This is a genomic window from Achromobacter sp. B7 (assembly GCF_003600685.1).
Taxonomy (GTDB): Bacteria; Pseudomonadota; Gammaproteobacteria; order Burkholderiales; family Burkholderiaceae_B; genus Achromobacter; species Achromobacter spanius_B.
The window spans coordinates 5,810,634-5,925,195 of the sequence record NZ_CP032084.1 but is presented as its reverse complement, the minus strand read 5'-3'; the positions used below and the strand labels follow the sequence as shown (position 1 = coordinate 5,925,195).

At 64.4% G+C, this 114,562-nt stretch carries 100 protein-coding genes (1 of these 100 running past the window's edge); 44 read left to right on the top strand and 56 right to left on the bottom strand.

All coding sequences use genetic code 11. The features are described 5' to 3' along the window. A protein-coding gene (gene nhaA / locus DVB37_RS26790; protein WP_120157226.1) for a Na+/H+ antiporter NhaA crosses the window boundary here: on the bottom strand, positions 1-779 show its 5' portion. It extends 454 nt beyond the left edge of the window; 779 of the gene's 1,233 nt are visible here — the first part of the coding sequence; the start codon lies at positions 777-779; its stop codon lies beyond the left edge, outside the window. 353 nt (positions 780-1,132) lie between these two features. Between nhaA and DVB37_RS26785 the strand changes: the two genes are divergently transcribed. Continuing rightward, positions 1,133-1,540 (top strand): hydrogenase, encoded by a 408-nt coding sequence (locus tag DVB37_RS26785; RefSeq protein ID WP_205571595.1) that lies wholly within the window; start codon positions 1,133-1,135, stop codon positions 1,538-1,540. Next, positions 1,537-2,691 (top strand): glycosyltransferase, encoded by a 1,155-nt coding sequence (locus tag DVB37_RS26780; protein ID WP_120157225.1) that lies wholly within the window; start codon positions 1,537-1,539, stop codon positions 2,689-2,691. Before DVB37_RS26785 ends, DVB37_RS26780 begins: the two co-directional genes overlap by 4 nt. Before the next feature lie 27 nt (positions 2,692-2,718). Here DVB37_RS26780 and DVB37_RS26775 read toward each other — a convergent pair whose 3' ends face one another. The 4 genes from DVB37_RS26775 to DVB37_RS26760 all read right to left on the bottom strand — a co-directional run bounded on the left by DVB37_RS26775 (position 2,719) and on the right by DVB37_RS26760 (position 6,072). Beyond that, positions 2,719-3,183 (bottom strand): HIT family protein, encoded by a 465-nt coding sequence (locus DVB37_RS26775; RefSeq protein WP_046803033.1) that lies wholly within the window; start codon positions 3,181-3,183, stop codon positions 2,719-2,721. After that, positions 3,180-3,629 (bottom strand): GNAT family N-acetyltransferase, encoded by a 450-nt coding sequence (locus tag DVB37_RS26770; protein ID WP_046803034.1) that lies wholly within the window; start codon positions 3,627-3,629, stop codon positions 3,180-3,182. The genes DVB37_RS26775 and DVB37_RS26770 overlap by 4 nt, the downstream gene beginning before the upstream one ends. Positions 3,630-3,657: 28 nt before the next feature. Further along, the gene (gene pap, locus DVB37_RS26765; protein WP_046803035.1) at positions 3,658-5,124 is read right to left on the bottom strand and encodes a polyphosphate:AMP phosphotransferase; all 1,467 of its coding nucleotides are present in this window, start codon (positions 5,122-5,124) and stop codon (positions 3,658-3,660) included. Positions 5,125-5,217: 93 nt separating this feature from the next. Then, entirely contained in the window at positions 5,218-6,072 is an 855-nt protein-coding gene (locus DVB37_RS26760; RefSeq protein ID WP_046803142.1) for an MBL fold metallo-hydrolase, read from the bottom strand. A gap of 121 nt (positions 6,073-6,193) precedes the next feature. Between DVB37_RS26760 and DVB37_RS26755 the strand changes: the two genes are divergently transcribed. Genes DVB37_RS26755 through DVB37_RS26745 form a run of 3 tightly spaced genes read left to right on the top strand, consistent with a single transcriptional unit; the run spans position 6,194 to position 7,378 of the window. Next, positions 6,194-6,529, top strand: a complete 336-nt coding sequence (locus tag DVB37_RS26755; protein WP_046803036.1) for a helix-turn-helix transcriptional regulator — start codon at positions 6,194-6,196, stop codon at positions 6,527-6,529. After that, positions 6,526-6,957, top strand: coding sequence for a YeeE/YedE family protein (locus tag DVB37_RS26750; protein WP_120157224.1), 432 nt, complete (start codon positions 6,526-6,528; stop codon positions 6,955-6,957). Before DVB37_RS26755 ends, DVB37_RS26750 begins: the two co-directional genes overlap by 4 nt. A 1-nt stretch (position 6,958) precedes the next feature. After that, positions 6,959-7,378, top strand: a complete 420-nt coding sequence (locus DVB37_RS26745) for a YeeE/YedE family protein (RefSeq protein WP_120157223.1) — start codon at positions 6,959-6,961, stop codon at positions 7,376-7,378. Between the two features lie 17 nt (positions 7,379-7,395). Here DVB37_RS26745 and DVB37_RS26740 read toward each other — a convergent pair whose 3' ends face one another. The 7 genes from DVB37_RS26740 to DVB37_RS26710 form a co-directional block, all read right to left on the bottom strand. Further along, entirely contained in the window at positions 7,396-8,664 is a 1,269-nt protein-coding gene (locus DVB37_RS26740) for a phenylacetate--CoA ligase family protein (protein WP_046803039.1), read from the bottom strand. Between the two features lie 17 nt (positions 8,665-8,681). Next, positions 8,682-9,560 carry an ABC transporter ATP-binding protein gene (locus tag DVB37_RS26735; RefSeq protein WP_046803040.1) on the bottom strand — a complete coding sequence of 293 codons (879 nt, stop codon included), beginning with the start codon at positions 9,558-9,560 and terminating at the stop codon, positions 8,682-8,684. Positions 9,561-9,620: 60 nt separating this feature from the next. Further along, positions 9,621-10,961, bottom strand: a complete 1,341-nt coding sequence (locus DVB37_RS26730) for an ABC transporter substrate-binding protein (RefSeq protein WP_082134340.1) — start codon at positions 10,959-10,961, stop codon at positions 9,621-9,623. Positions 10,962-11,099: 138 nt separating this feature from the next. Further along, on the bottom strand, positions 11,100-12,164 hold the full coding sequence (locus DVB37_RS26725; protein WP_046803041.1) for a branched-chain amino acid ABC transporter permease: 1,065 nt from the start codon (positions 12,162-12,164) through the stop codon (positions 11,100-11,102). 24 nt (positions 12,165-12,188) lie between these two features. Beyond that, complete coding sequence (locus DVB37_RS26720) at positions 12,189-13,118, bottom strand: branched-chain amino acid ABC transporter permease (protein WP_120157222.1); 930 nt, start codon at positions 13,116-13,118, stop codon at positions 12,189-12,191. 11 nt (positions 13,119-13,129) lie between these two features. Then, positions 13,130-13,927, bottom strand: a complete 798-nt coding sequence (locus DVB37_RS26715) for an ABC transporter ATP-binding protein (RefSeq protein ID WP_046803043.1) — start codon at positions 13,925-13,927, stop codon at positions 13,130-13,132. Between the two features lie 5 nt (positions 13,928-13,932). Continuing rightward, positions 13,933-15,909: a long-chain fatty acid--CoA ligase gene (locus DVB37_RS26710; protein WP_120157221.1), complete on the bottom strand. Its 1,977-nt coding sequence runs from the start codon at positions 15,907-15,909 to the stop codon at positions 13,933-13,935. 169 nt (positions 15,910-16,078) lie between these two features. Between DVB37_RS26710 and DVB37_RS26705 the strand changes: the two genes are divergently transcribed. The 3 genes from DVB37_RS26705 to DVB37_RS26695 all read left to right on the top strand — a co-directional run bounded on the left by DVB37_RS26705 (position 16,079) and on the right by DVB37_RS26695 (position 17,999). Continuing rightward, positions 16,079-16,786, top strand: coding sequence for a Crp/Fnr family transcriptional regulator (locus DVB37_RS26705; RefSeq protein WP_046803045.1), 708 nt, complete (start codon positions 16,079-16,081; stop codon positions 16,784-16,786). Between the two features lie 115 nt (positions 16,787-16,901). Further along, a complete protein-coding gene (locus tag DVB37_RS26700) occupies positions 16,902-17,375 on the top strand; it encodes a MarR family winged helix-turn-helix transcriptional regulator (RefSeq protein ID WP_046803046.1) in 474 nt (157 codons plus the stop codon). 198 nt (positions 17,376-17,573) lie between these two features. Next, on the top strand, positions 17,574-17,999 hold the full coding sequence (locus tag DVB37_RS26695) for an organic hydroperoxide resistance protein (protein WP_120157220.1): 426 nt from the start codon (positions 17,574-17,576) through the stop codon (positions 17,997-17,999). Positions 18,000-18,117: 118 nt separating this feature from the next. On the opposite strand, the gene DVB37_RS26690 is transcribed toward DVB37_RS26695, so the two are convergent. From DVB37_RS26690 to DVB37_RS26665, 6 genes are all read right to left on the bottom strand, one after another. Next, positions 18,118-18,840, bottom strand: a complete 723-nt coding sequence (locus DVB37_RS26690) for an ABC transporter ATP-binding protein (RefSeq protein ID WP_046803048.1) — start codon at positions 18,838-18,840, stop codon at positions 18,118-18,120. Positions 18,841-18,858: 18 nt separating this feature from the next. Further along, positions 18,859-20,784 carry an ATP-binding cassette domain-containing protein gene (locus DVB37_RS26685; RefSeq protein WP_120157219.1) on the bottom strand — a complete coding sequence of 642 codons (1,926 nt, stop codon included), beginning with the start codon at positions 20,782-20,784 and terminating at the stop codon, positions 18,859-18,861. Between the two features lie 3 nt (positions 20,785-20,787). Further along, positions 20,788-21,660 carry a branched-chain amino acid ABC transporter permease gene (locus DVB37_RS26680; RefSeq protein ID WP_006216335.1) on the bottom strand — a complete coding sequence of 291 codons (873 nt, stop codon included), beginning with the start codon at positions 21,658-21,660 and terminating at the stop codon, positions 20,788-20,790. Between the two features lie 142 nt (positions 21,661-21,802). Beyond that, positions 21,803-22,966 carry an ABC transporter substrate-binding protein gene (locus DVB37_RS26675; protein WP_046803050.1) on the bottom strand — a complete coding sequence of 388 codons (1,164 nt, stop codon included), beginning with the start codon at positions 22,964-22,966 and terminating at the stop codon, positions 21,803-21,805. Between the two features lie 321 nt (positions 22,967-23,287). Continuing rightward, entirely contained in the window at positions 23,288-24,229 is a 942-nt protein-coding gene (locus DVB37_RS26670) for a LysR substrate-binding domain-containing protein (protein WP_162941291.1), read from the bottom strand. Positions 24,230-24,400: 171 nt separating this feature from the next. Next, positions 24,401-25,033: a LysE/ArgO family amino acid transporter gene (locus DVB37_RS26665; RefSeq protein ID WP_120157217.1), complete on the bottom strand. Its 633-nt coding sequence runs from the start codon at positions 25,031-25,033 to the stop codon at positions 24,401-24,403. A gap of 162 nt (positions 25,034-25,195) precedes the next feature. On the opposite strand from DVB37_RS26665, the gene DVB37_RS26660 reads away from it, so the two are divergent. Beyond that, positions 25,196-26,095: a LysR family transcriptional regulator ArgP gene (locus DVB37_RS26660; protein ID WP_104142614.1), complete on the top strand. Its 900-nt coding sequence runs from the start codon at positions 25,196-25,198 to the stop codon at positions 26,093-26,095. A 20-nt stretch (positions 26,096-26,115) separates the two neighbouring features. Beyond that, a complete protein-coding gene (locus DVB37_RS26655) occupies positions 26,116-26,607 on the top strand; it encodes a copper chaperone PCu(A)C (protein ID WP_046803054.1) in 492 nt (163 codons plus the stop codon). Between the two features lie 25 nt (positions 26,608-26,632). Here the strand turns inward: DVB37_RS26655 and gdhA are convergent, their stop codons facing one another. Continuing rightward, positions 26,633-27,976, bottom strand: a complete 1,344-nt coding sequence (gene gdhA / locus DVB37_RS26650) for an NADP-specific glutamate dehydrogenase (protein ID WP_205571594.1) — start codon at positions 27,974-27,976, stop codon at positions 26,633-26,635. Positions 27,977-28,459: 483 nt separating this feature from the next. Beyond that, a complete protein-coding gene (locus DVB37_RS26645) occupies positions 28,460-29,248 on the bottom strand; it encodes an exodeoxyribonuclease III (protein WP_120157216.1) in 789 nt (262 codons plus the stop codon). Positions 29,249-29,381: 133 nt separating this feature from the next. Between DVB37_RS26645 and pyrE the strand changes: the two genes are divergently transcribed. Beyond that, a complete protein-coding gene (gene pyrE, locus DVB37_RS26640) occupies positions 29,382-30,080 on the top strand; it encodes an orotate phosphoribosyltransferase (protein ID WP_104142618.1) in 699 nt (232 codons plus the stop codon). A gap of 77 nt (positions 30,081-30,157) precedes the next feature. On the opposite strand, the gene gatB is transcribed toward pyrE, so the two are convergent. The 3 genes from gatB to gatC all read right to left on the bottom strand — a co-directional run bounded on the left by gatB (position 30,158) and on the right by gatC (position 33,567). Further along, entirely contained in the window at positions 30,158-31,615 is a 1,458-nt protein-coding gene (gatB, locus tag DVB37_RS26635) for an Asp-tRNA(Asn)/Glu-tRNA(Gln) amidotransferase subunit GatB (protein WP_046803058.1), read from the bottom strand. 113 nt (positions 31,616-31,728) lie between these two features. Then, on the bottom strand, positions 31,729-33,255 hold the full coding sequence (gatA, locus tag DVB37_RS26630; RefSeq protein ID WP_046803059.1) for an Asp-tRNA(Asn)/Glu-tRNA(Gln) amidotransferase subunit GatA: 1,527 nt from the start codon (positions 33,253-33,255) through the stop codon (positions 31,729-31,731). 3 nt (positions 33,256-33,258) lie between these two features. Beyond that, on the bottom strand, positions 33,259-33,567 hold the full coding sequence (gene gatC, locus DVB37_RS26625; RefSeq protein ID WP_046803060.1) for an Asp-tRNA(Asn)/Glu-tRNA(Gln) amidotransferase subunit GatC: 309 nt from the start codon (positions 33,565-33,567) through the stop codon (positions 33,259-33,261). Positions 33,568-33,794: 227 nt separating this feature from the next. Between gatC and DVB37_RS26620 the strand changes: the two genes are divergently transcribed. From DVB37_RS26620 to rodA, 5 genes are all read left to right on the top strand, one after another. Then, entirely contained in the window at positions 33,795-34,838 is a 1,044-nt protein-coding gene (locus DVB37_RS26620) for a rod shape-determining protein (protein WP_006216320.1), read from the top strand. An 84-nt stretch (positions 34,839-34,922) separates the two neighbouring features. Next, positions 34,923-35,807, top strand: coding sequence for a rod shape-determining protein MreC (mreC, locus tag DVB37_RS26615; RefSeq protein ID WP_039882480.1), 885 nt, complete (start codon positions 34,923-34,925; stop codon positions 35,805-35,807). Next, positions 35,794-36,354: a rod shape-determining protein MreD gene (gene mreD / locus DVB37_RS26610; RefSeq protein ID WP_006216318.1), complete on the top strand. Its 561-nt coding sequence runs from the start codon at positions 35,794-35,796 to the stop codon at positions 36,352-36,354. The genes mreC and mreD overlap by 14 nt, the downstream gene beginning before the upstream one ends. 15 nt (positions 36,355-36,369) lie before the next feature. Next, the gene (gene mrdA, locus DVB37_RS26605) at positions 36,370-38,298 is read left to right on the top strand and encodes a penicillin-binding protein 2 (protein ID WP_046803061.1); all 1,929 of its coding nucleotides are present in this window, start codon (positions 36,370-36,372) and stop codon (positions 38,296-38,298) included. Continuing rightward, positions 38,295-39,431, top strand: a complete 1,137-nt coding sequence (rodA, locus tag DVB37_RS26600) for a rod shape-determining protein RodA (RefSeq protein ID WP_046803062.1) — start codon at positions 38,295-38,297, stop codon at positions 39,429-39,431. Before mrdA ends, rodA begins: the two co-directional genes overlap by 4 nt. A gap of 59 nt (positions 39,432-39,490) precedes the next feature. Here rodA and DVB37_RS26595 read toward each other — a convergent pair whose 3' ends face one another. From DVB37_RS26595 to argB, 5 genes are all read right to left on the bottom strand, one after another. Further along, positions 39,491-40,543 (bottom strand): Ldh family oxidoreductase, encoded by a 1,053-nt coding sequence (locus tag DVB37_RS26595; RefSeq protein ID WP_104142623.1) that lies wholly within the window; start codon positions 40,541-40,543, stop codon positions 39,491-39,493. A gap of 12 nt (positions 40,544-40,555) precedes the next feature. After that, positions 40,556-42,049 carry a DASS family sodium-coupled anion symporter gene (locus tag DVB37_RS26590; protein ID WP_046803064.1) on the bottom strand — a complete coding sequence of 498 codons (1,494 nt, stop codon included), beginning with the start codon at positions 42,047-42,049 and terminating at the stop codon, positions 40,556-40,558. A gap of 223 nt (positions 42,050-42,272) precedes the next feature. After that, positions 42,273-42,848, bottom strand: a complete 576-nt coding sequence (slmA, locus tag DVB37_RS26585) for a nucleoid occlusion factor SlmA (RefSeq protein ID WP_046803065.1) — start codon at positions 42,846-42,848, stop codon at positions 42,273-42,275. A 56-nt stretch (positions 42,849-42,904) separates the two neighbouring features. Next, on the bottom strand, positions 42,905-43,651 hold the full coding sequence (locus tag DVB37_RS26580) for a pyrimidine 5'-nucleotidase (protein WP_104142624.1): 747 nt from the start codon (positions 43,649-43,651) through the stop codon (positions 42,905-42,907). Then, positions 43,651-44,553 carry an acetylglutamate kinase gene (gene argB, locus DVB37_RS26575; RefSeq protein WP_006216311.1) on the bottom strand — a complete coding sequence of 301 codons (903 nt, stop codon included), beginning with the start codon at positions 44,551-44,553 and terminating at the stop codon, positions 43,651-43,653. The genes DVB37_RS26580 and argB overlap by 1 nt, the downstream gene beginning before the upstream one ends. Before the next feature lie 263 nt (positions 44,554-44,816). Here argB and DVB37_RS26570 point away from each other — a divergent pair, with 263 nt between their 5' ends. Further along, the gene (locus tag DVB37_RS26570) at positions 44,817-45,605 is read left to right on the top strand and encodes a MetQ/NlpA family ABC transporter substrate-binding protein (RefSeq protein ID WP_046803067.1); all 789 of its coding nucleotides are present in this window, start codon (positions 44,817-44,819) and stop codon (positions 45,603-45,605) included. Between the two features lie 166 nt (positions 45,606-45,771). Here the strand turns inward: DVB37_RS26570 and DVB37_RS26565 are convergent, their stop codons facing one another. The 4 genes from DVB37_RS26565 to DVB37_RS26550 form a co-directional block, all read right to left on the bottom strand. Further along, a complete protein-coding gene (locus DVB37_RS26565) occupies positions 45,772-46,266 on the bottom strand; it encodes a peroxiredoxin (RefSeq protein WP_046803068.1) in 495 nt (164 codons plus the stop codon). Further along, a complete protein-coding gene (locus tag DVB37_RS26560) occupies positions 46,263-47,006 on the bottom strand; it encodes a BON domain-containing protein (RefSeq protein WP_046803069.1) in 744 nt (247 codons plus the stop codon). Before DVB37_RS26560 ends, DVB37_RS26565 begins: the two co-directional genes overlap by 4 nt. Further along, complete coding sequence (locus tag DVB37_RS26555) at positions 47,003-47,596, bottom strand: phosphoheptose isomerase (RefSeq protein ID WP_006216307.1); 594 nt, start codon at positions 47,594-47,596, stop codon at positions 47,003-47,005. The genes DVB37_RS26560 and DVB37_RS26555 overlap by 4 nt, the downstream gene beginning before the upstream one ends. A gap of 100 nt (positions 47,597-47,696) precedes the next feature. Beyond that, complete coding sequence (locus DVB37_RS26550; protein WP_120157215.1) at positions 47,697-48,263, bottom strand: YraN family protein; 567 nt, start codon at positions 48,261-48,263, stop codon at positions 47,697-47,699. A gap of 65 nt (positions 48,264-48,328) precedes the next feature. Between DVB37_RS26550 and rsmI the strand changes: the two genes are divergently transcribed. Both rsmI and DVB37_RS26540 read left to right on the top strand, forming a co-directional pair. After that, positions 48,329-49,264, top strand: coding sequence for a 16S rRNA (cytidine(1402)-2'-O)-methyltransferase (rsmI, locus tag DVB37_RS26545; RefSeq protein WP_046803071.1), 936 nt, complete (start codon positions 48,329-48,331; stop codon positions 49,262-49,264). Positions 49,265-49,268: 4 nt separating this feature from the next. Continuing rightward, positions 49,269-49,853 (top strand): methylated-DNA--[protein]-cysteine S-methyltransferase, encoded by a 585-nt coding sequence (locus tag DVB37_RS26540; RefSeq protein WP_120157214.1) that lies wholly within the window; start codon positions 49,269-49,271, stop codon positions 49,851-49,853. Positions 49,854-49,872: 19 nt separating this feature from the next. Here the strand turns inward: DVB37_RS26540 and DVB37_RS26535 are convergent, their stop codons facing one another. Next, positions 49,873-50,835 carry a septal ring lytic transglycosylase RlpA family protein gene (locus tag DVB37_RS26535; RefSeq protein WP_046803073.1) on the bottom strand — a complete coding sequence of 321 codons (963 nt, stop codon included), beginning with the start codon at positions 50,833-50,835 and terminating at the stop codon, positions 49,873-49,875. Beyond that, on the bottom strand, positions 50,832-51,704 hold the full coding sequence (gene rapZ / locus DVB37_RS26530) for an RNase adapter RapZ (RefSeq protein ID WP_046803145.1): 873 nt from the start codon (positions 51,702-51,704) through the stop codon (positions 50,832-50,834). The genes DVB37_RS26535 and rapZ overlap by 4 nt, the downstream gene beginning before the upstream one ends. A gap of 187 nt (positions 51,705-51,891) precedes the next feature. Here rapZ and DVB37_RS26525 point away from each other — a divergent pair, with 187 nt between their 5' ends. Then, entirely contained in the window at positions 51,892-52,665 is a 774-nt protein-coding gene (locus DVB37_RS26525; protein WP_120157213.1) for a c-type cytochrome, read from the top strand. Between the two features lie 13 nt (positions 52,666-52,678). Then, positions 52,679-53,962: a cytochrome c gene (locus tag DVB37_RS26520; protein ID WP_120157212.1), complete on the top strand. Its 1,284-nt coding sequence runs from the start codon at positions 52,679-52,681 to the stop codon at positions 53,960-53,962. Positions 53,963-53,979: 17 nt separating this feature from the next. On the opposite strand, the gene DVB37_RS26515 is transcribed toward DVB37_RS26520, so the two are convergent. From DVB37_RS26515 to DVB37_RS26475, 9 genes are all read right to left on the bottom strand, one after another. Next, positions 53,980-55,413 carry a PLP-dependent aminotransferase family protein gene (locus DVB37_RS26515; protein WP_120157211.1) on the bottom strand — a complete coding sequence of 478 codons (1,434 nt, stop codon included), beginning with the start codon at positions 55,411-55,413 and terminating at the stop codon, positions 53,980-53,982. 22 nt (positions 55,414-55,435) lie between these two features. Next, entirely contained in the window at positions 55,436-56,362 is a 927-nt protein-coding gene (hprK, locus tag DVB37_RS26510; protein WP_006216298.1) for an HPr(Ser) kinase/phosphatase, read from the bottom strand. Positions 56,363-56,381: 19 nt separating this feature from the next. Then, positions 56,382-56,837, bottom strand: coding sequence for a PTS sugar transporter subunit IIA (locus tag DVB37_RS26505; RefSeq protein ID WP_046803077.1), 456 nt, complete (start codon positions 56,835-56,837; stop codon positions 56,382-56,384). A gap of 321 nt (positions 56,838-57,158) precedes the next feature. Then, complete coding sequence (gene hpf / locus DVB37_RS26500) at positions 57,159-57,497, bottom strand: ribosome hibernation-promoting factor, HPF/YfiA family (RefSeq protein WP_006216296.1); 339 nt, start codon at positions 57,495-57,497, stop codon at positions 57,159-57,161. 222 nt (positions 57,498-57,719) lie between these two features. Next, positions 57,720-58,514 (bottom strand): LPS export ABC transporter ATP-binding protein, encoded by a 795-nt coding sequence (lptB, locus tag DVB37_RS26495; RefSeq protein WP_046803078.1) that lies wholly within the window; start codon positions 58,512-58,514, stop codon positions 57,720-57,722. A gap of 33 nt (positions 58,515-58,547) precedes the next feature. Then, positions 58,548-59,165: a lipopolysaccharide transport periplasmic protein LptA gene (lptA, locus tag DVB37_RS26490; RefSeq protein WP_046803079.1), complete on the bottom strand. Its 618-nt coding sequence runs from the start codon at positions 59,163-59,165 to the stop codon at positions 58,548-58,550. Then, positions 59,162-59,794 carry an LPS export ABC transporter periplasmic protein LptC gene (gene lptC, locus DVB37_RS26485; RefSeq protein WP_046803080.1) on the bottom strand — a complete coding sequence of 211 codons (633 nt, stop codon included), beginning with the start codon at positions 59,792-59,794 and terminating at the stop codon, positions 59,162-59,164. The genes lptA and lptC overlap by 4 nt, the downstream gene beginning before the upstream one ends. Before the next feature lie 37 nt (positions 59,795-59,831). After that, positions 59,832-60,440 (bottom strand): HAD hydrolase family protein, encoded by a 609-nt coding sequence (locus DVB37_RS26480; protein ID WP_082134343.1) that lies wholly within the window; start codon positions 60,438-60,440, stop codon positions 59,832-59,834. Beyond that, complete coding sequence (locus DVB37_RS26475) at positions 60,437-61,426, bottom strand: SIS domain-containing protein (protein WP_120157210.1); 990 nt, start codon at positions 61,424-61,426, stop codon at positions 60,437-60,439. The genes DVB37_RS26480 and DVB37_RS26475 overlap by 4 nt, the downstream gene beginning before the upstream one ends. Before the next feature lie 105 nt (positions 61,427-61,531). Between DVB37_RS26475 and purT the strand changes: the two genes are divergently transcribed. The 8 genes from purT to DVB37_RS26435 all read left to right on the top strand — a co-directional run bounded on the left by purT (position 61,532) and on the right by DVB37_RS26435 (position 70,934). Next, positions 61,532-62,749: a formate-dependent phosphoribosylglycinamide formyltransferase gene (purT, locus tag DVB37_RS26470; RefSeq protein WP_120157209.1), complete on the top strand. Its 1,218-nt coding sequence runs from the start codon at positions 61,532-61,534 to the stop codon at positions 62,747-62,749. 415 nt (positions 62,750-63,164) lie between these two features. After that, the gene (locus DVB37_RS26465) at positions 63,165-63,710 is read left to right on the top strand and encodes a GbsR/MarR family transcriptional regulator (RefSeq protein ID WP_104142636.1); all 546 of its coding nucleotides are present in this window, start codon (positions 63,165-63,167) and stop codon (positions 63,708-63,710) included. A gap of 128 nt (positions 63,711-63,838) precedes the next feature. Next, a complete protein-coding gene (locus DVB37_RS26460) occupies positions 63,839-65,413 on the top strand; it encodes a cytochrome ubiquinol oxidase subunit I (protein WP_046803085.1) in 1,575 nt (524 codons plus the stop codon). Between the two features lie 14 nt (positions 65,414-65,427). Beyond that, positions 65,428-66,582 carry a cytochrome d ubiquinol oxidase subunit II gene (gene cydB / locus DVB37_RS26455; RefSeq protein ID WP_104142637.1) on the top strand — a complete coding sequence of 385 codons (1,155 nt, stop codon included), beginning with the start codon at positions 65,428-65,430 and terminating at the stop codon, positions 66,580-66,582. A gap of 13 nt (positions 66,583-66,595) precedes the next feature. Continuing rightward, a complete protein-coding gene (gene cydX, locus DVB37_RS26450; RefSeq protein ID WP_046803087.1) occupies positions 66,596-66,721 on the top strand; it encodes a cytochrome bd-I oxidase subunit CydX in 126 nt (41 codons plus the stop codon). 77 nt (positions 66,722-66,798) lie between these two features. After that, a complete protein-coding gene (gene cydD, locus DVB37_RS26445; RefSeq protein ID WP_371683150.1) occupies positions 66,799-68,634 on the top strand; it encodes a thiol reductant ABC exporter subunit CydD in 1,836 nt (611 codons plus the stop codon). Next, positions 68,631-70,328, top strand: a complete 1,698-nt coding sequence (gene cydC, locus DVB37_RS26440) for a thiol reductant ABC exporter subunit CydC (protein ID WP_120157207.1) — start codon at positions 68,631-68,633, stop codon at positions 70,326-70,328. The genes cydD and cydC overlap by 4 nt, the downstream gene beginning before the upstream one ends. A gap of 54 nt (positions 70,329-70,382) precedes the next feature. After that, on the top strand, positions 70,383-70,934 hold the full coding sequence (locus tag DVB37_RS26435) for an adenine phosphoribosyltransferase (RefSeq protein WP_046803090.1): 552 nt from the start codon (positions 70,383-70,385) through the stop codon (positions 70,932-70,934). Between the two features lie 13 nt (positions 70,935-70,947). Here DVB37_RS26435 and DVB37_RS26430 read toward each other — a convergent pair whose 3' ends face one another. After that, on the bottom strand, positions 70,948-71,838 hold the full coding sequence (locus tag DVB37_RS26430) for a LysR family transcriptional regulator (protein WP_120157206.1): 891 nt from the start codon (positions 71,836-71,838) through the stop codon (positions 70,948-70,950). A 404-nt stretch (positions 71,839-72,242) separates the two neighbouring features. On the opposite strand from DVB37_RS26430, the gene DVB37_RS26425 reads away from it, so the two are divergent. Both DVB37_RS26425 and DVB37_RS26420 read left to right on the top strand, forming a co-directional pair. Next, a complete protein-coding gene (locus DVB37_RS26425) occupies positions 72,243-72,626 on the top strand; it encodes a DUF4148 domain-containing protein (protein WP_046803092.1) in 384 nt (127 codons plus the stop codon). Positions 72,627-73,095: 469 nt separating this feature from the next. Next, entirely contained in the window at positions 73,096-74,208 is a 1,113-nt protein-coding gene (locus tag DVB37_RS26420; protein ID WP_120157205.1) for a porin, read from the top strand. Positions 74,209-74,383: 175 nt separating this feature from the next. On the opposite strand, the gene ilvA is transcribed toward DVB37_RS26420, so the two are convergent. Next, the gene (ilvA, locus tag DVB37_RS26415; protein WP_046803094.1) at positions 74,384-75,892 is read right to left on the bottom strand and encodes a threonine ammonia-lyase, biosynthetic; all 1,509 of its coding nucleotides are present in this window, start codon (positions 75,890-75,892) and stop codon (positions 74,384-74,386) included. Positions 75,893-76,049: 157 nt separating this feature from the next. Here ilvA and DVB37_RS26410 point away from each other — a divergent pair, with 157 nt between their 5' ends. Continuing rightward, a complete protein-coding gene (locus DVB37_RS26410; protein ID WP_104142643.1) occupies positions 76,050-76,586 on the top strand; it encodes a YqaA family protein in 537 nt (178 codons plus the stop codon). Between the two features lie 132 nt (positions 76,587-76,718). After that, positions 76,719-80,678 carry an FAD/FMN-binding oxidoreductase gene (locus tag DVB37_RS26405; protein ID WP_046803096.1) on the top strand — a complete coding sequence of 1,320 codons (3,960 nt, stop codon included), beginning with the start codon at positions 76,719-76,721 and terminating at the stop codon, positions 80,676-80,678. A gap of 117 nt (positions 80,679-80,795) precedes the next feature. On the opposite strand, the gene DVB37_RS26400 is transcribed toward DVB37_RS26405, so the two are convergent. Further along, positions 80,796-81,764: a tripartite tricarboxylate transporter substrate binding protein gene (locus DVB37_RS26400; RefSeq protein ID WP_120157204.1), complete on the bottom strand. Its 969-nt coding sequence runs from the start codon at positions 81,762-81,764 to the stop codon at positions 80,796-80,798. Between the two features lie 160 nt (positions 81,765-81,924). Then, positions 81,925-82,644 (bottom strand): YggS family pyridoxal phosphate-dependent enzyme, encoded by a 720-nt coding sequence (locus tag DVB37_RS26395; RefSeq protein ID WP_120157203.1) that lies wholly within the window; start codon positions 82,642-82,644, stop codon positions 81,925-81,927. Between the two features lie 200 nt (positions 82,645-82,844). Here DVB37_RS26395 and DVB37_RS26390 point away from each other — a divergent pair, with 200 nt between their 5' ends. Together DVB37_RS26390 and DVB37_RS26385 are read left to right on the top strand one after the other, a co-directional pair. Continuing rightward, entirely contained in the window at positions 82,845-84,086 is a 1,242-nt protein-coding gene (locus DVB37_RS26390; protein WP_046803099.1) for a PLP-dependent aminotransferase family protein, read from the top strand. A 153-nt stretch (positions 84,087-84,239) separates the two neighbouring features. Beyond that, entirely contained in the window at positions 84,240-85,256 is a 1,017-nt protein-coding gene (locus tag DVB37_RS26385; RefSeq protein ID WP_104142648.1) for an amino acid ABC transporter substrate-binding protein, read from the top strand. A gap of 51 nt (positions 85,257-85,307) precedes the next feature. Here DVB37_RS26385 and DVB37_RS26380 read toward each other — a convergent pair whose 3' ends face one another. From DVB37_RS26380 to dprA, 3 genes are all read right to left on the bottom strand, one after another. Then, on the bottom strand, positions 85,308-85,781 hold the full coding sequence (locus DVB37_RS26380; RefSeq protein ID WP_120157202.1) for a hypothetical protein: 474 nt from the start codon (positions 85,779-85,781) through the stop codon (positions 85,308-85,310). Next, entirely contained in the window at positions 85,778-86,686 is a 909-nt protein-coding gene (locus tag DVB37_RS26375) for a hydroxymethylglutaryl-CoA lyase (RefSeq protein ID WP_046803102.1), read from the bottom strand. Before DVB37_RS26375 ends, DVB37_RS26380 begins: the two co-directional genes overlap by 4 nt. 120 nt (positions 86,687-86,806) lie before the next feature. After that, positions 86,807-87,919, bottom strand: coding sequence for a DNA-processing protein DprA (dprA, locus tag DVB37_RS26370; RefSeq protein ID WP_120157201.1), 1,113 nt, complete (start codon positions 87,917-87,919; stop codon positions 86,807-86,809). Between the two features lie 224 nt (positions 87,920-88,143). Between dprA and def the strand changes: the two genes are divergently transcribed. Together def and fmt are read left to right on the top strand one after the other, a co-directional pair. Next, the gene (def, locus tag DVB37_RS26365; RefSeq protein WP_046803104.1) at positions 88,144-88,656 is read left to right on the top strand and encodes a peptide deformylase; all 513 of its coding nucleotides are present in this window, start codon (positions 88,144-88,146) and stop codon (positions 88,654-88,656) included. A 32-nt stretch (positions 88,657-88,688) separates the two neighbouring features. Then, entirely contained in the window at positions 88,689-89,639 is a 951-nt protein-coding gene (gene fmt / locus DVB37_RS26360) for a methionyl-tRNA formyltransferase (protein WP_104142652.1), read from the top strand. A 65-nt stretch (positions 89,640-89,704) separates the two neighbouring features. Here fmt and DVB37_RS26355 read toward each other — a convergent pair whose 3' ends face one another. The 5 genes from DVB37_RS26355 to DVB37_RS26335 are packed head-to-tail and all read right to left on the bottom strand — an operon-like array spanning position 89,705 to position 92,787. After that, the gene (locus DVB37_RS26355; RefSeq protein ID WP_046803146.1) at positions 89,705-90,226 is read right to left on the bottom strand and encodes a class IV adenylate cyclase; all 522 of its coding nucleotides are present in this window, start codon (positions 90,224-90,226) and stop codon (positions 89,705-89,707) included. A 57-nt stretch (positions 90,227-90,283) separates the two neighbouring features. Further along, on the bottom strand, positions 90,284-90,910 hold the full coding sequence (locus DVB37_RS26350) for a pyridoxamine 5'-phosphate oxidase family protein (protein ID WP_120157200.1): 627 nt from the start codon (positions 90,908-90,910) through the stop codon (positions 90,284-90,286). A 21-nt stretch (positions 90,911-90,931) separates the two neighbouring features. Then, on the bottom strand, positions 90,932-91,558 hold the full coding sequence (locus DVB37_RS26345; protein WP_120157199.1) for an HAD hydrolase-like protein: 627 nt from the start codon (positions 91,556-91,558) through the stop codon (positions 90,932-90,934). Between the two features lie 32 nt (positions 91,559-91,590). After that, the gene (locus DVB37_RS26340; protein ID WP_046803147.1) at positions 91,591-92,157 is read right to left on the bottom strand and encodes a hypothetical protein; all 567 of its coding nucleotides are present in this window, start codon (positions 92,155-92,157) and stop codon (positions 91,591-91,593) included. Between the two features lie 42 nt (positions 92,158-92,199). Continuing rightward, positions 92,200-92,787, bottom strand: coding sequence for a TIGR00730 family Rossman fold protein (locus tag DVB37_RS26335; RefSeq protein WP_046803108.1), 588 nt, complete (start codon positions 92,785-92,787; stop codon positions 92,200-92,202). 230 nt (positions 92,788-93,017) lie between these two features. Between DVB37_RS26335 and DVB37_RS26330 the strand changes: the two genes are divergently transcribed. Continuing rightward, positions 93,018-93,569 (top strand): bacterioferritin, encoded by a 552-nt coding sequence (locus DVB37_RS26330; protein ID WP_046803109.1) that lies wholly within the window; start codon positions 93,018-93,020, stop codon positions 93,567-93,569. 79 nt (positions 93,570-93,648) lie between these two features. Here DVB37_RS26330 and rimO read toward each other — a convergent pair whose 3' ends face one another. After that, entirely contained in the window at positions 93,649-94,965 is a 1,317-nt protein-coding gene (gene rimO / locus DVB37_RS26325; RefSeq protein ID WP_046803110.1) for a 30S ribosomal protein S12 methylthiotransferase RimO, read from the bottom strand. Positions 94,966-95,341: 376 nt separating this feature from the next. Between rimO and DVB37_RS26320 the strand changes: the two genes are divergently transcribed. The 6 genes from DVB37_RS26320 (at position 95,342) to DVB37_RS28495 (ending at position 114,558) form a co-directional block, all read left to right on the top strand. Beyond that, positions 95,342-97,054, top strand: a complete 1,713-nt coding sequence (locus DVB37_RS26320; protein ID WP_120157198.1) for a ShlB/FhaC/HecB family hemolysin secretion/activation protein — start codon at positions 95,342-95,344, stop codon at positions 97,052-97,054. Between the two features lie 114 nt (positions 97,055-97,168). After that, the gene (locus DVB37_RS26315) at positions 97,169-111,106 is read left to right on the top strand and encodes a hemagglutinin repeat-containing protein (protein ID WP_120157197.1); all 13,938 of its coding nucleotides are present in this window, start codon (positions 97,169-97,171) and stop codon (positions 111,104-111,106) included. A 5-nt stretch (positions 111,107-111,111) separates the two neighbouring features. Continuing rightward, positions 111,112-111,321: a hypothetical protein gene (locus tag DVB37_RS26310; RefSeq protein WP_120157196.1), complete on the top strand. Its 210-nt coding sequence runs from the start codon at positions 111,112-111,114 to the stop codon at positions 111,319-111,321. A 768-nt stretch (positions 111,322-112,089) separates the two neighbouring features. Beyond that, on the top strand, positions 112,090-112,500 hold the full coding sequence (locus DVB37_RS28500; RefSeq protein ID WP_162941289.1) for a hypothetical protein: 411 nt from the start codon (positions 112,090-112,092) through the stop codon (positions 112,498-112,500). Between the two features lie 689 nt (positions 112,501-113,189). Then, on the top strand, positions 113,190-114,233 hold the full coding sequence (locus DVB37_RS26305) for a pre-toxin TG domain-containing protein (RefSeq protein WP_240434009.1): 1,044 nt from the start codon (positions 113,190-113,192) through the stop codon (positions 114,231-114,233). Continuing rightward, positions 114,211-114,558: a hypothetical protein gene (locus tag DVB37_RS28495; RefSeq protein ID WP_162941288.1), complete on the top strand. Its 348-nt coding sequence runs from the start codon at positions 114,211-114,213 to the stop codon at positions 114,556-114,558. The genes DVB37_RS26305 and DVB37_RS28495 overlap by 23 nt, the downstream gene beginning before the upstream one ends. Positions 114,559-114,562 lie beyond the last annotated feature (4 nt).

Below are 114,562 nucleotides of genomic sequence, written 5' to 3'. Positions count from 1 at the left end.
GAATGGGCTTCGGGCTTGCCCTGGTTGCGCGGACGCAGCGGGATGGTCAGCGCCAGGGCGACACCGGCCAGCGTGGCGTGCACGCCGGACTTCAGCACGAAGTACCACAGCAGGGCGCCCAGCAGCAGATAGGGCGTCAGGCGCAGCACGCCGGCGCGGTTCAGCAGGAACAGGCAGACCAGCAGCGCGCCCGCCATGGCCAGCGCAAACACCTGCAATTGGGACGTATAGAACAGCGCAATGATGACAATGGCGCCCAGGTCGTCAAGGATGGCCAGCGCAGTCAGGAAGATCTTCAGCGACGTCGGCACGCGGCTGCCCAGCAGCGCCAGGATGCCCAGCGCGAAGGCGATGTCGGTGGCGGCGGGAATGGCCCAGCCGCGCAAGGTGTCAGGCGTGCCCAGGTTGAGCGCCACGTAGATCAGGGCCGGCATCACCATGCCGCCCACCGCCGCCACGCCCGGCAGCACGATGCGGGATACCCCGCGCAACTGGCCGTCCAGGACCTCGCGCTTGATTTCCAGGCCGACCAGCAGGAAGAACACGGCCATCAGCCCGTCGTTGATCCAGTGCAGCACCGTTTCCTTTAGCACGACGGGCCCCGCCGTGAAGCCCAGCTTGGTGCCCAGCACGTCGAAGTAGACCGGGGCGGCGGGGCTGTTGGCGATGATCAAGGCGACCAGCGCGGCGGCCATCAGCACATAGCCACCCAGCGCTTCCGAGCGCAGGAATGCCTGAAGAAAAGAGGCGGGGCGATGGGGCGTGGCCGGCTGAGTCAAAGAGCGTCCTTGAGTGAGGGTGGGTCGAAATAATTGCTGAATTTTACCTGAACAGGCGAGGCGATGCCGTGCGGTGAAGTCGATGCGGCACCGGCAAAGTGAGGCAACTGTAGTTCAACGTCGGCCAAATTCCACGCATTCTCAGTAATTCTTGAAAAGTGCCTGCGCAGGCATTCGGTCGGATTCGTCCTATATATCGGCCCTGCAAGAGGGGCACCCGGAAAGTAAGAATTTTCTGGGGTATTTCGCGTGCGTTCCTGGCTAGCATCGCCGGGCTTAATCCTTGCCTGTGCCCTATGCGTCTTATGCCATTTCAGCCCCCCCAGCCCCCGCAGCCCCTCCATCAGCTTTCCGTGCTGACCTACCAGCCCGCCCGCCCCGGCGCGGCTCCCCGGTTGGTCGATATCGGCAGCGCCGTCAGCGCACCCCCGTCGTCAGATGCCCATGGTCGATATCAGGTAATGCACCTGGCCCCCAGCATGCGCCTGTTGGCGTGGCACGGTGAGGGCGCCCGCTTTGACATGTCTTGCCACGGCAGCATCCAGGTGTGGGCGGGCTCCCGCCTGGCTGCCTCTGAATGCCCGCATGAATGCCGCGAGCCCGGCGTCCTGGCGCTGGCTCCGGAAGACGTGGCGTACCTGGAAGCCTATCTGCTGGTTCTAGGTCAAGCGTGGCACCGCGCCGAGTCGAAGGCCGGGTCGAACGCCGGGTCGAATGGCGATACGAACGCCGATGCCCACGACGCCCGCCTGCCTCAATGACTTCCGCACCCGTTGCTACCCCGGCCGCGGATGCCGGTGGCCGACTGCGCATCTTGCATACCGAAGCCGCCACCTCATTTGGCGGGCAGGAATTCTGCGTCTACAAGGAAATGGTTGCGATGCGCGACCGGGGCCATCACCTGGAACTGCTGTGCCAGCCCGGTGCGGAACTGGGCGACCGGGCAAGCGAGGCCGGGTTCACGGTGCACCGCATCGTCATGGACGGCCCGGGCAATTTTCTGCGCGGCGTGTTCTTTGTGCGCCGGCTGCTGCGGGGCAGGCGCTTTGACGTGGTCAACACGCACAGCCGCCGCGACACCGTATTGGCCGCGTGGGGCGCCAGGCTGGCCGGCGCGCCGCTGATCGTGCGCACGCGGCATCTGGCCAAGCCCATCGGTTCGCTCTATGCCTACACCTGGCTGGCGCATCGCGTCATTGCCGTCAGCCGGTATGTGCAGCAGCAGTTGCTGGATGGCGGCGCGCGGCCCGGCTCGGTTGCCACCATCCATTCGCCCATCGTGCTGCCGCAAGCCGCGCAACATGCCTGCGTACGGCGCGAGCTTGGCCTGCCAGCCGACGCGTTGGTGGTTGGGTGCGTGGCGGTGATGCGCGTTGAAAAAGGCCATGCCGACCTGATCGACGCCTTCGGGCGTATTGCTTCCCGCTTTCCCGACGCGCATCTGGTGCTGGTTGGCGACGGCATGCCGCTGATGCCGCAGTTGCAAGACAAGGTGGCGGCGATGGGGTTGGACGCGCGCGTGCATTTCACGGGCAGGCGCCACGATATCGGCAACGTGTTGATGGCTTTGGACGTTTTCGCGTTGGCAACGCACCGCGAAGCGCTGGGCACCGTCTTCATCGAGGCCGCCGCCATGGGCGTGCCGGTGATCGGTACGAACGTGGGGGGCGTACCTGAAACCATGCAGGCAGGCGTGACCGGCCTGCTGGTGCCGCCTCGTGACCCGGCCGCGTTGGCCGCGGCGTTGGCCACGTTATTGGCCGACCCCGCCTTGCGCCGCCGCATGGGCCAGGCGGGCCAGACGCGGATCCGCGAGCAAGGTTTGTTCTGCGCCGATCGCGCCGCCCAGCAGGTGGAAACCGTGTATGGGTCCTGGCTGGCGGAACGGGGGCGCGGCGCCCGGGCGGGGTAGCCCGGTGCCGCGTGCATCAACGACGCATCAATGCATCAACAGCGCATTCATGGCTTCGACGACCCGGTTGCGATAGCGCGGCAGCAGCGCCTGCGTGCGCGCCTGGCGGTCCGCCCATTGCGCCGGTTCCGCGCCGGCGGCAATGCGCGGCGCGGCCCAGATCGGGTCCGGAAAATGGCGGTCGCCGCGCCACCGGGGGATCACGTGCCAATGCAGGTGGGGCACCATGTTGCCCAGCGACGCCAGGTTGATCTTGTCAGGCGCCAGCACGGCCTGCTGTGCTTCTTCCACGGCGTACACGGCGCGCATCAACAGGTCGCGCCCGTGCGTGGACAGGCTGGTCATCTCGGCCAGATGGCCGTTCCAGACCACCCGGGTGAAGCCGGGGTAGTCGGCATCGTCAACCTCGATCACGCGCAGATGCGGCCCGCGCCAAAGCACCGTGCCGCCATCTTCCTGGCACAAGGGGCAGTTCGGGTCGCGCGCGCTCATGTCAGCACCTTGCGGTACTGGATGAAGCCCGAGCGGTCCGCGATGCGGTCGTACAGCTGCATGGCGGGGGCGTTGGTTTCGTGCGTCAGCCAGTACACCCGGGCGGCGTTGGCGGCGGTGGCTTCGGCGTAGACATGTTCGATCAGCTTGCGGCCCGCGCCGGTGCCGCGCACGTCCGCGTCCACGTACAGGTCTTGCAGGTAGCAGTAGTCGCCCGCCGTCCAGGTGGAGCGATGGAAGATCCAGTGCACCATGCCGATGGCGCGGCCGCCGTCGAACGCCAGCGCGGCGTGCATCGGTTCGGCGGGGTCCAGCAGGCGCGCCCAGGTGTTGCGCGTCACGGCGTCGTCGATGCTGACGCGGTAAAACGCCTGATAGCCCTTCCACAGAGGCAGCCAGATGTCGAAGTCGGCGGCGCCGATGGGGCGGATTTCAGCGGTACTCATGGCGCGGGGCCTCCTACACAGATTGAATTCAGAGTTGCTCTTCCAGGGCCTGGACGATGTGTCGCAGCACCTGCACGCGAGCGTAACGCTTGTCGTTGGCCGACACCAGATGCCACGGCGCATGGGCCACGTCCGTGCGGGCCAGCATTTCGTTGGCGGCCGCCGCGTAGTCTTTCCATTTTTCCCGGTTGCGCCAGTCGTCCGGCGTAATCTTGAAATTCTTGAAGGGCGATTTCTCGCGTTCCTTGAAGCGTTCCAGCTGCACGTCTTCCGTCACCGCCAACCAGAACTTCAGCACCAGCGCGCCGCTGGCCACCAGCTGTTCTTCGAAGTCATTGATTTCGCCGTAGGCACGCCGCCATTGCGCGGGGGCGGTCAGTTTTTCCACGCGCTCGACCAGCACGCGGCCGTACCAGGAGCGGTCAAAGATGGCCACGCGGCCGTGCCGGGGCAGGTGCCGCCAGAAGCGCCACAGGTACGGGCGCGACATCTCGTAGCTGGACGGCGCGGCAACCGGTGTGATGTCGAACTGACGGGCGTCCAGTGCGTGCGTGACGCGTCGGATGGCGCCGCCCTTGCCGGCGGCATCCTGGCCTTCAAAGACCAGGATCAGGGAACGATCCAGGAATTTCCGCGAACGCGCCGCGCGTGCCAGCCGGCCCTGCAACAAGCCCAGTTCGGACTCGTAATCGTCTTTGTCGATCTTGGCGTCGTAGTCCAGTTCGCCCAGGCGGTCGACAACGCGGGTCGGGCGCGCATGCGCGTGAAACGATGCCGGTATGCGCGGCACGCCGCGTTGGCGCATCGCGGCCAGCACGGCCTCGGCTGTGCGCGCCGCGCGCATGTTTTCGTCGGCGCTGGGAATGACGATCCACGGCGCGTGCCCGCTGTCGGTATGGTTCAGCACGATCTGCGCGCCATGGCGAATGCGGTCGAACCGCTTGGCGACTTTCAAGTCCACCGGGCTGACCTGCCAGGAGGTCTCGGGGCTGGCCAGCAAGCGCTGGGCGCGGTCCGTCTGCGCCTTGGCCGACAGGTGGAACCACAGCTTGACGATTTGCACGCCCTCGGCGGCCAGCATGGCTTCAAAGCGCAGGATGGCGGCCGAGTGCGCCGCGATGTATTCCTGGTTGGGCTTCTTGCTGGCGGCCTCGATGATCAGGGGCGCGTACCAAGAGCCGAACACGATGCCCGTCTTGCCCTTGGGCGGCAGGTCTTTCCAATACCGCCAGAACGGCGGGCGATCCAGCTCTTCGCCTTCAGGGGGGCCATACGCCAGCGTCTTGATGTGGCGCGGGTCCATCCATTCGTTCAACTGGTTGATGGTGGCGCCCTTGCCCGCGCCGTCAATGCCGGCCACCACCACCAGCAAGGTTTTTTCGGCCTGTTCCAGGCGCCGGTACTGGGCGTTGAGCAGGGCGACGCGCAAGCGGGCTTCCAGCGGTTTGAACTCGTCCTTGGACAGGCTGGGGTCGGCTTCGGCTTCTGCGAACATGGGGTTCCGTCTGGTCGGCTATCGGTAAGTCCGCCGATCTTGCGGGATTCGCCCGTGCCGCGCAAGTACGGCAGGCGCGATTGACGGCGCCGCCTACAGCCCGTTGACCGGAATCTTCAGGTAGCGCACGCCGTTGTCTTCGGGCGGCGGGAAATGCCCCGCGCGGATGTTGACCTGGATGGCGGGCAGGATCAGCGTCGGCATGCCCAGCGTGGCGTCGCGCCGGGTGCGCATGGCGACGAATTCATCCTCGCTGATGCCGTCGCGCACGTGGATGTTGGACGCCCGCTGTTCGGCCACCGACGTTTGCCAGTGGGCGTCGCGGCCGGCGGGCGGGTAGTCATGGCACATGAACAGGCGCGTGCCCCCGGGCAATGCGAGCAGGCGCTGGATGGACCGGTACAGCTCGTGCGCGTCGCCACCCGGGAAATCGCAACGCGCCGTGCCCACGTCCGGCATGAACATCGTATCGCCCACGAACGCCGCGTCGCCGATCAAATAGGCCATGTCGGCCGGCGTGTGGCCCGGCACGTGGATGGCGGTGGCCGTCAGTTTGCCGATCGAAAAGGTCTCGCCATCGGCGAACAGGCGGCCGAATTGCGAGCCGTCCAGCTGGAATTCGGGTTCCAGGTTGAAGACCTGCTTGAAGACGCCTTGCACGGTACGGATGCTTTGCCCGATGGCGATCACGCCGCCCAGTTGCCGCTGCAAATAGGGGGCGGCGGACAGGTGGTCGGCGTGTGCGTGGGTTTCCAGCAGCCATTGCGTTTGCAAGCCTTGCTGGCGCACGTACTCCACGACGCGGTCCGCGCCGGCCGTGCTGGTGCGTCCCGATTTCGGGTCGTAGTCCAGCACCGAATCGATGATGGCGCAGGCGCTGCCATCGTGCACGACGTACGTGACGGTGGCGGTGACGGAGTCGAAGAACGCTTGGATGTGTGGATTCATGGCCGGCCGTGGAGACAACGCATAGACAACGTAGAACAATCTATACTTTCAAATAATATTGTTCAATAGTTTATACATAAATATAATGACTGCCTGCCTCCTTTGTCACTCCCCCTAGCTCATGAACTCCCCCCTGACCGACTGCGAACTCGCCGCCTTGCGCGCCTCTGCCGCCAAGGCCTGCACGCTGCTCAAGGCATTGGCCAACGAAGACCGGCTACTGTTGCTGTGCCAGCTGGTGCAAGGTGAACGCAACGTGGGCGAACTGGAATCGCTGACGGGCATCCGCCAGCCGACGCTGTCGCAGCAGCTGGGCGTGCTGCGCGACGAAGGCCTGGTGGCGACGCGCCGCGATGGCAAGTACGTCTACTACCAGATGGCCAGCCCCGAGGTCAGCCAAGTCATGAAAACGCTATCCAGTTTGTACTGCGGCCGCGCGATGGAGTCACTCACATGAACCCGGACTGGTCTGCCTTTACCCCCGTGCCGGCCACGCTGGGCGGCCTGCTGATCGGCGCCGCTGCCGTCCTGTTGATGGCGGGTGCCGGCCGAATCGCCGGCATCAGCGGCATCGTGGGCGGCTTGCTGGGGCGGCAGCGCGACGGGAACTGGCGGCTAGCGTTCCTGCTGGGCCTGTGCGCGGCGCCGTGGTTGTACCGGCTGGGCGGCGCCTTGCCGGAAATCGTGGTCCAAGCCGGGACAACGCGCTTGATCGTGGCGGGCCTGCTGGTGGGCATCGGCACGCGCTACGCGTCGGGATGCACCAGCGGCCACGGCGTGTGCGGCCTGTCGCGAGGGTCTGTGCGGTCGCTGGTGGCCACTGCGTTGTTCATGGCGGCCGGGTTTGCGGTCGTCTATGTCGTGCGGCATGGGGCGGGGGGCTGACATGGTCGCGCTGATCGCTTTCGCGTCGGGGCTGGTCTTTGGATTGGGCTTGATCGTGTCCGGCATGGCCAACCCGGCCAAGGTGCTGGGCTTTCTGGATATTGCCGGTGACTGGGATCCGTCGCTGGCGTTCGTGATGGGCGGCGCGGTGTTGGTGACGGCGGCGGGGTTCGCGCTGTTGCGCCGGAAAAGCGCCAGCTTGTCAGGCGACCCGCTGCGCTGGCCGACGGCCACGCGGGTGGACACGCGGCTGGCGCTAGGCAGCCTGGCTTTTGGCGCGGGCTGGGGCCTGGCGGGTTTTTGCCCCGGCCCCGCGTTGGTGGCAGCCGCCGCGGGCGTGCCGGACGCGCTGATCTTCGTGGCCGCGATGATCGCGGGCATGGCGATCTTCTCGGTGATCGAAAAGATCCGACAGCGCTAGGCCGGCACGGCCCCGTGTCACTCGTACGTACGCACGTCGTCGATGACCTTGCCGTCGTTGGGCAGGCTGTCGGCATCCGCCCATTCCACGTCGGCACGTAGCTTGGTCACATCGCGCACGGATTCCGCGATGCGCTTGGACAGGTCTTCGCCGCGCACGCGCGATTCCACTTTCAACACCATCCGGTCCGACCCCGTGCTGCCGCTGATGACCAGCCGCGCGCGCAGGATCTCGGGATGGCGACGCGCCACGTCCGCCACTTGTGAAGGGTGTACGAACATGCCGCGCACCTTGGTCGTCTGATCGGCCCGGCCCATCCAGCCCTTGATGCGCGTGTTGGTGCGCCCGCAAGGCGAAATGCCCGGCATGACTGCCGACAGGTCGCCGGTGCCGAAGCGCACCAGCGGATAGTCCGGGTTCAAGGTGGTGACGACGACTTCGCCCACTTCGCCGTCCGGCACCGGTTCGCCGGTGCCCGGGCGCACGATTTCCACGATGATGTCTTCGCCCAGCACCAGCCCCTGGCGCGCGGGCGTTTCAAACGCAATCATGCCCAGGTCGGCGCTGCCGTACGCCTGATAACCGTCAATGCCGCGCGCCGCCAGCCAATCCCGCAGCGACGGCGGAAACGCTTCGCCTGACACCAGCGCACGCCGCAGCGAGCCCAGCTTCACCCCCAGCTCGTCCGACTTTTCCAAGATGATTTTCAGAAAGCTGGGCGTGCCCGTGTAGCCACTGGGCGCCAGGTCCTGAATGGCGCGCACCTGTTGTTCGGTCTGGCCGGTGCCGCCCGGAAACACGGTGCAGCCCACGGCGTGCGCCGCCGTTTCCATCATGGAGCCGGCCGGCGTGAAGTGATAGGAAAAGCAGTTGTAGGCCAGTTCGCCCGCGCGAAAGCCCGCTGCGTACAGCGCCCGGGCAAAACGCCAGTAGTCGGCGCGCGCGCTTTCCGGTTCGTAGATAGGGCCGGGCGACGCAAACACGCGCATCGCCTCGCCCCAGCCAATGGCCGAGAAGCCGCCGAACGCCTTGCCGGGGCTGGCGGGCGTGGCGTCGTCGTCGCGGCTGTGCTGCTGGCGTTCCAGCAGTTCGTGCTTGCGCAGCACCGGCAGCCGGGCAAGCGCCGCGCGCGACGTGATGGTGGCCGGGTCAACGCCGCGCAGCTGCTCGGCGATTGCCGGCGCGCGCGCAATGGCTCGCGAAATCGCGTCGGGCAAGGCGGCCATCAGCTCGCGCTCGCGTTGCTCGGGCGCACGGGTTTCCAGTACATCGAAAAACTCGGACATGGGATCGCACCCTCTCTTCAGGCCAGCCAGCGTTTGCGGCGGCGATAGAACTTGTTGTCGCGAAAGCTCTTGCGTTCTCCGCTGGAGATGCCCAGGTAGAACTCCTTCACGTCCTCGTTCTGGGCCAGATCCAGCGCGGCCCCGTCCATCATTACGCGCCCGTTCTCCAGGATGTAGCCGTAGTCGGCGTAACGCAGCGCGATGTTGGTGTTCTGTTCCGCCAGCAGGAAGCTCACGCGTTCACGCTGGTTCAGATCGCGCACGATTTCAAAAATCTCTTCCACGATCTGCGGCGCCAGCCCCATCGAGGGCTCGTCCAGCAGGATCATGTTGGGGTTGGCCATCAGCGCGCGGCCAATGGCGGTCATCTGCTGTTCGCCGCCCGACGTGTAGCCCGACTGGCTGGCACGGCGTTGCTTCAAGCGCGGGAAATACTGGTAGACCCGTTCCAGCGCGGCGGCGGTATCGGCACGGCTCATGCTGCGGGTGTAGGCGCCCGTCAGCAGGTTTTCCTCGATGGTCAGGTGCGCGAAACAGTGGCGGCCTTCCATCACCTGCACGACGCCGCGCTTGACCAGCTCGGCCGGCGACAGGCGTTCGATACGCTGGCCCCGGTATTGGATATGGCCCTTGGTGACGTCGCCGCGTTCGCCCTTGAGCAGGTTCGAAATCGCGCGCAGCGTCGTGGTCTTGCCCGCGCCGTTGGCGCCCAGCAAGGCCACGATCTTGCCTTCCGGCACTTGCAGGGACACGCCCTTGAGCACCAGGATCACGTGGTTGTAGATCACCTCGATGCCGTTGACGTCCAGCAGCACGGAGGGCGCGGCAGCGGGGGCGGCAACCGGGGTTGCAGCGGAAGGTGCAGCAGTAGATGCAATGGAAGATGCAGCGGTCATGACGATTCCTGCGGCGTGGTGGCGGCCGGCATCCACAAGGACGCCGGCCGCCGGTTCACATCAGTTCTCGCAAGTGCGGGGCGTGATGTTCTTTTCCTTGGCGTACTTGGCCGCGGCGTCCTTGACCATCGGGTCCAGAATGGTCTTGTCGGCCTGGTACCAGTCGGACACCACCTTGAACTTGGCGCCGTCCCACTGCACGATGCGGGCCCAGTCGTCACCCTTGTGGTTGCTGCACGAGGTCTTGACGGGGCGCATGATCTGGCCGAAGCCCAGCTTGTCCAGCTTGTCCTGCGTCAGGTTCAGGTTTTCAAAACCCCAGCGCACCTGCTCGGGCGTCAACGCCTTGCCCTTGCCGTACTTTTCCTGCGCCGTGCGGATCGCTTCCACTTGCAGCATCGAAATCATCATGCCGCGCGTGTGGGCGATGGTGCCCAGCGTGGTCTTGCCGGTCTTGTCCGCGCCCTGGCCCTTGTCGTAGACGAACTTCTTCAGGTCGTCGTAGACCTTGTCGTGCTCGGCGCCGCTGTTGTGCACGGTGATGGCGTTGTAGCCCTTGGCCACATCGCCCAGGTCTTTGACGTCGCCTTCAGAGCCGGCCCACCAGATGGCGTACATCTTGTCGCGCGGATAGCCGCTGGCCTGCGCTTCGCGGATGGCGGTGGGCGTCATGATGCCCGCGCTCCACAGCAGCACGTAGTTCGGGCGGGCCTGGCGGATCTGCAACCAGGTGGATTTCTGCTCCACGCCGGGGGCAGTCACGGGGTACAGCACCAACTCGAAGCCTTCCTTGGCCGCGCGCTTTTGCAGCAGCGGGATCGGTTCCTTGCCGTAGGGCGAGTCGTGATAGACCAGGGCAATCTTCTTGCCCTTGAGCTTGTCCATGCCGCCTTCTTTCTTGGCGATGTCCTGGATCATCACGTCGGCGGCGGTCCAGTAGGTGCCCAGCAGCGGGAAGTTCCACTCGAACACGCTGCCATCCACCGACTGCGACAGGCCGTAGCCCATCGTTTCGACCGGCACCTTGTCGACCATGGCCTTGTCGCTGACGGCAAACGTGATGCCGGTGGACTGGGTGTCAAAGCCCGACGCGCCGGTGCCCTTGCCCTTCAGGCGTTCATAGCATTCCACGCCGCGATCGGTGGCATAGGCGGTTTCACATTCTTCGTACGTAATCTTGACGCCGTTGACGCCGCCATCACGTTCGTTGACCAGCTTCAGGTAGTCCAGCTTGCCATCGGCCCAGGGAATGCCAAGCGGCGCGAACGACCCGGTGCGATACACTAGCAACGGAACGAACTGCTCTTCGGCCGCCATTGCCGGCGTGGCCACGGCGCCGATGGCGCCGGCTGCGGCCACCAGGGCTGCCGCCAACTTCAGGTTAAGACGCTTCATCTCCATTTACCTCCTGCGTGGTGCTTGGGTCAGTAAACCCTGGGACACCGGGATTGGCCCGGTCTTGAGCCGGGTATTCAGGATGTGGATCACGGCACTTTTGCCGCCGCGGTCCGCAGAAATCAATGCGAAATCAAATTGTCGTCAATGCGGGAACGGCCAGATGCGCAGCTTTTCCTTGCCGATGCTCCACAAGCGCGCCAGCCCGTGCGGTTCGGCAATCAGGAAGAACACGATCAGCGCGCCGAACACCATGTGTTCGATGTGCGCGGCGGTGTCCACCGACAGCGGGATGCCCAGCGCATGCGGGATGTTCGACAGCGCCACCGGCACCAGCACGATGAACGCCGCGCCGAAGAAGCTGCCGATGATCGAGCCCAGCCCGCCGATGATGACCATGAACAGCAGCTGGAACGAACGCGTCAGATCAAAGGCCAGCGGTTCCCAGGAACCCAGGTGGATGTAGCCCCACAGCGCGCCCGCCACGCCCACGATGAACGAGCTGACCGCGAACGCCGTCAGCTTGGCGTACATGGGGCGGATGCCGATGACCGACGCCGCCACGTCCATGTCGCGTATCGCCATCCATTGGCGGCCGATCGCGCCGCGCACCAGGTTCTTGGCCAGCAGGCTGAAGACCACTACCAGGATCAGCACGAACAGGTACTTTTCCATGGCCGATTGCACCGGCAGGCCGAACGCGGTCAGCGGCGGCACCGACACGTTGCCCGACGATGAATAGTTGGTGAAGAACGGGATGCGCAGGAACGCCCAGTCCACGAAGAACTGCGCGGCCAGCGTCGCCACCGCCAGGTACAGCCCGCGAATCCGCAAGCTGGGGATGCCGAAGATCACGCCCACCAGCGTGGCGAAGCAGCCGCCCAGCAGAATCTGGATGATCAGCGGCATGCCCGGAAAGCGCACGCCGAAGTTCCAGGCGGCATAGGCGCCCACCGCCATGAACGCGCCCGTGCCCAGCGATATCTGCCCGCAATAGCCGACCAGAATATTCAGCCCGACCGCCGCCAGGGACAGGATCAGAAACGGAATCAGGATGGCGCGCAGCAGGTAGTCGGACGACAGCGCCGGCACGGCGATGAACGCCACCGCCAGCAGCAGCCAGATGAAGATGCGGTCCTGACGGATCGGGAAGATCTGCTGATCCGCCCGGTACGTGGTCTTGAACTGGCCGTTTTCGCGATAGAACATGTTTTTATCCCAGTGGCCTGTGGTTTACACGCGGTCGATGATCTTCTCGCCGAACAGCCCTTGCGGACGGAACAGCAGGAATACCAGCGCCAGCACATAGGCGAACCAGATTTCGATACCGCCGCCCACGAGCGACCCCAGGTAAACCTCGGACAGCTTTTCCCCCACGCCGATGATCAGGCCGCCCAGAATGGCGCCAGGCACCGACGTCAAGCCGCCCAGGATCACCACCGGCAATGCGCGCAGCGCCGCGGTGGACAGCGTGAACTGCACGCCGAACTTCGACCCCCAGATAATCCCCGCCACCAGCGCCACCAGGCCCGCCACGCACCACACGATCACCCAGATGCGATTCAACGGAATGCCGATGGACTGCGCGGCCTGGTGGTCGTCGGCCACCGCGCGCAGGGCACGGCCGGTGGACGTGTACTGGAAGAACAGCGCCAGCGCCGCCACCAGAAGCGCGGCGATGACAGCCGCTGTCAGATCTTCCAGGTTGATCAGCAAACCGCCTTCGAAGACCGTGTCCAGGATCAATAGCGGATCTTTCGGCATGCCCACATTGATGGAATACACCGAGCTGCCGAACGTGATCTGGCCCAGCCCATCCAGGAAGTAGCTGATGCCCAGCGTTGCCATCAACAGCGTGGTGGCTTCCTGGTTGACCAGGTGGCGCAGCACAAAACGTTCAATCGCAACGGCCAGCAGGAACATCACCATGGCGCTGACGATGAACGCCAGCACGTTGGCCAGGATCATGTTGTCAAAGCCCAGCCAGCGCGGTATCCATTCCGAGAAGCGCGCCATCGACAAGGCGGCCACCAGCACCATCGCGCCCTGCGCGAAGTTGAAGACGCCGGACGCCTTGAAGATCAGCACGAAGCCCAGGCCGATCAGCGCATACATCATGCCGCTCATCAAGCCGCCGAATAAGGTCTCTAGAAAAAATCCCATGTCTGTCCGCCTTAGTGCGACACGCCGAGATAGGCGCGGATGACGTCTTCGTTCGCACGGACTTCGTCCGGGCGGCCATCGCCGATCTTCTTGCCGTAGTCCAGCACCACTACGCGGTCGGAAATGTCCATGACCACGCCCATGTCGTGCTCGATCAGCACGATGGTGGTGCCGAATTCATCATTCACGTCCAGGATGAAGCGGCTCATGTCCTGCTTTTCCTCGATGTTCATGCCGGCCATGGGTTCGTCCAGCAACAACAGGCGCGGCTCCATCGCCAGCGCGCGACCCAGGTCCACGCGCTTTTGCAGGCCGTAGGGCAGGCGGCCCACCGGCGTCTTGCGATACGCCTGGATCTCCAGGAAGTCGACGATGTTCTCGACGAATTCACGGTGCTGGGTTTCTTCGCGTTCGGCCGGGCCCAGGCGGAAGGCTTGCGACAGCAGCCCGCATTTCATGCGCAGGTTGCGACCCGTCATGATGTTGTCCAGCACGCTCATGCCCTTGAACAGCGCCAGGTTCTGGAATGTGCGCGCGATGCCCATTTCAGCGGCGCGGCGCGGGTTCATCTTCGAGAAACTCTCGCCACGGAATGCAATGCCGCCTTTCTGCGGCGTGTAGACGCCGTTGATGACGTTCAGCATCGAACTCTTGCCCGCGCCGTTGGGGCCGATGATGGCGCGGATCTCGTGCTCGCGCACGTTGAAGGAAATGTCCGTCAGCGCTTTCACGCCGCCGAAGGACAAGGAGATGTTCTGCATGTCCAGCATGACGTCGCCGATACGCTGGTCGCGGTCGTTGTTGCTCATGATCTCTACGCGGCTCGGGCTGTGATGGCGGGAAACGTCTTGACGGGCCAGATCTTCAGGTCGGCTGAGATCTTGCCGGTGCGTCCGTCTTCGAACTTCACTTCGGTTTCAATGAACTGCGATGGCTTGCCGCCGAACAGCGCGTCGATCAGCACGCCGTATTTCTGCGCGATGAACGCGCGGCGCACCTTGCGCGTGCGGGTCAGCTCGTCGTCGTCCGGGTCCAGTTCCTTGTGCAGGATCAAGAAGCGGCTGACTTGCGATGCGCACAGCTTGGGGTCGGTGGCCAGGTCTGCATTGACCTGTTCGACGCATTCGGCGATCAGCTGGTAGACCTCTTCCTTGGCGGCCAGGTCGGTGTAGCCCGCATACGGCAGGCCCCGGCGCTCGGCCCAGTTGCCCACGGCTTCCAGATCGATGTTGATGAAGGCGCAAACGTCGTCGCGGTTGGCGCCAAAGGCCACGGCTTCCTTGATGTGCTGGAAGAACTTGAGCTTGTTCTCGATGTATTTGGGCGCGAACAGGCTGCCGTTGGCCAGCTTGCCCACGTCTTTGGCGCGGTCGATGATCTTCAACTGGCCGTCGGTGTCCAGGTAGCCCGCGTCGCCCGTGTGGAACCAGCCGTCGGCGCTGCGCGCTTCCGCCGTGGCGTCCGGGTTGCGGTAGTACTCCTTGAACAGGCCCGGGCTCTTGACCAGGATTTCGCCGTTGTCCGCCACGCGGATTTCAACGCCGGCCACCGGCGGGCCGACGGTGTCGTCGCGCACCTTGCCGTCGGGCTGCACGCAAACGAACACGGACGTTTCCGTCGAGCCGTACAGCTGCTTCAGGTTGATGCCGATGGACCGGTAGAAAACGAACAGGTCCGGGCCGATGGCCTCGCCCGCCGTGTAGGCCACGCGCACGCGGCTCATGCCCAGCGCGTTGCGCAAGGGGCCGTAGATCAGCGCATTGCCCAGCGCATAGCGCAGGCGATCCCAGGCGTTGACGGATTCGCCATCCAGGATCTTGGTGCCCACCCGGCGCGCCAGCTTCATGCAGGCGCCGAACAGCTTGCGCTTGATATAGCCCGCGTCTTCCATGCGGATCATGACGTGCGTCAGCAGACCCTCCAGCACGCGCGGCGGCGCGAAGTAATAGGTGGGGCCGATGTCGCGCATGTCGATCGACACGGTGTCCGGCGATTCGGGGTGGTTCACGGTAAAGCCCGTGACCAGCAACTGCGTATACGAAAACATGTTCTGCCCGATCCAGGCGGGCGGCAGATACGCCAGCACGTCTTCCTGATCGGTCAGGTTTTCCATGTCGGACACGGCGCGCGCGCGGTCGATCAGCGCATGGTGTGTCAGCACCACGCCCTTGGGCTTGCCGGTGGTGCCCGACGTATAGAACATGGCGGCCGGGTCGTGCGGTTGCACGGCGGCGATGGCGCGGTCAAGAAAGTCGGGATGCTGCGCCGCGTAGTCCTGGCCCAGCTTCTCCAGCTGTTCATACGACTGCAACATGGAATCGGAGTAATGGCGCAGGCCGCGCGGGTCATCAAACACCACGTGCTGCAAGGCCGGACATTGCTCGCGCACTTCCAGCATCTTGTCGACCTGTTCCTGGTCTTCCACCACGGCCACGCTGATCTCGGCGTCTTGCAGCACGTAGACCATTTCCTGCGCGACAGCGTCTTGATAAAGCGGCACCGGAATGGCGCCCAGCGATTGCGCGGCCATCATCGCCATGTACAGGCGCGGCCGGTTCTCGCCGATGACGGCCACGTGCATGCCGGGCCGGATGCCCAGCGCCGCCAGGCCGTTGGCCACATGGCGTACATGCTCGGCCACCTGGGACCACGTCAGGGTTTGCCAGATGCCCAGGTCTTTCTCTCGGATCGCGGGCCGCGACCCACGAACATTGGCATGCGCGAACAGCAGCGCTGGAAAGGTGTCCAGCGCCGCCGGCACCTGTGCGGATGCGGGCGATGAATGTGCCACGTTGTCTCCTCCGGTTTGGGCACACCGCGCCAGCGCGCCGCAGATGCGGCATTGGCGAGTAGGGGCTTGACCAGTTGGTTTTAGATTTACGGCAGGACTTAAGGTATAAGGTTGGGTTGCTACCAACTGTCACCATCGCGACATTCAAGGAACTTTTAGGGTATTCCCGATGCAGCTATCCGACTCCCTTCAACTTGCCGCGGCGTGGTTTCGCGTGCTCAACGCCGAGCAGCAATCGCGCGTCGAGCGGGACCTGTCCGTGCAGCAAGTCGTTGCCGGATCGATCATAGAGCGCAAAGGGGAACTCGCACAGGCTTGGATCGGTGTCTTGGCCGGCTTGGTGAAAGTGTCGGTGGGCAACGCGGAAGGCAAGGTCGCCTCGTTAACGGGCGTGCCCGCCGGCGGCTGGATCGGCGAAGGCTCGCTCTTGAAGCGCGAAGTCCGCAAATATGACATCGTCGCGCTGCGCGATTCCGTCGTGGCGCGGCTGCCGGCGGCAACGTTCGACTGGCTGCTGGACACCAGCATTCCGTTCAACCGTTATCTGCTGCATCAGCTGAACGAGCGCGTGGCGCAGTTCATCGGCAAGGCCGAATACGACCGGCTGCTGGACCCCGATGCGCGTGTGGCCCGCTGTCTGGCTGAACTGTTCAACCCTTTGCTGTATCCCGGCATGGGAATGCGGCTGACGATTACGCAAGAAGAAGTCGGCTATCTGGCCAGGGTGTCGCGCCAGCGTGCGAATCAGGCGCTGCGCAAGCTGGAAGAGGCGGGTCTGTTGAACGTGGAATACGGCGCGGTGCGTGTGCTGGATCTGGACGGCCTGAAACAATACGGGTCGGACCGCAGCACGGTGGAAGGCGAACACGCGACCTGAAGGCAAAGGGCGGTGCGATGCTCCGAAGCCCCGCAGCCCGGCAGCCCGGCAGCACTGCAAAAAAATATTCCAAAAAATCCTTGACGTTAAATAGTGCGCTATTTAATATTGCGCAATGAAATCCAAAGCGAAAGCGCCCACCAAACCCAAAAGCGCGTTCAACCCGCTGCTGCTGGACAGCCAACTGTGCTTCGCCTTGTACTCGACCTCGCTGGCGATGAACAAGGTGTACCGCAAGCTGCTGCGCGGGCTGGACCTGACGTATCCGCAGTACCTGGTGATGCTGGTGCTGTGGGAGGGTGAGGACATCACGGTGACCGATATCGGCGCCCGGCTGTTCCTGGATTCGGCCACGCTGACGCCGCTGCTCAAGCGTCTGGAAGCCGCCGGTCTGGTAACCCGCAAGCGCGCGGTGGACGACGAGCGCCAGGTGATCGTGGGGCTGACCAAGCAAGGCCGCGATCTGCGCGAGCAGGCCGAAGCCGTGCCGCATGCCGTGGCCGCCGCCGCCCAGTGCACGCTGGACGAAGCGCAAGGCATGATGAAGGCGCTGCACGCATTGCGGGAAAAGCTGGTCGACAGTATTTGAAGTGTGGGGTGATGCCTGTCATTACCCGGTCAAATAAGTAGTGCGCTATATAGTTGTGTACGATTTAAATGAATGTGAAGCATAGGTTTGCAGCACGTTTGCAGTGGGTTAGCAGTCCTTCAGTTTCAGTAAGTGCCGACGCGGGAAGGCCCGTCCGGCCCAGGCAGTTCAACTTTCATCCTACAAAGGAAACGCATCATGTCTATCGAAAAAGTCCTCTACCGCGCCAATGCAACCGCCACCGGTGGCCGTGAAGGCCGTGGCGTCAGCGATGACGGCAACCTGGACGTCAAGCTGACCACGCCGCGTGAACTGGGCGGCGCGGGCGCGACCGGCACCAATCCCGAGCAATTGTTTGCCGTGGGCTATTCCGCCTGCTTCCTGGGCGCGATGAAGTTCGTTGGCGGCCGCGACAAGATCGCCATTCCCGCCGACGTGTCGGTGAACGGCATTGTGGGTATCGGCGCCATCCCGACCGGCTTCGGCATCGAAGTCGAATTGAAGATTTCCCTGCCGGGCATGGACCGCGAACAGGCCGAAAAGCTGGTGGCGGCAGCGCACATCGTTTGCCCGTACTCGAACGCCACGCGCGGCAACATCGACGTGACGTTGACCATCGTCTAAGCGTCATTGCACGCACCCCGGCGCGTCTGGGCGCCAGCCGCCCGAACGCCGCCGGGTGGTAACAAGCGCGACGGTTCCGTGTTGAACACACGGCCCGTCGCGCTTTGCGTTGCCGGGACTAGTGCCCGCCGCCCAGGTATGCCGCCACCACCGCCGGGTCGTCCCGCAATTTGTCCGCGCTGCCGTGCACCGAGATCCTGCCGTTCTCCAGCACGTAGCCGTAGTCGGCCACCTGCAACGCGGCTGCGGCAAATTGCTCAACCAGCAGCATCGTCACGCCTTCATCCTTCAAGCGCGCGATGATGCGGAACACCTCTTCCACCAGGATCGGCGCCAGCCCCATCGAGGGTTCGTCCAGCAGCACGAGCTCCGGGTTCAGCATCACGGCGCGCGCCATGGCCAGCATTTGTTGTTCGCCGCCCGACAAGGTACCGGCCAGTTGATCGCGCCGTTCCTTCAGGCGCGGAAACAGATCCATGGCGCGGCCCAGGTCGGCTTGCACATCGCCCTTGGGGCGGCTGCCCGTCAGGCGCGGAAACGCGCCCAACAGCAGGTTGTCGGTAACCGACAGCGTGGGAAACACGCGCCGGCCTTCCGGCGAATGCGCCAGGCCCAGCCGAGCGATGCGGTGCGATTCCAGGCCATCAATGCGCTTGCCGCTCAGTGTGACCTCGCCCGCCGTGGGCCGGATCATGCCCGACAGCGCCCGCATCGTCGTCGTCTTGCCGGCGCCGTTTGAGCCGATCAGCGTCACCACCTTGGCCTTGGGCACCTCCATGCTGATGCCGTGCAGCACCTTGACCTTGCCGTAACCCGCTTCCAGATTCTTGATCGATAGCATCTTGTTGTCCTCTTGGCGTCAGGCGGGCGCACCGCCCAGATACGCCTCGATAACCTTGGCGTTGCTTTGCACTTCGTTCGGCAGGCCTTCGGCAATTTTCTGACCGAAGTCCAGCACCGATACGGTGTCGCACACCCCCATCACCACATCCATATGGTGTTCGATGAGGATCAACGTGATGCCGTGGTCGCGCACCTTGCGGATGATGGCCAGCAGTTCGACGATGTCGGGCGCGGTAAGACCCGCCGCGGGTTCGTCCAGCAGCAGCAGCTGCGGGTCCAGCGCCAGCGCGCGCGCGATTTCCAGCAGGCGCTGCTTGCCGTAGGGCAGGTTGCGCGCCTCTTCGCTTGCCAGGGATTCCAGCCCCACGAATTCCAGCAGCGCCATGGCGCGGGCGCGGGCGCCTTGCTCTTCGCCCTTCCATTTCGGCGTGCGCAGCGCAATGCCGGCCAGGCCGGTGGTGAAGGTGTGGTGCAAGCCGACCAGCACGTTTTCCAGGGCCGTCATTTCGCCGAACAGCTGCACGTTCTGGAATGTGCGCGCGATGCCGGTGGCGGCGATATCGGCCGGTGGCAGACCCACCAGCGACTTGCCCGAGAATTCCACCGCGCCGGCGGTTGGCACATAGATGCCGGTCAGCACGTTCATCATCGTGCTCTTGCCCGACCCGTTCGGGCCGATCAGGCCGTGGATGGTGCCGCGCTTGATCGTCAGGTCCACTTCGTTCAGCGCCTTCAGGCCGCCAAACTGCATCAGCACGCGCTTGGCGGACAGCAGTGTCTCGCCCTTGCCCGCCACCACGGCGTCCGGCACCGCGTCCTGTTCTTTGACCAGGTCTTTTTTCACTGACAGCGCGGCGCGGCGGTTCGAGAAGAACAGGTTGCGCACAAAGCCCACGATGCCGTCGGGCAGGTAATACACCACGAACAGGATCATGGCGCCGAAGATGGTCAGGCGCCAATCGGTCACGGCTTCCAGCCAGTACGAGAAAATGGCCAGCACGAGGGTGCCCACCACCGGCACGACCACGCGGCGCGGCTCGGCGCGGCCCTTGGACACGGCCACGATGCTGCCCACCGTCACCAACACGGCCACGGCCAGCGCGATCAGGCGGAAGGTGCTGATGTCGTCCAGCATCTTGGGCAGCAGCACGATGATGGATGCGCCGAGCAGCGCGCCCGTGCGGCTTTTGCGCCCGCCCATGATGATGGCCAGCAGGAACAGGATGGTGAGCTCGAAGTTGTACGTGTTGGGCGAGATGTACTGTTCGGAATACGAGTACAGCGCGCCCGCCAGCCCGGCAAAGCCGGCGCTGATCACAAACGCGAACACCTTGTGCCGGTAGACCGACACGCCCATGCAGTCGGATGCAATCGGGCTGTCGCGCAGCGCTTCGAACGAGCGGCCCAGGTGCGACTTCAGGATGCGGTGCACCACGATCAGCGACAGCACCAGCAGCGCGCCCACCAGCCAGAAGTATTCGCTTTTGGTCAGGATGTGCCCGCCGATGGATGGCTTGGGGATCTTGATGCCCAACGGGCCTTCGGTCATGAAGGTCATCTCGTTGATCAGGATCTGGATGATGGTGCCGAATGCCAGCGTGACCATCGCCAGGTAAGGCCCCGTCACGCGTAGCGCCGGCAGCGCCAGCACCGCGCCGAAGGCCGCCGCGATGAGGATGGCGGCGGGCAAAATCACCCAGATGGGCATTTGCAGATGAAAGAACAGTACGCCGGCGACATACGAGCCAATGCCGAACAGGCCGGCATGGCCCAGCGACACCTGGCCGGTGTAGCCCACCACGATATCGAGCCCGAACAGCAGGATCGAATAGATCATGATCGTTTCGATCAGGTGCAGGTAGTACGTATTGGTCACGCCCAGGGGCACGGCGGCCAGGCAGGCCACGGCCACGACGGACAGCAAGAGGTGCAGGGGTTTCATCGCTTACACCTTCTTGATCGCGGTCTTGCCGAACAGGCCGGCGGGCTTGAAGGTCAGCACAAGCAGCAGCAATACCAATCCCGGCACGTCCTTGTACCCCGTCGACAGATAAAAACCGGTGGTCGTCTCCGCAATGCCCAGGATCAACCCGCCCACGACCACGCCCATGCCGCTGGACAGTCCGCCGATGATCGCCACGGCAAACGCCTTCAAGCCCAGCACCGCGCCCATCGTGGCGCCGGTCAGCGTCAACGGGGCCACCAGCACGCCGGCAAACGCGGCGGTCAGCGACGACAGCGCATACGAAAACGTGATCACCATGCCGGTGTTGATGCCCATCAGGCCAGCGGCGTCGCGGTCATTCGAGGTGGCCACGAAGGCTTTGCCGTAGATGGATTTACGGTTGAAGATTTCCACCAGGATCATCATGCCCAGCGCGCCGAACACCACCAGCAGTTCCATCGGCAGCACGTTGGCGCCCAGCACCTGGATGGGCGCTTCGGGCAGCGGTGACGGAAAGCGCAGGTCGTCGCGGCCCCAGATGTTCTCGGCCACGTTCTTGAAGATGATGCCCAGCGCGATGGTGGCCATGATCCAGCCAAACTCCGATCGCGTCTTGATGGCCGGCCGCACGCCGACCCGCTCGACCAGCGCGCCCTGCGCGAAGCCGAAAATGCAGACGATGGGAATCATGACCCAGTAGTTCACGCCCAGGCCGACCAGCGTCAGCCCGACCAGCGCGCCCAGCATCAGGGCTTCACCCTGGCCGAAGTTCAGCGTGCCGGACGTGGCGAAGGTGAGCTGGTATCCGAACGCAATCACGGCATAGATCATGCCTAGCGCGATACCGCTGTAGATAAGCTGTAGAAGAATCATGGTGTGTGTCTTGATGCGCTGTGTTCCGTCCCAACCCCCTTGGGCAGAACGCTGTTTTCAGGCGGCTGCATGCCCCGCGCCCGATGCGCCGGGCGCGGGCGGCGGCGGCCGGTCAGCCGCCGCCTTCCTGCTTGTTTCACACTTAGTTGGCCTTGACGACGCGGCCGCCCTTGACCTCGCCGATAACCACTTCCTTGGCCGTGATGGCGTCGTGGTTGTCGTGGGTGAACGGCTTGTTGTAGGTCATCACCACGCCTTCTACCGGCGTTTGCAGGTTTTCCAGCGCTTCGCGCACCTTGGCGCCGTCGGTGGAATTGGCCTGCTTGATGGCGGCCGCCAACAGGAAGACCGAGTCATAGCCCTGCGCCGCCGACACCGGGGAATCGATGCGGTTGTTCTTGGGCTTGAACTTGGCCAGGTAGGCGTCGATGAACGCCTTGCGCTTGGGCGAGTCGGGGTCCTGGATGAAGGTTTGCGGCATGCGCGCGCCTTCGCCGTTGGCGCCGGAGTTGTCGATGTAGTTGGCCATGGACAAGGTCCAGCTGCCGATGATCGGCACCTTCCAGCCCAGCTTGGTCATGCCATTGGCGATCTGGGCCAGTTCGGGCCCGATGCCATAGGTCAGCACGGCTTCGGCGCCGGCGGCCTTGGCTTTCAACAGCTGGGCCGTCATGTCGACGTCCTTGATGTTGAACTTCTCAACCGCCACGGCCTTGATGCCCTTGGCGTTCAAGGCCTTTTCCAGATCCTCGCGACCGAGCTGGCCGTAGTTGGTGGAATCCGCCAGGATGGCGACTTTCTTGAAGCCACGGCGGGTGATCGCTTCTTCAACGATCATCGGGGCCTGGATGCTGTCATGCGCCGCATTGCGGAACACGTAGTTATCGGGGTATTCCGGCGCCTTGAACTGGTGCGTGATCACGCTGCCCGTGGCCACGTTGTTGAAGACGGGGATCTTGGCGTCCTGGTAGAAGCGCTGCGAGGCCAGGGCCACGCCGGTGTTGATGTAGCCGACGGTGGCGGCCACTTGTTCCTTGTTGATCAATTCCTGGGCGATCTGCACGCCGCGCTCGTTCTTGGCTTCGTCGTCGCGTTCGACGGCAACCAGCTGGCGCCCCAGCACACCGCCGTTCTTGTTGATCTCTTCAATGGCCAGGCGCACGCCATCGCGCATGCTGACGCCCATGGAGGACGAACCCCCGGTGTACGGGCCGGCCACGCCGATCTTGATGGGGTCGGCGGCGTACGACGCGGCCGATGCAGCAAATGCAAGGGTTCCTGCTAGCAGCTTCAAACGAAAATCCATGGATGTCTCCGTTGTAGTAATTAGTGAACTGCGTGGAAAACCGTGTGCCGGCGCTGATCGGCGTGTTGCGTGATGCGGCGCTCTCCTGTGTTGCGTGTTGTGACTGTCTGCTTAATCGCTTACGCGAATCTGACCGCGCGGGGCTTTTCCGCGTAAATACCTAGTACGTATCTAGTGCGCGCGCACGGGGGCTGGGGGCTGCCGGGGCGCTGCGGCGCGCGCGGCTTGTCGTGGGTGGGCAGGCAGACAGCGGTGCTGGCGGCATCCTAGCCAGCGAGGAATGAAGGCGTGCGGAAATTCATTCCGCTCGGGGCTGGAAATTTATTCCTGTCCGGGCGGCACGCCGCGTGGTTCCTGGGCTGCCAGTTTGCAGACGTCTTGCAGCCATAGGGAAAACGCTTGGACCACGCTGCGCGGTGCACGCGAGGCCTCGGTGCAAAGGTAGTACTGCGATTCGCCGGGGATATCGATGTGGGTGACGCGCACGAGTTTGCCTTCGTCCAGCCATTCGGCCGCCAGGCTGCGGCGCGTCAGCGCCACGCCCTGGCCCGCGCGAGCAGCGGCCAGCATCATGCCCAGGTCCACCAGCCAGACGCCGCGCGACGGCTCGGGCCAGTCCAGGCCGGCCGCATCCAGCCACGGCCGCCAGGGTTCCATCGGGCAGCGCAACAGCTCGGCACGAGCCAGGTCTTCAGGGCGGTTGAACGGCCCGCGTGAGGCCAGGTAGGCGGGGGAGCACACGGCGAAGACCGGGTCGTCGGTGAGTTGGCGCGCGTGCAGCCCGGGGTACTTGCCGCTGCCGAACCGCACCCAGGCGTCCGCGTTGGGCGGCATGATGTCCAGGTACGGGATGGACAGCAGGATTTCCAATTCCACATCGGGATGCGCAGCGGTAAAGCCGGGCAGATAGGGAATCAGTACCTGACGGGCAAACGTGGGCGTGGACACGACGCGCAGCGGTTCGGGCTTGGGTTCGCCGCGCTGATGCAGCGACGCGTCGGACAGCAGGTCCAAAGCGGTGCGGACCTGGCTGAGGTAGTCGCGCCCGGCTGCGCTGAGGGTGGCGCCCCGGCTGCTGCGGATGAACAGCGACACGTCCAGCATGGCTTCCAGGGCAGCGATGCGCTTGCCGATGGCGCTGGCGGTGACAAAGAGTTCTTCGCTGGCGCGTTCAAAAGAGCCGAGCCGCGCCGCGGCTTCAAACGCCTGGATGGCGGCCAAGGGGGGCAGCCGCACATCTTTGGAAGGGGAAGGTCCGCGCATGATCGTCTGGCGGGCCGGCCGTGCGCCCGACGAAAGAGTGGCAACGGCGCATTATAAAAGTGAAGCGCGGTCGTCGCCCTTGACGTGAAGCGCGGTGGCCGCGCCTGGAGTGATGCGTGGTCGCGGTCCCTGAAGCGAAGCGGAGTCGTCGCCTTCGCGACCCCGCTCCGTTCAGATGCCCTTGATCGCCAGGCTTGCCGCCAGACCCGCCATGACCACGGCGATGACGCCATCCAGCACACGCCAGGCCGATGCGTTGGCGAAGAAGCGCGCGAACACGCGCGAGCCGATGCCCAGCACGGCCAGCCACAGCAGGCTGGCCGTGAAGGCGCCCGCCGCGAACGCCATGCGCGCGTCGTCAAAGCCATGCGCCAGCGAACCCACCACCACCATGTCCAGCCAGAAATGCGGGTTCAACAGCGAAAACCCCAGCGCGCCCTGCATCGCGGCGCGGCGCGACGGCACCACGTCGCGCGCGGCGGCAAGGCCACCTGTGGCGGTCCATGCGCGGCGTGCGGACTGCACCGCGTACCAAGACAGGAAGGCCACCCCGAACCAGAGCACGGCGGTGGTCAACCAGGGGAACCAGGCGGTCAGCGCTTGCAGGCCCGAGACGCTGGCAAAGATGAACACCGCGTCGATCAACGCGCAAATGGCGACCACGCTGAACAGGTGCGCGCGCATCAACCCCTGTCGCAGGATGAACGCGCTTTGCGCGCCCACAACGGCGAACAGACCCAGCCCGGTGGCCGTTCCGCTGGCCCAGGCAGTAAGAAAGAGGGGGGATGACAACGTGGCGAACATGATGCGAATACCTGTGACTGCTACGCCTGTGGCGGCGCTTTATTAAGGGTGCTAACTGAAGAATGCCGAACGCATTGCGCAGTTTGACAATCACGTATTTTCCCTTGTCACGCCGATGAAATACAGCTAATTTTCCTTTACTGAATTAAGGATAGCTAATCCATGAAAATCGACCATGGCAACCTGCGGGCGCTGGCCGCGGTGGTGCGCGAAGGCAGTTTTGAGCGGGCCGCGCTGTCGCTTAGCGTGACGCCGTCGGCAGTCTCGCAGCGCATCAAGGCACTGGAGGACCGCATGGGCCGCCTGCTGGTCCAGCGCACCGTGCCGGCCGCCGCTACCGCCGACGGCCAGGTGCTGGTGCAACTGGCCGAGCAGACGGCGCTGCTGGAACACGATGCGCTGAACCGGCTGGGCGTGTCGGACGACGACGTGCCGCACGCCAGCATCCCCATCGCCGTCAACCACGACAGCCTGGAAACCTGGTTTGTCGACGCTGCCTTGCAGTTCTCGCAGCGCACGCGGGCCACGCTGGACATGCTGTCTGAAGACCAGGACCACACTGCCGCGTTATTGCGCAACGGTTCGGTGCTGGGCGCCGTGACGACGCTGGCCGATCCCGTGCAAGGTTGCCGCATCCATTCGCTGGGCAGCATGCGGTATGTGGCGACCTGCACGCCGGACTTCCACAAGCGCTATTTCGCCCAGGGCGTCAACGCGCAGACGCTGGCGCAGGCGCCGGTGCTGGTCTTTAACCGCAAGGATGCGTTGCAGGCGCGCTTTGCGCACAAGATATCGGACCCGGCGCCGTGGCAGCCGCCGGTGTGGTGGGTGCCGTCCACCCGTGCGTTCGTGCAGGCCACGCTGGGCGGACTGGGTTGGACGATGAATCCACTGCCGCTTGTCCAAGAACACCTTGATGCCGGTCATCTGATGATGCTTCGCAGCCGCGCCTGGGAGGATGTGCCGCTGTATTGGCAACATTGGCGGGTAAACTCCGAGGCGATGCAAGCCTTGACCGATTCGGTTCTGTCAGCCGCCCGCAGCTTGGTCCGGCGGCGTTAACCCACCAGGAGGACACCCCTATGAACATCCGCAAGTTCGCACTCATTGCCGCCATTGGCCTGTGCACGGCCGGCTCGGCGTGGGCCAAGGACTACAAGGTTGGCCAGATCGAGGTCGACGACCTTTGGGTGCGCGCCTCGGCGCCGGGCCAGTCGAATGGGGCGGGCTACATGGACATCGACAACGATGCCAAGTCCGAGGACCGCCTGCTGTCGGTGACGTCCGACGCCGCCGAACGGGTCGAGCTGCATACCGTGCAGACCGAGAACGGCGTGTCGAAGATGCGTCAGGTGGAAGGCGGTATCGCGCTGCCCGCCGATACCGAGGTCAAACTCAGCCCGGGCGGTTATCACGTCATGTTCATCAAGCTGCGCGCGCCCTTCAAGGACGGCGCCACCGTGCCCGCCACGCTGAAGTTTGAAAAGGCCGGGGAAGTCGCCGTGCAATTCAAGGTCAAGCCGGCGTCGCATAACCCCGGCATGAGCCACGATCACGGTGCGATGAAGCACTAAGCACGACGCCGGGCCCGCGTCCAGGTCAGTACAGGCCTTGCTGGCGCATGGCGTCGGCAACCTTGACGAAGCCGGCGATGTTGGCGCCGTCCAGGTAGTTGACGTATTCGCGTTCGCTATGGCCGTGGCGCACGCAGTTCTCGTGGATGTCGCGCATGATGGCGTGCAAGCGCGCATCCACTTCTTCGCGCGTCCATGCCAGGCGCGCGGAGTTCTGCGCCATTTCCAGGCCCGACACCGCGACGCCGCCCGCATTGGTGGCCTTGCCCGGCGCGTACAGCACGCGCGCGGCGATGAAGGCCTTGGCGGCATCCAGCGTGGCCGGCATGTTGGCGCCTTCCGCCACGCACAGCACGCCATTCTTGATCAGCGTTTGCGCATCGGCCAGTTCCAGCTCGTTCTGGGTGGCGCAGGGCAGCGCCACGTCGACGGGGACGTGCCACGGTCGCTTGCCGGCTTCGTATTTCAGCCCGAATTGCTGGGCATAGGTGTCCAGGCGGCCGCGCAGGTCGTTCTTGATGTGCATCAGCGCGACCAGCTTTTCGTGCGTGAAACCGGCGTCATCGACCACGGTGCCGTTCGAATCCGACACGGTCACGACCTTGGCGCCCAGCGACATGGCTTTTTCGATGGCGTATTGCGCCACGTTGCCCGAGCCCGAGACCGACACGCGCAGGCCGTCGAACGACTTGCCCACGCGCTTGAGCATTTCCTCGGCGAAGTACACGGTGCCGTAGCCGGTGGCTTCCGGGCGGATCAGGCTGCCGCCAAAGGTCAGGCCCTTACCGGTGAAGACGCTGGCGGTCGAGTTCGACAGCTTTTTCATCATGCCGGCCATGAAGCCGACTTCGCGAGCGCCCACGCCGATATCGCCGGCCGGCACGTCGGTGTCCGGGCCCAAGTGGCGATACAGCTCGATCATCAGCGCCTGGCAGAAGCGCATGACTTCGGCGTCGGACTTGCCCTTGGGGTCGAAGTCCGAGCCGCCCTTGCCGCCGCCCATGGGCAGCGTGGTCAGCGAATTCTTCAGCGTTTGCTCAAACGCCAGGAACTTCAGGATGGACAGGTTCACCGACGGGTGAAAGCGCATGCCGCCTTTGAAGGGGCCGATGGCCGAGCTGTGCTGGATGCGGAAAGCGCGGTTGACCTGGGCCTGGCCACGGTCATCGGTCCAGCACACGCGGAACTGGATCACGCGTTCCGGCTCGACCAGGCGCTCAAGCAGGGCGTGCTCGGCGTAGTGAGGGTGCTTTTCGATGAAAGGCCACAGGCTCAGCATCACCTCTTGGACGGCTTGCATGAACTCGGGCTGCTGCGGGTCGCGCGCGGCGACGCCACGCAGGAAGTCGTCCAGACTCTGCACTTTCAACTTGATCTCCTCGGGGGTGCTACGAATGGGTGCGTCTTGCGCCATTGTGGGGCGCGGTTTGCTTGTTCTGGTGCATCGACTGCACCGTCATGGTGCGCAAGTGTATGGGAAATTTGTTGCCCTGCGCAAAGGGCCGGTGCTGCGGTAGAGCGTTGAAAAGAAAGCGCTTTTTTCTGTGTATAAACAGGGACGGATAACCGGGCGATATCGCGTTTTCGCGGCGGAATACGCGTTAAGGATCGCCCAAGTGTTGATTTCGTAGGGGATTTGTATATGTCCCCATTTTATATCGTGGTGTTGGCTTGGGCAGAAACATCGCCAAGCCCTGCAAACAAAGGGGTTTGGGGCGCGGCGGTGGGATACCGACCGCCGTCCGGTGGGGCTATGCGTCCCTAATTAATTTTTTCGTAAGGGACGCCAAAAGACCGCGGGTAGGGTCAAGCCGGCAGGGCGGGCACGCTTGGCGCGGCCCGCCCCAACGTATTACAGCGTGGCGTCGTAATCGATCGTCAGCGGTGCATGGTCCGAGAAACGCTCGTCCTTGTAGATCGCAACGTTGCGCGCGCGGGCGGCAATGCCCGGGGTGGCGATCTGATAGTCGATGCGCCACCCGACGTTCTTGGCCCAGGCCTGGCCGCGGTTGCTCCACCAGGTGTACTGGTCGGGCCGGTCATCGATGGTGCGGAACACGTCCACGAAACCGCGCTTGTCGAACACGTCGGTCAGCCAGGCGCGCTCTTCGGGCAGGAAGCCCGAGTTCTTCATATTGCCCTTCCAGTTCTTCAGGTCGATTTCCTTGTGCGCGATGTTCCAGTCGCCACAGATGACGAACTCGCGGCCCGTGGTCTTGTGTTCGTGCATCAGGGCATCGATCCAGGGGCCGAAGCGATCCAGGAACCGGTATTTGGCCTGCTGGCGTTCGTCGCCGCTGGAGCCCGAGGGCAGGTAGGCGCTGATGACGGACAGGTTCTTCCAGTCGGCGCGGATGATGCGGCCTTCGGGGTCGAATTCTTCGCAGCCCAGGCCGATGTTCACGCGTTCGGCGGCATCGCGCAGGTAGATGCCCACGCCGCTGTAGCCTTTCTTGACGGCATGGTGGAAGTGGCCGGTGTAGCCGGGCGGGTGACGCAGATCATCGGTCAGGTCCGCGTCGGCGATCTTGATTTCCTGAAGGCAAAGCACGTCAGCGGCGTGCTTTTCCATCCACGGTTGCAGGCCCTTGCGAAAGGCGGACCGGATGCCGTTGAGATTGATCGACGTGATGCGAAGCAAAGCGAAACTCCTGTAGAGCGGCCGCCAGGGGCCGGAACAATGCCAGGAATTTAACCGACTGGGCGGCAGGGGCAGGGAATAGCCCCGACAACGGATAAAATGCCGGGGTTTGCCATCCACCGGACTCACTCGCATGCCCGCCGCCGCTTCTTCCTCCCCGTCTCGCCCCACTTCCCTGGAATTTGTTCGCTTCGCGCTCGACGAAGGCGTGCTGCGCTTTGGCAGCTTCAAGGTCAAGTCGGGCCGGATCAGCCCCTATTTCTTCAATGCGGGCCTGTTCAACAGTGGCCGCGCGGTGGGCAAGCTGGCGCAGTTCTATGCGCAGGCGCTGCTGGATTCCGGCGTGCAGTTCGACATGCTGTTCGGCCCCGCGTACAAGGGCATTCCGTTGGCCACCGCAACGGCGGTGGCGCTGGCGGGCCACCCGGCGATGGACGGGCGTAACGACGTACCGTTCGCCTACAACCGCAAGGAAGCCAAGGACCACGGCGAAGGCGGCACGCTGGTTGGCGCGCCGCTTCAGGGCAAGGTCGTCATCATTGACGATGTGATCACGGCCGGCACTTCGGTGCGGGAATCGGTGGAGATCATCCGCAACGCGGGCGCCGAGCCGGCCGCCGTGCTGATTGCCATGGACCGCATGGAACGCGCGGGCCCCGACGACGCGCTGTCCCCGCATTCCGCCGTGCAGGACGTGGCCAAGACCTACGGCATTCCGGTGGTGGCGATTGCATCGCTGTCGGACATCATGGCCTTGCTGCAAGACGATGCCGCCTTCGCGGAAAACCGCGATGCCGTGCAGGCGTATCGCACGAAGTACGGGGTGAAGTAACGCTGCTGGGGTGGATGGCCGGCCGCGGCAATGCGCCGCGGCCTTTGGTAGGACTGATCCCCGTATGGGCTATCAGATCAGCCGCCCAGCTTTTCCTTGAGCAGGTCGTTCACTTGTTGCGGGTTTGCCTTGCCGCGCGCGGCCTTCATGATCTGGCCCACCAGCGAGTTGAACGCCTTTTGCTTGCCTGCCCGGTACTCTTCCACGATGGCCGGGTTGGCGGCCAGCACCTCGTCGATCATGGCGCCGATGGCGCCCGTGTCGCTGATCTGCTTCAGGCCGCGCGCGTCGATGATGGCATCCGCGTCGCCGCCGTTCTCGCCGGCCCACATGGCGCCGAATACTTCGCGGGCGATCTTGTTGGAGATCGTGCCGTCGATGATGCGGCTGATCAACGCTGCCAGCGCGGGCGCTTGCACCGGCGATTCGGCGATGGTCTTTTCGTCCTTGTTCAAGGCGGCGGACACCTCGCCCATGACCCAGTTCGCGGCCAGCTTGGCCTGGCCGGCCGGCAGGGCGTTGGCCACTGCCTGGAAGTAGGCGGCCAGATCGCGGCTGACGGTCAGCTGCGCGGCATCGTAGGCGGGCAGGCCGTATTCCGATTCGAAGCGGGCGCGCTGGGCTGCCGGCAGTTCGGGCATGGCGGCGCGCACCTCGTCGACCCAGGCGCTGGAGATCACCAGCGTGGGCAGGTCGGGGTCGGGGAAGTAGCGGTAGTCGTGCGCGTCTTCTTTGCTGCGCATGCTGCGCGTTTCGTCGCGGTCGGCGTCGTACAGGCGCGTTTCCTGCACCACCGTGCCACCGTCCTCGATCAGTTCGATCTGGCGGCGCGCTTCGTAGACGATGGCGCGTTCCAGGAAGCGGAACGAGTTGACGTTCTTGATCTCGGTGCGGGTGCCGAATTCCTTTTGGCCGACGGGGCGCACGGACACGTTGGCGTCGCAGCGGAACGAGCCTTCCTGCATGTTGCCGTCGCAAATGCCCAGCCACACAACCAGGCTGTGCAGCGCGCGCGCGTAGGCCACGGCCTCGGCCGCCGAGCGCATTTCGGGCTCGGTCACGATTTCCAGCAGCGGGGTGCCGGCACGGTTCAGGTCGATGCCGCTGGCGGGCGACCCATTGGCCAGCGTGAAGTCGTCGTGCAGCGATTTGCCGGCGTCTTCTTCCAGGTGGGCACGCGTCAGGTTGATGGTTTTTTCTTCTTCGCCGACGAAGAACGACAGCGAGCCACCCACCACGACGGGCAGTTCGTACTGGCTGATCTGATAGCCCTTGGGCAAGTCGGGGTAGAAGTAGTTCTTGCGCGCAAAGACCGAGCGCGGCGCGATGGTCGCGCCCACCGCCAGGCCGAAGCGGATGGCGCGTTCAGCCGCGCCCCGGTTCATGACCGGCAGGCTGCCCGGCAACGCCAGGTCGACCTCGTTGGCATGCGTGTTGGGCGCCGCGCCGAATTGCGTGCTGCTGCCCGAAAAAATCTTGGAGTCGGTGGAAAGCTGGGTGTGCGTTTCCAGGCCGATGACGATTTCCCAGTTCATTATCTGTAGTTCCAATCAGTAGAGCCGCGGCTGCGATGCCAGCGGCGCCGGGCCGCCCGAAACGCCGGCGGTCCCCTGGGGGGAGCGCGAACGTTGGGGGCGTGTGGGCATCATCACAGCGGGGACCGCTTGTGCCAGTCCGTCACTTGTTGGTAGCGGTCGGCGATGGCCAGCAGCCTGCCTTCGTCGAAGTAATTGCCGATGATCTGCAAGCCGACGGGGCGCTTGCCGTTGTCGCCGCCAAAGCCGCACGGGATCGACATGGCGGGCAAGCCTGCCAGGCTCACGCCCAGCGTGTAGACGTCGGCCAGCCAGTCGGCGGTGGGGTCGTCGCGGTTGTCGCCGATGTTCTTGGCGACCGACGGCGTGACGGGGCCCATGATGACGTCGCACTGGCCGGCGTAGGCGCGCTGGAAATCCTGCGCGATCAGGCGGCGCAGGCGTTGCGCTTGCAGGTAGTAGGCGTCGTAGTAACCGTGGGACAGCACGTACGTGCCGATCAGGATGCGGCGCTTGACCTCGTCGCCGAAGCCTTCGGCGCGCGAGCGGCTGATCATCTCGTTCAGGTCGCCGTACTGCTCGGTGCGGTGGCCGTAACGCACGCCGTCGTAGCGCGCCAGGTTGCTGGACGCTTCCGCCGGGGCGATGACGTAGTAGGCGGGGATGGCCAGTTCCGTGCGCGGCAGCGACACGGGCACGCGCACGGCGCCCAGCGCTTCGAACTGCGCCAGCGCGGCTTCCACCGCGGCGGCCACGTCGGCCGCGAGGCCCGCGCCGAAATACTCTTCGGGCACGCCGATGCGCAAGCCCTTCAGGGGCTGGCTGCCGGCGCCGTCGAACGTGGCTTGCGCGGCGTCGAAGTCGCGGCGCACGCGGCCGGGTTCGTTGACGGCGCCATCGCATTTTTCAAGGCTGGTGGCATCGCGCGGATCGAAGCCGCTGATGACGTCCAGCAGCTCAAGCAGGTCGCGGCTGCTTTGCGCCAGCGGGCCGGCCTGATCCAGGCTGGAGCCGAACGCCACCATGCCATAGCGCGACACGGTGCCATACGTGGGCTTGATGCCGCTGACGCCGCACAGCGCGGCGGGCTGGCGCACCGAACCGCCGGTGTCGGTGCCGGTGGTGGCCGCCACCAGTCGGGCGGCGACCGCGGCGGCCGAACCGCCGGACGAACCGCCCGGCACGGCCGCGTGGTCCCAGGGGTTTTTCACCACGCCGTAGGCCGAGTTCTCGTTGCCGGAACCCATGGCGAATTCGTCGCAGTTGAGCTTGCCGATGGACACGGCGCCCGCCGTACCCAGGCGTTCGACCACGGTGGCGTCAAACGGGCTGACGTAGCCGTCCAGCATCTTGCTGCCGGCGGTGGTGCGCCAGCCACGGGTCACGAACGCGTCTTTGTGGGCGATGGGCACGCCGGCCAAGGGGCCGGCCGACCCCGCGGCCAATGCGGCGTCGGCGGCGCGCGCCTGGGCCAGCGTCAATTCAGCGTCAATATGTAAAAAGCAATTCAGGCCGCTGGCCGCATCGGCGGCCGCCAAGGCGCTTTGCGCCAGTTCGACGGCGCTGACCTGGCGTTGGGCGAGGGCCGCGCGCAAGGCGGCGATCCCCTCGAATTGGGTATGCAAGGCGGGTTTTGTCATGGCTTAATCGAGGACTTTGGGGACCAGGAACAAGCCTTCCTGGGCGTCGGGGGCGTTGGCCAGCAGCGCCTCGCGGCGTGTTTCCGAGCTGGCCTCGGTCACGGCGTCTTCACGCAGGCGCAGCACGATGTCCTCATGGGCGGACAGGGGGTGGGCCAGCGGTTCGACGCCTTGGGTGTCGACGGACTGAAGCCGTTCGATCAAGTGGAGAATGCCGTTGAGTTCGGCCTGCGCAAGGGTGCGCTGGTCGGGGGTCAGTTCGATTCTGGCCAGCCGGGCAATGCGGGCCACATCTGTGTCATTGAGCGCCATAGGGATTGCAAAATCGATAAGCGAAGGCCGAAGGGCGGGACCGGGCAGTATGTATGCGCCGATCCCGTTACAAAGCTTGAATAGCCTGCATTTATGCGCTATTTCCGGTGAAATTATAAGTTATGATTCACGGTTTAATCGCCGTGATGACAGGCGGACCCGACCTTTTTCGGGCCAAACGCCCCATGGCATGAACCCAATTCCCCCCAGAATTTAGCTGAGCTCCCATGTTCGGATTCCTGCGCAGTTATTTTTCCAGCGATATGGCGATTGACCTCGGTACCGCCAATACGCTGATTTACGTCCGCGGCAAGGGCATCGTGCTCGATGAGCCCTCCGTGGTCGCAATCCGTCATGAAGGCGGGCCTCACGGCAAAAAGATCATCCAGGCCGTCGGCCACGAAGCCAAGCAGATGCTCGGCCGAGTTCCCGGCAACATTGAGGCCATCCGGCCCATGAAGGACGGCGTTATCGCCGACTTCACGGTCACCGAACAGATGCTCAAACAGTTTATTCGCATGGTGCACCCCCGCAACATGCTGGCTCCCAGCCCGCGGATCATCGTCTGCGTGCCTTGCGGTTCCACCCAAGTCGAACGTCGCGCCATCCGTGAATCGGCGTTGGGCGCGGGCGCCTCGCACGTCTTCCTGATCGAAGAACCCATGGCCGCGGCCATCGGCGCCGGCCTGGCCGTGTCCGACGCCAGCGGCTCCATGGTCGTCGACATCGGCGGCGGCACCACCGAGGTGGCAGTCATCTCGCTGGGCGGCATGGTCTACAAGGGTTCGGTGCGCGTGGGCGGCGACAAGTTCGACGAAGCCATCGTCAACTACATCCGTCGCAACTACGGCATGCTGATCGGCGAACCCACGGCTGAACTGATCAAGAAGGAAATCGGCTCGGCATTCCCGGGTTCCGAAGTCCGCGAAATCGAAGTCAAGGGCCGCAATCTGGCCGAAGGTGTGCCGCGCAGCTTCACGGTCTCGTCCAACGAGATCCTGGAATCGCTGACCGACCCGCTGAACCAGATCGTGTCCGCGGTGAAAATCGCGCTTGAGCAGACCCCGCCGGAACTGGGCGCCGACATCACCGACAAGGGCATCGCCCTGACGGGTGGCGGCGCGCTGCTGCGCGACCTGGATCGCCTGCTCCAGGAAGAAACCGGCTTGCCCGTCGTGGTGGCCGATGATCCCCTGACCTGCGTCGTGCGCGGTTGCGGCGAAGCGCTGGAACACCTTGAGAAACTGGGCGCCATCTTCATCAACGATTAATACCGCCCGCCAGCCCGGAGCCCCGCTTTTTTTCGGCTCCGGCCGCTGCGGGGGCTTCGGACGCGGGCGCCCGGGCTGAGATTCATGCAACGACAAGGGACCCCCCCTTTATTCAGGCGCGGCCCACCCGCGGAGGTGCGGCTGGTCGTTCTGGTCGTCCTGGCGTTGGCCCTGATCATCATCGATTCGCAATGGCGCATGCTTGAACCGGCGCGCCGTACGATCGCCGTGGCGCTTTACCCCTTCCAGCGCGCCGTCATGGCGCCGCGTGACCTGGTGCAACAGGTCAACGAATGGGTCAACGCGGCCAATCTTATCCGCAGTGAAAACGAAGCCTTGCAGCGCCAGCGCATCGAGCTGGCCCAGGTGGCGTCGCACGCCGCCCAGTTGGCCGCCGAAAACGCCCAGCTGCGCCGCCTGCTTGGCGTGACCGATACCGTGGCGCAATCGGCCGTGGTGGTCGAAGTCATGTACGAACCCACCAATGCCTTCACGCAGCGGCTGGTGTTCAACAAGGGCAGCAAGGCCGGCCTGGCGCCGGGCATGCCGGTGATCGACGAAGGCGGCGTGGTCGGCCAGATCGTGCGCGTGACGCCGATGACGGCCGAGGCCGCGTTGGTCACCGACGAGCAGGTGTCGATCCCCGTGCAACTGCTGCGCAACGGCTTGCGGCTGATTGCATTCGGCGGCAATTCGCCCGGCAAGATGGAAGTTCGTTACCTTGCCGCCAATGCCGACATCAAGGAAGGCGATACTATCGTCACCAGCGGCGTGGGCGGCCTGTTCCCCGCCGGACTACCCGTGGCCAAAGTGACCTCGGTCGAACGCGACACCGCCTCCGGTTTCGCTCGCGCCGTGTGTGAACCGCTGGCCCATCCCGAACGCTATCGCCACTTCCTGGTCTTGCAGGTGGATGTGGCGCGCGCCGAGTCCAACCGTCAGGAGGTCGATTCCGGTGGATCGGACTAATTCTTCGCAACCCAGGCGCCGCCTGGGTACGCCCAGCAACGTGCACCCCGACCGGCTGTCCGGTCCCGCGCACGGTGTGTTTGTGTGGGGCACGGTGCTGCTGGTGTGGCTGGTGTCGTTGCTGCCCTGGCGCCTGTGGCAGGGCGCGCCGGACGTGCTGCTGCTGATCATCGCCTTCTGGTGCGTGCATGAGCCGCGCCGCGTCGGCCTGTTCACGGCGTTTTTCTTCGGCTTGCTGATGGATGTGCACGACGCCGGCATGCTGGGCGAACACGCGTTGTCCTACACCCTGGTCGCCTATGGCGCCGTGGTGCTGCATCGCCGCCTGCAACGGTTCGACCTCTGGAGCCAGGCGATGCACATGCTGCCTGTGTTCTTCGTGGCGCGTTTCCTGACGCAGATCATCCATGCCTGGGTCGCGGGCAAGTGGCCGGGTTGGGATTGGTGCATCAGCGTGGCCATCACGGCCGCCCTGTGGCCGTTGGCGGGTTGGGTTTTGCACCTGCCGCAGCGCGGTGCCGACGACGCCGAATCTTCCTCCGCCTGATGGCGGCGTCGCGTCATGTTTGAATTCAAGAAAACCGGCCAGCAGCAAAAGCAGCGCTTCCGCCTGCGCGCGTGGGTGGGCGGCGTGTTTGCGCTGCTGTGCTTTGGCGTGCTGGTGGGCCGGTTCTGGTATTTGCAGGTGGATCGCTACGAAGGTCTGTCCGAACGCGCCGATCGCAACCGTATCGCCGTGGTGCCGATTCCGCCGCGGCGCGGCGAGATCCTGGACCGCAACGGCGAAGTGCTGGCGCGCAACTACCGCACCTACACGCTGGAAGTCGTGCCGGCCCACGCGGGCAACATGAACGAATTGTTCGAACGGCTGACCGAAGTGGTCTACATCAGCCCGACCGACCAGCGCCGCTTCAAGCGCCGCGCCGCCGAGTCCAGCCGCTACGCCAGCCTGCAACTGCGCAACAACCTGAACGAAACGGAAGCCGCGTGGTTCGCCGCGCACGCCTTCCAGTTTCCGGGCGTCGAGCTGCGCGCGCGCTGGGTGCGCGAATATCCGCAAGGCGTGTCGGCCGCGCACGTGGTGGGCTACATCGGCCGCATTGCCGAAGGCGACAACGAAGAGCTGGAACGCGCCGGGCAACTGGGCAACTATCGCGGCACCGATGTCATCGGCAAGAAGGGCATCGAGAAAACCTGGGAAGAGCAGCTGCATGGCCGCACCGGGCTTGAAGAAGTCGAAGTGACGGCGGGCGGGCGGCCCATGCGCACGCTGCGGCGCATCGACCCGGTGCCGGGGTCCGACATCATGCTGTCCATCGACCTGGGCCTGCAAAAGGTGGCCGAGGAAGCGTTTGAAGGGCAGCGCGGCGCCCTGGTGGCCATCGACCCCGACACGGGCGAAGTGCTGGCCTTTGTGTCGCAACCCTCGTTTGACCCGAACCTGTTCGTGGACGGCATCGACGTTGACAACTGGCGCATGCTGAACGAATCGCCCGACCACCCGCTGATCAACCGCCCGCTTTACGGCACCTACCCCATCGGGTCGACCTACAAGCCCTTCGTGGCCCTGGCCGCACTGGAACTGGGCAAGCGCCGCGCCACGGACCGCATCTCGGACCCTGGCTACTACGAATTCGGCGGACAGAAATTCCGCAACGCGGGGGGCGCGGCCTACGGCATGACCGACATGCACAAGGCCATCGTGGTGTCGTCCGACACGTATTTCTATTCGCTGGGCCCCGAGATCGGCGTGAACGCGCTGCACGACTTCACCAAGCAGTTCGGCTTTGGCCAGATCACCGGCATCGACCTGGAAGGCGAAAAACGCGGCGTGCTGCCGTCCACCGACTGGAAGCGCGCGGCCTACAAAGACAAGGACCGCCAGCGCTGGTACGCGGGCGAAACCATTTCGGTTGCCGTGGGCCAGGGCTACAACGCGTTCACCTTGCTGCAACTGGCGCAGGGTACGTCCACGTTGGCCAACAACGGGTTGTTCCGTCGCCCGCACCTGGTGCACGCCGTGCGCGACCCGCGCAGCGGTGTGGCCAAACCCACCGAGTCCACGCCCGACTACCGCATTCCGCTCAAGCAGGCCAATGTGGATGTCATCAAGAATGCCATGGCGGACGTGGTGCGGGCGGGCACCGCGCGCCGCGCGTTTGCCAATGCGCCATACCAAGCGGCCGGCAAGACGGGCACCGCGCAGGTGTTCAGCCTGCGTGGCGGCCATTACCGCGCCAGTGCCATCGACGAACGCCTGCGCGATCACGCGCTGTTCATGGGCTTCGCCCCACTGGAACACCCGCGCATCGCCCTGTCGCTGATCGTCGAGAACGCCGGCTGGGGCGCCAGCGTGGCCGCGCCCGTCGCGCGCAAGGTGTTCGATTATTGGCTGGCCAAGGACCGCCAGGACAAGATCGTGCGCCCGGAACGCGCCGACCCCCTGGCCTCGGTCGAAACCATTACCTCTGACGTGGTGCGCCAACAATGAAGCGCCTGGGCCTTATCCTGCTACGCGTCTTCACGGCGTTCGACTGGCCGCTGCTGGCCATCCTGATGATGTTCGCGGCGCTGGGCTTGACCGTCATGCATTCCGCCGTGGGCGGCACGGACTGGCGGTTCGCCGAACAGTCCCGCAACTTCATCATTGCGTTCTTCGCCATGTGGATCATGGCGCTGATTCCGCCCAAGTGGCTGATGAAGCTGGCGCTGCCCTTCTACGTCGTGGGCGTGGTGCTGCTGCTGGGCGTGGAGTTCTTTGGTGAAACCAGCAAGGGCGCGACCCGCTGGCTGAACCTGGGCGTGACCCGCATCCAGCCGTCCGAGATGATGAAGATTGCGGTGCCGATGATGCTGGCCTGGTATTTCCAGCGCCATGAAGGCGCCGTGCGCATCCGCGACTTCCTGGCCGCCGCCGCGATGCTGGCCGCGCCTTTCGCGTTGATCGTGCTGCAACCCGACCTGGGCACGGCGCTGCTGGTGTTTGGCGCCGGTTTCTTCGTGATCTATTTCGCGGGGCTGTCGTTCAAGCTGCTGGTGCCGGTGATGCTCGCCGGCATCATCGCCATTGGCACGCTGGTGTATTACGAAGACCAGTTGTGCGAGCCGGACGTAAGCTGGGTGGTGCTGCACGATTATCAAAAGCACCGCGTCTGCACGCTGCTCAACCCCAGCTCGGACCCCTTGGGCAAGGGCTTTCACACCATTCAGTCCATGATCGCGGTGGGCTCGGGCGGCGTGTATGGCAAGGGCTACATGAAGGGCACGCAGACCCACCTGGACTTCATTCCCGAACGCACCACCGACTTCATCTTCGCCGTCTACGCCGAGGAATTCGGCCTGTACGGCGGCATCGCCATCCTGGTGCTGTACGGCCTGATGATGGCGCGCGGGCTGACCATCGCGTCCCGCGCGGCCTCGCAGTTCGGGCGGCTGCTGTCAGGCGCGCTGACGATGATGCTGTTTATCTATGTGTTCGTGAACGTCGGAATGGTCACGGGTATCTTGCCCGTGGTGGGTGTGCCCCTGCCGTTCATGAGTTACGGCGGGACGGCGTTGTTCACCATGGGCATCGCTTTCGGCATCATGATGAGCATCAGCCGCCACCGCTCCGTAAAAGCCTGACGCCCCGATAGCGGGGCGTCAGAGGTGCGGTCGTGCTTGCGGCAATGCGCCTGTCCCGCTCAGCCAGGCAATGCGTCCGGCACACCCAGTTCAATGGCCAGCGTCGTCAGCCCGTCCCAGATGCGGCTGTCGAACTCGATTGAATCCGCATTGACGGCGCGGTTGCGGGCTTCGTACTCGCCCGGATACTGCACGCTTTCCACGCCGGGTTGCGGCTTGCAGGCGTGCAGGTAGTCGATGAACGCGCCGACTTCCATCGACCGCCAATCCGTATTGAAATCCACCTGCGGGTCCAACAGTAGCGCAAACATATTGTTCGTCGCCACGCCAATGCGCGGGTGCTGCGGCTGGATCGTGCCGCCGCCGGACAACACGCCCGCCAGCAACTCGGCCACCAGGCCCAGCGCATAACCCTTGTGGCCGCCAAAGGGCAGCAGGGCGCCCGGCGGGTCGGCGAACAGCGCATTGGGGTCCGTCGTGGGGTTGCCCTGGGCATCGATCAACGACCCCGGCGGGGCCTTTTCGCCCTTGGCCGCCAGCACGCGCGCCCGGTTCACGGCGATTGAACTGGTCGCCATGTCCACGATGAACGGCGGACGGCCACCGGGTAGCGGGCCGGCAAAGCACAGCGGATTGGTCGTCAGGCACGCCTGCGCGCCGCCGAACGGCGCCACGGTGGGCGAGCGGTTGATCACGTTGGTGAAGGCCAGCAGGATCAAGCCCTTGGCCGCAACCATTTCCCCAAAGTGGCCCATGCGGCCCAGGTGGTGGCTGTGGCGCAGCGTCACGATGCACTGCCCGTGTTCCTGCGTGCGTTCGATGGCCTTTTCGATGACCGCCTTGCCCACGTACTGGCCCAGGCCGTGGTGGCCGTCGTAGGCCAGCATGGCGCCACGGTCATTGACCAGTTCAGGCCGGCCGTCGGCCTGCGCCAGCCCTTCGGACAGGACGCGGCGGTAGTTCGTCAGGATGGACAGGCCGTGGCTGGTGTAGCCGACGCGGTCGGACTCCACCAGGTGTTCGGCCACGTCGCGCGCGATATCTTCCGGCACGCCTTGCGCCATCAGTACGCGGCGGCCGTATTCGTTGGCTTGGGCTAAAGAGAGTTTCATGATGCGTTCTCCTTACAGCCAGCCGAGCCAGCGCCAGTAGGTCATGCCCATCAGCAGCATCAGCAGGTAGCCCACGATGGTGACGATGATGCCGACTTTCGCGAACTGCTTGGCGTTGAAGGTTTCCGTGCCCAGGCACACCATGTTTTGCGGCGCGTTGATCGGCAGGATGAAGCCATAGCTGACGACAAAGCCCAGCAGCATGGTCATGCCCAGCCGGCTGAATTCGCCGGGCAGCGTGGCCAGCACCGAGATCAGGATGGGCAGCATGGCCGACGTCAGCGCGGTGGCGCTGGCAAAGCCCAGGTGGATGACGATCAGGAACGCGGCCAGCACGGCGAAGATGGCCAGCGGACCCAGGTGATCCAGCCCCGTGTGCGCCACGACCTGGTTGCCCAGCCATTGGCCGGCTTGCGTCGTCAACAGGGCGGTGCCCAGGCTGATGCCCACGCCGAACACGATCACGGTGCCCCATGGGATACGCGATTGCACGTCCTTCCATGTCATCACGCCAAAGCGCGGCAGCATCAAGAGAACCAGGCCGAAGTAGGTGGTCGACGTGGTGTCGAACTTGTGCAGCTTGCCTTCGGTCGACCAGAACAGCAGCAGCATGATCGACACGGCCATCAGGCGCTTTTGCGCGCCGGTCATCGGGCCCAGTTCAATCAGCGACTTTTCGACGGCTTCCTTGCCCCCGGCGATGCTGTCGCTTTCCGGCGGCAGCAGCTTGAGCACCACCACGATGAGCACGGCCGACATGATCAGCGACCACGGTGCGCCCGCGATCAGCCAGTCCGACCACGCCACGCGTTCGCCCAGCATCTTTTCCATGAAGCCGACCGTCAGCAGGTTTTGCGCGGCGGCGGTCTGGATGCCCACGTTCCAGATGCTGGTGGCCTGCGCCACGATGATCATGATGCCGGCGGCGATGTTGGACCGCTTGTCCACGCCGAACGCGGCGATGACGCCCATCATGATCGGCACCACGGCGGCGCTGCGCGCGGTGGCGCTGGGCACCACCAGGCTCAGCACGATCGTCACGGCGATACATCCGATCAGGATGCGGCGCGTGCTGGTGCCCACTCTCGACAGCGTGACCAGCGCAATGCGCCGGTCCAGCCCGGTGAAGGTCATGGCGGCGGCAATGAACAGGGCGCCGGTCACCAGCGCCAGCGCCGAGTTCGCGAAGCCCGTCAGCGCCATGCTGATAGCGGCCGAGGTGCCGTACAGCACATTCGGGTCTTTGATTGTCGGAGCCGTGCCCAACAGGAAAGCCATCAGCGTCGTGATCATGATCGCGCTGGCTTCGTAAGACACGGCTTCGGTAATCCAGACCACCACGGCGAATGCCAGGATTGCCAGCATGCGGTGTCCCGCGACCGGCAGGTCGGCGGGCAGGGGCATCAGCAATACCCCGATCATCACCACGAAACCGGCGATTAGTCCGATGGGAATTTTTGCTTTTTGGGGTGCCTGTGAGGCAGGGACGGCGGCTGGCGCGGTCATATCCATCTCCGGTTGAGGTCAAACCGTCGACACACTCCCCGCGAGCACGGGTTTGTTCAATTCGATGTGTCGACGCTACAGGACGATCGTGACGGCATTGAGGAAAACCCGCATTGATATGGATCAAGCCGATGAAGATTTCGGCTTGAGAAAACCCACCTGGCGCATTATGCTCGCGCGCCCTGTTGCGCCGCAAGCACGGTGCGGCCGACCAAGCCCGCAATCAACCCAGCGCCAGCCGCAGTTGTTCGTCCAGATGCAGCGTGGGTGCCACCCGCCAACCGCTCTGGGCGTAGCGCAGCCAGCGGCCCAGCACCAGATGCGTCAGCAGGCTGGCGTGCGCCGCGACGTTGGCGTCCGCGGGCAGCCCGCCGTCGGTGATCGCGATGCGCAGCGACTGCTTCAGCGACGTTTCGATGCGGTCATTGATATGGTTGATGCGCTCTTGCAGCCGGTTGTCTTCCGTGACCAGCGCGTCGCCGGTCAGCACCCGCGTCATGCCCTTGTTGCGTTCGGAGAACGTCAGCAGCATGGCAACGGTCTTGTGCGCCTGGGGCACGCCGTAGGGTTCCACGGTGGCAATCTGGTTGACCAGCGTGAAGATGCTGGTCTCGATGAATTCGATCAGCCCTTCGAACATCTGCGCCTTGCTGGCAAAGTGCCGGTACAAGGCGGCCTCGGACACTTGCAGACGCGCGGCCAGCGCAGCCGTGGTGATGCGGGAAGCGTGCGGCTGCTCCAGCATTTCGGCCAGGGTCTGCAGAATCTGGGTCTTGCGCTCGCCGGGTTTGCTCGCCATGGAAGGGACTGCTCTCGCGCAGGCTTGACGGTGAAGGGGGAGGGAGGAGCGCGCCGCTATCCCCGCAGGGGACGCCGGCGTAACAACAAATCACTGACGGAGTTTACCCGCAAGTCGACATAGGGCGGACGATGCGAACGACCGCGCGAGAAGGGGGTGCCAGGGTGATACACGTGCACGGTGCGCACGCCGACGCGGCGCGCGCCGCGCAGGTTGGCCAGCGTGTCTTCGACCAGCACGGCACGGTGGGCGGGTACGCCTTCGCGGGCCAGCACATAACGCAGCAGCGCGGGCGACGGCTTGGGGCGGAATTCGCCATGCAGCCGCATATGTTCAATGGCCCACAGGCTGTCGAACTGCCGCAGGATGCCCAGGCGTTCCAGCACGGAGCGGGCGTAGCGCAGCGGCGCGTTGGTCAGCAGCACCTTGCGGCCGGGCAGCTGGCGCAGTTTGTAGGCCAGCGCCTTTTCGCCGCGCACCAGCGGGTTGACGTCAAAGTCGTGGCTGCGGTGCAGGAAGTCGTGCGGGTTGACGCCGTGGTGGCGGACCATGCCGATCATCGTGGCGCCGTAACGCTGCCAATACTTGCGGCGCAGGTCGTTGGCGGTGTCGACGTCCACGTTCAGCGCCTCGGCCACCGCCATGGTCATGCCCAGGTCTATCTTCGGGAAGATGGCGTGCGAGGTGTCGTGAAGCGTGTTGTCCAGGTCAAACAGCCACAGGCGTTCGGAAACGCCCGTGGCCATGCGGCGCGAGCGGCGCATACGCACCGCCGGCCGTAACAGCAGACGTTGAGCTCGCATCAATGCGAGCTGATCATCGTGCCCACGCCTTGGTCGGTCAGGATTTCAAGCAGCAGGCAGTGCGGCACGCGGCCGTCGACGATGTGAACGGAATTCACGCCGTTCTTGGCGGCATCCAACGCCGACGAGATCTTGGGCAGCATGCCGCCCGAGATGGTGCCGTCGGCGAAGAGTTCGTCGATGGTCTGGGCCGACAGGCTGCGCAGCAGCTTGCCCGCCTTGTCCAGCACGCCCGGGGTGTTGGTCAGCATCAACAGCTTTTCGGCGCCCAGCACTTCGGCCATCTTGCCGGCGACGACGTCGGCGTTGATGTTGTAGGCGGTGCCGTCTTCGCCATAGCCGATGGGCGAGATCACGGGAATGAACTGGTCGTCTTGCAGGGCCTTGACCACGGCGGGCTCAACCAGCGTGATGTCGCCCACGAAGCCGATGTCGATGGGTTCGGCGGGGTTGTCCTTGTTGGCCATCAGTTTTTTCTGAGCCTGGATCAAGCCACCGTCCTTGCCGGTCAGGCCCACGGCCTTGCCGCCGACCTCGTTGATCATCATGACGATGTCTTGCTGGACCTGGCCGCCCAGCACCCATTCGACCACTTCCATGGTCTCGGCATCGGTCACGCGCATGCCCTGGATGAAGGTGCCCTGCTTGCCGATGCGGCGCAGCGCGTCGTCGATCTGCGGACCGCCGCCGTGCACCACCACCGGGTTCAGACCCACCAGCTTGAGCAGCACGACATCGTGCGCGAAGCTGCGCTGCAAGCGCTCTTCCGTCATGGCGTTGCCGCCGTACTTGACCACGATGGTCTTGCCGTGGAATCGTCGGATATACGGCAGTGCTTCAGACAGCACAGCGGCTTTGACAGCGGGGGACGAAACGGCAGCAGGGTCGGGGGTGTCGGTCATGGCAGCTAAGTCGGCAAATATGTATGAGTGGTTAGAAAAAATGCCTGCACAACATCGCGTTCGAAACGCGGTAGCGCAAGCATACGACGGATTGTAGTACCCACGCGTTTCATATGCCTAAAACCCATGTCCATATGCCCGACAAATAACCGGCATTCAGGTAAATTGGGGCGTTTTCGAGACGCGAGGCCCCCGCAAAAGGGGGGCAAATCCGCACCGGTCGGGGTATCGGCCCCCATTTCTATTCATAAAAGAGGCAAGCCATGCGTTTGAACTTCGTCCGCGCCGCCCTGGCGGCATCGGCCTTCCTGGTGGCGGCCAACGCCGCCCATGCAGAAAAAGTGGTGGTGGGCGCCACGCAGGTCCCGCACGCCGAGATCCTGGAAGTGGTGAAGCCGCAGCTGGCCAAGCAGGGCGTCGAGCTGGACATCAAGGTGTTCAGCGATTACGTGCAACCCAACCTGCAATTGGTGGACAAGCAGCTGGACGCCAATTTCTTCCAGCACAAGCCGTATCTGGACACGTTCAACAAAGACCGCAAGGCCACGCTCGTGCCGGTCGCGCTGGTGCACGTCGAGCCCTTCGGCGGCTACTCCAAGAAAATCAAGAGCCTGGCCGACCTCAAGGACGGCGCCACCGTCGCCATCCCGAACGATCCGTCCAACGGCGGGCGTGCGCTGGTGCTGCTGCAAAAGCAGGGCATCATCAAGCTGAAGGACGCGTCCAACATCCTGGCGACGGCCGCCGACGTGGTCGACAACCCCAAGAAGCTGAAATTCCGCGAACTTGAAGCCGCCATGCTGCCGCGTTCGCTGGACGACGTGGACCTGGCGCTGATCAACACCAACTACGCGCTGGAAGCCGGCCTGGTGCCCACGAAGGACGCGCTGTTCATCGAAGGCGCCGATTCGCCTTACGCCAACATTCTGGTCACCCGTTCCGACAACAAGGACGCGCCGGGAATCAAGAAGCTGGTCGACGCGCTGCACTCGGCGGACGTGAAGAAATTCATCCAGGAAAAGTACAAGGGCGCGGTCATTCCGGCGTTTTAAGCCTGAGAGGCGGCTCCTGGTTCCGTTGCAGGTTCCGGGTTTGCCGGCCGAGCGAATGGGCTCGGCTGGCCGCAAGCAAGCTACCTCCAATGAAACCGCGCCAATGAAAAACCGCCCTCGTGGGCGGTTTTTTGTTCAAGCCGGGGAAGGCCGCAGAGCCGGGCGATCAACCCGCCGCCAGCGCCTTTTCCACGGTGGCGTGGAACTCAGCCACATCGTATTCGCCCAGATAGCGCTTGATGATGTGCCCCTGCTTGTCGATCAGGAACGCCGTGGGCGTCAGCCGGATGTCGCCAAAGGCGCGCGCGATGTCGCCCTTGGTGTCCAGCGCCACCGGGAACGGCAGCTTGCGCTGGTCCGCGAAGTTCAAGACGAAATTGGGCGGATCGTAGTTCATGGCGACCGCGATGGCCTCGTAGCCCTTGGCGGCGTATTCCTTATAGGCGGCGATGGTTTCCGGCATCTGCTTCACGCAGGTGACGCAGCTGGTCGCCCAGAACTTGACCAGCACGACCTTGCCGCGCAAGTCCTGCATCGAGAAGGTTTTGCCTTCCAGCGTGGTGAACGAGACGTCGGGGGCGGTCTGGGCGGGGCGCCAGACGAACCAGGCGCCGATACCAACCGCCACCAGGACGGCGAGGGCTACGATGGCTTTTTTCATTTGATAGGCATGGCTTCAACGCCATTGCTGGTGCCGGCCGCGTTGTTGTCGCTGGGTGCTGCGCCGGCGCCGCTTTGGATAGGCGCTTTGGTTTCTGTGGAGGCGTCCCGGGTGCTGCTGTTGGACAGCCGGATGGCTTCTTCGCGGCTGATGGTCTCGAACAGTTTAACCACCTTGGCCACGCCGCCCACATCCGCCGTGGCGTTGGCGGCGTATTCGCCTTCGGCCTGGGTGACCTTGCCCATCAGGTAGACGACGCTGTGGTCGGTGGTCAGGGCGATGGTGCCCGATGGCACGTACTTGGTGTTGATCAGCGCGGTCTTGACCTTGGAGGTCAGCCACGTGTCGTTCGAACGCGTGCCAAACGAGGCGATGGGGCCGACGTTCAGCTGGTTGATGACCTGTTTGACGTTCTCGATGCCCTGGGCGATGGTGGTCGCTTCGGCTTTGGCCTGCTCGGTGGGCACATCGCCCGTCAGCAACAGGTGGCCGCCATAGGCCATGGCATTGACGCGGGCGGTGTCGCCCAGCTTTTGCGAGATCTGGCTTTGCGCCTTGAAGGCCATGTTCTGGTCTTCAAGCTGGATACCGGAAGTGCGGCGGTCCGTGACCACGACCGCCGTAGTGGCGGCCGCGCCGCCTACGATCAGGGGCGCGCAGGCCGTCAGCGAGAGCGCCGCGGTGGACAGCGCCGCGGCGAGCATCAGGGGGCGAACCGCGGTTCTGACGTCAGAAATCATTCGGTGTCTCCAAGCAAAAGAGCGTCAATGCCGTCGCACAGTGCGTGCAGCAGCAGAATATGGACTTCCTGGATCCGCATGGTGCGGTCGCTGGGAACACATAGATGGACGTCCATCGGCGTGATGAGTTCCCCCATGACGCCGCCGCCCTTGCCGGTCAGGGCCAGCACGTGCATTTCGCGCGAGCTGGCGGCTTCCATGGCGCGCACGACGTTGGGCGAATTGCCGCTGGTGGAAATCGCGACCAGCACGTCGCCGGCCTGGCCGAACGCGTTGACCTGGCGTTCGTAGATCTCGTCAAAGCCGTAGTCGTTGCCGACGGCGGTGAGGATCGAGGTGTCGGTATTGAGCGCGATGCCGGCCAGTGGCAGGCGTTCGCGTTCGAAGCGGCCCACCAGTTCGGCGATGAAATGCTGCGCGTCGGCTGCCGAGCCGCCGTTGCCGCAAGCCAGAATCTTGCCGTTGTTCGCCAGGGCGCCGAACAGCACGTCGACCGCCACTGCCAGCGGTTCCGCCAGGACGTTCATACTTTGTTCGCACGCAGCCATGGCGTCGCGAAAGTGCGACGTCATACGAGAGGTCATATCCATGGGCGCGATTATCTCACGCGGCAGTCGCGCTGTTCTGTCCAGGCGTAACGACTGTGCGGCAGGCCGTTACCGGCCCGGGTCGCGGTGGCGCCGCCAGCGTCTAGGGAAGGGAAAAAGCGCCTTGCAGCCATTGCGGCCGGCCGGCGTCGAACACCACCGCGTCAAAGCGGGCGGGGGGCGTCACGCCCTGGAAGTGGCGGCGGGCAAGTTCGGGCAGCCAGTGCGCCGCCGCGCGCGCCAGCCGGGCTTGCTTGGCGCGGCCGATGCTGGCGGCGGCGCCACCAAAACGGGACAGGGCACGCGCGCGCACTTCGATAAAGACCAGCGTGCCGCCGTCGCGCATCACCAAGTCCAGCTCGCCGGCGCGCGTCCACAGGTTGCGCGCCAGCAGCACCAGGCCGCGCGCCTGCAACCAGCGCAACGCCGCATCTTCGTGCTGATCGCCCTTGCGCTGCATGGGCGAGCGGCGCTGCGGCGTATCTGCGGGCATGCCGCCGTGCGGGTCGGCGCCCGGGTCGGTGCCCGGGTCGACACCCCGGTCGACACCTCGGTCAGCGCGCCGCCCGGCAGCCGGGCGCTTAGAGCCCGCCCGACGACGGCGCTTGTCCGCGCGGTGTCGTGCAGCCAGTGCCAGATCGCAGGCCAGGCGCAAGGTCTCATCCGTCATGCGGGCTCCTGGTATGGCGAGGTTGGCGGCTACACTGACATGGTTTTCCGTGTCAGTAGGCTGCAATGAATCAAAATGTCTCACCCCCGCCCGCCGGCGACGCCTGGAGCCGCGTGGCGGATCGCGTTGCCGGGCAGCATTGGCCCGCTTCGACGCTGTACGTCGTGGCCACGCCAATCGGCAACCTGGGCGACTTGGGGCTGCGGGCCTGGCACGCCCTGCAACGCGCCGACGTGATCGCCGCTGAAGACACGCGCGCCAGCCGCACCCTGCTGGACGCCTGGGGCGTCAATACGCCGCTGATGGCCGCGCACCGCCACAACGAGGCCGCCGCCGCCCAAGCCATCTGCGAACGCCTGGCCCAAGGTCAGCGCGTGGCGTTGGTGTCGGATGCGGGCGCGCCCGCGGTCAGCGACCCCGGCGCCCGTGTTGTGCGCGCCGTGCGCGAAGCCGGCTTCGCCGTGATGCCGGTGCCCGGCCCCAGCGCGGTGATCGCCGCGCTGATGGGCAGCGGCGTCACCACCGATGAAAACCCCGCCTACGCCTTCGCGGGCTTCCCGCCGCCCAAGGCCGTGGCTCGCCAGCGATGGCTACGGTCATGGTGCGCCTTGCCCGCGCCCGTGGTGATGTTCGAATCGCCGCATCGGCTGGCCGCCACGCTGGCGGATCTGCTGGAAGTCTGCGGGCCCGACCGCCAACTGACGGTGGCGCGCGAACTGACCAAGCGCTTTGAAGAAATCGCCACGCTGACGATGGGTGAAGCCGCCGCCTGGCTGGCCGCCGACGCGCATCGCGAGCAAGGCGAATTCGTCTTGATCGCCCATGCCGAGGTGGCGCAGGAAATTGACGAGGACGCCGACCCGCGCACCGACGTGCTGCTGGACGCGCTGCTGGAATCGATGTCCGTGCGCGATGCTGCCAGGGTCGCCGCCAAGGTCACGGGCCAGGCGCGCGACGTGTTGTACAACCGGGCGCTGTCGCGCAAGAAGTCGGCGGAGTAAAGCCATGGCGTATTCAACCCTTGTGTCGAACAAGCCGGCCGACCCGCTGGAGCCGCTTGCGTACCGCGACATCGAGACCCCGCTGGGCGAATTGCGCCTGGTCGCCAGCCCCAAGGGCCTGCGTGGCGCCTGGTTTACCGACCAGGAATTGCTGCCGTCTTCTGAAGGCTGGACGCACGCCGATGCTGACCCGATTCTGGAGCAGGCGCGGCGCGAGCTGGACGAATGGTTCGCGGGCAAGCGCCGCGGCTTCGACGTGGCGCTGGACCCCATCGGCACCACGTTTCAGCACAAGGTCTGGCACGCGCTATGCGCGCTGGAATTCGGCAAGCTTGCCAGCTATGGCGATCTTGCCCGGACCGTGGGGCGGCCCAAGGGGGCGCAGGCGGTGGGCGGCGCGGTGGGGCGCAACCCCATCATCATCATCATCCCGTGCCACCGGGTGATTGGCGCCGATACCTCATTGACGGGGTTTGGTGGCGGCCTGCCGCGCAAGCAGGCGCTGCTGGCGCACGAAGGCAACCGCTACGTCAGCCGCACCGCGCGGGCTCGGCGGATTTGCGACGGGCAGGCAGAGCTGCCCTGGTAGGGCGGCCGGGCTTACGGGTCTACTGCGTAGCGATACTGGGCAGGATGCCGATGCGGTCCGACACCAGCGGCACCGCGTTCAAGGCGCTTTGGCGGTCGGGGTAGGGGCCGATCCGCACGCGATACAGGTTGTTTGATTGCTCGACCTGCGCGGGCGGGGCGCCCGCCGAACTCAGCTGCGAATTGATGCGGGCCACCAGCGACTGCGCATTGCCGGGCTGGCTGAATGCGCCCACTTGCAGATACACGCTGCCAATGCCGGCGGCCGGCGCTTGGCGTACCGGGGCTGATCCGGCCGCCGGGCCGGGGATCGGTTCGGCCGTCAGCGCGACCGGTACCGCGGACACGGGCGCCTGAATCGGCAGCGAGCCGGTGGCCGAAGCCGGTTCCGGCGGGGGTGCGGCAGGCGTGCCTTGCGAGGCCAGGCGGCGGATCTCTTCTTGCGGAATGCTCTCGACTACGACCTGACCGCTACCCGGCCCGATGATGCCCAGCTTATAGGCCGCCACGTACGACAGATCCATGATGCGGTCGCTGTGGAACGGCCCCCGGTCATTCACGCGCACGACGATCGTCTTGCCGTTGACCAGGCTGGTGACGCGCGCATAACTGGGAATCGGCAGCGTCGTGTGCGCGGCCGTCATGGCGTACATGTCGTAGGACTCACCGATGGACGTGGAATTGCCATGGAATTTCTTGCCGTACCACGACGCAATGCCGCGCTGCTTGTACGGTTGGCCGCTGGTGTCGGGCACGTAGCGCTGGCCAAACACCACGTAGGGCCGGTTCGCGCCGCTGGCATAGGGTTCGATGCGCGGCACCGCATCCGGCACCTGGTCCAGGTTTGCCGGCGGATTGGCGTCCGGCCCGTCGTCCTTGTAGTACCCGCCGCCCTTTTTGCGCCCCCCGGTAGAAGAGCAGCCGGCCACGGCAATGGCCAGCAGCAACATCAGGATCAGGTGGAGCGGGCGGGGCAGGGTCATGCGGATTCGGTGGGCAGTTGGTTTCGGTGGCGCACCAGCAAGGGATCGTGGTCGGCAAAGCGCAGCGCCAGCTGTTCGACCACATAGACCGAACGGTGCTGGCCGCCCGTGCAGCCGATCGCCACGGTCAGGTAGTTGCGAGTGTCTTGGGTGTAGAGCGGCAACCAGCGGTTCAAGAAGCCGGCGATGTCGTCGATCATCTGCCCCACCTGTTCGTACCCGGCCAGCCAGGTGGCGACGGGTTCGTCGCGGCCGGTCAAGGGGCGCAGGTTGCGGTCGTAGTGGGGGTTGGGCAGGCAGCGCACGTCAAACACCAGGTCGGCATCACCGGGCACGCCGCGTTTGTAGGCGAAGGATTCGAACGTCAGTACCAGCGGCGCGCGGTCGGCCTGGATCAGGTCGCGGATCCAGGCACGCAATTGGCCGGGCGTCAGGTCCGAGGTATCGATGACGTGTTCTTGTTCCCGCAACGGCGCCAGCAGTTCGCGTTCAAGCGCGATACAGTCAGTGAGCGATGGCGGCGTGCCGCCGCGTTGCAGGCGGTCGGTCAGCGGATGGCGGCGGCGCGATTCGGAATAGCGCTGCACCAGTGTCGAGGTGTTGGCGTCCAGGAAAACCACGCGCAGGCTGGTGCCCATGGCGCGCAGCGCGGTCACCACATCGGGCAGTTCAGCCAGTTCGCCGGGCGAGCGCACGTCGATGGCCACGGCCACGCGTTCCAGGCCTTCGTCGCGCGCATTGGCGATGAACTCCGTCAGGAATCGCACGGGCAGGTTGTCGACGCAGGTGTAGCTGGCGTCTTCCAGCATGCGAAGCGCAACGGATTTGCCTGAACCTGAGATGCCGGTGACAAGGACGACTTTCAACATGGACATGATTGTGGCACGCTTTTTCCGAGACGATGCGGGCGGGATGGCATCTGATATGGCTGCAATTCGGGAATCTGGTTCTGTACCCTTTCTTGCCCCGTCGCGTAAGCTTGCGGGTCGGATACTGGTTCGATTCACTTACGACACCCCCGCCGTCATGCTTTCGGGGGATAGGAATTCGACGTAGATGTTAGCCCTCATTTCCATTCGTAGTGTTTCACTGCCGCGGTTCAGGGCGATTTTCCGCGTGCTCGCGGCTGCCGCTGTTGTCTTTACGACAAGCGTTGCAGAGGCCCAGCCGGCAGCGCCCGATGGCCTGCGCCCCGACACTCTGCGCCCCGACACCATGGCGGCACGCGTTGCGGCCTGTACGGCCTGCCACGGCGCGCAGGGCCGCGCCGGCACCGACGGCTATTACCCCCGCCTGGCCGGCAAGCCTCAAGACTACCTCTATCATCAGCTGCTGAACTTTCGCGATGAGCGCCGCCAGTACCGGCCCATGTCGCATCTGCTGGTCGGCCTGCCCGACGACTACCTGCGCGAGATGGCCCAGTATTTTTCGCAGCAGCATGTGCCGTATCCGCCGCCCACCCGCGCGGACGTCTCCAGCGCCACGCTGGAAGCGGGCCGCGTGCTGGCCTTGCAGGGCGACGCGGCGCGCGGCTTGCCCGCCTGTACGTCCTGTCATGGCGCCGCGCTGGGCGGCTTGATGCCCGCCATTCCCGGCTTGCTCGGCCTGCCGCGCGACTACATCGGTTCGCAGATCGGCAGCTGGAAGAACGGGCTGCGTCGCGCGGCGGCGCCTGATTGCATGGCCGACATCGCCCAAAAGCTTACCCCTACCGACATCGGCGCCCTGGCGGCGTGGCTGTCGTCGCAACCCGTGATCGAGCCCTATGTGCCCGACGCCGCGGGCTCGCTGACCTTGCCCGCGCAATGCGGCAGCCAGGCGCAACGCTGACACGGGGGCCACCATGAAACTGTTCAAGAAAACTCTGACCTTCGTCCTCGTTGCGCTGATCGTTGCGGTGGGCGGCCTGTATTGGCTGGGCACGCGCGAGGACACCAGCACGGGTCCAGCCGCCACCACGACCGACGCGGCCACGCTGATCGACCGCGGGCGCTACCTGGCGCAAGTGGGCAACTGCATGGCCTGCCACACCAGCCGGGGCGGCAAGGCGCTGGCGGGCGGCACGCCCATACCGACGCCGTTCGGCACCGTCTACGGGCCCAACATCACGCCCGACGACAAGACGGGCATCGGCTCGTGGACGGCCGACGATTTCTGGCAGGCGCTGCATAACGGAAAGTCCAAGGACGGCACCTTGCTGTATCCCGCGTTTCCGTACACGGAATACACCCGCGTCAGCCGCGCGGACGCCGATGCCTTGTACGCCTACTTGCGTAGCGTGCCGCCGGTCGAGCAAGCGAATCGGCCGGCCGACATGGCGTTTCCGTACGACCAGCGCGAGCTATTGGCGGCTTGGCGCGCGTTGTACTTCAAGCCCGGCGTGCAAGAGGCCGACGCGGGCCAGTCGGTGCAATGGAATCGCGGCCGCTACCTGGTTGAAGGGCTGGGGCACTGCGCGGCCTGCCATACCCCCCGCAATCGTCTGGGCGCCACCAAGACGTCCGAGGCGCTGACGGGCGGCGTGATCCCGGTGTTGGATTGGTACGCGCCGCCGCTCACCAACGACATGCAGACCGGCATGGGCCGCTGGACGGCGGACGATATCGCCGCGTTGCTCAAGACCGGTATTTCGGCGCATTCCAGCGCCAGCGGCCCGATGGCCGAAGTGGTGTTGGGCAGCACGCAGCACCTGACGGATGACGATGCGCTGGCTATCGGCGTATACATCAAGTCCTTGCCGGCCACGCCGGCCTCTACGCCGCGTCAGCAATCGGCGGCGGCGCCGGCGGCCATGGAACTGGGCAGCAAGATCTACAGCCAGCAATGCGCGCAGTGTCACCAGCCGCAAGGGCAGGGCAGCGGTACGGCCTGGCCGGCGTTGGCGGGCAACCCGACCGTGACGGCGCCTGTGCCCACCAACGTGATCCGCATGGTGCTCGATGGCGGGTACGCACCCGCCACGGCAGCCAATCCCCGGCCGCACGGCATGCCGCCGTTCGGCCAGATCCTGAACGACAGTGATATCGCCATGCTGGTGTCCTACATCCGCAATAGCTGGGGCAATGAAGCGGGCAGCGTGACCGCGCTGGACGTCAAGCGCGCGCGTGCGGCGTCAACGCTGAACTGATGCCGATTGCCGCGGGTCTATCGCTTCGCGCTGGCCCGCGCGCAAGCCTGGCGGGCCAGTTCGCCCAGCACGCGGATGGCGTCTTCGTGCGCGGCGTCCCAGGGATGCCCGTAATTCAAGCGCAGGGCGCTGGCGAACTGGCTGCTGGCTGAAAAAATCGGGCCGGGCGCCACGCTGATGCCGCGCGCCAGCGCATCGCGATGCAGGGCCAGCGCGTCCACCGCCGCCGGCAGTTCCACCCACAAAAAGAAGCCGCCTTGCGGACGCGTCACGCGCGTGCCCGCGGGAAATTCTTGTGCGATCGCGTCGGCCATACGGTCTTGCTGCGTCTGCAACGTTTGCCGCAACCGGCGCAGATGGCGATCGTATCCGCCTTGCTCAAGATACTCGGCGATAGCGCCTTGCGCGGGGCCCGACGCGGACAGCGTCGACGACAGTTTCAGCCGCTGCACCTGTCGCGAGTAGCGGCCCGCCGACGCCCAACCAATGCGGTATCCGGGCGCCAGGCATTTGGAAAACGACGAGCAATGCAGCACCAGCCCCTCGGTGTCGTAGGCCTTGGCCGGCACGGGCCGCGCGGCGCCGTAATAGAGTTCGCCGTAGACATCGTCTTCGATCAACGGAATGCCGTGGCGCGCCAGCATTTCCACCAACTGACGCTTCTTGTCGTCGGGCATCAGGCTGCCCAGCGGGTTCTGGAATTGCGTCATCAGCCAGCAGGCGCTGGGCGCGTGCCGCTTGATGGCGGCCTCCATGGCGGCCAGGTCCACGCCCGTGCGCGGATGCGTCGGCACTTCCAACGCTTTCAGGCCCTGGCGCTCCAGGGCTTGCAAGGCGCCGTAGAACGTTGGGGCTTCGACCATCACCGTGTCGCCCACTTGCGTGACGGCTTGCAGGCAAAGGTTCAACGCTTCCAGCGCGCCGTTGGTAACGACGATGTCGCTGGCCGGCACGTTCATGCCGCCAATCAGATAGCGCAAGGCGATCTGCCGCCGCAGGCCGGGATTGCCGGGGCTGAGATCTTCGACAGTATCCAGCGGGTCCTGGCGTTTCAGGTGCGCGGCCATGGCCTGCGCCAAGCGGGGCAGCGGAAACAGCAGGGGCGACGGAAAGGCAGACCCCAGCGGCGTCACGTCGCGATTGCGCACGGAACCGAGGATGTCGAAGATGCGCTCGCTGATGGCCAGTTCAGTCGACTCGCCGTCCGGGTTCGATGTGCCGGGTTCAGGGGGCCGGGATTCGGCGGGGGCGTGCACGTAGTAGCCCGAGCGTGGCTGCGCGCGGATCAGGCCGCGCGCTTCAAGCAGGTAGTACGCCTGGAATACCGTGGACGGGCTGACCCCGCGCGCCGCGCACGCTTCACGCACCGAGGGCAGCTTGTCGCCCGCGCGCATGACGCCGTCTCGGATCGATTTGGCGATCTCGTCGGCCAGGGTTTCGTACAGGCTCACGATGCCGCGAGACCGCGCGCGTTCATTTGCTGCTTTGCAGGATCGCCATGGCCTGGCGTTCCATGAATTCGCCCAGCGTATCGATGCCGCGTAACTTCAGTATGGTGTTGCGCACGGCGGCTTCGACCAGCACCGCCAGATTGCGGCCGGCGGCCACTTGCAGCATCACCTTGCGCACGGGCAGGCCCAGCATGTCTTGCGTGATGTCTTGCAGCGGCAGGCGTTCGAACTTGTCTTGCGCGGTGGCGCGCACCAGATGCACGATCAACTTCAGGCGCATTTTGCGGCGTACCGAGGTCTCGCCGAAGATGGTGCGGATATCCAGCAGGCCCAGGCCGCGCACTTCCAGCAGGTTTTGCAGCAGCTGGGGGCAGTGGCCTTCGATCATGTTGGGCGCCGTGCGCGAGAACTCCACCGCGTCGTCGGCCACCAGACCGTGGCCGCGTGAAATCAATTCCAGCGCCAGCTCGCTTTTGCCCAGGCCCGACTCGCCGGTAATCAACACACCCAGGCCCAGCACATCAAGAAACACGCCGTGCACGGTGGTGGTGGGGGCCAGCTTCTTGCCCAGGTAGATGCGCAGCAGGTCGATCAGCTGCGCGGCAGCGACCGGCGTGGACAACAGCGGCACCTGATGCTGGTCGCACTGGTCCACCAGGTCTTGCGGCGGCGTAAGGCCGTCTGCCAGCAAGATGGCCGGCACGCCGCCAATCAGCAGCTCGTCCATGTGGTGCATGCGGCGCCGCAGGTCGAAGCGCGTGTAATACGCCAGTTCTTCCTGGCCGAACACCTGGATGCGCGACGGGTGGATCAGGTTCAGGTGGCCGACAAGATCGGCGGCCGCCATGCCGTCATCGGGAATGGCGCGGTCAGCGGCGCCTTGGCCCGAAATCCAGTTAAAGGGGATTTTGTCGGCGTTGTCGTCGACGAGTTCCTGCACCGTGAGCATGGCAGCGTTTCCGCGAGGATCAGAGTTGGCCGGTGGTCAGCATGCGGTGGACGATGGCCGCGTCGGGTTCGGTGGCCAGGGCCTCGCGCAATGCCTTGTTGGACATCAGCTGCGCCAATTCGGCCAGGATGTCCAAGTGCTGCTGCGTAGCCGTTTCCGGCACCAGCAGGCACAGCAGCATCGACACCGGTTGCCCGTCGGGCGCGTCGAACGAGATCGGCTGGCTCAAGCGGATGAACGCCGCCAACGCCTGCTCAAGCCCCTTCACGCGGCCATGCGGAACGGCCACGCCCTGCCCAAGGGCAGTGGAGCCTAAACGTTCCCGGGCAAACAGGCTGTCGAACACGAGCGCGCGTGCCAAGCCATGATTGTTTTCAAAGAGAAGGCCAGCTTGTTCGAACGCCCGTTTCTTGCTCGTTGCGAGCATATCGAGCACGACGTTGCCGGCGGGTAGGATGCGCGACAAATGATTCATCGGATCATTATATGGTTATATGACGCAGTGCAATAAATTGGCCTGGCGCCCCGCCCGGTGGACAGGCGGCGAACGGCGTGGCAAGAGCGACAGCATAGTCTGATCGCGGCGCGTTGTGGGCGTTCACACACAGCGTCCAGCCCGTGGACACGGCCAGGCATGGCAAAAACAGGGGGATTGGGGAATGCGGGAGAGGGGGTAGAGCGGGGAGTTTTGCCGATGCCCCGGCTGGACTGACGTCTAGCGGGACACCGGGACTTAGGCAGGATTTTTACAATCGCTGTTTAGCTTATCGCGCAGGGCGAGTGATCATGAAGCGCATTACTGCTGGGGTGGCGAGAGGCTCGCCGCTTGCCGCTTCACGGACTCCGCTGAGTGACTTCGTACCTTGTCCTTGTGCTTGATGACCTGACGGTCGACTTTGTCAGCAAGAAGGTCTATGGCTGCGTAGAGATTTTCATCGGTCGCTTCACAATGAATATCCTTACCGCTTAGACGCATGGTGATTTCGGCTCTGTGCCGCAGGGGCTCTACTGAGAGCATGACCTGGGTATCGATGACGTGATCGAAATGCCGCAGCACTCGCGCCAGTTTGTTCATGACATATTCCCGGATTGCCGGGGTGACGTCGAGGTGACGACCGCAGATGCTCAGGTTCATAGTGTGCTCTCCTTCTAAAAGAGAAAAATGGGTGCGCAAAATGCGCGGTGAGGTCGTTAGGCGTTCTCCTTGGATTGGTGGGTGCGTTTAGTACTAGTGTATAGACTCGGGCCGAGAAAACAAGCTGACCTAGCGCAAGAACATGGCATTTTTATGGCTGAACCCCTAGGGCGTATTTGCCTTCGCCCCAGAGGCGACTAGGGGTCTTCCCCAGGGTGCCCGTTACATGCGGAAGTGCTCGCCCAGGTACACGCGGCGCACGGCGGGATCGCCCACGATTTCGTCCGGGTGACCGTCGGTCAGCACCTTGCCTTCACTGATGATGTAGGCGCGATCGCAGATGCCCAGCGTTTCGCGCACGTTGTGGTCGGTGATCAGCACGCCGATGCCGCGGCCCTTCAGAAACCGCACGATGCGCTGGATCTCGATGACGGCAATGGGGTCCACGCCGGCAAAGGGCTCGTCCAACAGGATGAAGCGCGGGCTGGTGGCCAGCGCGCGTGCAATTTCCACGCGGCGGCGTTCGCCGCCCGACAGCGAAATGGCGGCATTGCTGCGAATGTGACCGATCTGCAGCTCTTCAAGCAGCGACTCCATCTGCTCGTTGATCTTGGCCGTGGACAGCGCCCGGCCATCGGGCCCCAGCTGCAATTCCAGCACGGCGCGGATGTTCTGCTCGACGGTCAGGCGGCGGAACACGGATGCGTCCTGCGGCAGGTACGACAGGCCCATGCGCGCGCGCTTGTGGATCGGCATCGCCGTGATCACGGCGCCGTCGATCTCGATGCGTCCGGCGTCCGCGGGCACCAGGCCCACGATCATGTAGAAGCTGGTGGTCTTGCCGGCGCCGTTCGGGCCCAGCAGGCCCACGACTTCGCCACTGACCACGGACAGGGACACATCCTGCACCACGGTCCGGCCGTTATAGGTCTTGCGCAAGCCGGTTGCGCGCAGGCTGCCCTGCTTGACCCCCGAGGGGGCGGAGGTCACGGGTGTGGGCACAGAAGGTTGGTTCATCGTGGCTGCGAGTGGTGTTGCATGGGGGACGCTTTAGCGTCCTTTCTTGGCGGCTTGCTGCTTGCGGCATTCGGCCACGGCGGCATCGGACTTGGCGCGAGGTTCGGCAACCGAACGCACGCGACCACCCGCAGCGGCGGAATTGGGACCGCCCTGCGCTTCATAGGTGCCGGTTTTTTCGTTGTAGCGTACCCGTTCGCCGCGAATCGTGTCGAACGGTTTGCCACAGACGTAACGGACCACAACGGCCTGGCCGATCAGGTCGAACGTGCTCTTGGTGCCGTCGTATTCCGCGCGCAGGCCCTTGCCTTCGATTAGCTCGAACGTCTCGGGGCGCTCTTGCCGGATGGTCACGACCTTGCCCTTGTTGGCGGTAGCCGTGCCGTACTGCCCGCCCTGTGCGTCTTCGTGCATTTCCAGCGTGTCGGAGGTCAGCGTCATCAGGCCGCGCGTCATGTTGACGTTGCCAGTGAAAACGCTTTGTTTCTTTACGTCGTCATAGTGCAACGTGTCCGACAGGATCAGGGTGCTGGGCTCTTCGGCCGGCTTGGCGGGCTCGGCCGCGTGGGCGGGCGCAAACACCGAGGCCGTCAGCAGGACGGCGCCAAGCAGGCGAGTCGTCGGGGCAAAGAGAGTCCGAAGGTCGGTCATGGTTTCTTTTGGTCAGTGTTGTTGGCGGGTATCTCGGTGCGGCGCTGTTGCTTGCCTTCGGAACCGGCAATTTCAACATCCGTCGACGCGGACACCTGCAATTGGCGCGTCTTGTTGTTGTAGTGCATGCCCTTGCCGTTCATGCGCGAGCGGCCCTTGAGCACTTCCGCCGGCAGGTCGGTATACACCACGTCTTCGTCGGGCAGGATGATCAACTGCTGGCTGCGTACATCCAGCACGTCGTTGTTGGCGTCGGGCTGGCGATGCACGTGCGCGTCGCCATTCATGACGATGCGCTTGCCGCCTTGTTCCATCACGGCGGTTTTCGAGACGCCTACCGTCACGGGGTTGGCTTCGCGTTGGCCCACCGCGCGGGGCGCGGTGATGTGATACGAATCGTCGTCGGGGAAATGCTCGGCGTATTCGCCTTCCAGCCGATTGATCGGACGGCCCGTCGGGTCCGTGCGCAGCATGACGAAATCGCGCGACCACGCGTCCATTTCGTGGGTGATGCGGCGCGGCGGGTCGACCTGGATCGCCCGCTGTGCGTAATCGGCGGCCCACCACGAGCTGGTGACCAGCACCAGCAGCAGGAACAGCGCAATCAGGGAAGGAAAACGTTCTTTCATCAGTGTCGCCGCCAGGGCGTGTCGAAGTTCGTGGCCGTCATTGGATGGCGCCGGGGCCCAGCAGGCCGGGCGCCGCCAGGAACGCGCCCAGGCGTCCTTGGGAGGCCAACAGCAGGTCGCAGCATTCGCGCACCGCGCCGCTGCCGCCGGCCTGCGTGGAGACCCAGTGGGCGGCCTGGCTGACATAGCCGGGCGCGTTGGGCACGCTGGCTGCGAAACCCGCGCGTTGCATGGCCGGCAGGTCGATGATGTCATCGCCCATGTAGCCGGTTTGATTCAGTTGGACACCCGAGCGCTGCGCAAGTTCTGCCAGTGCTGAACCCTTGTCGCGCACGCCCTGCATCACTTCCGAGATGCCCAGTTCGGCGGCGCGGCGGGCAACGATGGGGCCAGAGCGGCCCGTCATCAGCGCCACCGTCAGGCCACCTTCCATCAACAGGCGCAGGCCGTGGCCGTCCAGGGCGTGAAAGCGCTTTTGCAGTTCGCCGCCTTCACCGTAATAGAGGCTGCCGTCGGTCAGCACGCCGTCCACGTCGAACACCATCAGGCGCACGGCGGCGGCGCGGTCGCGCACGGTAGCGGGGATGCGGGCAAGAACCAGCGCTTCGGCCGGGTGAGTCACGGAAGCAGGAAGAGTCATAGTCATACCACTTTAGCGGCCATCAGATCATGCATGTGCAAGGCGCCCAGCAGCGCGCCGTCTGCGTCCAACACCAGCATCTGGCTGAGACGAAGCTCGTCCATCTGCTGCGCGGCCTCGACGGCCAATGCGTCGGGGGGGATGCTGCGTGGCGATCGGGTCATGCCCGCCTCCACGGTCAAGCTGCGGATATCGCCGTGCCGGGCAATCAGGCGGCGCAAGTCGCCGTCGGTGAAGATGCCCAGCGGGCGGTGTTGCGCGTCCGTCACGACGGTCATGCCCATGCCCTTGGCGGACATCACCTCAAGCGCTTGCGACACCGGCGTGCCGGCAAGCACGATGGGCAGGGCGTTGCCCTGGCGCATCACGTCGCGCACCAGCGTCAGCAGGCGGCGGCCCAGCGCGCCACCGGGGTGGGACCGCGCGAAATCCTGTGGACTGAAGCCGCGCGCTTCCAGGCAGGCAACCGCCAGGGCATCGCCCAGCGCCAGCGCCGCCGTGGTGCTGGCGGTGGGCGCCAGATTCAACGGGCAGGCTTCCTGCGCCACGCTGCCGTCCAGGTGCACGTCGGCCAACTGCGCCAGTTCGGATTGCGGGTTGCCGGTAATGGCCACCAGCTTGGCGCCCATGCGGCGCGCCACCGGCAGGATGGTCAGCAATTCCTGCCCGGCCCCTGAATAAGAGATGGCGATGACCACGTCGTCTTTCGTGATCATGCCCAGATCCCCGTGCACCGCTTCGGCGGCATGCACGAAGAAGGCGGGCGTGCCCGTCGAGGCGAAGGTCGCGGCGATCTTGCGGGCGATGTGCCCGGTCTTGCCGATGCCGGTGACCACGACGCGGCCCCGGCAGGCCAGCAGCAGCGCGACAACCTGCGCGAACGAATCGTCCAGCCGCGCGGACAGGTCCAGCAGGCCTTGGCTTTCGACTTGCAAGGTGCGGCGGGCGGATGCCAGCGCGGCATCGGACGAAGTGATGGGATGATCAGTCATGCGGGGATTTTAATATCAGTGGGCGGGTTTGCCCCCGCCAGGGCCGTATGGCATTCTGGCGGCTCTTTTCAACGGCTTTCAATTCTTCTTATCCAGGCCCGCTCCATGTCCAGCATTTCCAGCCCCGTCCTTGGCACGCCCCTGTCCCCCCTGGCCACCCGAGTCATGCTGCTCGGTTCGGGCGAATTGGGCAAAGAGGTCATCATTGCCCTGCAAAGGCTGGGCGTGGAAGTCATTGCGGTGGATCGGTACGCCGACGCGCCGGGCCATCAGGTGGCGCACCGTGCGCATGTGGTGTCCATGACCGACGCGGACGCCCTGAAAAAGATCATCCAGCAGGAACAGCCGCACGTTATTGTCCCCGAAATCGAGGCCATTGCCACCAGTTTGCTGGTCGAGCTGGAAGCGGCGGGCGTGGCCCGCGTGACGCCGACCGCGCGCGCCGCCCAGTTGACCATGAACCGCGAGGGCATCCGCCGCCTGGCGGCCGAGACGCTGGGCCTGCCCACTTCTCCCTACCGTTTTGTCGACACCGAAGAAGAATTGCGCGCCGCCATTGACGGCGGCATCGGGTACCCCTGCGTCATCAAGCCGGTGATGTCCTCGTCCGGCAAGGGCCAATCCGTCATCAAAAGCGCGGATGACGTCGCCCAGTCCTGGCGCTATGCCCAGGAAGGCGGCCGGGTAGGCGGGGGCCGGGCGATTGTTGAAGGGTTCATCCGCTTCGACTACGAAATCACCCTGCTGACGGTGCGCGCGCGCGGCGCCGACGGCCAGGTCGAAACCCGTTATTGCGAGCCGATCGGCCACAAGCAGGTTGACGGTGACTACGTTGAAAGCTGGCAGCCGCATCCCATGTCGCCCGCCGCGCTGGAACGCGCCCGAGAAATCGCGCTGGCCGTCACGTCGGATCTGGGCGGCCTGGGCATCTTCGGTGTCGAGCTGTTCGTGGCGGGGGACCAGGTCTGGTTCTCGGAAGTCAGCCCGCGTCCGCATGACACCGGCATGGTCACCCTGATTACCCAGACCCAGAACGAATTTGAATTGCACGCCCGCGCCTTGCTGGGCCTGCCGGTGGACACCAGCCTGCGCCAGCCCGGCGCCAGCAGCGTGATCTATGGCGGCGTGGACGCCGCCGCCGTGTCCTTTCACAACGTGGCTGAAGCGCTGGCCGAACCGGGCACCGACATCCGGCTGTTCGGCAAGCCGGAATCCTTCGTCAAGCGCCGCATGGGCGTGGGCCTGGCCGTGGCCGACGACGTGGCCGCCGCGCGCGCCAAGGCCAAGCGCGTTTCCGCCGCCGTGACCGTCAAGGCGGGCTAAAAGCTCGGGCATCCCATTTCCTCAGGCTTTCCCCACGCCTGGGCCTCTTGATGTGGCCCGGTGCCGGCTCTTGGGGAAGGCTCTCAGGACAGGCTCTCGGGGCAGGCTCTATTAGATAGCCTGAATAGCCGCAGGTTTTTCCATACCTTCACAGCCGCCGCGCCCTTCGGGCCGGTGGCTGTTGTCGTTGCCTGTCACCCGCAGCGGTGACCGTCGATTCCACCCGGTCGTTTCCCCTCCCTCGCCATTTCACCCGTCGTATTCCAGCCAAGAAGCGTCGCTTGCGTCTTTGCCCCTGCCGATATTGTGGTTTGCGTAATCGCACAGTTTGTTCGATAATTTCAGGAATGTCTGAAAGCGGTGTAACTGGATCTCTCCAGATCGCCGCGCTCTAGTCCTTCGGCGCAATAAAAACATGGTTCTTACCCCTCAAAACGAACGTTTCGTCTTGCACTTTGGCGAAATGGGCAGCCGTTGGGGTGTGAACCGCACGGTTGGCCAGATCTACGCGCTGCTGTTCCTGCACCCGGATCCCCTGAATGCCGACGAAATTGCCGAGACGCTGGGTTTTTCGCGCTCGAACGTCAGCCTGGGCCTGAAGGAGTTGCAATCGTGGCGCCTGGTCAAGCTGGTCCACCAAGTCGGTGACCGGCGCGATTACTTCGAAACGCCCAAAGACGTTTGGGAAATCTTCCGCATCCTGATGGAAGAAAAGCGCAAGCGCGAAATCAATCCCACGATGACCCTGCTGCGCGACACCCTCCTGGAGACCCCGTCGGGGCCCAACGACGCCTACGCGCAACAACGCATGACCGAAATGCTGGAACTCATCGAACTGTCGTCTGGATGGTTCGACGAGGTTCAACGCCTGCCCCCGGAGACCGTGCAGAAGCTCATGCGACTGGGTTCGCAAGTGCAGAAAGTGCTGGGCTTCGCCGGCAAATTGCGGGGCAAGGATTGAGCTGCCATGCGCCCCGATTTTTCAGGAAACTGCTATGAAGTTGTATCCATCGCCCGTAACATGGCGCCAGAGTCGGCCTGGGAACCACGCCGGTTGCCACGGTGTCTTGACTGCTTGGGAGCGCCCCAATGATTGATCTAGACGTCGTCAACCTGTCGCGATTCCAGTTTGCCGCGACCGCGCTTTACCATTTCCTGTTCGTCCCCCTCACGCTTGGCCTGTCGTTCATGCTGGCCATCATGGAAAGCGTGTACGTCATGACCGGTCGCCCCATCTGGAAACGGATGACGATGTTCTGGGGCACGCTGTTCGGCATCAACTTTGCCTTGGGCGTGGCCACCGGCGTGGTGATGGAGTTCCAGTTCGGCATGAACTGGTCCTACTACAGCCACTACGTGGGTGATATTTTCGGCGCGCCGCTTGCGCTGGAAGGGCTGATGGCCTTCTTCCTGGAAGCCACCTTCGTCGGCCTGTTCTTCTTCGGCTGGAACCGCATGTCCAAGGTCAGCCACCTGGTCGTGACCTGGCTGGTGGCGTTCGGCACCAACTTTTCGGCGCTGTGGATCCTGATCGCCAACGGCTGGATGCAGAATCCGGTGGGCGCCATCTTCAACCCCGACACCATGCGCATGGAGATGACCGACTTCGCCGCGGTGATCTTCAACCCGGTGGCGCAGGCCAAGTTCGTGCACACGGTCAGCGCCGGCTACGTCGCGGGCGCCATGTTCGTGATGTCGATCAGCGCCTGGTACCTGCTGAAGGGCCGTCATACCGACCTGGCCAAGCGCTCGATGGCCGTGGCCGCCAGCTTCGGCTTGGCGGGTGCGCTGTCGGTGGTGGTGCTGGGTGACGAAAGCGGCTACCTGACCACCGAGCACCAGAAGATGAAGATCGCGGCCATGGAATCCATGTGGCATACCGAGCCCGCGCCCGCGTCCTTCAACCTGATCGCGATACCCAACCAGGCCGAACGCAAGAACGACTTCGCCATCGAGATCCCGTACGTCATGGGCATCATCGGTACGCGTTCGCTGACCACGCCGCTGCTGGGTATCGACGACCTGATCCTGCGCGCCGAAAACCGCATCCGCGACGGCATGGTGGCGTATGAAGCCTTGCAGAAGATCCGCGCCAACCCCAAGGACACGGACGCGCGCATGGTCTTTGACAAGACCTGGCCGGACCTGGGCTACGCGCTGCTGGTCAAGCGCTATCAAGAAGACATGACCAAGGTGACCGAGGCCGACATCAAGCAGGCCGCGATCGACACCGTGCCAAACGTGGCGCCGTTGTTCTGGGCGTTCCGCATCATGGTCGCGGTGGGCATGTACCTGATCCTGTTCTTCGGCGTGGCGTTCTGGCTGGCCTCGCGCGGCCGCCTGGACAGTCGCCGTGGCTTGTTGAAGGTGGCGCTGTGGAGCTTGCCGCTGCCCTGGGTCGCCATTGAAAGCGGCTGGTTCGTGGCCGAGTATGGCCGCCAGCCCTGGGTGATTGAAGGCGTGCTGCCGACGTACTACGCGGCATCCGGCCTGACGATTGCCGACCTGGCCATCAGCCTTGCCATCTTCCTGGTGCTGTACACCGTCTTGCTGATCATCGGCGTGAAGGTCATGTTGCACGCCATCAAGGCGGGTCCGAAATCCGATGGGCCGGTGGCAAGCGACGCCGCCGCCGATCCTGTGCGCGCCGCCGTGCGCGCCTAAGCGGAGACAAGCACATGGATACCCTGATTCCTTTTGATTACGGCACCTTGCGTGTCATCTGGTGGGTGCTGCTGGGCGCCTTGCTGATCGGTTTTGCCGTCATGGACGGCTTTGACCTGGGCGTGGCCGCCTTGCTGCCCGTGGTGGCCAAGACGGACGCCGAACGCCGCATCGTCATCAACGTTGTCGGCCCGGTCTGGGAAGGCAACCAGGTGTGGTTGATCACGGCGGGCGGCGCCATCTTTGCCGCGTGGCCGTTGTTGTACGCAGCATCCTTTTCCGGCTTCTACCTGGCGATGATGCTGGTGCTGATCGCGCTGATCCTGCGCCCCGTGGGCTTCAAGTACCGCAGCAAGATGGAAGGCACGCGCTGGCGCAACAGCTGGGATGGCGTGCTGTGCTTTTCAGGCGTGGTGGCCTCGCTGGTGTTCGGTGTAGCGATGGGCAACATCATCCTGGGCGTGCCGTTCACCTTTGACCCCGTGACGTTGCGGCCGATCTACGAAGGGCACTTCTATCAGCTGTTCGCGCCGTTCGCCTTGCTGGCCGGCGTGCTCAGCGTGGTGATGCTGGCCATGCACGGCGCGGTGCTGCTGGCCTGGCGCACGGACGATCCCGTGTCCTCGCGCGCCCGCAATTGGGGGCGGCTGGCCGGCCTGCTGACCGCGGCGCTGTTCGTGGCGGGTGGTTTCTGGGTGGCCGGCGGCATAGGCGGCCACACCATCACCAGCGCGGTCAACATGGGCGGCCCGTCCGACCCCATGCTCAAGACCGTGGCGGTGCAGTCCGGTGCGTGGATGGCCAACTACGCGACGTGGCCGTTGATGTGGATTGCGCCCGCGCTGGGCGTGGGCGGCGCGCTGCTGGTGGTGCTGCTGTTGACGGCGCGCGCCAACATGCTGGCGTTCCTGGCATCGGCGTTGTCGATCACGGGCGTCATCCTGACGGTGGGTTTTGCGCTGTTCCCGTTCGTCATGCCGTCCTCGACCAAGCCGCAAGCCGGCCTGACCATCTGGGACGGTTCGTCCAGCCACCTGACGCTGTGGATCATGGTGATTGCCGTGGCTGTGTTCCTGCCGATCGTGACGCTGTACACCGCGTGGGTGTATCGCGTCATGCGCGGCAAGGTCACCCATGAATCCGTGGGCGGCACGCCCAATTCGTACTAAAAGGAGCCGCCTCATGTGGTATTTCTCATGGATACTCGGCCTGGGCCTGGCATGCGCTTTTGCCATCCTCAACGCCATGTGGTTCGAGCTGCGCGAAGGTCACTCGCACGACCCGCGCGTCAGCCGTAACGACGAGTGAGCGGCGGCGCCAGCAGCCTGGAGCATGACCCGTCGGCCAGTTTGCAGAAACCGCCGCGCGAACAATCGCGGTGGTTGATGACGCTGGCCAAGGCGGCCAGGCCCGGCTTGATGCTCGCCGGCGCCGCGCCGCTGGTCAGCGGCGCGTTGCTGGTGGTGCAGGCGTGGTTGCTCGCGCGTGTGCTGGACGCCGCAATCGTTCAGCACGCGCCGCGCCAGCAACTGCTGGCCAGCATCCTGGCCATCGCGGCGTTGATGCTGCTGCGCGCCACCATCACCTGGGCGGGCGAACGCGCCGGCGCCGATGCCGCGGAACGCATCAAGCGCCACGTGCGCCAGTCCCTGTTTTCGCGAATGGTAGCCAAGGGGCCTTACTGGACGCGTGGCAAGGCCTCGGGCGAATTGGCCAGCGCGGTCGTGGACCAGGTGGAAGCGCTGGACGGCTTCTTTGCCAAGTACCTGCCCGCCATGGCCGCCGCGGCGTTATTGCCCGTGGCGTTTTCGGTGGTGCTGCTGCCGGTGGACGTGGTGGCCGGCCTGGTGCTGCTGATCACGGCGCCGCTCATTCCCTTGTTCATGGCGCTGGTGGGGTGGGGCGCGCAAGGCGCCAGCCGCCGCCATCTGCGCGCCTTTGCCCGCTTGTCGGGCTTCTTCGCGGATCGCTTGCGCGGCTTGTCGACACTGAAACTGTATGGCCGCGCCGACGCCGAAGCCGCCTCGGTCGTGGCCGCCAGCGACGCGCTGCGCCAGCGCACGATGTCGGTGCTGCGCATCGCGTTCCTGTCGTCCGCCGTGCTGGAATTCTTCGCCGCGCTGGGCGTGGCGGGCGTGGCCGTGTACATCGGCTTGACGTACCTGGGCTTCCTGGATGTGCGCTGGTCGCCCCTGACGTTGCAGGCGGGCTTGTTCTGCCTGCTGATGGCGCCCGAAGTCTACGCACCGCTGCGCCAGTTCGCCGCGCATTATCACGACCGCGCCACCGCGCTGGCCGCCGTGACGCAGATCGCGGTGCTGTTCGACGGCTTGCCCCTGGACGATGCCGCCGAACCGGGGCGGACCCAAGGGCAACCGCAACCGCAACCGCAACCGCAGCTGCAACCGCAACGGCAACCGCAACGGCAACCGCAACCGCAGCTGCAACCGCAACGGCAACCGCAGCCGCAGCCGCAGCCGCAGCCGCAGCCGCAACCGCACTCGCCATCGCAACCGCCACTGCAAAGCCCCCCCTACGCCACCGCCCGATCGCACTTGTCGGCGGCGGCACTGTCGGTGTCCGCGCTGACCGTGCTGGCGCCGGGCCGCGCGCAACCGGTGCTGTCTGATGCCTCGCTAACGCTGGCGCCCGGCGAACACGCCGCGTTGATGGGTCCCAGCGGCATCGGCAAGTCGACGCTGATCGAGGCCATCGCCCGCCTGCGCCCCCACCAGGGCCATATCCTCGTCGACGGCCTGCCGCTTGAGGCATGGGACGAAGCCGCTTTGCGCGGGCGCGTGGCGTTGATCGGCCAGACGCCCCAGCTATTGGCCGGGTCCATCGCCGACAACATCCGCCTGGGCCGCCCAGCCGCGTCCGATGCCGACGTGCACGAAGCCGCGCGCCGCGCGTGCGTGCTGGCGTTTACCGATGCCCTGCCGCAAGGCCTGGATACGCTGCTGGGCAGCCGTGGCCATGGCTTGTCAGGCGGGCAGGCGCAGCGCGTGGCGCTGGCGCGCTTGTTCCTGCGCGACCCGGGGCTGATCCTGCTGGACGAGCCCACCGCGCATCTGGACGAAACGACGCAGGCGCGCGTGCTTGAGGAAATTCTGGAATTTGCCGTGGGCCGGACCTTGTTGCTGGCCACGCATTCGCCGGCCGTGGCCGCGCGCGTCGGCCGGGTGCTTCGGTTGGCCAACGGCAGCTTGGAAGACGCATGAAGAATCTGCTGTTGCTGCTGCCGCTATACGCGCGCCGAAAAAGCGGGCTTTTGCTCGCATTGTTCTGTGCGTTGGCTACCGTTGCTGCCGGCGTCGGCTTGCTGGGCGTGTCGGGCTGGTTCCTGACGGGCGCGGCCTTGGCGGGGGCGGGCGGTGTGTTCAACCTGTTTGCCCCGTCCGCGCTGGTGCGCGGCCTGTCGTTCCTGCGCATCGTGTCTCGCTACGCCGATCGCGTGGTCGGGCATTCCGCCACGCTGCGCCTGTTGGCCGACCTGCGCGCCATGGTGTTTGGCGCGTTGATCCGTTTGACCCCGAGACAACTCGCCCGCTATCGCAACGGCGATCTGGTCGCGCGCATGACGGGCGACGTCGACGCATTGGACACGGTATTCCTCTTTGTGCTGGCGCCCTTGGCGACGGCCGTGTTGGCGGGCGCCGTCTTGACCGCCGTTTTGGGAATGTGGGTGCCGGCAGCGGCGTTGACGTTTGCGCTGGCCTTGCTGACCGCCTGCATGCTGGTGCCGCTGTGGCTGCTGCGCGCCGCGAAAAAACCCGGCGCGGCCGCCCAGGAAAGCGCCGCCGGGCTGCGCGCGGCGACCTTGGACGCCGTGGAAGGTCACGCCGACATGGTCGCGCTGCACACGCAGGCGCAGACCGCCGAACATTTTCAGCACCTGTGCGAGGCCAGCGCGCGCGCTCGACGCAGCCAGGCGCGTGTCGCCGCACGCGGTCAGTGGTTCTTGCAGATCGCCGCGGGTGTGTCAGTGCTGGCATTGCTGTGGTTCGGCCTGGGCACCCACGAAGCCGGCGGTATCGACGGCCCCGTACTGGTCGGGCTACTGCTGGCGGTGATAGGCATTTTTGAGGTGGCCGGCCCCATCATGCGGGGCGCGTCGCGCATGGGCTCCGCCATGACTGCCGCCGCGCGCATCCGTGAAGTCACGCAGGCCCAACCCGACATGCAGGACCCCGCCCACCCGCGCGGCTTGCCCCAAAGCGGCGCGCTGGAGCTGGACGGGGTGACGTTTCGCTACCCGGCGCGGTCGGCGGACCCCAGTCCCACCGTGCTGGACGGCATCCAGTTGCATGTCGAACCGGGTGAACGCGTGGCCATTCTGGGCGCCAGCGGCGTGGGCAAGTCCACGCTGTTGCACCTGATCCTGCGGCTGGAAGATCCGCAAGCCGGGCAGGTGCGCTTTGGCGGCGTCGACGCCCGCGCGTGCACGCAACGTGATTGGCACCGCCGGATTGCCTTGTTGTCGCAAGATGCCCCCGTATTCCTGGGCACGCTGCGCACCAATCTGTTGATCGGCGACGCCGACGCCGATGACGCGGCGTTGTGGCGCGCGCTGGATGCCGCCCGCCTGGGCGACTTTGTGCGCGCGCTGCCGGAAGGGCTGGACAGCTGGGCTGGCGAAACGGGGTCGCAGTTGTCGGCCGGGCAGGCGCGCCGCCTGTGTCTGGCGCGCGCCTTGTTGTCGCCGGCGGCCCTTATCGTGCTGGACGAACCCACCGCCGGGCTGGACGCCGCCGCCCAGGCCAGCTTCTTCAACGACCTGGAACGCGCGGTGACCGGCCGGTCGGTGGTGCTGGTGACGCACGCCGCGCTACCCCCCGGCGCCGTGCACCGCAGCCTGCAATTGTGCAATGGTCAATTACATGACCTGTCATCGCAGCCGGCATTCCTGGCTTAAGCGCGGTGGCAGGGTTATAGTTCGCCTTGCTTCAATTCTTCAGGCCCGCCTTTCATGCAGACCGACAACGCCGAGACCATCCGGCGCACCATCCGCAGCGTTCCGGACTGGCCCCAACCTGGTGTCATCTTCCGCGACATCACGCCCGTCCTGCAGGACCCGCGGGCGTTCCGGGTTTTGATCGATCTGTTCGTCTACCGCTATATGCGCCAACGCCTTGACCTGGTGGCCGGCATCGACGCGCGCGGCTTCATCGTGGGCAGCGTGCTGGCCTACGAGCTGAACCTGGGCTTTGTGCCGGTGCGCAAAAAGGGCAAGCTGCCTTTCCGCACCGTGGCCGAGGAGTATTCGCTGGAATATGGCAATGCCGCCGTCGAGATGCACACGGACTCCGTGCGCACCGGCCAGCGCGTGCTGCTGGTCGACGACCTGATCGCCACGGGCGGCACCATGCTGGCGGCCATCAAGCTGTTGCAGCGACTGGGCGCCAACGTGGTCGAGGCCGCCGCGATTATCGACCTGCCCGATCTGGGCGGCTCGACCAAAGTGGCCGAAACCGGCACGCCGCTTTTCACCGTCTGTCAGTACGGCGCGGCCACGCCGTAACCGCCGCTCGCGCTTAGGAATCCGACAGCCTGGGCTGGATGAAATCCAGAAACGCCTTGGTCTTGGCGGGCAACATGCGCGAGGGCAGCAGCGCAAACAACGGCAGCGGCGTGAGGCTCCAGTCGGGCAGCACCCGCACCAGCCCAGACTGCTTGATGGCGCGTTCCATCGCGTCGAACACCAGCAGCGGCGTAATGCCCAGCCCCTGGCTGGCCAGCCGCCCCAACATGCCGACGTTGTTGGCTGACAGCCTGCCTGATACCTGCACGCGTTCCACCTTGTCTCCCGAATGCAGCATCCAGAACGACGATTCCTCGCGCATGGTGGGGCGCAGGCATTCGTGGTGCGTCAGGTCACCCGGCACGCGCGGTTCGCCATAGCGCGCCAGATAATCCGGCGACGCGTACAACTGGTGCGCCATCAGGACGATCTTGCGCGAAATCAGGCTGGAATCGGGTTGCTGCCCAAAGCGCAGGATCAGGTCGAACGGATTGCTGATCGGATCGATCGGACGCATGCTCAGATCGAAATCGCATTCGATATCGGGATGCTGCTCGCGAAATTCGCGGATGACGGCCGGCAGGAACAGCTGGGCCAGGCTGGTCGGCAGCGAGATACGCAACCGCCCCTTGGGCTGCACCGCCATGTCCAGCAACTGGTCGTGCGCGATGCGTGCTTCTTCAACAATATGGCGGCAGCGTTCGAAATAGATAGCGCCGGCTTCGGTCAGGTCGATCTTGCGCGTGCTGCGGTTCAGCAACCGCATCCCCACGCTGCGTTCCAGTTCGCTGACACGGCGCGACAGCGTGGACGTTGGAATATTCAAGGCTTCGGCGGCGTGGCTGAAGTTCTTGCGCTTGGCGACTTCGACAAAAAGCGCGATGTCGTTAAGCTGGATATCCATGGGGTCCTCGACTCTGTAAATTCCATTTCTGGCAGGTTTGTATGATAAATGGATTTATTGTCCCGCCAGCTGAAATGTCTATTTCCTTGCGCTGAATATCGTCTTCCTGGTTCGTGCTGTCCGGTTTCGCGGGGCCGGCTTGCGGCAAGCTGAACGCCCGCAAGGCTTGCCACGCCCTGGCGCCGCTGTGACGTCCGAAGACTGCGGGCACGATTGCTCAAATATTGCACCGCTGCCGCCCAGTGCATCAGGCGATTGTCCCATCTGTGCAAATATGTTCACCAAATTAAGGGTTTTTACTAAGCCGGATTTTCCAGATACTTCGTCCCAGCAATCAAACAGTCACATCGCGGCTGCCATTCTGGCGCCGGACGCTGTGCAAGGTTTAGGATGGAGTCATCACAATGAAAGCCCTAGCAACCGCACTCATGGTTACCGCAACCCTGGTTGGCATGACCGCCGCCCACGCCGATGGCAAGACGCGTGAACAGGTCCAACAAGAACTGCAAGCCGCCAAGGCCGCCGGCCAGGTTACGTTTGGTGAACTGGACTACCCGCCCGCCACGGTGCAGCAAACCGGTCTGACGCGCGACCAGGTTCAGCAAGAACTGCAAAGCGCCAAGGCCGCCGGCCAAGTCACCACCGCTGAACTGGACTACCCGCCCCGCGCCACCGTGTCGCAATCCGGTGGCAAGACGCGCGAGCAGGTCCGCCAGGAACTGGCCGAAGCCAAGGCGCGCGGCGAATACACCTTTGGCGAATTGGACTACCCGCCCAAGGGCAAGTAAGCCCGCCGATCGATTTGTTGCACTACCCGTACCCGCTGGTCACGAAAAAAACCCCTTGAGACGCCAAGGGGTTTTTTATTCGCCGGTCATCCGTGTCGGCACGTCGAAAGCCCCGTCCAGTGTGGCGTTTTTGCCGCATAACTGGTCGGTGCGCACAACAAGTGCTGTCGGGAAATTCTGGCGCATTGAACATCGATGCGCGGCGCGCCACTCAATGGCGAGCAAACATTCGCATTTATTTTCAAGGCCTTAAGCGCACCGCCGCACTGCGCTGCACCGCCGTCGCGGCCGCATTATCCCAACCATGGAAAGTAGTTCGTCGAAATCCGTGTTACTTCGCGTTGCAGCACGCCGGACACTAGCGTCAGTGCAGACGCCGCTTGCGAATCGCAGCGGCACGCAGCAGGCCCGCCGTTTGGGCGTGGCCGTTGCGCATGCCTTTTCATCTCGCCATTTTGGGGTAACTGTTATGAAGAAGACGCTATTGGCCGTCGCGTTGCTGGCAGGCTTTGCCAGCGCCGCGCAAGCCGCCGACTCCGTGACGCTGTACGGCTTGATCGACGCCGGTATCGGCTACGAACAAGTGAAGTTCAACGGTGTGAAGCAAAGCCGTATCGGCGGCGTGCAGGGCGTGAGCAGCGGCTCGCGCTTCGGCCTGCGCGGCACGGAAGACCTGGGCGACGGCCTGCGCGCCGTGTTCACTTTGGAGGGCGGCTTTGGCCCGATGAACGGCAAGTCGGCCCAGAACGGCCGCCTGTTCGGTCGTCAAGCCACGGTGGGCCTGGACAGCGATTCCTGGGGTCGCCTGGAATTCGGTCGTCAAACGAACCTGGCCTCGAAGTACTTTGGCTCCATCGACCCGTTCTCGATCAGCTACAACACCGCCAACATGGGTACGACGTTCGGCAGCGCCAACACGATGCGCCTGGACAACATGGTGCTGTATCAAACGCCCAGCCTGGGCGGCTTCAAGGCCGGCGTCGGCTATTCGTTCAGCGCGGATGACACCGTCAGCGACACCACGCAGACCGGCTTTGCCACGGGCAACAACAACCGCGTGCTGACCGTTGGCGCGCAGTACGTGAGTGGCCCGCTGAACCTGGCCGCCGCATACGACCGCTTCGACCCGACCAACGATCGCGTTGGCGGCAAGAGCGCCGCGCGCATCCAGGAATACATCGTGGGTGGTTCGTACGACTTTGAAGTCGTGAAGCTGGCTGCCGCATTTGGCCAGACGCGCGACGGCTGGTTCGTGGGCCAGAACATGGGCACCACGCCGGAAGGCATGAACAACCTGGGTTCGTTCAAGCTGGCCGATGGCTTTCGCGCCAACTCGTACATGATCGGCGCCACCGTGCCGTTGGGCCGTCACGCCATCTTCGGTTCGTGGCAGCGCGCCACCCCGGGCAACGACAAGCTGACGGGCGATGACGCCACGTTCAACGTGTACAGCCTGGGCTACACCTACGACTTCACCAAGCGCACCAACCTGTACGCGTACGCCTCCTACGGCGACAACTACGCGTTCCAGCACGACGCACGCGACACCGCCGTCGCCGTGGGCTTGCGCCACCGCTTCTAATCGGCGGGGCGCCTGGCTGAACCCTGCTGAATGCGCGGCTTATCTCCGTAGGCCGCCGAGTGACAGCGAGCCCCCCCTTGGGTTCAGCCGGGCGTCCTTGACGGACAGAAGGGAAGGGCCTCCAGATGGAGGCCCTCTCGCATTGTGGGCAGCGTGTTGCGGGGTAGCGCGTCGTCTACAGGAACAGCTTGTAGGCCGGGTTCTCGGTCTCGTTCCAGTGGGGATAGCCCAGTTCGGCCACAAAAGCGCGGAACTGTTTCTTGTCGGCGGGCGGCACCTGGATGCCGATCAGGATGCGGCCATAGTCGGCGCCCTGGTTGCGATAGTGGAACAGGCTGATGTTCCAGTCCGGATTCATCGCGTTCAAAAAACGCATCAGCGCGCCCGGGCGCTCGGGGAATTCAAAGCGGTACAGCAGTTCGTTGCGCGCCAGCGCCGACCGGCCGCCCACCATGTGGCGCAAGTGCGTCTTGGCCATTTCGTCGTGCGTCAGGTCCAGCGTGTCAAAGCCGTGGCGGCGGAAATTGGCGGCGATCTTGTCGGGCTCGGCGGCCGAGGACACCTGGATGCCCACGAACACATGCGCGCGGTCCGCATCGGAAATCCGGTAGTTGAACTCGGTCACGCTGCGTTCGCCCACCAGTTCACAGAAGCGGCGGAAGCTGCCGCGTTGCTCGGGCATGGTTACGGCGAAGACGGCTTCGCGCATTTCGCCGACTTCGGCGCGTTCAGCCACAAAGCGCAGGCGGTCGAAGTTCATGTTGGCGCCGCAGGCGATCGCTACCAGCGTCTTGCCCTTCAGGTGGTGTTCGGCGGCGTATTGCTTGGCGCCGGCCACGGCCATGGCGCCCGCCGGTTCCAACACGCTGCGCGTGTCCTGAAAGACGTCCTTGATCGCGGCGCAGATCGAATCCGTGTTGACCACGACAAAGTCGTCCACGTATTGACGCGTCAGCTTGAAGGTTTCGGCGCCCACCATCTTGACGGCGGTGCCGTCCGAGAACAGCCCGACGTCATTGAGCTGCACGCGGCGGCCGGCGCGCACGCTGCGCAGCATGGCGTCGGAGTCTTCGGTCTGCACCCCGATGATCTTGATTTCGGGGCGCAACTGCTTGATATAGGCCGCCACGCCCGAGATCAATCCGCCGCCGCCGATGGCCACGAAGATGGCGTCGATGGGGCCGGGGTGCTGGCGCAGAATTTCCATGCCCACCGTGCCCTGGCCCGCGATCACGTCGGGGTCGTCAAAGGGGTGGACGAAGGTCAGCTTTTCTTTCTTCTCAAGGGTTTGCGCGTGTGCGAAGGCATCGGTGAAGCTCTCACCGGCCAGCACCACTTCGCCACCCAGTCGGCGCACCGCGTCCACCTTCACTTGGGGGCTGGTCGTGGGCATGACGATGACCGCGCGGCAGCCCAGCCGGCTTGCCGCCAGCGCCACGCCCTGGGCATGGTTGCCGGCCGACGCTGCGATCACGCCGCGGTTCAGCGCGGCGGCCGGCAGGTTGGCCATCTTGTTATAGGCGCCGCGCAGCTTGAAGCTGAACACAGCCTGGGTGTCTTCACGCTTGAGCAGCACCGTGTTCGACATGCGCGCGGACAGCTGGGGCGCCACCTCCAGCGGCGATTCCACCGCCACGTCGTAAACCTTCGAAGTCAGGATGCGTTTCAGATAATCAGTGGACATGGGCCGCGCACAGAAGCAAAAGTGAGGATTGGGCGAGATTATTGCAGGGAAAGCCGCGTCGCCCGACAGGTTTCTGGTTGCGATGCCGCGACGTGGACGCGCGGGCCGGTTCGATTCCTGATCGTCATTTCCCTGCGCGCGGCTACACTCGCTCCTCATGGAAGAAAGCCTCTTATCCGCTGTTCACTGGTTGCTGGGAATGTTGGCGCTGCCCTCGGTGGGCCTGTCCGCCATCTTCACGGTGTCGTTGATATCCGCCACCTTGCTGCCGCTGGGCTCCGAGCCGGCGGTGTTCGGCTTCATCAAGTTGGCGCCCGACATGTTCTGGCCCGCCATCCTGGTGGCTACGGCCGGCAACACCGTGGGTGGGGCGATCAGCTACTGGATGGGCGTGGGCGCCGAAAAAGCCGTGCAACGGTGGAAGGAAAAACACCCGCATCCGCATCCGGACGCCACCGAGGGCGGGCGCATGCGTGGCCGCTGGAACGAACGCGCGCATGACTGGCTGCACCGCATGGGTCCTCCCGCGCTGCTCTTGTCGTGGCTGCCCGCCGTGGGCGATCCGCTGTGCGCCGTGGCCGGCTGGTTGCGCTTGTCGTTCTGGCCGTGCGTGCTCTATATGGCCATCGGAAAATTCCTGCGCTACCTGGCCATGACGGCCAGCCTGCTGTGGTTCTTCCCAGGCCAGATCTAAGCACCGACTTTCAATTTAATCGGGGACGGTACATATCGTTTTCCCCGCGCCATTGGCCGGCTTCCTAAGGGTATTAGGGGTCAAGTCCGGCCAATGGCATAAAATAATTTTTTATGGGCCCCTCTTGCCGCCATGAACGCCCCACTCGCTAGCCACATCTTGAACGGGGCGATGCCGCCCGCCGCTCCCGCGCGATTGCGCGAAATCCCCTACAACTACACGTCGTTTTCCGACCGCGAGATTGTCGGCCGGCTGTTAGGCGATGACGCCTGGAGCCTGCTGTCCGACCTGCGCGGCGAACGCCGCACCGGCCGCTCCGCGCGGATGCTGTACGAAGTGCTGGGCGATATCTGGGTGGTGCGCCGCAACCCGTACCTGCAGGATGACCTGCTGGACAACCCCAAGCGCCGCAAGCAGCTCATCGACGCGCTGCATCACCGCCTGAGTGAAATCGATCGCCGCCGCGAGCCGGGCTCGCCCACGGAAGAAGGCCACGACCCGCATCGCGATGAAAAGGTCGTCGGCCTGCTGGCCCGCGCCCGTTCCGCCATTGCCGCCTTCGAAGGGGAATTCGACCAGACCACCATGATGCGCAAGCAGGCGCAGAAGGTGCTGGGCCGCATCACCGCGCGCGACAACATCAAGTTCGACGGCCTGTCGCGCGTATCCCACGTGACGGACGCTACCGACTGGCGCGTGGAATACCCGTTCGTGGTGCTGACCCCCGATTCCGAAGACGAAATCGCCGCGCTGGTCACTGCCTGTATCGAACTGGGCCTGACCATCGTGCCGCGCGGCGGCGGCACCGGCTACACGGGCGGCGCCATCCCGCTGACCTGGAAGTCGGCCGTCATCAACACCGAGAAATTCGACAAGCTGGGCAAGGTTGAATCCTGTATCTTGCCGGGCCTGACCGAGCCCGTGGCCGTCATCCATGCTGGCGCCGGCGTCGTCACCAAGCGCGTTTCCGAAGCGGCCGAGGCCGCCGGTTTCGTGTTCGCCGTGGACCCGACTTCGGCCGAAGCCTCGTGCGTGGGCGGCAACATCGCCATGAACGCGGGCGGCAAGAAGGCCGTGCTGTGGGGCACCGCGCTGGACAACCTGGCCTGGTGGCGCATGGTGGACCCGGACGGCAACTGGCTGGAAGTCACCCGCCTGGAACACAACATGGGCAAGATCCATGACGTGGAAACGGCACGCTTCGAACTCAAGTGGTTCGACGGCAAGGGCAAGCCCGGCGAGCGCCTGCTGAGAACCGAGCTGCTTGAAATCAAGGGCCGGGTGTTCCGCAAGGAAGGCCTGGGCAAGGACGTTACCGACAAGTTCCTGGCCGGCTTGCCCGGCATTCAGAAAGAAGGCTGCGACGGCCTGATCACGTCGGCGCGCTGGGTGCTGCACCGCATGCCGCGCCACACGCGCACGGTCTGTATGGAATTCTTCGGGCAGGCGCGCGACGCCATCCCGTCGATTGTCGAGGTCAAGGGCTATCTGGACGGCGAAGGCAAGGCGCGCGGCGCCATCCTGGCCGGCCTGGAACACCTGGACGAGCGCTATCTGCGCGCGGTCGGCTACGCCACCAAGAGCAAGCGCGGCGTGCTGCCCAAGATGGTGCTGATCGGTGACATCGTTGGCGACGATGACGACGCCGTGGCCGCTGCCGCCAGCGAAGTCGTGCGCCTGGCCAACACGCGCCATGGCGAAGGCTTCGTGGCCGTCAGCCCCGAGGCGCGCAAGAAGTTCTGGCTGGACCGCTCGCGCACCGCCGCGATTGCGCGTCACACCAACGCCTTCAAGATCAATGAAGACGTGGTGATCCCGCTGCCCCGCATGGGCGAATACACGGATCACATCGAACGCATCAACATCGAACTGTCGACCAGCAACAAGCTCAAGCTGCTGGGCGCGCTGGATGCCTACCTGTGCACGCCGCTGCCGGTGGGCAAGGCCGACGACGCCGATATCGAAAGCACCCGCGCCGAAGTGCTGGCGGACCGCACGCGCCAGGCGCTTGAGCTGCTGGGCAGCGTGCGCCAGCGCTGGCAATGGCTGCTGGACAACCTGGACCTGCCGCTGGCGCAGGCGCTGCCCGAACTGCAAGCACTGGGCCTGGGCGACGTCCACGCCACGCTGACCGACCGCCTGGCCGCGCAGCCCACCGCGCGCGTGTTCGACGTGGTGCAGGACCGCACCATCCGCGTGTCCTGGAAGACCGAAGTGCTGGCCGGCCTGCAACGCACGTTCTCGGGCGCGTCGTACAAGAAGATCGTCGACGAACTCATCGCCATCCACGGCCGCGTGTTGAAAAGCCGCGTGTTCGTCGCGCTGCACATGCACGCCGGCGACGGCAACGTGCACACCAACATCCCGGTCAACTCGGACGACTACGAAATGCTGCGCGAGGCCCATCAGGCCGTCGACCGCATCATGCAGATCGCCCGCGACCTGGACGGCGTGATCTCGGGCGAACACGGCATCGGCCTGACCAAGTACGAATTCCTGACCGAAGCCGAACTGGCGCCGTTCCAGGACTACAAGCGTCGCGTCGACCCCAACGGCCACTTCAACGCCGGCAAGCTGATGCCGGGCGCCGACCTGCGCCACGCCTGGACGCCCAGCTTCAACCTGATGGGCCACGAGTCGCTGATCATGCAGCAAAGCGACATCGGCGCTATCTCGGAATCCATCAAGGACTGCCTGCGTTGCGGCAAGTGCAAGCCGGTGTGCGCCACCCACGTGCCGCGCGCCAACCTGCTGTATTCGCCCCGCAACAAGATCCTGGCCACCTCCTTGCTGGTGGAAGCCTTCCTGTACGAAGAGCAGACTCGACGCGGCGTCAGCCTGAAGCACTGGGAAGAATTCGAAGACGTGGCCGACCACTGCACGGTCTGCCACAAGTGCTACAACCCCTGTCCGGTCGATATCGACTTTGGCGACGTGTCGATGAACATGCGCGCCGTGCTGCGCCGCATGGGCCGCAAGTCGTTCAACCCGGGCACGGCCAGCGCCATGTTCTTCCTGAACGCCAAGGACCCGGCCACCATCAACGCCACGCGCAAGGCGATGGTGGGCGTGGGCTACAAGGTGCAGCGCGCGGCGCACGACCTGTTCTCCGGCCTGGTGAAAAAGCAGACGGCCAAGCCGCCGGCCACCGTGGGCAAGCCGCCGCTGCGCGAGCAGGTCATTCACTTCGTGAACAAGAAGATGCCCGGCGGGTTGCCCAAGCAGGCGGCGCGCAAGCTGCTGGACATTGAAGACGCCAACTACGTGCCGATCATTCGTGACCCCAAGGCCACGACCGCCGACACCGAAGCCGTGTTCTATTTCCCCGGCTGCGGTTCCGAACGTCTGTTCTCGCAAGTGGGGCTGGCCACGCAAGCCATGCTGTGGCACGCCGGCGTGCAGACCGTCTTGCCGCCGGGCTACCTGTGCTGCGGTTACCCCCAGCGCGGCAATGGCATGACGGACAAGGCCGAGCAGATCATTACCGACAACCGGGTGCTGTTCCACCGGGTCGCCAACACGCTGAACTACCTGGACATCAAGACCGTGGTGGTCAGCTGCGGCACCTGCTACGACCAGCTGTCGGGCTATGAATTCGACAAGATCTTCCCGGGTTGCCGCCTGATCGACATCCACGAATACCTGCTGGAAAAGGGCATCAAGCTGGAAGGCGCCAAGGGCGTGCGCTACATGTATCACGACCCCTGCCACACCCCGATGAAGCTGCAAGAGCCGATGAAGACGGTTCGCGCCCTGGTCGGCGACGACGCCATCAAGAGCGACCGCTGCTGCGGGGAGTCGGGCACGTTGGCGGTCAGCCGGCCCGACATTTCCACGCAGGTGCGCTTCCGCAAACAGGAAGAGCTGCTCAAGGGCGACGCCGCGCTGCGTGGCGACGGCTTCGCGGGCGACGTAAAGGTGCTGACGTCCTGCCCGTCGTGCTTGCAAGGCTTGTCGCGCTATGAAGGCGACGTCAAGATGGAAGCCGACTACATCGTTGTCGAAATGGCCCGCCACATCCTGGGCGAAGGCTGGATGGAAGACTACGTGAAACGCGCCAACGCCGGCGGCATCGAGCGCGTGCTGGTGTAAGGCGGCCAGCGCCTGGCCCCATGAAAAAACCCGCGTTCATCGCTGAACGCGGGTTTTTTATTGCCTTGCCGAATCCACGAATCCACGCATCACGGATCACAGATCACGGATTGCGGATTACTCCAGCTTGATGTTGGCCTTCTTGATCACGTCGGCCCAGGCGCTGCGCTCTTGTTCGGCATAGGCCTTGAAGTCCTGCGCGGACATCGGCATCGGGATCACGCCCATGTCCAGCATCTTTTGCGACACGGCGGCGCTTTTCAGCGTGGCGTCCAGGTCGGCCGACAGCTTTTTCACCACCGCTTCCGGCACGCCGGCCGGGCCCACCAGGCCTTGCCAGGCGTAGGCCGTGAAGTTGGCCACGCCCTGTTCCGCCATGGTCGGCGTGTCGGGCAAGACCGACACGCGTTCCGGCGTGGCGGCGGCCAGCACGCGCAGCTTGCCGGCCTTGACGTTGGGCAGGCCCGAGGCCAGGTCGATGAACATCACGTCCACCTGTCCGCCCAGCAGGTCCTGAATGGCGGGGGCCGCGCCCTTGTAGGGCACGTGCAGCAGGTTGGCGCCGGTGCGCTGCTTGAACAGTTCAAGCGCCAGATGGTGCGGCGAACCCGCGCCGGCCGATGCGGCGGTCAGCTTACCCGGCTCTTTCTTGGCGGCATCCAGCACGTCCTGCACCGACTTGTACGGCGAATTCACGTTCACGGCCAGCAGCAGCGGAAACTTGGCAATGCCGCCGATGTAGGTGAACTTGGCCGGGTCGTAGGACAACTTGGCGTACAGCGACGAGTTGAACGCCAGGGTGCCCGAGTCCGCCGTTCCTACCATGTAGCCGGTGGGGTCGGCCTGGGCGATGGCGGTGGCGCCGATGATGGTGGCCGCGCCGGGGCGGTTTTCCACCACGATGGTCTGGCCCAACGATTTTTCCAGGCTGCTGGCGACCGTACGCGCCACCACATCGGTGCCGCCGCCGGCCGGGTACGGCACGATCCAGCGGACGGGTTGCGTGGGCCACGATTGGGCGGATGCCGTGGCGGCGGCCAACGACAGGGTGGCCAGCGCCAACAGGCGCCGTGCGGAATGTTGCATGGGGTGTCTCCTCGTGCGGGATCAAAGTTTGAGCGCGACGCGGGCGGTCGTGTTCTGCGCCGTCGGTTCGCGTCGCTATTTTTTGCGCCGCTATTATGCTCGCGTTCGACGTGAAAAGGGGGCCGTCAGGCCCCCCGTTTTCCCGCATCACGTGGCCCCGTTACTGTGGGTCGGGGTAGGTACGGGCGCCGAATATCGCCGTGCCGATGCGCACTTCGGTCGAGCCTTCCTCGATAGCCAATTCGAAATCGCCGCTCATGCCCATCGACAGGCGGTCCAGCGACACGCCGTCGATGTTTTCGGCGCGCAGGCTGTCGCGCAGCGTGCGCAGGGCACTAAAGCAGGCCCGCACTGGTTCCGGATCGGGCGAGTTGACGGCCAGCGTCATCAGCCCCTTGACGTGCAACGTAGGAAATTCCGCCGCGATGCGCCGCAGGAACGCCGACACGTCTTGAGGCGCCATGCCGAACTTGCTGGGCTCGGAAGACGTTTTCACCTGCACCAGCACGTCCAGCGTGCGGCCTTCGGTCAGCAGGCGGCGATGCAGGGCTTCGGCCAGGTCGACGCGGTCCAGCGACTGCACTTCGGTGGCGTCGCGCGCAGCGTCTTTGGCCTTGTTCGTCTGCAAATGGCCAATCAGCACCCATTGCAGGCCCTGGCCGGCCAGCGCTGCCGCCTTCTGTCGGATTTCCTGCGTTTTGTTCTCGCCAAAACGCGTCATGCCCAGCGCCATGGCTTCGCGGATCGCGTCCACCTCGAAGGTCTTGCTGACGGGCAGCAGCACCACGCTGTCCGGGCTGCGCCCGGCCCGCGCGCAGGCGTCGGCGATGCGTTGGTGGATGTGGGCAATGCGCCCGGCCATGGTGTCTTCGACGGTCATGCAGCTCTCTTGCAGGAACAGGATGTCCCATAGTGTAGGACTGCGCGCGCTCGTTTCGCCACACGATGCGCGCCAGTCGTTGACCCTGCGTAATACGCAGGCTTAGAATTTGCGGAGATTTGTTTATATTTCAATGTTCTATGCCCTCCGGCGCCGCCCCAGCGGGCGACACGGTTTCCCACCTTCCCCAGTCTCCCGCCATGTCCAGCGCTGCGCCAGAATACGCCTTTGCCACGCCTTTCCTGAATCCCCCCGCTTCCCCCATCCGGTCCTTGATGCCCTACGCGTTGCGTCCCGGCACCATTTCGCTGGCCGGCGGCTACCCCGCTCAGGAGCTGTTTGACGTTGAAGGCTTGTCGGTGGCGTCCACCCAGGTCATGTCGCGGCTGGGCGCCTGCCTGCAATATTCCAACATCGATGGCCAAGCCAGCCTGCGTAACGAGCTGGCGCGCCTGTCCGCCGCACGCGGCCTGCACTGCAATGCCGACACCGAGCTGGTTGTGACGGGCGGGTCGCAGCAGGCGCTGGCGCTGCTGACGCGCGTGATGCTGCAACCCGGCGACCACGCCATCATTGAATCGCCCGCGTTCCCCAATTCCGTGCAGGCGTTGCGCTACACGGGCGCCACCGTGCACACCGTGGCATCCGGCCCGGACGGCATCGACGTGGACGCGTTGGACGAACTGGCCGCGCGGGTCAAGCCGAAGATGGTCTGCGTCGTGGCCTCGTTCTCGAACCCTTGCGGCGCCACCATCTCGCGCCAGCGCCGTCTGCGCTTGCTGGAACTGGCGGTCAAGCATCGCTTCCTGATCGTTGAAGACGACCCGTACAGCGAACTGCGCTTTGCCGGCGAAGCCGTGCCGCCCATCGCGGCCCTGGCGGAAGGCGAAGCCCGCCACTGGGCGGTGTACCTGGCCAGCATGTCCAAGACCATGGCGCCCGCGCTGCGCATCGGCTGGCTGATCGCCCCGCCGGAAATCCGCCGCCGCTGCGTCAGCGCCAAGGCGGCCGACGATATGGCCTCGTCGGCGTGGATCCAGGAAGTGGTGGCGCAGTACCTGGCCAACGGCCGCTACGACGAACACGTGCCGCGCATTCGCGCCGCCTATGGCCTGCGCTGCGACGCGATGGCCCAGGCGTTGGCGCGCGAACTGGACGGCCGCGTCAGCTTCAGCAAGCCCGAAGGCGGCATGTTCTTCTGGGCGCGGCTGACGGGCGATGTGGACGCCACGCGCCTGTTGCCGTATGCGATTGAACACGAAGTGGTTTATGTGCCCGGCAAGGCGTTCTACGCCAATGTCGAACAGGCCGACCTGTTTGCCATGCGCATGTCGTTTGCCACCATGAACGAAGCGCAAATTGCCCAGGGCATGGTGCGCCTGGGTCGCGCGCTGGACGCGTGCGAAGCGAACGAGCCGGTGTCGATTTCGTTGGCGGCGTAGGGCACCCGGTAACCGGGCGGCGCAGCGCAACCCCACAAGCGGGCGGCGCTGCGCATACCTAAATAAGCGCTTGTTATTTGGCGCGGGCGCTTCATGTCTATAAGCTTCTTGCCTCGGCGCGTCCGCGCGCCCGGTACAACAGGAATCCAGGTCATGAACATTGCAAAAGGGTTGGTGGGCGCGGCGCTATTGGTAGCGGCGGCGCAGGGCGCGCAAGCGGCAACGGTAGACGTCGTGCGCCAGCGCGGCGCCGTGGCTTGCGGTACGACCACGGGCTTTGCCGGCTTTTCAGCGCCCGACGCGCAAGGCAAGTGGCAAGGGCTGGACGTGGACCTTTGCCGCGCCATCGCCGCGGCGGTCTTTGGCGATGCCAACAAGATCAAGGTGGTGCCGCTGAATTCGCAGCAGCGCTTCACCGCGTTGCAATCCGGCGAAGTGGACGTGTTGACCCGCAACACCACCGTCACGCAGCAGCGCGACACGGCGCTGGGCATCATCCACGCCGGCATCAATTTCTACGACGGCCAGGGCTTTCTGGTGCCCAAGTCGCTGGGCGTGAAAAGCGCCAAGGACATCAACGGCGCAACCATCTGCCTGCAAACGGGCACCTCTAACGAGAACACGTTGGCCGACTGGGCGCGCGCCAACAACGTCACGTACAAGCCGGTGGTGATCGAAACGTTCAACGAAGTGGTCAACGCCTTCGCGGCGGGTCGTTGCGACGTGTTCTCGACGGACGCGTCGGGCCTGGCGTCGATCCGTATCTCCAAGCTGCAAAATCCGGACGACTACGTCGTGCTGCCCGAGATCATTTCCAAGGAACCGCTGGGCCCGTTCGTGCGCCAGGGTGACGATACGTGGCTGAACATCGTGCGCTGGTCGCTGTCGGCAATGATCGAAGCCGAAGAATACGGCGTCACGTCCAAGAACGTGGACGAGCAGCTAAAAAGCGCCAACCCGAACATCAAGCGCATTCTGGGTGTCACGCCCGGCAGTGGCGCGAACCTGGGCCTGGACGAAAAATGGGCCTACAACATCGTCAAGCAGGTGGGCAATTACGGCGAGAGCTTTGAACGGAACGTGGGCGAAGGCAGCCCGCTGAAGATCAAGCGCGGCCTGAATGCGCAATGGACGCAAGGCGGCTTGATGTACGCGCTGCCGATCCGCTGATCGGCAGGGTTACAGGGTTGCGGCAACGCCGCACCCTGCCTTCCCAGCCCGTCATCCGCGCCGATACAGCTGCGCGATCTTCACAAAGGCCGCGCGCAGTTCGCGCGTGCCGCCCTGGATGATGACGGGTTTGCCTCGGTGCGTGAATATCACCAGGCGCTTGGAAAACAGCATGGGCACAAAGCGTGCATAGCGCACGTCTTCCCATGCCACTTCGCGACGCGTGAACCAGGATTGGCGCAGGCCACGATCGTCGATCGTGGTGATCGACGTCTGCATGTGCCAGGACACGAACAGCAGCCCCACAAAGCACAGCACCACGACCACCGCCAGCACCGTGTCGAACGGCTGCGCGGGCGCGCGAATCGCGGTGGTGACCACCTGCACGCCCAGCACCGCCAGGATCACCCAGGCCAGAATGCGGACCCAGTCGGGCCAGGCCTGGCCCGACAACGGCAACGGGCCGATCTCGCGCAGCAGGGCCGCGCGATCTTCAAGAGTCGGGGCGGGGCCAGGCGAGGTCATGCCGCCCGTTTGGCCGCGATGGCATTGCCCGCGCGGCTGGAACCCTTGCGGTTCAGGTTGGCCGACATCCACTGGCCGATATCGACCACGGCGTCGAAGTCCACGCCCGTGTCGATGTCCAGCCCGCGCAGCATGTACAGCACGTCTTCGGTGGCGACGTTGCCCGTGGCGCCCTTGGCGTAGGGGCAGCCGCCCAGGCCGGCAACCGACGTATGGAAGATCGAGATGCCGGTTTCCAACGCGGCCAGGATGTTGGCCAGCGCCTGGCCGTAGGTGTCATGGAAATGGCCGGACACGCGCGCCGGATCGACCACGCGGGTCACGGCCGTCATCACGTCGCGCACCCGCTGCGGCGTGCCCACGCCAATGGTGTCGGCCACGTCGATTTCATCCACCTGCATTGCCAGGTAGCGCTGCGCCACGTCCACCACCGACGCAATCGGAACCTCGCCTTGATACGGACAGCCCAGCGCGCAGCTGATGCTGCCACGCACGCGGATGCCGGCGTCGCGCGCGGCTTGCACCACGGGCTCGAAGCGAGCGATGGATTCCGCGATGGAGCAGTTGATGTTCTTTTGCGAAAACGCTTCGCTGGCGGCGCCAAAGATGACGATTTCATCCGCGCCGGCGGCCAGCGCGCCTTCAAAGCCCTTCATGTTCGGCGTCAGCACGGAATAGATCGTGCCCGGGCGGCGTTCGATGCGCGCCATGACATCGGCGCCGTCGGCCATCTGCGGCACCCACTTGGGCGACACGAACGACGCGGCTTCCACATTGGGGAAGCCCGCGGCGGACAGGCGGTTGACCAGCTCGACCTTGATGTCGGTCGGCACGAATTCCTTTTCATTTTGCAGACCGTCGCGGGGCGACACTTCGACGATCTTCACGCGGGAGGGCAAAGCCATGTCTCTTCCTGGTTCGATTTGGGTGACGCGGCGCGCAACGCTGCGGCGCCATCGACAATATTAGCGCCATCGCCGCGCGCCGGGCTTGTGCGCGGGTCCGGGTCGGGCCATGGGATGACCCTATTTCAAACGCTGGTAGCGGCCGTCATCCAGACGGGCGAGCCGGCCCTCTAATTCCAGCTGAACCAGCTGCGCCTGCAGGTCGCCGATGGCGATGTTTGATCGCGTCTGGATGGCATCCACGTGCAGCGGGTCGTAACCCATGGCATCCAGCACGGGGTGGTCCGGCAATGGCGGTGGCGGGGGCGGCGCGCGGCGACCGGCGGGCGTGGGCCCGCCGCCCAGTTCATCGGTAATGTCAGCCGCGGTTTCCACCAGCTTTGCGCCCTGCCGAATCAAGGCATGGCAACCGCGCGACAACGGCGAGTGGATCGAGCCGGGGATGGCAAACACTTCGCGCCCGCTTTCGCCGGCCAGCCGTGCCGTGATGAGCGAGCCGCTTTGCTTGGCCGCTTCCACCACCAGCACGCCGCGAGCCAGGCCCGCCACGATGCGGTTGCGCTTGGGGAAGTGGGGCGGCAAGGCGCCCGTGCCCAGGGGGAATTCAGACACCAGCGCGCCGTTGCCGGCGATGCGGTGGGCAAGGTCGCGGTGGCGAGCGGGGTAGATGCGGTCAATGCCGGTGCCCATGACGGCGACGGTGCCCGCGCCATCGGCGCCGGCGTCCAGCGCGCCTTCGTGCGCCGCCGCGTCGATGCCCAGCGCCAGGCCGCTGACGACGCGCCAGCCGTGGCCGGCCAGGTGGCGGGCAAACGCGCGCGCGGTTTCCTGGCCGCCGGGCGTGGCATTGCGCGCGCCCACCACGGCCAGGGATGGGCCTTGCAGATAGGCCGGATCGCCCACCACGTACAACAGAATGGGCGGGTCGGCGATGGTCAGCAGGCTTTGGGGATAGGTCGGGTCCGCCAGCGTCACGATGTGGCGGTGGGGCGCATCCACCCATTGCAGCGCGGCGTCCACCTGCGCCGCCATGTCGGCCGGCATGGCGGCGGCCAGCTGGCGCGCCAGCGCATCCGGCAAGTGGCGGGCGAGGGCAGTCGCCCGCTGGGCGTAGATCTGCTCGGGCAGGCCCAGCGCGCTCAGCAGCGTACAGGCGGTAGCGGAACCCACGTTGGGCTCCAGGGACAGCCGCAACCAGGCGGACAGTTCGGCGGACGTATGCGTAAGCGGCATGAGGCGGGCGCGATGGCGTCAAGGGTGGCAAGTGTCGCATGCAAGGCGCAACAGGCGCCGATGCATGGGTGGCGTTTTGATCTCTCTTGTCTGCTTGCCTGTCAGCCAAAGAAGCGGGGACGCAGCGCTCTGGTAATGCTCCATTTAGCCGAAAACTATTAGAAATCAATACTCTAATGAATTAAACTCTTGCCTACGCATCAATTACTGGCGATCCCTTTTCAATGGCTTTACTTCCTATCCTTCGCTATCCGGACCCGCGCTTGCACAAGAAAGCCAAGCCGGTAGCCGAAGTCGACGACCGCATCCGTCAACTGGTACGCGACATGGCCGAAACCATGTACGACGCGCCGGGCGTCGGCCTGGCCGCAACCCAGGTTGACGTGCACGAACGCGTGGTCGTGATCGACGTGTCCGAAGACAGCAACGACCTGCTCGCGCTGATCAACCCCGAGATCACCTGGCGCAGCGACGACTACAAAATCTACGAAGAAGGCTGTCTGTCGGTGCCCGGCATCTACGACGAAGTCGAACGCGCCTCGCGCATCCGGTGCAAGGCGCTGGACATCGACGGCAAACCCTTTGAATTCGAAGCCGACGGCCTGCTGGCCGTGTGCGTCCAGCACGAGCTGGACCACCTGGAAGGCAAGGTCTTCGTCGAATACCTGTCCAACCTGAAGCAGAACCGTATCAAGACCAAGCTGAAGAAGGCCGAGCGCGAAGCGCTGCGCGACTGATTCCCGTTTTTTGACTTTTTGGTCTGAACCCCATGCGCCTAGTTTTTGCCGGCACGCCGGAATTTGCCCGTATCGCCTTTGACGCCTTGCGGGCCGCCGGTCACGACATCGCCCTGGTCATGACCCAGCCTGATCGGCCCGCCGGGCGCGGCTTGAAGCTGACGCCCAGCCCGGTCAAGCAGGCCGCGCTTGACGCCGGCATACCCGTTGCCCAACCGCGCAGCCTGAGGCTGGACGGACGCTATCCGGACGAGGCCGCCGACGCGCGCGCGTTGTTGGAACAGGTGGCGCCCGACGTCATGGTGGTGGCGGCGTATGGGTTGATTTTGCCGCAATGGGTGCTGGACTTGCCGCGCCTGGGTTGCCTGAATATCCACGCCAGCCTGTTGCCCCGCTGGCGCGGCGCAGCGCCCATCCAGCGCGCCATCGAAGCCGGCGACGCCCAAACGGGCGTGACCATCATGCAGATGGATCAGGGCCTGGACACGGGCGACATGCTGCTGGAACGCGTGGTGCCCATCTCGGCCGAGACCAACGCCGCGCAATTGCACGACGCCTTGGCGCTGGCGGGCGGGCAGGCGATTGTGGACGCGCTGAATGCGTTGGAACAAGGCGGCCTGACGCCGACCAAACAACCCGAGGCCGGCGTGACGTACGCCGCCAAGCTGGATAAAGCCGAAGCCGCGCTGGACTGCACGCAACCCGCGGCATTGCTGGCGCGCCGCGTGCGCGCGTTCAACCCCGTGCCCGGCGCCAGCATCCGGCTGCCGGGCCTGCCCGACCCCGTCAAGGTCTGGCGCGCGCAGGCGCTTGAAGACGCGTCGGCGGCCACGGCGGTCGAGCCCGGCAGCGTGCTGCGCGCCGAGGCGGATGGCATCGACATCGCCACCGGCGACGGCGTGCTGCGCTTGCTGGAATTACAAAAAGCCGGCGGCAAGCGCCAGCCCGTGGATGTGTTCGTGCGGGGCTGGCAACCGGCCTGACGGCGGCTTGCGCCTCGCTGCGCTGCGCCGGGCGAATCACCGCCCCGGCTTGTGCGCCGCGCCGGTCACGGGCGCGGCGTTGCCGCCAACAGGTCCAGATACGCGCCCGCCACCAACTGCGTGGGCGCGACACCCAGCCCCGCCATCAGCGTGCGGGCTTCTTCGCTGCCGGCGTCCAGGCTTTCGCCATCGCGCAGCACCACTTCCAGTTCCAGAAAATCCCCCAGCCCCTCAACCCGATCCAGATGGATGCGCGTGCGTCCGGCCATGAATACGGTGCGGTGCTTTTTCACGCGGCCGATTGCGCCGTAGGCCAGCGTCAGCGTCTGGCGCAGGGTGTCGGGCGAATCGGTCGGTGAAATGGCGTAGAAACTCTCCTTGGGGCCGGCTTCGTCCGAGCGACGATAAAAAATGAGCTCGCCGGTGCCGTCGCCAAAGGCGCGCAGCTTCAGGCGCCCATGCGTGCACGTGAAGAAGGTGTCGTCCTGGTCAAGAATCACCGGTTCCTGCCCCGACAGCGCGGCGGCCAGGGGTTCAAGCACGGCCAGGTTATCGACCCGTGCCTTGATTTCAACGTTGCGAGCCATGGCGTTACCCTCGCGCAAGGTGAATGCAGACGGCACCGATACCGCACGGATACCGCATCAATACAGCGTATCCGCCACCCGCGCGGGCAGGTCGCGGTCGTAAGCCGCGCCATCGAAAGTACCGGCCGTCAGGTCAGACAGAATGCGCCCGGTGCTTGGCAGCGCGCTGCGTGGCACCTGCGTGGCCGGGTCCCACAGGCGCGATCGCAGCAGCGCCCGCGAGCACTGAAAGTACACCGTCTGCACGTCCACGATAAGCACCGAGCGCGGCTGCTTGCCGTCCATCGCAAAGCGCTCAAGCAGCGCGGGGTCGACACTGACGCGCGCCGTGCCGTTCACCCGCAGCGTTTCACCCACGCCCGGCACCAGGAACAACAGCGCCACGCGCGGATCAGCCAACACGTTCAGCAAGCTGTCCATGCGGTTGTTGCCCCGGCGGTCGGGCAGCAGCAGCGTTTTTTCGTCTTCCACCACGACAAAACCGGCGGGATCGCCGCGCGGCGATGCGTCCAGCCCGTCCGGCCCCGATGTTGCCAACATCGCAAACGGCGCCGCTTCAATGAACGCGCGGTAATGCGGATGCACGTGATCCACTTCCTTCTTCAGCGAGGCCTCGCCGGGGGCGCCGTACAAGGCTTGCAGCGCGGCGGCGTCGGTGACGAGATGAGCGGGATCGATGTGCATGGCGGGTTCCGGTCGGCAGGGTCAGGCCAGGATGGCGGGCAGGTCGGCTACGGTCAAAAAGAGTTCGTCGGGCTTGCGTTCGCGCAGGGCGTCCACATGGTTATAACCCCAGGCGACCGACCCTACGCGCACGCCGGCCTTGCGGGCGGCGTCGATGTCGCGCATTTCGTCGCCCACCAGCAGGAAGCGTTCGGGGGCGACTTCATGGCGCCGCATCAAGCGGTCGATCTTGGCGGCCTTGCCGAACAGGTCGGTGCCGCATTCATAGTCGTCGAACAGCGCGCAGGTGTCCGCGCCCAGCACGCGCTGCACGTTTTCAATGGAATTCGAACTGATCACCGCCAGGCGCACGCCGCCTGCCTTGATCCGCGCCACCGCCTCGGCAATGCCATCGAACAGGTGCACGCTGGGGTCGATGTCCTGCATCAGCGTGCGCACGTGCGTCATGATGGCCGGCAGTTTCCACAACGGGATGCCCAGGTACTTCAGGATTTCCGAGGCCTCGCGGTGACGCAGGTTTTCGCGTTCGGTCAGGTCGATCTTGCGAAAGCCGTACTTGTCGGCCACCGTGTTCAGGATGGAGTTGAACCAGGGCATGGTGTCCGCCAAGGTTCCGTCAAAGTCGAATGCAGCGATGTCGTATTTCAAGTAATCAGTCCGTTTGCCGGCTTCTGGCGGGGCTACAAGCCGTTGGGGTGAAGCAAATAGTGCACGACCGGCGCCAGCGCTTCAAGCGGCGGCGCGCTGGCCACCACGCGCGCGGCATTGGTCCACGGGTAGTCCAGGCCCAGCAACCAGCCGAACACGGCGGGCATGTCGCCGGGCGGCAGCGTGACCATGGTTTCGATGGTGATGGTCAGGTCCGTGGCGCGATACGGTTGCGCCTGGAATTTCCAGTCGTAGCGGCCGCAGCCTACGCGCACATTGCCGGTGGCCTTTTCGGTCATGCCGACGATCCAGTCGCACTGGTAGTCGGGCAAGCGCGCGTCGGGCGCGGGACGCGACAGGTAGAACGTGTAGACGTTTTCGTAGGTCTGGCCAAACTTGCGCACCAGGGTGTCCGCAATGGCCGCGACCCCGTGGGATTCGGGCGGAAACGCGATGGCTTGCGTGCGCAAGGCCATTTTCAGCACCGCGTCCGACGCGAATGCCCGCGCCAGATGATGCGGTCGGTTCTCATCCTTGGCGTGGAAATAGTCGCGCAGCACGGACTCGGTGCTGGCGGGAGATAAGGAATCGGAAGTCATTTCAAGAACGGGCGTCATGGGCTCAACAGGGCAAGAGGGCCATCAGGCCGTGATGGGGTCGAACCACTTCGAGACGTTAGGCGGCTCGTAGATGGCATAGCGATCCAGCAGCAGGGCGGGGTCTTCTTCGACCACCAGCATGTCGCGATGCTGCGGTCGGATGAAGGCTTCGTCGACGGCGTGATCCACAAACTGCACCAACGCGTCGTAGTATCCCGCGACATTCAACAGGCCGCAGGGCTTCTGATGCATGTTCAGCTGCGCCCACGTCCACACTTCAAAAAACTCTTCCAGCGTGCCCGCACCGCCAGGCAATGCGATGAAGCCGTCCGACTTCTCAATCATCATTGCCTTGCGCTCGTGCATGTTCTGCACCAGGTGCAATTCGGTCAGGCCACGATGCGCCTGTTCTTTCTTTTGCAGCAGTTCGGGGATGACGCCGATCACGCGGCCGCCGGCGGCCAGCACTTCGTTGGCCACCACGCCCATGATGCCGACGACCGATCCGCCGTACACCAGCCCCAGGTCGCGCTTGACCAATTCGCGGGCCAGCACGCGGGCCTGCTCGATGTAGTCCGGGCGGGTGCCGGGGTTCGAGCCGCAATATACGCAGATGTTCTTCAGGTTCATAACAGGTTCGTGATGGCCGGGCCCGTTACAGATTGCGTCACGGGCGTTCCGGGAAGTCGATAGTTTACGAGAACGTCAGCGGGCGCGTTTTGGGGCTCGGGCGCCGTGCAAATTGGTGGCAGGAGCAATGTTTGGACACAGCAACTTCCGCTGCGATCGGTAGACTGAGTCGTTCGGTACGACTGGAAATCCAGCGTCGTAGGGCTTTCACTAACAGAGGAGCGAACGATATGGAACAAACGACCCGAACCCCCGAGAAGGCCAGCCGCCCATTCGACATGGACGTGAAGGCGATCCGCGCCAAGGCGCGCCAGGACATCGAGTCAGGCGCTGTTACGGACACCTATCGCGCAGACCGGGAAACCGTGCTGAAGCTGCTGAACGAGGCTCTGGCCACCGAAGTGGTCTGTGTGCTGCGCTACAAGCGCCACTACTTCATGGCTCGCGGCTTGAACGCCGAGCCGGTCGCGGCGGAATTCGCCGAACACGCCACGCAAGAACAGGAACACGCCGACCGTCTGGCTGAACGCATCGTTCAGCTGGGGGGCGAACCAAACCTGTCTCCCAAGGGCCTGCTCGAGCGCAGCCATTCGGAATACGTCGAAGGGTCATCCCTGCAAGACATGATCAAGGAAAACCTGATCGCCGAACGCATCGCCATCGACAGCTATCGCCAGATGATCGAATACATCGGCGAACAGGACTCGACCACGCGCCGCTTGCTGGAAGAGATCCTGGCGGTTGAAGAGGAACACGCCGACGATCTGGCGGACTTCCTGTAAGACTGGCCGCTACACGGTATCGGCCACCTCGTGTCGGCCACACAGCAAGGGCGCCTGAAACTCAGGCGCCCTTGCTTTTTCAGAGGGCTTCGCCCCACAGATCGTATTCATCCGACTCGGTGACGCGCACGCGCACCAGATCGCCCGCTTTCAAGGGCTTGTCGGAACTGACGTACACACAGCCATCAATCTCCGGCGCGTCCGCGCTGCTGCGGCCGATAGCGCCGTCTTCGTCCACTTCATCGATCAGCACGTCGATCTCGCGGCCCACTTTGCGGGCAAGGCGCGCGGTGGAAATACCCTGCTGCAATTCCATGAAGCGTTCCCAGCGGTCTTGCTTCACGTCGTCGGGCACGGGATTGTCCAGCAGGTTCGCGGGCGCGCCTTCCACCGGCGAATACTGGAAACAGCCCACGCGATCCAGTTGCGCTTCCTGCATCCAGTTCAGCAGATACTGGAAGTCTTCCTCGGTCTCGCCGGGAAAGCCCACGATGAACGTGGAGCGGATGGTCAGATCGGGGCAGATTTCACGCCAGCGCTTGATGCGCGCCAACGTCTTGTCTTCAAACGCCGGGCGCTTCATGGCCTTCAGAATGCGCGGGCTGGCGTGCTGGAACGGAATGTCCAGGTACGGCAGGATCTTGCCCTCGGCCATCAGCGGAATCACTTCGTCCACGTGCGGGTACGGGTACACATAGTGCAGACGCGTCCACACGCCCATTTCGGACAGCGCCAGGCACAGTTCCGTCATGCGCGTCTTGACCGGGCGGCCGTTCCAGAAACCGCTGCGGTACTTGACGTCAACGCCGTACGCGCTGGTGTCTTGCGAAATCACCAGCAGTTCCTTCACGCCAGCCTTGACCAGGCGTTCGGCTTCGCTGAGCACGTCGCCCACCGGACGGCTGACCAGGTCGCCGCGCATCGACGGAATGATGCAGAAGCTACAGCGGTGATTACAGCCTTCCGAAATTTTCAGATAAGCGTAGTGGCGCGGCGTCAGCTTGATGCCTTGCGGCGGCACCAGGTCCAGGTACGGGTTGTGGTCCTGCTTGGGCGGCGCGGCATCATGCACGGCGCGCACCACCTCTTCGTATTGCTGGGGGCCCGTCACCGCAAGCACGCTGGGATGCACCTTGCGGATCACCGATTCCTCGACGCCCATACAGCCGGTCACGATGACCTTGCCATTCTCGGCCAGCGCTTCGCCAATCGCTTCAAGCGACTCGGCCTTGGCGCTGTCGATGAACCCACAGGTGTTGACGACGACAACATCCGCGTCGTTGTATTCGGGCGTGACTTCGTACCCTTCGGTGCGCAGTTGGGTCAGGATGCGTTCGGAGTCGACCAGGGCTTTAGGACAGCCCAGGCTGACGAAGCCGACTTTGGGGGAAGACATGGAATACCTCGGTGGGCGCGAGCCGGCGCCAATGATCAAAACGTGCGCAATTTTAGCGCGGCGGAGCGGGGGCCGTTATTTTAGGGGAAACGCGGCGCATTCATAGCCTGGCGTGTCGCGTTCGTGCTGCTTTGCGTCGGTCACGTATTGCCGTCGAAGGGTTCACGAATTCAGCGGTCAAAAATCGGATAGTTACTAAAATCTTATAACGCCGGTCAACGACATTAATACGGCGTTCAAATTCTAGTAAAAATCAGATTTTGCTTATTCGCGCCGGTTTTCATTGTTTTTGACTATCTCGTCACGCAAACTGCCTCAACATTTAGTTTCAACGAGATAGAACGCGCCTTCGGCTTGCCGCGGGCGCGGAACCGTTATGAATTCCTATTGGTGCCGGCGAGTCGCCGCAGTGGTATTGATCGCGGCGGGCGCTTGCCCTACCGAGCCCTTCGCGCAGACCCCGCCCGAGGTGGTATCGCGCCCTTCCGAAATTGAACGCAGGCAAGAGCAAGAGCTGGACGCCCAGCGCGCCCGCTCGGCCGAGCGCCCGGATGTCTTGTCGCCCGATGCCGCGCGCAGCAAAAGCGAGCTGCACCTGCCCGTTGAATCGCCTTGCTTTGTCATCGGTGACCTGAGCTGGGACGACGCGCCACCCCCTTCAGCCTTGGCCGGGGCCGCTCGCGATGTCATCGGCCAATGCGTCGGCGGACAAGGGCTGCGGGCGTTTCAGGAATATCTGAACGCCTGGCTGATCCAGGATGGCCAGATCACGGCACGCGTGGTGGTGCCTGAACAATCGCTGGCGTCAGGCGCGCTGACGCTGCGCTTTCTGCCCGGCCGCATCTCGGGCGTGCAAGACGCCAATACCGTTGGATGGTGGCGCACCGCCTTGCCCACCGGCCCTGGAGGCGAATTGAATCAGCGCGATCTGGACCAGGCGCTGGAAAATATCCGCCGGCTTCGTGGTCAGGCGGACGCCACCATCGATGTCGGGCCCGGCCCCGAACTTGGTGACTCCGACATCATTCTGCGTCCAGGCACGGGCAAGCGTTGGCATGGCTACGTGGGCAGCGACAACGGCGGCCTGGACGCCATCGGCAAGTATCAGATCAACGCCGGGCTGACCCTGGATTCCCCCTTGTTCCTTTATGACCAGCTGTCTGTGTCGTGGAACAGCAATGCGCGCTGGCGCGATGCGGACTCGAACACGCGGGCCGCGTCCATCAACTACAGCATCCCCTTTGGCTACTGGACGGCCTTTGCCGGCGCCAGCAAATCCACCTATCGCCAAACCGTGGCCGGTTTTGACGAACCCATCGTCTACGGCGGCACCACCAAGCAGTTGCAGGCGGGCGTGTCGGTGGTGCCCTATCGCGGTACCGACTACAAGGGCACGGCGACGATGGCCGTGCTACGCAAGCGCGTCGGCAGCACGTTGAACGACGTCGCCATTGAAGTCCAGCGGCGCGACGTGACGGGCTACGACATCAACGTGGCGCACCGTCACTATGTGGGCCGAGCGGTGCTGGATGCCGGCGTGGGCCTGCGCGGCACGCTGGCCGGCCTGTCCGACCAACCCGGCTTCGTCTACGGCGACCCCGACTGGAATGGCCGCAGCACCATCGCGCTCGCCAATGCCGGGCTCTACCTGCCGTTTCAATTGGCGGACCAGCCCTGGGCGTACCACGTCAGCTGGCAAATCCAGCACGCCAAGACACCGGTCGTGCCCTCGGATTACTTCACCATCGGCAGTCGTTATGCGGTGCGCGGCTTTGAGGGCCAGATGACGCTGGCGGCCGAAGACGGCTGGACGCTGCGCAACGATTTGTCGCTGGGCCTGGACAAGCTGCTTGGCGGCCCCGGTCATCAACTGTATGCGGGTCTGGACGCCGGACGCGTGGGCGGCGAGTCGGCGCGATGGCTGACCGGGCGCACGTTGGTGGGCGCGGTGGCTGGGCTGCGCGGCCGCCTATCCATCCCCTATGTCGATGCCAGCTATGACCTGTCTGCCGGCTGGCCGTTGAAAAAGCCGGAATCGTTACAGACGGCATCCACCGTGTTCGCCGCAGCCGTGATGTTCGAGTTCTGATCCCGCGGCATTGCTCCGCCGGCCTTCCTGATTGATCTGGTCGACAAGGCGCCGGGCTTGCCCCGGTGCAGCGCCGCTTGCGCCGCCGTCGACGTTTACGTTACCCGGGTACGCATGATGTCCAAGCTTCGTTCGATGATTGTCTGGTCCGTCGTTTTCTTGCAGGTCTGGTCGCCAGTGCTGGCGCAGACGTTGCCGATAACCGTCGACAAGAGCGTTGCGGGCGCCAAGCCTTCCGTCGGCGCAACCAACGGCGTGCCGGTGATCAATATCGCGCCGCCCACGGCGGGCGGGGTGTCGAACAACCGCTACACGCAGTTCAACGTGGGACCTTCCGGCGCGGTGCTGAACAACAGCGGCGGCGCCAGCCAGACCCAGTTGGCAGGGCAGGTGGGCGGCAACATCATGCTGGGCAACCAGCGCGCCACCACCATCCTTAACCAGGTCACCGCGCCGAACCCGTCGCAATTGCTGGGCACGCTGGAAGTGGCCGGCAACCGGGCCAACGTCATCGTCGCCAACCCCGCCGGCATAACGTGCAACGGCTGCGGTTTCTTGAACGCCGACCGCGCCACGCTGACGACCGGCCGTCCGCTGATTGGTGCTGACGGGCGTATCGGCTTTGACATCGCATCGGGCAACATCCGCGTGGATGGCGCCGGCTTGAACGGCGGCAACCTTGGTCAGGTCGACCTCTTGGCCCGCAGCTTGGAAATCAACGCCGGCGTGTGGGCGGATCGGCTTAACGTCACGGCCGGCGCCGCGCGCGTCGACTACGACACCGGCATCGTCACCGCGCAAAGCGGGCAAGGCGCCAAGCCCGACGTGGCGTTGGACACGGCTGCGCTGGGCGGCATGTATGCAAACAGCATCCGGCTGATCGGCACCGAAGCCGGGGTGGGCGTGAACATCGGCGGCAACCTGGTGGCGTTGACGGGCGACCTGCACGTGAACGCGGCCGGAGACGTGCGCATTACGCCCAGCGGCACGGTGCAAGCAGCCGGCGCGCTGCGCGTGGATAGCGGCGGGGACCTTGCCGTGCAAGGCGTGGCGCAGGCAGCGGGCGCGACCATGTTGGCCGCGCGCCGCGATACGGACATTCAAGGCGCAGTCGCGGCCGGTGGGTCGTTGAACGTGACGGCGGGAAAGCGCGTGATTGTCGGCTCGCAAGGGGGCCTGCGTACCCAAGACGCGTTGCGCGTGACGGCAGGCCAGGATCTGGCCCTGTCTGGTCACTTGCTGACGGCCGATCAGAACATCATCGCGGTGGCGGGCCGCAACTTGAAGATGGCGGGCTTGCCGCTTGCCGGTGTTCAGCCGGGCGCGGGTGTGGGGAATGGCGACGGCAACGGCATCGGCGACGGCAGTGGCGCTGGCAATGGCACTGGCAACGCCAACGCCAACGCCAACGCGATTGTCGATGCGCTCGCAGCGGGCGCATCGGCCGGCGGCGCGTCGCAAGCGTCCGGCGTCATCTCCGCCAACTCCGGCATCACGCTTCAAGCGGGGCGCGACCTGGTGCTGCCGCGACAGATATACACGTCCGGCACGTTGTTGACTCAGGCCGGCGCCAACATGGTCTCGGAAGCGGGCGCGCAGGCACAGTCGGCCAAGGGCATGACGATGCGCGCAGGCGTGGATGCCAATCTGGCTGGCGCGGCCTTGACGGACGGCGCGCTGTCGATCGGCGCAGGGCGAAATCTGCGCATGGACGGCAGCGCGCTGGCCTACGGCGGCGGCTTGGCGCTAAAGAGCGGCAACGATTTGCGTTTGGGTCAGACCAGCCGCGCGCAAGGCGCGGGCATCGTGGTGGACGCCGGTGGAGATGTCCGCGTCGGCGGTGACATGGTGTCCGGAGAAACCGTCGACGTGAAGGCGGCCGGCAGTGCGCTGCTGGGGGGCACGCTGAATGGCAAGCAAGGCATACACGCACGGACGGGCGGCGCGCTAAGTGTCTCCGGTGCGGCGGACGCCGACCAAGGCGCCGTGACGCTGGCGTCGGGCGCTGACCTTTCGGTTACCGGCAGTGGCAGCGTGCAAGCGCGTGGCCCGGTCGCGTTGCACGCCAAGGGGGCGTTGAACGCAGCGGGCACGGTGTCGTCCATGGCTGCATTGACGGCCCAAGCAGCGCGTGACGCCAAGGTCAGCGGCAAGCTCTTGTCGGGCGGCCCCATGCGGCTTCAGGCGGCGGGCGATGTGGTGGCGGACACGAACGCGCGTCTGCAATCGGAAGGGGCAATGACGCTGCTGGCCGGGCAGGATCTGTCCTTGGCAGGCGAAGCCGAAACCAATGCGACCTTGAAGCTGAACGCCGGGCGTGACCTGCGCATCGACGGCGCGGCGCGCGCCTACACCGGCGCGGTTGCATTGAACGCCGACAACGCATTGCAGCTGGGCAAGACCAGCCGCGTGCAGGGCGACGGCGTATCCGTGCTGGCGGGCGGCGACTTGGTCGCTGATGGCTCGATGGCTTCACGGGGCGACATGGCAGTAGCGGCGGGCCGGGACGTGCGCGTCGGCGGCCAGGCACAAGCCACGGGCAAGCTGGATTTGCACGGCGCGGGTGACGTCACGATTGCGAAGGGTGCAAGCGTGGATGCGGAACGCAGCGCGGCCGTCACGGCGGGGCAAGACATCGCGATTGCCGGCGCGCTGCGCAGCAACGAAGGCAACCGTGTCGAAGCCCGGGGCGCATTGCGCCTGGATGGCGAAACGTCGGCGGCGCAAGGCGCGCTTGAGCTGTTGGCGGGCGGTGATCTGTTGGTCGGCAAGCACGGCAAGGCGTTTGCGGGAGGCACATTGCTAGGCCAAAGCGGCGGCGCGTTGACAGTAGACGGGGCGCTGTCCAGCAGGAATGCACAGAGGTTGACGGCGGCGAGCGACATTGCGATAGGCGGCCAACTGCTGTCCGGCGACACGCTGTCATTGCGCGCCGGTCAAGACCTGGGCATTGGCGCGGCCGCGCAAGTGCAATCCACCACGACCACAACGCTGAACGCCGGCCGCGATGCGAATCTGGCGGGCACGGCAGTCAGTGATGGTTCCATGGCGATGCACGCGGTGCGCGATCTGAATGTGGACGGCGCAGCGCTGGCCTACGGGGGCGCACTTGAGCTCCAGAGCGGCAAGGATCTACGCCTGGGTGCAAGCAGCCAGGCGCAAGGGCTAGGCGTGGCAGTGGCTGCGTCGCGTGACCTTCATACCCAGGGCGAAATTCTTGCCCAAGGCCCCGCGCTGCTGACGGCGGGTGATCGCGCAGTGCTGGGCGGCAAGCTCGCGGCCGATGGCGAACTGACGCTGCGGGCCGCGGGCGCGGCCCAGCTTACCGGCGCATTCGAAGCGACGGGCAGTGCGTCCCTGTCGGGCGGCGAAGAGGTTGCGCTGGCGGGTAGCCTGCGCAGCAACCTGGGCACGCAGGTGGACGCGGCGCGCAAGTTGGATATCACTGGCGCCGTTGGTGCGGCGCAGGGCGCCGTATCCCTGGCGTCGGGCAGCGACCTCACCATAGGTGCCAGTGGCCACGTGCACGCGGCGGGGCCGGTGGCCTTGCGTGTCGGCGGCGGACTGAGCGCGGCGGGCACGGTGTCGTCCATGGCGGCGCTGACGGCGCAGGTCGCGCGTGACGCCTGGGTAGACGGCAAGCTGTTGGCGGGCGGCAACCTGTTGCTTGATGCCGTCGGCAAGGTGACGGCGAGCGCGGCTGCGCGCTTGCAATCGGAAGGCGCCATCAACGTGTCGGCCGGCAAGGATCTGGCCCTGGCGGGCGAAGCGCTGGCCAACGCCGGCATTACGTTGGACGCGGGTAGCGACTTGCGCATTGATGGCACGGCGCGAGCGTATGACGGCGCACTGACCATGAACGCGGGCAACGCGCTGCGGCTGGGCGCGTCCAGCGGCACGCAAGGGGCAGGCATTTCGGCACAGGCGGGCAGTGACCTTCACGCGGCGGGCACGATGGGGTCGCGCGGCGCCATCGATTTGGCTGCGGGCCGCGACGTTCGCGTGGACAGCACCGCGTCGGCAAGCGGCAATATTTCCTTGGCTGCGCGGCACGACTTGAGCACGGGGCAGACGGCGCAGTGGTATGTCGAAGGCGCGTCGCGCGCGATGGTGGGCAACGATATGACGTTGTCCGGCGCGTGGCGTGGCAATGGCGACATAACGCTGGCCGCCATCGGCGCGTTGACGCTTGATGGCGAACTGGCCGCCAGCGTGGGCGGCCTGGACTTGAGCGCGGGACGAAACCTGTCGGTGGGCGCGTTGGCGCGCATCGCGGCGGCGGGGCCCGCGCGTGCAACAACAGACGGCGACCTGCTGGTGGCCGGCACCGTCAGTTCATTGAACGCGCTGACCTTGCAGGCCGCGCGCAATGCCAGCATCGGCAAGCAGCTGTACGCGGGTGGCGCGCTGGACGTGCAGGCCGGTCACATGCTGGCCGTGGCGGGCGGCGCACAGCTTCAGTCCGACAGCGCGATGGCGCTGAAGGCGGGCCAGGATCTGAATATCGTCGGCACGGCGATGTCCGAAGGCAGCATGGCGCTGACGGCCGCGCGCGACCTGCGTGTGGATGGCGATGCGCTGGCCTACGGTGGCACGCTGGCCTTAAAGGGCGGCAACGATGTGCTGCTGGGCTCGGCGAGCCAGCTTCAAGGGCAGGGCGTTCAGGCGCAGTCCGGGCGCGACCTTGCTGCCGGTGGTGTGCTCGTTTCCAAGGGCGATGCGCAATGGCAGGCCGGCCGGGATATCGCGGTCGACGGCAAGGTTGGCGTGGACGGTTCGCTGGATCTGGTCGCCAAGAAGGACGTGCGCGTCGGTGCGACCGGGCAGCTTGAAGCGTCCGCCAACGCGCGTCTCCAGGCAGCGGGTGCCGCAACGATCGCGGGCGCGGTGCGCGGCGATCACGGCGCGTTGATACAGAGCGGCGGCGCGATGGCCGTCACGGGCACCACGGCATCGGCCAAGGGGCCGTTGCAGTTGATTGCGGGACAAGACCTGGGCCTGTCATCCGACAGCCAGACGCTGGCGGGTGGCGCTTTGCTGGCACGCGCGGGCGCGTCGCTGATAGCGGCCGGCACGTTGTCATCGCTGGCCGATGCGGTCCTGGATGCCGGCTCCAACATAACGCTGGCGGGCCAGAGTCTGGCGACGGGCGCGATCACCGCAAACGCCGGCGGCGTCTTGGCCGCCTTGGCGGGCTCGCGGTTGCAGGCGGATGGATCTGTCGAGGTCCACGCAGACAGCGCGGCGTTGTCGGGCACGCTGGTGGCCGGACAATCGGCGCAGCTGCGCGTACAGCGGGACCTGGCGGTGGATGGCACTGTGCTGGCCGACGCGGGCACGCTTGCCGCCAGCAGCGGTGGCGATATGACGCTGGGCAGCGCAAGCGAACTGCAAGCCGGCGGAAAACTGCTGGCGCAGGCGGGCGGAAAGTTACGAGCGGCGGGCACCTTATCCGGTGAAACCGACATCGCCATGCAAGCGGAGTCGGATGCCGAGCTGAGCGGCAAGACGGTCGCCAACGGTACGCTTGAAATCAATGCTGGCCGGGATCTGACGGTCGCGGACAAAGCCTTGGCACAGGGCAGCCGCAACTTGCTGCTGACCGCAGGCCAAGACCTGCGCATCGCAGGTACGGCGGGCACGGCAGAGGACGCTGGCAACTTGGGCACGGAGGCCAGGGGCGCGGCGGCTGGGGGCGATGCCGCCCAGCGCGCAGAAGCCAAGCGGGCAGACACCGAAGGCACGGACACCGAAGGCACAGACTTCGAAGGCACTGGCTCTCATGGCCTCCGCACCAGAAGCGCGGGCACCAAGAAATCAGCTACCACCGGCGGCACGCTTAGCGCACAGGCCGGTCGCGATCTGTCCATCACGGACACCGGCACGGTCACCGCGGGCTCCCCCATTGCACTGAAAGCCGCTCGTGACATCAACATCGACGGCATCGCAACAGCCCTTGCGGGCACGTTGCAAGCCGACGCAGGCGCCAAGCTGCAAGTGGGCGCCTTAGGTCGGATGCAAGCGTCCGACAACCTTGCCGCAAGCGCAGGCACTGATCTGGATTCCGACGGCGTCATTGCGGCGGGCGGCGGCCTCACGCTGGCAGCGGGCGGTAGCGCCCGATTGGGCGGCGTTGTGGCAGCGTTGGGCGAGCGCGCGGCCGGGGATGCGCAGATCTCCGCGCAACACGACCTGACCATCAAGCAAGGCGGACAAGTCCAGGCCGCCGGTGCGCTAAGCGCGCACGCAGGCCAAGACCTCAGCGCGTTGGGGGCGTTGAGCTCGGTTGCCGACATGGCACTGACTGCCGCGCGCGATGTGCGCGTGGACGGCACCGTGGCTTCCGATGCCAACCTGACGCTGACCGGACGCAACCTGACCGTTGCCGCAACCGGTCTTGCCCAAGCAGGCGGCACGCTTGCCGCCACCGCCCAAGAGGCCGTGCTGGTGGCTGGGCGCATGTTGGCGGGGCATTCGCAATCGTTGATCGCGGGTAACGCCCTGACGGTGCAAGGCACGGTTGCCGCGTTGAACGGCGACCTGACGATGACCTCGCGCCAAGGCGACGTGGCGTTGGACGCGGCATCGACCGTGCAGTCCAGCGGCATGTTGACGGCCGATGCCGGCGCTGCGCTGCGCGCCCAGGGTTCGCTGGCCGCAGGCCATGGCATGACCTTGCGCGCAGGCACGGATGCCGCGCTGGGTGGCGTCACCGCCACGCAGGCGGGCGACTTGAACGCCTTCGCCGCGCACAACATGACCGTTGCGGCAGACGGCCGCCTTCAATCCGCCGGCGCGCTGACCCTGAAAGCGGGCGGCACACTGGCCAACGCGGGCGTGGTGTCGGCCAATGACAGCGCCAGTGTCAGCGCCGGCGCCGCGTTGCTGAACCAGGGTTCCGTCCTGGCAGGCGGCGACCTGCTCGTCACCACACCGGGCATGCTCGACAACGCAGGCCGATTGGTCGCCGGCATGGACGGCGAAGGCGCCCTTAATCAGCCAGGCAGCCTCACGCTGAAGGCCGGCCACATCGTTCATCGCGGCACCAGCCTGGCCGGCAAGGACCTGACGCTTGCCGCAGGCAACCTGGACCTTGCGCATGGCGCGCTGTCCGCAGTGGGCAACGTCACGCTGGCCACGCCGGGAGACATCGACGCCCATCAGGCCGTCGTACAGGGCGGCGGCGTGGAAATCTCGGCCGCCAACCTGAACAACCAGGCAGGCAAACTGACCTCGACCGGCGCGGCCAGCCTGACGCTGGCGGGCACGCTGGACAACACCGACGGGCTTATCGCCGCGGCGGGGGACTTGAACATCGCCGCCACCACGATCGTCAACCGCGAGGGCACGCTGGCGGGCGGCAATCTTGTACTGAAAGCCATTGCCACCGTCGACAACCGCGCCGGTTTGATCCAGGCCGATAACGCACTGACGCTGACCTCAGGGTCGCTGGATAACAGCGCCACGCTTGCGGTGGCGGGCGGAGCACCGAAGGGCGTGCTGGGCAAGGTGGTTGCCATCGTGGCGGACCGCGTCGACAACCAAGGTGGATCCATCCAGGCGGGGCAGGATCTGACCCTGACCACGCGGGAACTGGATAACCAGGGCGGTGAGGTGGCCGCGCAAGGCAACGCCCGCATCGTGGCCGACACCTTGAAGAATGGCCAGGGCAAGCTGCTGGCGGGCAACAGCCTGACCGTCATCGCGCAGGTCTTGCATGGCCTGGGCACGCTGCAATCGGCGGGCGATCTCAGCTTTCAGTATGCGGGCGCGTTGAACCAGACGGGCGACCTGTCCAGCGGTCGCGATTTGAACCTGTCGCTGGGCGGGGCGCTGGATAACAGCGCCACCATCAGCGCTGGGCGCGACCTGAGCATCCAGGCGGATTCGCTGGTCAACCATGCCACCGGCCAGCTTCTGGCGGGCGGCGGCAACACCCTTAACGTCACGCACGGCCTGACGAACGCGGGCCTGATCGACGGCGCCATCACGCGCATCAACGCCGGCGGCGTGGACAACCTGGCCCGCATCTACGGCGACAAGGTCGCGATTCAGACCCACACACTGGTCAACAGCGCAGGGGTAGGCGGGGGCGCGGTCATCGCGTCCCGTGGCGCCATGGACCTGGGCGTGGCTTCACTGGTGAATCGCGATCACGCGCTGATCTACGCCGGTGCGGACCTTTCCATTGGCGGCGCGCTGGATGCCGGCGGCAACGTGGCGGGGTACGCGGGGTCGTTGTTGAACTCGGGCGCCACCATCGAAGCGGCGGGCAACGCCCGCATTTCCGCGGCGTCGTTGTTGAACCAGAACGCCGGCTATAGCAGCCAGACGGCAGTGGTGTCGTCCCAGCCCAAGGCGTACTTCACCCCGGCGGGCAGCACCGACATGTACGACGCAGAGACCAACTGGCTGTGTGACGAGGTCACCCCTCAGTGCAGCAAGGACCCGGCTTGGCTGGACGACGATCCCGAGCGCATGTTCCTGCTGCCGTCCGACAAATATCCGGCGGCGCGCTACGGCCCGCCGTTCGACTACACCCCGGGTGGAAAACGCAAGGCGGGTGTCAGTTCGCCGATCGCGTTGGCTTATACCCCGGCCGACGTCGCGTGCAGCGGCGGCGACGCGGGCGGCGGATGCTGGGACGTGCCCGAATGGTTCGGCTATGGTTCCGATGCGCGCATATGGTCGATATTCGGCATCACCCCGCCGTCGGGCTCCGTGCCGATTTGGATCCCTCCGGAAGCGCCATGCTTTAGCAACAGCCCGGCGTGCCTTGCCGAAGGCGCTCGCCGCAAGGCGTATGAAGCCGCGCATGCCGCGTACACGGAGCCCTACAAGATCCTGGACGCCCGCATCCGCGAATTCAACGCCGATTTCCGCAACCGCCTGGTCGGTACGCTGACGTACTACCAAGTCAACGAAACCGTCACCGAAACGCGCACGCTGTCGTCGGACCCGGGCAAGATCCTGTCCGGCGGCGCGATGACGCTGGCCGGTGCCGTTACCAACGACAAGAGTCAGATCGCCGCGGGGGGCGCGCTGCACGTGGCGGGACCCGCCATCCACAACATCGGCGCGGGCGGCCAGCGCACCGTCGTGCGCGAGGGCACGGCCACGGTCTCGCAGGCGCGGTCCAAGGACCGCAAGGAATACTCCTCCGGCTACACGGCCACCCTGGCCGGTCAAGCCATCGAGCTTCCCGTGGGAACCTCGGGCGGACACACCAACGTCGCGTTGGCTGGATCGGCGCCGGGCAACACGGGTATCGGCAAGCCGGGCCCAGTGCTGGTCGCCAGCCTGGAGCTGCCCGGCGGCACGGTGGTGCGCACCGTTTCCAACCCCGCCAGCATTCCCGACAACCAGCTGTTCACCGTAGACAAGCGCCCCGACGTGCCGTACCTCGTCGCGACGGACCCGCGCTTTGTCGGCCAACGGCCCACGGTATCCAGCGACTACCTGTTCGATCTGCTGCGCCAGCCCGACGCATTGCCGGGCACCACGGTCGCGGGCGGGGCGGGCGCGGGCGCCGGGCTTGCCGGCCCGCGCCCTGACAAGCCTGCTGACGCCGATCGGGTGCACGTTGCTATCGGCAATGGCGCCGTCGCGCAGCAAGCAGCGGCGGGCCCTGCCGTGGGCGCAGGTTCCGGCGTGGACGCGCAGCGTCTGCACGCCCCGGCTGCCACCAACGTCGGTAACGCCGCGCTGGACGGCGGCGGCACCATTGCCGGCAACGCCGTGCCAGGCGGCAAGACGCTGTCCGGCGCGCGGCTGCCCGGCTGGGACGCCCTGTTGCCCCCCGGCGCCAAGTTCCTGACGCCCTCGGGCCAACCCAAGCGTCTGGGCGATGGCTTCTACGAGCAAAAGCTCGTGTCTGACCAAATCCTGTCCACGACTGGACTACGGTTCCTGGACCGCTTCGGCGACAACGACAGCCAATACAAGGCCTTGATGGCGGAAGGCGCCAAGTTCGCGCGGGCCAACAACGTCCAGCTCGGCGTGGCGCTGACCGATGAGCAACAACGCCGGCTGACCAGCGATCTTGTGTGGCTGGTCGAACAAACCGTCACCCTGCCGGACGGCAGCACCGACACCGTGCTGGTGCCCAAGGTCTACCTGGTTGTGCGCAAAGGCGACCTGAAGGGCGACGGCACATTGATGGCCGGCCGCGACGTCAAGCTTGCGGCGGACGGCGACATCGTCAACAGCGGCACGATCGGCGCACGCCATGCCACGGTGATGAGCGCGTCGAATATCGTCAACCGGGCGGGTGGTTTGGTGCAGGGGGCGGTCGTGGATCTGGCCGCACGCGAAGACCTGACCAACCTAGCCTCGCTGATTCAGGGCGATTCCGTCACGCTGAAGGCGGGGCGCGACATCGCGCTGGCCTCGACGGCGGCGTCTGAGAACTTCGGCAACACCTGGGGTTCGCACGTCACGGGCGTGGCTCGCGTGGATGCCGGTGACTTGAATATGCGAGCCGGTCGCGACATCAGCCTGACCGCCGCGCAAGTCAACGCGGAGCGCAACGCTGGGTTGCAAGCCGGCCGCGACATCAATCTGAGCACTGTGACGGAACGCCATGGCGAGTCCATCGTCATCAACAAGAAAAACCGTCATGACCTGAGCACCGGCAAAGAGATCGGTTCGTCGATTGCCGCGGGCGGCAACCTGACGCTGATCGCGGGGCAAGACGTGAACGCCCGTGCGGCTGACGTCACTGCCGGCAAAAAGTTGGCGGTGGGCGCTGGGCGCGACATCAATCTGACGGCCGGGGTGGAGTCTGGCTCGGCATACGACGAGCTTCACTACAAAAAGCGCGGCTTCCTGTCGTCCAAGACCACGCACATCATCAAGTCGGCTGATTGGGAACAGGCCAAGGGCTCGACCTTCACCGGCGACACCGCCCTATTGATGGCCGGGCGCGACTTGAGAGTGGCAGGTTCGAACGTTGGCGCGCAGAACGACCTGGTGATGTCGGCCGACCGCGACGTCAACATTCTGGCCGGCCAGAACGCCGAGGACGGCTACGACTACAAGGTGGTCAAGAAGTCAGGCTTTGGCGCCATGGGCGGATTGAGCTATGGCACCAGCAAGCAGACGGATTCGCTTGATAGCAAGAAGGTTTTCCACAACGCCAGCACCGTCGGAAGCGTCGAAGGCGATGTGCTGATCAACGCTGGCAGCGCTCTCAATATCAAGGGCAGCAACGTCATCGCACGCCAGGGCGACATCACGCTGATCGGCAAGGAAGTCAACATCGGCGCGGCGCTGGACACCACGAAAGAGAAGGAATTCCATGAGATCAAGCAGACGGGGTTGAGCATTAACGCCAACACGCCTTTGGTCGACGCAATGCAGACCGCGGGAAGAATGGGGGATGCAGCAGGGAGGACCGATAACAAGGTGATGCAGGGGCTGGCTTTGGCGACTACCGGCCTTGCCGCGGCTAACGCCTATGACGCTGTCGCGGCCGATCCCAAGAGCGCTGGCGGCGTGAGTGTCAGTATCAACTTTGGAGTGAGCAAGAGCCAAAGCACGGCAGATCGCGCGTCGTCTTCCGTTTTGGGATCTACCGTGGCAGCGGGCCAAGACCTGACCATCGTCGCCAAGGGGGCCGGCTCCGCGTCCGACGTCACCGTCACAGGTTCACGCCTGTCAGCAGGGAGCAACGCCATCATCAAAGCAGATGGCGACATTCTGCTGCAAGCTGCGCAAAACACCTTTGAACAACACACGAAGAACAAGAGCTACAGCGGTAGCGTCGGCATTGGGGTCTCAGCGAACAGCGAAGACGGTATAGGCGTGATGCTGAACCTTAGTGCCGGTGGGGGCCGAGGGCGCGCAGACGGCAAAGACGCTAATTGGACGTATACCGATGTCACTGCTGGCAACGTGCTGGCATTGCAATCGGGCGGGGATACCTCGCTGATCGGCGCGATAGCAAGCGCCGATCAGATCATCGCCTCGGTCGGCAAGAATCTTCAAATTGAGACTCTGCAAGATACCAGCACCTACGTTTCCAAGCAGCAAAGTGCTGGCGTCCAAGCAAGTATCTGCATCTACGGCTACTGCAAAAGCTCCGTCTCCGGCAACGTCTCGCAAGGCCGGATGGAAAGCAATTTCCAATCCGCCACACAGCAGGCGGGGATGAAGGCGGGTGACGGCGGCTTTCTGGTCAACGTTGGCCAGAACACCACGTTAACTGGTGGCGTCATATCGAGCAGTGAACAGGCTGTGGCAGACGGCCTGAATCAACTGTCCACCGGCACGCTTGTCGTCAAAGACTTGCAGAACACGGCGCGCTACAAGGCAGATCAGGTCGCATTGAGCGGCGGATATAGCTGGGGCGGCAGCGGGGAAGGAGACGCGAAGAAGGGCGATGTCGGGACGAACTCGAAAGGCCAGGCGGCTGGCGGCGCGGACAAAGTGCCAGGTACGAGCTTGCCGACAAGCAGCAACGGAGCTTCCGCCGGTCTGCCCGTGGTTGTCGCGGCTTCCGGGAATGCCAACTCGACTACATACAGCGCTATCAGCGGCGGCAGCGTAGCCATTCGTGATGGGGCTGGCCAACTTGCCCTGACCGGCAAGACTGCGGCGGAGACGATCGCGGCGTTGAACCGGGATACGTCCGATACGTTGAATGCGCTGAAGCCGATCTTTGACAAGGAGAAGATCGAGGCGGGGTTTGAGATTGCGTCAGAGGCCCAGCGGCAAGTGGGGCAGTTTTTGACGAATCGGGCGAAGGAGGCTGATGCACTGAAGAAGGCGATAGATGCCGAGACGGATCCCGCGCTCAAAGACGATCTCAAGGCCCGGTATGACGAAGCAGCAAAGTGGGGGCCGAACGGCGCGTATCGGCTTGGAGTGACCGCCATTTCAGCAGGCGCGGGGGGAAATGTCACGGGAAGTGCGGGGCAATTCTTGCAATCTGCCGCGGCGAACTACCTGCAGGCGTTAGGCGCCGGCAAGGTGAAGCAGATTGCGGACACTTTGGACAGTGAGGCTGCGCGGACGGCATTACAGGGATTGGTTGGTTGCGCTGCAGCCTTCGGTCAAGGAAGCCATTGTGGCGCCGGCGCAGCGGGGGCTGCGGCGAGTGTCGTACTTAACAACCTCATTCAGGGTCTTTCGGGGCATGGTGCCAAGGACCTGACGGCGGAGGAGAAGGAGTCACGAGCCAATCTGGTCGCCAGTCTCGTCGCGGGCCTTACCGTAGCACTGGGTGGAGATAGTGCTGTTGCGACCCTAGCCGCCCAGATCGAGACCGAGAACAACTACTTCGGGCAAAAATCCGAGGGTTTCAGGGCGTCTGAACAACGGCAATTTGATGCGGCGATTGCTTCTTGCGGTCCTGGAAACCCTGATGGCTGCGCCCGGGCTCGAGAGCTGAGCGGCATGTCGGCGCAACGCGACAAAGAGCTGGCAAGCGCTTGCGTAGATCGAGCAGCTTCCCTGTGCCGCGCAGCAATCCAGCTGGCGACAGCTAGCGGCAACGTCGTGTTCTTTGATAAGCAGGGTAAGCCGCTTGCTGTTCCGGCGGGTTCTCCTATGATCCAAGCGACGCCCGACCTGCGGGACGGGACTTGGCACTACACCATCGCTGCCAGTGTTGCTGAAGGGTTGGCGATTGATAGTGGTGGCGGGGCACTGAGTGGAATTGGTTCTGCCATCCGTGGTCTATTTAGACCTGGGGTGGCCGAAATTGCTGTTGCTGCAAAGGGCGCAGGTGATGCAGCAAGCCTAGCGAATGTCGCGAAGCTCAGTGGGCAACTTACTGGGCGAGAGATATCTGGCGGTCATGCGTTTGAAAAGCATGTTATTCAGAAGGGCGAATATAAAGATCTTGGCATAACTACTCGCGAACAGTTTGCCTTGCATATCGAAAGTGTCGTTAATAAACCAACTGCATTTCGTGAGCTAAGTGGTGGGCGCACTGCATACTGGGATAATGTCAGTGGTACAGTCGTTATTAGAAACCCTAAGGCGGTTGATGGTGGTACGGCATTCCGTCCTGTGAATGGGAAAGCTTACTTTGATGGTTTGAGGTGATTATTATGGAAATGATCAGTTCTTCGCGTAATTTAGCGAATGTTGGCCTTAGCCGAGACGAGATCGTCGTCTTGCATGCTGCTTTAAATGAAATATGTAATGGGATAGATGTGTTTGAATTTGACACGCGAATTGGCGTGAATTTAGAATTTGCAACGAATTTGCTTCAGGCGCTTGGTTCAGTGCTTGATGGCATGGATCATCTATCCGGCTGATTTTCAATGGCGTCGATCTAGTGCCGGCCCACACAAGAGCGGGGGGTTTTTGGTGGGGGGGTATTCCGGGTGCAAGGTGGACTTAATAAATCTGTTTTCTTATGTCGAGTGTAGGGGGGGCAAAACTCTGGATAACCTAGCCTAGAAGGTTGGTAAAAGTAAAATTTAAGGTAGTCAGACTACGTGGTTTAAGAATGGCGGTTTAGAAGTTATTTATAGCGCTATGGCAGGCAGGTTGGGCATATCCAATCAGTAAGGATGAAGTGAGCGCCATGGAAATATCGGAAAGCCTTCAAGATGAATTGGAAGGTTGTCGCTCTAGCACCTCAATCATTCGTCAGTATCTAAGTGTCTATGCAGGGGAATGCAGTGGGTTGGTAGAAAAAATATCCACCTGCTCTTTTTTGAACAGACGCAAACGTACCTTGATGCTTTGCATGAATTTTAATGCAGGCTTTCTACTGTAAGGTAATAAATTCCAGAAAACGGTTTCCCCAGCCCGAACGGTTGGATTTGATCGCTACGTTAATGATCATTTTTAGGTGATCTCGAATCTGCCTCGTACGCCGCCGAAGCGGTATGCAAGGCGTTGAATAGCGAGCTCCCAAATGCTATGGACGCTGCGGGCGTCAAAGCAACTGTTAAAGCCCGCCCTGCGGAGGCCGCCACAGTCAGGCCTCCAACGATGAAAGAGGACGCAGCGTCTATCGGGGCGAGGTACGTGGTGGTCGTCGGTAGGGCCAATGGATTCGCAGGCTATAAGTTTAAGTGAGTGAATATATGCTTGCTATTTGCAAATCAAATCTGGGTAGCGCTATCCCCTCGGCCGAGCGCTATTTAGGCGAGGTGGATCAAACTAATTATTCTCCTTTGAGTGTTGGGGAGAGTTACGTGGTGTATGCCTTGCTGTTTATTTTTGATAGGGTGGATTTTTTGGTGCGAGCTCCAGAACAACCACCTTTCTGGGTTCCGAGCAGCTTATTTCACTTGGTTGATGCTAGGGTTTCACCAGATTGGGAACTTTGCATCACACAGTCACGATCAGACTACAAAGTTCTTTTTAATGCATTTAAGATTAGCCATGTAATGGGGTATCCGTTGCTAGTTAATGATTATAACCATTATGTGGGAATTGCTGAGAGAAACCCCGTAGAGGTGCTGCGATTTATGGAGAGGTAGCTAGGCTGCACACCAGACTCACTTAAGGGTTTGATGGTGCAAAAGGCGCAGGAGCGCTAGAACATCTAGGCCCCGTAGCTGTGTGGTACGCAATTGATAAATTACAAGGCCAGTCCCATGATTTATTCCGCTATTGTCGACTCGATGTGTCCAGATATTGAGGAGGAGGTCTCAGTTGTCGTCACTGGTCATGGGTTGACGTGTTTCGCGAGCTACCTACCATTTCCTCTGGAAGTCGGGGGGCTTATAAAGCAGCATTGCTACCCATGGTCTTTGATGAATATATCGTTCGAGAGATTTCTTCCAATCAAGAACCCTCGATAACTCGACAAGGCATAGACTATTCATATCATGTGTTAGGCGAGTTAGCGGACGGATGGTTACGCTGTGGAGGGCTGGAGTTTTTTGATGAAGTGCTGTTAGCAAATTTTGGGTTTCTATCTAACCAAATATTATGTGAAAGATTGATAGGATGGATATTGCGATTTTTAAGATTGTTAAATCGAAATTTAAAGCCAATGCACATCTGTTCGGCAACCTTGAGCAGGTCCAGGCAATCACTGATCGATGGCTCGTCGAAAATAAGGTGTCAGACTGCAATTTCAGGGCGGTCATGCCGAAAAACGTAGTCTGACACCTTATTTCGCGAGATCGTGGGGGAAGCTGGCCGGCAGGTGGGGCAGTTTTTGGTGAATCGGGGCAAGGAAATTCAAGGCGCTAGGGAGCGTTCGGAAGATAAGTCGCTTTCGTACGCTGACCGAGCTAAAGCCGCCCAAGAATATGCTGACCTGGAAAGCAAATGGGGCAGTCAAGGGACGTCTAGCCAATGGGCCACGATCATTTTGGGCGCGGTCAGCGGCAACGTGACCGGGAGCAGCAGCCAGTTCATCCAAGCTGCAGCCGTCAATTACCTGCAGACCCTGGGCGCAGCGAAGATCAAGGAGTTGAGTGGTGCGCTGGGCGGCGAGGGTTCCGTCGGGCACGCAGCGCTGCATGCGGTATTGGGTTGCGCGGGGGCTGCTGCGCAAGGCGCATCGTGTGGTGCCGGCGGTGCGGGCGCGTTTTCTGGGGTTGTGCTGAGCAAGCTGCTGGAGAGCATGGATGGAGCCAACGCCAAGGATTTGTCACCTGAAGAGGCGCAAGCGCGAGTCAACCTGATCAGCAGCATCGTCGCAGGGATTGCTGCGTCGATTGATCCGAGTGCGGCAGTGCCGGCGGAAATCGCGGCGCGCATCGAGGCGGAGCACAACAGCCAGTATCAGAACCGCGACAAGGTTGCGCGGATGAAGGCGGATATCACCACTTCGGCGATTGCTTCTTGCGGCGGTGACGATGCATGTTTGTCCGCGGAGTTCGCTCGGGCAGACAAGATGGCGGCAGCGTACGACGTTGCGCTGACACTAGGCCACTACCCAAAGCTGAGCAAAGAAAAGACGGACATGCTCGCGCAATCGGTGTTAGATCTGGCGCCGGGGGTGTCCAATGCGAGTGCGCTGTACGAGCTTTTGACGGGCAAAACTGCGACAGGCGACGATGCAAACCGATACTTCGCCGCGATCGGATTGGTGCCGGTGATCGGCGGGATGCTGAAAAAGGGTGGCCAATCGGTTCATGCGTTCGCGATGGCGGAAAAGGCGCTTGATGTTGGGAAGGTGGGGGGGGAAGGCCGAGATAGTTGGGGCGAAAGGAATTGGCGCCACGGGTCAAAACTTGCCCTCTGTTTTGCCAGATAACTTGACTGGTTATGCTAACCCGAAAGATATTCGGTTCACGCAGGACAGTGTGTCGAATACATTCAAAGATGACCAAACTCTTCAGTCGACAATTGACGGGTTGAAGTCAGGGAAAATCTCTGCAGATGACTTGCTTCCTATCCGAGTATTTGAGAAAGACGGAATGGTCTGCAGTTTGGATAATAGACGTTTGCTTGCTGCGTCGGAAGCGGGTGTGCCAATAAAAATTGTTCCAGCTACCCCTGCAGAGGTTGCGAAGGAAGGATGGAAAATGACTACGCCCAATAACGGTGCGATTATTTGTATTCGAGGCGTTTGTAAGTGAGGGG

Coding starts and splice junctions, on each gene's coding strand:
- DVB37_RS26780 (WP_120157225.1), top strand. CDS start 1,537: ATGACTTCCGCACCCGTTGCTACCCCGGCCGCGGATGCCGGTGGCCGA.
- DVB37_RS26775 (WP_046803033.1), bottom strand. CDS start 3,183: ATGAGCGCGCGCGACCCGAACTGCCCCTTGTGCCAGGAAGATGGCGGC.
- DVB37_RS26770 (WP_046803034.1), bottom strand. CDS start 3,629: ATGAGTACCGCTGAAATCCGCCCCATCGGCGCCGCCGACTTCGACATC.
- pap (WP_046803035.1), bottom strand. CDS start 5,124: ATGTTCGCAGAAGCCGAAGCCGACCCCAGCCTGTCCAAGGACGAGTTC.
- DVB37_RS26760 (WP_046803142.1), bottom strand. CDS start 6,072: ATGAATCCACACATCCAAGCGTTCTTCGACTCCGTCACCGCCACCGTC.
- DVB37_RS26755 (WP_046803036.1), top strand. CDS start 6,194: ATGAACTCCCCCCTGACCGACTGCGAACTCGCCGCCTTGCGCGCCTCT.
- DVB37_RS26750 (WP_120157224.1), top strand. CDS start 6,526: ATGAACCCGGACTGGTCTGCCTTTACCCCCGTGCCGGCCACGCTGGGC.
- DVB37_RS26745 (WP_120157223.1), top strand. CDS start 6,959: ATGGTCGCGCTGATCGCTTTCGCGTCGGGGCTGGTCTTTGGATTGGGC.
- DVB37_RS26740 (WP_046803039.1), bottom strand. CDS start 8,664: ATGTCCGAGTTTTTCGATGTACTGGAAACCCGTGCGCCCGAGCAACGC.
- DVB37_RS26735 (WP_046803040.1), bottom strand. CDS start 9,560: ATGACCGCTGCATCTTCCATTGCATCTACTGCTGCACCTTCCGCTGCA.
- DVB37_RS26730 (WP_082134340.1), bottom strand. CDS start 10,961: ATGGAGATGAAGCGTCTTAACCTGAAGTTGGCGGCAGCCCTGGTGGCC.
- DVB37_RS26725 (WP_046803041.1), bottom strand. CDS start 12,164: ATGTTCTATCGCGAAAACGGCCAGTTCAAGACCACGTACCGGGCGGAT.
- DVB37_RS26720 (WP_120157222.1), bottom strand. CDS start 13,118: ATGGGATTTTTTCTAGAGACCTTATTCGGCGGCTTGATGAGCGGCATG.
- DVB37_RS26715 (WP_046803043.1), bottom strand. CDS start 13,927: ATGAGCAACAACGACCGCGACCAGCGTATCGGCGACGTCATGCTGGAC.
- DVB37_RS26705 (WP_046803045.1), top strand. CDS start 16,079: ATGCAGCTATCCGACTCCCTTCAACTTGCCGCGGCGTGGTTTCGCGTG.
- DVB37_RS26700 (WP_046803046.1), top strand. CDS start 16,902: ATGAAATCCAAAGCGAAAGCGCCCACCAAACCCAAAAGCGCGTTCAAC.
- DVB37_RS26695 (WP_120157220.1), top strand. CDS start 17,574: ATGTCTATCGAAAAAGTCCTCTACCGCGCCAATGCAACCGCCACCGGT.
- DVB37_RS26690 (WP_046803048.1), bottom strand. CDS start 18,840: ATGCTATCGATCAAGAATCTGGAAGCGGGTTACGGCAAGGTCAAGGTG.
- DVB37_RS26685 (WP_120157219.1), bottom strand. CDS start 20,784: ATGAAACCCCTGCACCTCTTGCTGTCCGTCGTGGCCGTGGCCTGCCTG.
- DVB37_RS26680 (WP_006216335.1), bottom strand. CDS start 21,660: ATGATTCTTCTACAGCTTATCTACAGCGGTATCGCGCTAGGCATGATC.
- DVB37_RS26675 (WP_046803050.1), bottom strand. CDS start 22,966: ATGGATTTTCGTTTGAAGCTGCTAGCAGGAACCCTTGCATTTGCTGCA.
- DVB37_RS26670 (WP_162941291.1), bottom strand. CDS start 24,229: ATGCGCGGACCTTCCCCTTCCAAAGATGTGCGGCTGCCCCCCTTGGCC.
- DVB37_RS26665 (WP_120157217.1), bottom strand. CDS start 25,033: ATGTTCGCCACGTTGTCATCCCCCCTCTTTCTTACTGCCTGGGCCAGC.
- DVB37_RS26660 (WP_104142614.1), top strand. CDS start 25,196: ATGAAAATCGACCATGGCAACCTGCGGGCGCTGGCCGCGGTGGTGCGC.
- DVB37_RS26655 (WP_046803054.1), top strand. CDS start 26,116: ATGAACATCCGCAAGTTCGCACTCATTGCCGCCATTGGCCTGTGCACG.
- pyrE (WP_104142618.1), top strand. CDS start 29,382: ATGCCCGCCGCCGCTTCTTCCTCCCCGTCTCGCCCCACTTCCCTGGAA.
- gatB (WP_046803058.1), bottom strand. CDS start 31,615: ATGAACTGGGAAATCGTCATCGGCCTGGAAACGCACACCCAGCTTTCC.
- gatA (WP_046803059.1), bottom strand. CDS start 33,255: ATGACAAAACCCGCCTTGCATACCCAATTCGAGGGGATCGCCGCCTTG.
- gatC (WP_046803060.1), bottom strand. CDS start 33,567: ATGGCGCTCAATGACACAGATGTGGCCCGCATTGCCCGGCTGGCCAGA.
- DVB37_RS26620 (WP_006216320.1), top strand. CDS start 33,795: ATGTTCGGATTCCTGCGCAGTTATTTTTCCAGCGATATGGCGATTGAC.
- mreC (WP_039882480.1), top strand. CDS start 34,923: ATGCAACGACAAGGGACCCCCCCTTTATTCAGGCGCGGCCCACCCGCG.
- mrdA (WP_046803061.1), top strand. CDS start 36,370: ATGTTTGAATTCAAGAAAACCGGCCAGCAGCAAAAGCAGCGCTTCCGC.
- rodA (WP_046803062.1), top strand. CDS start 38,295: ATGAAGCGCCTGGGCCTTATCCTGCTACGCGTCTTCACGGCGTTCGAC.
- DVB37_RS26595 (WP_104142623.1), bottom strand. CDS start 40,543: ATGAAACTCTCTTTAGCCCAAGCCAACGAATACGGCCGCCGCGTACTG.
- DVB37_RS26590 (WP_046803064.1), bottom strand. CDS start 42,049: ATGACCGCGCCAGCCGCCGTCCCTGCCTCACAGGCACCCCAAAAAGCA.
- slmA (WP_046803065.1), bottom strand. CDS start 42,848: ATGGCGAGCAAACCCGGCGAGCGCAAGACCCAGATTCTGCAGACCCTG.
- DVB37_RS26580 (WP_104142624.1), bottom strand. CDS start 43,651: ATGCGAGCTCAACGTCTGCTGTTACGGCCGGCGGTGCGTATGCGCCGC.
- argB (WP_006216311.1), bottom strand. CDS start 44,553: ATGACCGACACCCCCGACCCTGCTGCCGTTTCGTCCCCCGCTGTCAAA.
- DVB37_RS26570 (WP_046803067.1), top strand. CDS start 44,817: ATGCGTTTGAACTTCGTCCGCGCCGCCCTGGCGGCATCGGCCTTCCTG.
- DVB37_RS26565 (WP_046803068.1), bottom strand. CDS start 46,266: ATGAAAAAAGCCATCGTAGCCCTCGCCGTCCTGGTGGCGGTTGGTATC.
- DVB37_RS26560 (WP_046803069.1), bottom strand. CDS start 47,006: ATGATTTCTGACGTCAGAACCGCGGTTCGCCCCCTGATGCTCGCCGCG.
- DVB37_RS26555 (WP_006216307.1), bottom strand. CDS start 47,596: ATGGATATGACCTCTCGTATGACGTCGCACTTTCGCGACGCCATGGCT.
- DVB37_RS26550 (WP_120157215.1), bottom strand. CDS start 48,263: ATGACGGATGAGACCTTGCGCCTGGCCTGCGATCTGGCACTGGCTGCA.
- rsmI (WP_046803071.1), top strand. CDS start 48,329: ATGAATCAAAATGTCTCACCCCCGCCCGCCGGCGACGCCTGGAGCCGC.
- DVB37_RS26540 (WP_120157214.1), top strand. CDS start 49,269: ATGGCGTATTCAACCCTTGTGTCGAACAAGCCGGCCGACCCGCTGGAG.
- DVB37_RS26535 (WP_046803073.1), bottom strand. CDS start 50,835: ATGACCCTGCCCCGCCCGCTCCACCTGATCCTGATGTTGCTGCTGGCC.
- rapZ (WP_046803145.1), bottom strand. CDS start 51,704: ATGTTGAAAGTCGTCCTTGTCACCGGCATCTCAGGTTCAGGCAAATCC.
- DVB37_RS26525 (WP_120157213.1), top strand. CDS start 51,892: ATGTTAGCCCTCATTTCCATTCGTAGTGTTTCACTGCCGCGGTTCAGG.
- DVB37_RS26520 (WP_120157212.1), top strand. CDS start 52,679: ATGAAACTGTTCAAGAAAACTCTGACCTTCGTCCTCGTTGCGCTGATC.
- hprK (WP_006216298.1), bottom strand. CDS start 56,362: ATGCTCACGGTGCAGGAACTCGTCGACGACAACGCCGACAAAATCCCC.
- DVB37_RS26505 (WP_046803077.1), bottom strand. CDS start 56,837: ATGAATCATTTGTCGCGCATCCTACCCGCCGGCAACGTCGTGCTCGAT.
- hpf (WP_006216296.1), bottom strand. CDS start 57,497: ATGAACCTGAGCATCTGCGGTCGTCACCTCGACGTCACCCCGGCAATC.
- lptB (WP_046803078.1), bottom strand. CDS start 58,514: ATGAACCAACCTTCTGTGCCCACACCCGTGACCTCCGCCCCCTCGGGG.
- lptA (WP_046803079.1), bottom strand. CDS start 59,165: ATGACCGACCTTCGGACTCTCTTTGCCCCGACGACTCGCCTGCTTGGC.
- lptC (WP_046803080.1), bottom strand. CDS start 59,794: ATGAAAGAACGTTTTCCTTCCCTGATTGCGCTGTTCCTGCTGCTGGTG.
- DVB37_RS26480 (WP_082134343.1), bottom strand. CDS start 60,440: ATGACTATGACTCTTCCTGCTTCCGTGACTCACCCGGCCGAAGCGCTG.
- DVB37_RS26475 (WP_120157210.1), bottom strand. CDS start 61,426: ATGACTGATCATCCCATCACTTCGTCCGATGCCGCGCTGGCATCCGCC.
- purT (WP_120157209.1), top strand. CDS start 61,532: ATGTCCAGCATTTCCAGCCCCGTCCTTGGCACGCCCCTGTCCCCCCTG.
- DVB37_RS26465 (WP_104142636.1), top strand. CDS start 63,165: ATGGTTCTTACCCCTCAAAACGAACGTTTCGTCTTGCACTTTGGCGAA.
- DVB37_RS26460 (WP_046803085.1), top strand. CDS start 63,839: ATGATTGATCTAGACGTCGTCAACCTGTCGCGATTCCAGTTTGCCGCG.
- cydB (WP_104142637.1), top strand. CDS start 65,428: ATGGATACCCTGATTCCTTTTGATTACGGCACCTTGCGTGTCATCTGG.
- cydX (WP_046803087.1), top strand. CDS start 66,596: ATGTGGTATTTCTCATGGATACTCGGCCTGGGCCTGGCATGCGCTTTT.
- cydD (WP_371683150.1), top strand. CDS start 66,799: ATGACGCTGGCCAAGGCGGCCAGGCCCGGCTTGATGCTCGCCGGCGCC.
- cydC (WP_120157207.1), top strand. CDS start 68,631: ATGAAGAATCTGCTGTTGCTGCTGCCGCTATACGCGCGCCGAAAAAGC.
- DVB37_RS26435 (WP_046803090.1), top strand. CDS start 70,383: ATGCAGACCGACAACGCCGAGACCATCCGGCGCACCATCCGCAGCGTT.
- DVB37_RS26430 (WP_120157206.1), bottom strand. CDS start 71,838: ATGGATATCCAGCTTAACGACATCGCGCTTTTTGTCGAAGTCGCCAAG.
- DVB37_RS26425 (WP_046803092.1), top strand. CDS start 72,243: ATGAAAGCCCTAGCAACCGCACTCATGGTTACCGCAACCCTGGTTGGC.
- DVB37_RS26420 (WP_120157205.1), top strand. CDS start 73,096: ATGAAGAAGACGCTATTGGCCGTCGCGTTGCTGGCAGGCTTTGCCAGC.
- ilvA (WP_046803094.1), bottom strand. CDS start 75,892: ATGTCCACTGATTATCTGAAACGCATCCTGACTTCGAAGGTTTACGAC.
- DVB37_RS26410 (WP_104142643.1), top strand. CDS start 76,050: ATGGAAGAAAGCCTCTTATCCGCTGTTCACTGGTTGCTGGGAATGTTG.
- DVB37_RS26405 (WP_046803096.1), top strand. CDS start 76,719: ATGAACGCCCCACTCGCTAGCCACATCTTGAACGGGGCGATGCCGCCC.
- DVB37_RS26400 (WP_120157204.1), bottom strand. CDS start 81,764: ATGCAACATTCCGCACGGCGCCTGTTGGCGCTGGCCACCCTGTCGTTG.
- DVB37_RS26395 (WP_120157203.1), bottom strand. CDS start 82,644: ATGACCGTCGAAGACACCATGGCCGGGCGCATTGCCCACATCCACCAA.
- DVB37_RS26390 (WP_046803099.1), top strand. CDS start 82,845: ATGTCCAGCGCTGCGCCAGAATACGCCTTTGCCACGCCTTTCCTGAAT.
- DVB37_RS26385 (WP_104142648.1), top strand. CDS start 84,240: ATGAACATTGCAAAAGGGTTGGTGGGCGCGGCGCTATTGGTAGCGGCG.
- DVB37_RS26380 (WP_120157202.1), bottom strand. CDS start 85,781: ATGACCTCGCCTGGCCCCGCCCCGACTCTTGAAGATCGCGCGGCCCTG.
- DVB37_RS26375 (WP_046803102.1), bottom strand. CDS start 86,686: ATGGCTTTGCCCTCCCGCGTGAAGATCGTCGAAGTGTCGCCCCGCGAC.
- dprA (WP_120157201.1), bottom strand. CDS start 87,919: ATGCCGCTTACGCATACGTCCGCCGAACTGTCCGCCTGGTTGCGGCTG.
- def (WP_046803104.1), top strand. CDS start 88,144: ATGGCTTTACTTCCTATCCTTCGCTATCCGGACCCGCGCTTGCACAAG.
- fmt (WP_104142652.1), top strand. CDS start 88,689: ATGCGCCTAGTTTTTGCCGGCACGCCGGAATTTGCCCGTATCGCCTTT.
- DVB37_RS26355 (WP_046803146.1), bottom strand. CDS start 90,226: ATGGCTCGCAACGTTGAAATCAAGGCACGGGTCGATAACCTGGCCGTG.
- DVB37_RS26350 (WP_120157200.1), bottom strand. CDS start 90,910: ATGCACATCGATCCCGCTCATCTCGTCACCGACGCCGCCGCGCTGCAA.
- DVB37_RS26340 (WP_046803147.1), bottom strand. CDS start 92,157: ATGACTTCCGATTCCTTATCTCCCGCCAGCACCGAGTCCGTGCTGCGC.
- DVB37_RS26335 (WP_046803108.1), bottom strand. CDS start 92,787: ATGAACCTGAAGAACATCTGCGTATATTGCGGCTCGAACCCCGGCACC.
- DVB37_RS26330 (WP_046803109.1), top strand. CDS start 93,018: ATGGAACAAACGACCCGAACCCCCGAGAAGGCCAGCCGCCCATTCGAC.
- rimO (WP_046803110.1), bottom strand. CDS start 94,965: ATGTCTTCCCCCAAAGTCGGCTTCGTCAGCCTGGGCTGTCCTAAAGCC.
- DVB37_RS26320 (WP_120157198.1), top strand. CDS start 95,342: ATGAATTCCTATTGGTGCCGGCGAGTCGCCGCAGTGGTATTGATCGCG.
- DVB37_RS26315 (WP_120157197.1), top strand. CDS start 97,169: ATGATGTCCAAGCTTCGTTCGATGATTGTCTGGTCCGTCGTTTTCTTG.
- DVB37_RS26310 (WP_120157196.1), top strand. CDS start 111,112: ATGGAAATGATCAGTTCTTCGCGTAATTTAGCGAATGTTGGCCTTAGC.